Origin of the sequence: Acrocarpospora sp. B8E8, assembly GCF_039871605.1 — a bacterium.
GTDB classification, from domain to species: Bacteria; Actinomycetota; Actinomycetes; order Streptosporangiales; family Streptosporangiaceae; genus Acrocarpospora; species Acrocarpospora macrocephala.
In genome coordinates, this window is the sequence record NZ_JBDPLV010000038.1 from 1 (window position 1) to 105,035 (window position 105,035).

At 67.2% G+C, this 105,035-nt stretch carries 94 protein-coding genes, 1 tRNA gene and 2 pseudogenes; 50 read left to right on the forward strand and 47 right to left on the reverse strand.

Annotated elements, in window-relative coordinates:
- The first annotated feature begins 191 nt into the window (after positions 1 to 191).
- From ABGB08_RS31190 to ABGB08_RS31200, 3 genes are all read left to right on the forward strand, one after another.
- Positions 192 to 707: a hypothetical protein gene (locus ABGB08_RS31190; RefSeq protein ID WP_347597301.1), complete on the forward strand. Its 516-nt coding sequence runs from the start codon at positions 192 to 194 to the stop codon at positions 705 to 707.
- Positions 708 to 756: 49 nt separating this feature from the next.
- A complete protein-coding gene (locus ABGB08_RS31195; protein WP_347597304.1) occupies positions 757 to 1,518 on the forward strand; it encodes an AAC(3) family N-acetyltransferase in 762 nt (253 codons plus the stop codon).
- Positions 1,519 to 1,743: 225 nt separating this feature from the next.
- A complete protein-coding gene (locus tag ABGB08_RS31200) occupies positions 1,744 to 3,657 on the forward strand; it encodes an amino acid transporter (protein ID WP_347597307.1) in 1,914 nt (637 codons plus the stop codon).
- 1 nt (position 3,658) lies between these two features.
- On the opposite strand, the gene ABGB08_RS31205 is transcribed toward ABGB08_RS31200, so the two are convergent.
- The 4 genes and pseudogenes from ABGB08_RS31205 to ABGB08_RS31220 all read right to left on the reverse strand — a co-directional run bounded on the left by ABGB08_RS31205 (position 3,659) and on the right by ABGB08_RS31220 (position 6,311).
- Entirely contained in the window at positions 3,659 to 3,958 is a 300-nt protein-coding gene (locus ABGB08_RS31205) for a hypothetical protein (RefSeq protein ID WP_347597310.1), read from the reverse strand.
- Positions 3,959 to 3,978: 20 nt separating this feature from the next.
- A pseudogene (locus tag ABGB08_RS31210) lies at positions 3,979 to 4,556 on the reverse strand (response regulator transcription factor); the annotation flags it as partial.
- Positions 4,557 to 5,021: 465 nt separating this feature from the next.
- Positions 5,022 to 5,894: a pentapeptide repeat-containing protein gene (locus ABGB08_RS31215; protein ID WP_347597313.1), complete on the reverse strand. Its 873-nt coding sequence runs from the start codon at positions 5,892 to 5,894 to the stop codon at positions 5,022 to 5,024.
- An 81-nt stretch (positions 5,895 to 5,975) separates the two neighbouring features.
- Positions 5,976 to 6,311: a Clp protease N-terminal domain-containing protein gene (locus ABGB08_RS31220; RefSeq protein WP_347597316.1), complete on the reverse strand. Its 336-nt coding sequence runs from the start codon at positions 6,309 to 6,311 to the stop codon at positions 5,976 to 5,978.
- Positions 6,312 to 6,641: 330 nt separating this feature from the next.
- Here ABGB08_RS31220 and ABGB08_RS31225 point away from each other — a divergent pair, with 330 nt between their 5' ends.
- On the forward strand, positions 6,642 to 7,745 hold the full coding sequence (locus ABGB08_RS31225) for a crosslink repair DNA glycosylase YcaQ family protein (protein WP_347597319.1): 1,104 nt from the start codon (positions 6,642 to 6,644) through the stop codon (positions 7,743 to 7,745).
- A gap of 213 nt (positions 7,746 to 7,958) precedes the next feature.
- On the opposite strand, the gene ABGB08_RS31230 is transcribed toward ABGB08_RS31225, so the two are convergent.
- Positions 7,959 to 9,002, reverse strand: coding sequence for an adenosine deaminase (locus tag ABGB08_RS31230; RefSeq protein WP_347597322.1), 1,044 nt, complete (start codon positions 9,000 to 9,002; stop codon positions 7,959 to 7,961).
- A gap of 54 nt (positions 9,003 to 9,056) precedes the next feature.
- Complete coding sequence (locus ABGB08_RS31235) at positions 9,057 to 10,166, reverse strand: trypsin-like peptidase domain-containing protein (protein WP_347597325.1); 1,110 nt, start codon at positions 10,164 to 10,166, stop codon at positions 9,057 to 9,059.
- Between the two features lie 104 nt (positions 10,167 to 10,270).
- Here ABGB08_RS31235 and ABGB08_RS31240 point away from each other — a divergent pair, with 104 nt between their 5' ends.
- From ABGB08_RS31240 to ABGB08_RS31250, 3 genes are all read left to right on the forward strand, one after another.
- Positions 10,271 to 11,125, forward strand: coding sequence for a hypothetical protein (locus ABGB08_RS31240; protein ID WP_347597328.1), 855 nt, complete (start codon positions 10,271 to 10,273; stop codon positions 11,123 to 11,125).
- Positions 11,126 to 11,305: 180 nt separating this feature from the next.
- Positions 11,306 to 13,501 carry an acyl-CoA dehydrogenase gene (locus ABGB08_RS31245; protein WP_347597330.1) on the forward strand — a complete coding sequence of 732 codons (2,196 nt, stop codon included), beginning with the start codon at positions 11,306 to 11,308 and terminating at the stop codon, positions 13,499 to 13,501.
- A 61-nt stretch (positions 13,502 to 13,562) separates the two neighbouring features.
- Positions 13,563 to 14,675: a nitronate monooxygenase family protein gene (locus ABGB08_RS31250; RefSeq protein WP_347597333.1), complete on the forward strand. Its 1,113-nt coding sequence runs from the start codon at positions 13,563 to 13,565 to the stop codon at positions 14,673 to 14,675.
- A gap of 20 nt (positions 14,676 to 14,695) precedes the next feature.
- Here ABGB08_RS31250 and ABGB08_RS31255 read toward each other — a convergent pair whose 3' ends face one another.
- Positions 14,696 to 14,923: a WD40 repeat domain-containing protein gene (locus tag ABGB08_RS31255; RefSeq protein WP_347597336.1), complete on the reverse strand. Its 228-nt coding sequence runs from the start codon at positions 14,921 to 14,923 to the stop codon at positions 14,696 to 14,698.
- Positions 14,924 to 15,124: 201 nt separating this feature from the next.
- On the opposite strand from ABGB08_RS31255, the gene ABGB08_RS31260 reads away from it, so the two are divergent.
- Both ABGB08_RS31260 and ABGB08_RS31265 read left to right on the forward strand, forming a co-directional pair.
- The gene (locus ABGB08_RS31260; RefSeq protein WP_347597339.1) at positions 15,125 to 16,738 is read left to right on the forward strand and encodes a DUF262 domain-containing protein; all 1,614 of its coding nucleotides are present in this window, start codon (positions 15,125 to 15,127) and stop codon (positions 16,736 to 16,738) included.
- A complete protein-coding gene (locus ABGB08_RS31265; protein ID WP_347597342.1) occupies positions 16,731 to 17,927 on the forward strand; it encodes a type II toxin-antitoxin system HipA family toxin in 1,197 nt (398 codons plus the stop codon). The genes ABGB08_RS31260 and ABGB08_RS31265 overlap by 8 nt, the downstream gene beginning before the upstream one ends.
- On the opposite strand, the gene ABGB08_RS31270 is transcribed toward ABGB08_RS31265, so the two are convergent.
- The gene (locus ABGB08_RS31270) at positions 17,924 to 18,733 is read right to left on the reverse strand and encodes a crotonase/enoyl-CoA hydratase family protein (RefSeq protein WP_347597345.1); all 810 of its coding nucleotides are present in this window, start codon (positions 18,731 to 18,733) and stop codon (positions 17,924 to 17,926) included. The genes ABGB08_RS31265 and ABGB08_RS31270 overlap by 4 nt on opposite strands.
- A 283-nt stretch (positions 18,734 to 19,016) precedes the next feature.
- Between ABGB08_RS31270 and ABGB08_RS31275 the strand changes: the two genes are divergently transcribed.
- The 5 genes from ABGB08_RS31275 to ABGB08_RS31295 all read left to right on the forward strand — a co-directional run bounded on the left by ABGB08_RS31275 (position 19,017) and on the right by ABGB08_RS31295 (position 25,335).
- Positions 19,017 to 20,561, forward strand: coding sequence for an acyl-CoA synthetase (locus tag ABGB08_RS31275; RefSeq protein ID WP_347597348.1), 1,545 nt, complete (start codon positions 19,017 to 19,019; stop codon positions 20,559 to 20,561).
- Positions 20,562 to 20,681: 120 nt separating this feature from the next.
- Positions 20,682 to 21,587 (forward strand): OB-fold domain-containing protein, encoded by a 906-nt coding sequence (locus ABGB08_RS31280; RefSeq protein ID WP_347597351.1) that lies wholly within the window; start codon positions 20,682 to 20,684, stop codon positions 21,585 to 21,587.
- Positions 21,587 to 22,588 carry a lipid-transfer protein gene (locus ABGB08_RS31285; protein WP_347597353.1) on the forward strand — a complete coding sequence of 334 codons (1,002 nt, stop codon included), beginning with the start codon at positions 21,587 to 21,589 and terminating at the stop codon, positions 22,586 to 22,588. Before ABGB08_RS31280 ends, ABGB08_RS31285 begins: the two co-directional genes overlap by 1 nt.
- The gene (locus ABGB08_RS31290; RefSeq protein ID WP_155348015.1) at positions 22,588 to 23,736 is read left to right on the forward strand and encodes a thiolase domain-containing protein; all 1,149 of its coding nucleotides are present in this window, start codon (positions 22,588 to 22,590) and stop codon (positions 23,734 to 23,736) included. Before ABGB08_RS31285 ends, ABGB08_RS31290 begins: the two co-directional genes overlap by 1 nt.
- A 9-nt stretch (positions 23,737 to 23,745) precedes the next feature.
- The gene (locus ABGB08_RS31295; protein WP_347597357.1) at positions 23,746 to 25,335 is read left to right on the forward strand and encodes an acyl-CoA synthetase; all 1,590 of its coding nucleotides are present in this window, start codon (positions 23,746 to 23,748) and stop codon (positions 25,333 to 25,335) included.
- Positions 25,336 to 25,338: 3 nt separating this feature from the next.
- Here the strand turns inward: ABGB08_RS31295 and ABGB08_RS31300 are convergent, their stop codons facing one another.
- Positions 25,339 to 25,938: a LysE family translocator gene (locus ABGB08_RS31300; protein WP_347597360.1), complete on the reverse strand. Its 600-nt coding sequence runs from the start codon at positions 25,936 to 25,938 to the stop codon at positions 25,339 to 25,341.
- 131 nt (positions 25,939 to 26,069) lie between these two features.
- Here ABGB08_RS31300 and ABGB08_RS31305 point away from each other — a divergent pair, with 131 nt between their 5' ends.
- Positions 26,070 to 27,011 (forward strand): pyridoxal-phosphate dependent enzyme, encoded by a 942-nt coding sequence (locus ABGB08_RS31305; protein WP_347597363.1) that lies wholly within the window; start codon positions 26,070 to 26,072, stop codon positions 27,009 to 27,011.
- A gap of 17 nt (positions 27,012 to 27,028) precedes the next feature.
- On the opposite strand, the gene ABGB08_RS31310 is transcribed toward ABGB08_RS31305, so the two are convergent.
- The 4 genes from ABGB08_RS31310 to ABGB08_RS31325 are packed head-to-tail and all read right to left on the reverse strand — an operon-like array spanning position 27,029 to position 29,758.
- A complete protein-coding gene (locus ABGB08_RS31310; RefSeq protein WP_347597366.1) occupies positions 27,029 to 27,265 on the reverse strand; it encodes a hypothetical protein in 237 nt (78 codons plus the stop codon).
- Entirely contained in the window at positions 27,265 to 27,555 is a 291-nt protein-coding gene (locus ABGB08_RS31315) for a type II toxin-antitoxin system Phd/YefM family antitoxin (protein ID WP_347597557.1), read from the reverse strand. Before ABGB08_RS31315 ends, ABGB08_RS31310 begins: the two co-directional genes overlap by 1 nt.
- Before the next feature lie 54 nt (positions 27,556 to 27,609).
- Positions 27,610 to 28,395, reverse strand: a complete 786-nt coding sequence (locus ABGB08_RS31320; protein WP_347597369.1) for a VWA domain-containing protein — start codon at positions 28,393 to 28,395, stop codon at positions 27,610 to 27,612.
- 22 nt (positions 28,396 to 28,417) lie between these two features.
- The gene (locus tag ABGB08_RS31325; RefSeq protein ID WP_347597372.1) at positions 28,418 to 29,758 is read right to left on the reverse strand and encodes a M20/M25/M40 family metallo-hydrolase; all 1,341 of its coding nucleotides are present in this window, start codon (positions 29,756 to 29,758) and stop codon (positions 28,418 to 28,420) included.
- Positions 29,759 to 29,979: 221 nt separating this feature from the next.
- Here ABGB08_RS31325 and ABGB08_RS31330 point away from each other — a divergent pair, with 221 nt between their 5' ends.
- Together ABGB08_RS31330 and ald are read left to right on the forward strand one after the other, a co-directional pair.
- On the forward strand, positions 29,980 to 31,359 hold the full coding sequence (locus ABGB08_RS31330) for an aspartate aminotransferase family protein (RefSeq protein ID WP_347597375.1): 1,380 nt from the start codon (positions 29,980 to 29,982) through the stop codon (positions 31,357 to 31,359).
- Between the two features lie 183 nt (positions 31,360 to 31,542).
- Positions 31,543 to 32,658 (forward strand): alanine dehydrogenase, encoded by a 1,116-nt coding sequence (gene ald / locus ABGB08_RS31335; RefSeq protein ID WP_347597378.1) that lies wholly within the window; start codon positions 31,543 to 31,545, stop codon positions 32,656 to 32,658.
- Here the strand turns inward: ald and ABGB08_RS31340 are convergent.
- Together ABGB08_RS31340 and ABGB08_RS31345 are read right to left on the reverse strand one after the other, a co-directional pair.
- Entirely contained in the window at positions 32,655 to 34,055 is a 1,401-nt protein-coding gene (locus ABGB08_RS31340) for a tetratricopeptide repeat protein (RefSeq protein ID WP_347597381.1), read from the reverse strand. The two genes, ald and ABGB08_RS31340, sit on opposite strands and share 4 nt — an antisense overlap.
- A 67-nt stretch (positions 34,056 to 34,122) precedes the next feature.
- Positions 34,123 to 34,977 carry a sulfite exporter TauE/SafE family protein gene (locus tag ABGB08_RS31345; RefSeq protein WP_347597384.1) on the reverse strand — a complete coding sequence of 285 codons (855 nt, stop codon included), beginning with the start codon at positions 34,975 to 34,977 and terminating at the stop codon, positions 34,123 to 34,125.
- A gap of 114 nt (positions 34,978 to 35,091) precedes the next feature.
- Between ABGB08_RS31345 and ggt the strand changes: the two genes are divergently transcribed.
- A complete protein-coding gene (gene ggt / locus ABGB08_RS31350; RefSeq protein WP_347597387.1) occupies positions 35,092 to 36,900 on the forward strand; it encodes a gamma-glutamyltransferase in 1,809 nt (602 codons plus the stop codon).
- A gap of 672 nt (positions 36,901 to 37,572) precedes the next feature.
- Here ggt and ABGB08_RS31355 read toward each other — a convergent pair.
- From ABGB08_RS31355 to ABGB08_RS31365, 3 genes are all read right to left on the reverse strand, one after another.
- On the reverse strand, positions 37,573 to 38,466 hold the full coding sequence (locus ABGB08_RS31355) for a hypothetical protein (RefSeq protein ID WP_347597390.1): 894 nt from the start codon (positions 38,464 to 38,466) through the stop codon (positions 37,573 to 37,575).
- 414 nt (positions 38,467 to 38,880) lie between these two features.
- A complete protein-coding gene (locus ABGB08_RS31360; RefSeq protein ID WP_347597393.1) occupies positions 38,881 to 40,338 on the reverse strand; it encodes an NAD(P)/FAD-dependent oxidoreductase in 1,458 nt (485 codons plus the stop codon).
- 354 nt (positions 40,339 to 40,692) lie between these two features.
- Entirely contained in the window at positions 40,693 to 40,866 is a 174-nt protein-coding gene (locus ABGB08_RS31365) for a hypothetical protein (RefSeq protein ID WP_347597396.1), read from the reverse strand.
- A 157-nt stretch (positions 40,867 to 41,023) separates the two neighbouring features.
- Here ABGB08_RS31365 and ABGB08_RS31370 point away from each other — a divergent pair, with 157 nt between their 5' ends.
- Together ABGB08_RS31370 and ABGB08_RS31375 are read left to right on the forward strand one after the other, a co-directional pair.
- Entirely contained in the window at positions 41,024 to 41,851 is an 828-nt protein-coding gene (locus tag ABGB08_RS31370; RefSeq protein WP_347597399.1) for an SURF1 family protein, read from the forward strand.
- 5 nt (positions 41,852 to 41,856) lie between these two features.
- On the forward strand, positions 41,857 to 42,171 hold the full coding sequence (locus ABGB08_RS31375) for a DUF3817 domain-containing protein (protein ID WP_155361258.1): 315 nt from the start codon (positions 41,857 to 41,859) through the stop codon (positions 42,169 to 42,171).
- 256 nt (positions 42,172 to 42,427) lie between these two features.
- Here ABGB08_RS31375 and ABGB08_RS31380 read toward each other — a convergent pair whose 3' ends face one another.
- The 3 genes from ABGB08_RS31380 to ABGB08_RS31390 form a co-directional block, all read right to left on the reverse strand.
- Positions 42,428 to 42,619, reverse strand: a complete 192-nt coding sequence (locus ABGB08_RS31380; protein WP_155361257.1) for a hypothetical protein — start codon at positions 42,617 to 42,619, stop codon at positions 42,428 to 42,430.
- A 389-nt stretch (positions 42,620 to 43,008) separates the two neighbouring features.
- On the reverse strand, positions 43,009 to 43,962 hold the full coding sequence (locus ABGB08_RS31385; protein WP_347597403.1) for an LLM class F420-dependent oxidoreductase: 954 nt from the start codon (positions 43,960 to 43,962) through the stop codon (positions 43,009 to 43,011).
- Positions 43,959 to 45,476 carry a carotenoid oxygenase family protein gene (locus ABGB08_RS31390; protein ID WP_347597406.1) on the reverse strand — a complete coding sequence of 506 codons (1,518 nt, stop codon included), beginning with the start codon at positions 45,474 to 45,476 and terminating at the stop codon, positions 43,959 to 43,961. Before ABGB08_RS31390 ends, ABGB08_RS31385 begins: the two co-directional genes overlap by 4 nt.
- Positions 45,477 to 45,578: 102 nt before the next feature.
- Here ABGB08_RS31390 and ABGB08_RS31395 point away from each other — a divergent pair, with 102 nt between their 5' ends.
- Together ABGB08_RS31395 and ABGB08_RS31400 are read left to right on the forward strand one after the other, a co-directional pair.
- Complete coding sequence (locus tag ABGB08_RS31395; RefSeq protein ID WP_347597409.1) at positions 45,579 to 46,499, forward strand: helix-turn-helix domain-containing protein; 921 nt, start codon at positions 45,579 to 45,581, stop codon at positions 46,497 to 46,499.
- A gap of 81 nt (positions 46,500 to 46,580) precedes the next feature.
- The gene (locus ABGB08_RS31400) at positions 46,581 to 48,209 is read left to right on the forward strand and encodes a class I adenylate-forming enzyme family protein (protein ID WP_347597412.1); all 1,629 of its coding nucleotides are present in this window, start codon (positions 46,581 to 46,583) and stop codon (positions 48,207 to 48,209) included.
- On the opposite strand, the gene ABGB08_RS31405 is transcribed toward ABGB08_RS31400, so the two are convergent.
- Positions 48,198 to 50,159 carry a prolyl oligopeptidase family serine peptidase gene (locus ABGB08_RS31405; protein ID WP_347597415.1) on the reverse strand — a complete coding sequence of 654 codons (1,962 nt, stop codon included), beginning with the start codon at positions 50,157 to 50,159 and terminating at the stop codon, positions 48,198 to 48,200. The two genes, ABGB08_RS31400 and ABGB08_RS31405, sit on opposite strands and share 12 nt — an antisense overlap.
- Positions 50,160 to 50,230: 71 nt before the next feature.
- Here ABGB08_RS31405 and ABGB08_RS31410 point away from each other — a divergent pair, with 71 nt between their 5' ends.
- Genes ABGB08_RS31410 through ABGB08_RS31440 form a run of 7 tightly spaced genes read left to right on the forward strand, consistent with a single transcriptional unit; the run spans position 50,231 to position 58,270 of the window.
- The gene (locus ABGB08_RS31410; protein WP_347597418.1) at positions 50,231 to 52,081 is read left to right on the forward strand and encodes an ABC transporter substrate-binding protein; all 1,851 of its coding nucleotides are present in this window, start codon (positions 50,231 to 50,233) and stop codon (positions 52,079 to 52,081) included.
- Entirely contained in the window at positions 52,078 to 53,040 is a 963-nt protein-coding gene (locus tag ABGB08_RS31415) for an ABC transporter permease (RefSeq protein ID WP_347597421.1), read from the forward strand. The genes ABGB08_RS31410 and ABGB08_RS31415 overlap by 4 nt, the downstream gene beginning before the upstream one ends.
- Positions 53,037 to 53,924: an ABC transporter permease gene (locus ABGB08_RS31420; RefSeq protein ID WP_347597424.1), complete on the forward strand. Its 888-nt coding sequence runs from the start codon at positions 53,037 to 53,039 to the stop codon at positions 53,922 to 53,924. Before ABGB08_RS31415 ends, ABGB08_RS31420 begins: the two co-directional genes overlap by 4 nt.
- The gene (locus tag ABGB08_RS31425; protein ID WP_347597427.1) at positions 53,921 to 54,952 is read left to right on the forward strand and encodes an ABC transporter ATP-binding protein; all 1,032 of its coding nucleotides are present in this window, start codon (positions 53,921 to 53,923) and stop codon (positions 54,950 to 54,952) included. Before ABGB08_RS31420 ends, ABGB08_RS31425 begins: the two co-directional genes overlap by 4 nt.
- Before the next feature lie 20 nt (positions 54,953 to 54,972).
- A complete protein-coding gene (locus tag ABGB08_RS31430) occupies positions 54,973 to 55,920 on the forward strand; it encodes an ABC transporter ATP-binding protein (protein ID WP_347597430.1) in 948 nt (315 codons plus the stop codon).
- Positions 55,917 to 57,209: a M20/M25/M40 family metallo-hydrolase gene (locus tag ABGB08_RS31435; protein ID WP_347597433.1), complete on the forward strand. Its 1,293-nt coding sequence runs from the start codon at positions 55,917 to 55,919 to the stop codon at positions 57,207 to 57,209. The genes ABGB08_RS31430 and ABGB08_RS31435 overlap by 4 nt, the downstream gene beginning before the upstream one ends.
- Before the next feature lie 5 nt (positions 57,210 to 57,214).
- Positions 57,215 to 58,270 carry a histone deacetylase family protein gene (locus ABGB08_RS31440; RefSeq protein ID WP_347597436.1) on the forward strand — a complete coding sequence of 352 codons (1,056 nt, stop codon included), beginning with the start codon at positions 57,215 to 57,217 and terminating at the stop codon, positions 58,268 to 58,270.
- On the opposite strand, the gene ABGB08_RS31445 is transcribed toward ABGB08_RS31440, so the two are convergent.
- The 5 genes from ABGB08_RS31445 to ABGB08_RS31465 all read right to left on the reverse strand — a co-directional run bounded on the left by ABGB08_RS31445 (position 58,210) and on the right by ABGB08_RS31465 (position 61,799).
- Positions 58,210 to 59,145 carry a hypothetical protein gene (locus tag ABGB08_RS31445; protein WP_347597439.1) on the reverse strand — a complete coding sequence of 312 codons (936 nt, stop codon included), beginning with the start codon at positions 59,143 to 59,145 and terminating at the stop codon, positions 58,210 to 58,212. The two genes, ABGB08_RS31440 and ABGB08_RS31445, sit on opposite strands and share 61 nt — an antisense overlap.
- A 458-nt stretch (positions 59,146 to 59,603) precedes the next feature.
- The gene (locus ABGB08_RS31450) at positions 59,604 to 60,110 is read right to left on the reverse strand and encodes a hypothetical protein (protein WP_347597442.1); all 507 of its coding nucleotides are present in this window, start codon (positions 60,108 to 60,110) and stop codon (positions 59,604 to 59,606) included.
- A 105-nt stretch (positions 60,111 to 60,215) separates the two neighbouring features.
- Positions 60,216 to 60,407 carry a hypothetical protein gene (locus ABGB08_RS31455; protein WP_347597445.1) on the reverse strand — a complete coding sequence of 64 codons (192 nt, stop codon included), beginning with the start codon at positions 60,405 to 60,407 and terminating at the stop codon, positions 60,216 to 60,218.
- 30 nt (positions 60,408 to 60,437) lie between these two features.
- Complete coding sequence (locus tag ABGB08_RS31460) at positions 60,438 to 61,133, reverse strand: hypothetical protein (RefSeq protein ID WP_347597448.1); 696 nt, start codon at positions 61,131 to 61,133, stop codon at positions 60,438 to 60,440.
- Between the two features lie 12 nt (positions 61,134 to 61,145).
- On the reverse strand, positions 61,146 to 61,799 hold the full coding sequence (locus tag ABGB08_RS31465) for a hypothetical protein (RefSeq protein ID WP_347597451.1): 654 nt from the start codon (positions 61,797 to 61,799) through the stop codon (positions 61,146 to 61,148).
- A 382-nt stretch (positions 61,800 to 62,181) separates the two neighbouring features.
- On the opposite strand from ABGB08_RS31465, the gene ABGB08_RS31470 reads away from it, so the two are divergent.
- The 6 genes from ABGB08_RS31470 to ABGB08_RS31495 all read left to right on the forward strand — a co-directional run bounded on the left by ABGB08_RS31470 (position 62,182) and on the right by ABGB08_RS31495 (position 69,069).
- Positions 62,182 to 63,258, forward strand: coding sequence for a CHAT domain-containing protein (locus tag ABGB08_RS31470; protein WP_347597454.1), 1,077 nt, complete (start codon positions 62,182 to 62,184; stop codon positions 63,256 to 63,258).
- A 179-nt stretch (positions 63,259 to 63,437) separates the two neighbouring features.
- Entirely contained in the window at positions 63,438 to 64,739 is a 1,302-nt protein-coding gene (locus ABGB08_RS31475) for a nucleotidyl transferase AbiEii/AbiGii toxin family protein (RefSeq protein ID WP_347597457.1), read from the forward strand.
- A gap of 233 nt (positions 64,740 to 64,972) precedes the next feature.
- Positions 64,973 to 65,347: a hypothetical protein gene (locus ABGB08_RS31480; RefSeq protein ID WP_347597460.1), complete on the forward strand. Its 375-nt coding sequence runs from the start codon at positions 64,973 to 64,975 to the stop codon at positions 65,345 to 65,347.
- Positions 65,348 to 65,737: 390 nt separating this feature from the next.
- Positions 65,738 to 66,100, forward strand: coding sequence for a hypothetical protein (locus ABGB08_RS31485; RefSeq protein ID WP_347597463.1), 363 nt, complete (start codon positions 65,738 to 65,740; stop codon positions 66,098 to 66,100).
- Between the two features lie 47 nt (positions 66,101 to 66,147).
- The gene (locus ABGB08_RS31490; protein WP_347597466.1) at positions 66,148 to 67,479 is read left to right on the forward strand and encodes a hypothetical protein; all 1,332 of its coding nucleotides are present in this window, start codon (positions 66,148 to 66,150) and stop codon (positions 67,477 to 67,479) included.
- Positions 67,480 to 68,103: 624 nt separating this feature from the next.
- The gene (locus ABGB08_RS31495; protein WP_347597469.1) at positions 68,104 to 69,069 is read left to right on the forward strand and encodes a nucleotide kinase domain-containing protein; all 966 of its coding nucleotides are present in this window, start codon (positions 68,104 to 68,106) and stop codon (positions 69,067 to 69,069) included.
- On the opposite strand, the gene ABGB08_RS31500 is transcribed toward ABGB08_RS31495, so the two are convergent.
- Positions 68,972 to 69,631: a hypothetical protein gene (locus ABGB08_RS31500; RefSeq protein ID WP_347597472.1), complete on the reverse strand. Its 660-nt coding sequence runs from the start codon at positions 69,629 to 69,631 to the stop codon at positions 68,972 to 68,974. The two genes, ABGB08_RS31495 and ABGB08_RS31500, sit on opposite strands and share 98 nt — an antisense overlap.
- Positions 69,632 to 69,842: 211 nt before the next feature.
- On the opposite strand from ABGB08_RS31500, the gene ABGB08_RS31505 reads away from it, so the two are divergent.
- Positions 69,843 to 71,228: a helix-turn-helix transcriptional regulator gene (locus ABGB08_RS31505; RefSeq protein ID WP_347597475.1), complete on the forward strand. Its 1,386-nt coding sequence runs from the start codon at positions 69,843 to 69,845 to the stop codon at positions 71,226 to 71,228.
- Between the two features lie 266 nt (positions 71,229 to 71,494).
- Here the strand turns inward: ABGB08_RS31505 and ABGB08_RS31510 are convergent, their stop codons facing one another.
- Positions 71,495 to 72,340: an arylamine N-acetyltransferase gene (locus ABGB08_RS31510; protein WP_347597478.1), complete on the reverse strand. Its 846-nt coding sequence runs from the start codon at positions 72,338 to 72,340 to the stop codon at positions 71,495 to 71,497.
- A 445-nt stretch (positions 72,341 to 72,785) separates the two neighbouring features.
- Here ABGB08_RS31510 and ABGB08_RS31515 point away from each other — a divergent pair, with 445 nt between their 5' ends.
- The 9 genes and pseudogenes from ABGB08_RS31515 (at position 72,786) to ABGB08_RS31555 (ending at position 82,864) form a co-directional block, all read left to right on the forward strand.
- Positions 72,786 to 73,475, forward strand: coding sequence for a response regulator transcription factor (locus ABGB08_RS31515; protein ID WP_347597481.1), 690 nt, complete (start codon positions 72,786 to 72,788; stop codon positions 73,473 to 73,475).
- Positions 73,476 to 73,677: 202 nt separating this feature from the next.
- A complete protein-coding gene (locus ABGB08_RS31520) occupies positions 73,678 to 77,613 on the forward strand; it encodes a DUF4153 domain-containing protein (RefSeq protein WP_347597484.1) in 3,936 nt (1,311 codons plus the stop codon).
- 51 nt (positions 77,614 to 77,664) lie between these two features.
- Positions 77,665 to 77,895, forward strand: a complete 231-nt coding sequence (locus ABGB08_RS31525) for a ribbon-helix-helix domain-containing protein (protein WP_155361239.1) — start codon at positions 77,665 to 77,667, stop codon at positions 77,893 to 77,895.
- A gap of 10 nt (positions 77,896 to 77,905) precedes the next feature.
- Positions 77,906 to 78,229: a type II toxin-antitoxin system PemK/MazF family toxin gene (locus tag ABGB08_RS31530; protein WP_347597487.1), complete on the forward strand. Its 324-nt coding sequence runs from the start codon at positions 77,906 to 77,908 to the stop codon at positions 78,227 to 78,229.
- Positions 78,230 to 78,570: 341 nt separating this feature from the next.
- Positions 78,571 to 79,128: pseudogene (locus tag ABGB08_RS31535) on the forward strand (amidohydrolase family protein); the annotation flags it as partial.
- A gap of 297 nt (positions 79,129 to 79,425) precedes the next feature.
- A complete protein-coding gene (locus ABGB08_RS31540; RefSeq protein WP_347597560.1) occupies positions 79,426 to 80,109 on the forward strand; it encodes an amidohydrolase family protein in 684 nt (227 codons plus the stop codon).
- A gap of 43 nt (positions 80,110 to 80,152) precedes the next feature.
- A complete protein-coding gene (locus ABGB08_RS31545) occupies positions 80,153 to 81,298 on the forward strand; it encodes an alanine racemase (protein ID WP_347597490.1) in 1,146 nt (381 codons plus the stop codon).
- A gap of 9 nt (positions 81,299 to 81,307) precedes the next feature.
- Positions 81,308 to 81,685, forward strand: coding sequence for a Rid family detoxifying hydrolase (locus ABGB08_RS31550; protein ID WP_155350907.1), 378 nt, complete (start codon positions 81,308 to 81,310; stop codon positions 81,683 to 81,685).
- A complete protein-coding gene (locus tag ABGB08_RS31555; protein WP_347597494.1) occupies positions 81,686 to 82,864 on the forward strand; it encodes a hypothetical protein in 1,179 nt (392 codons plus the stop codon). It begins immediately after the preceding gene.
- Here ABGB08_RS31555 and ABGB08_RS31560 read toward each other — a convergent pair.
- The 6 genes from ABGB08_RS31560 to ABGB08_RS31585 all read right to left on the reverse strand — a co-directional run bounded on the left by ABGB08_RS31560 (position 82,856) and on the right by ABGB08_RS31585 (position 89,259).
- Positions 82,856 to 83,857 (reverse strand): LacI family DNA-binding transcriptional regulator, encoded by a 1,002-nt coding sequence (locus ABGB08_RS31560; protein WP_155361872.1) that lies wholly within the window; start codon positions 83,855 to 83,857, stop codon positions 82,856 to 82,858. The two genes, ABGB08_RS31555 and ABGB08_RS31560, sit on opposite strands and share 9 nt — an antisense overlap.
- A 117-nt stretch (positions 83,858 to 83,974) precedes the next feature.
- Positions 83,975 to 84,934: a carbohydrate ABC transporter permease gene (locus ABGB08_RS31565; RefSeq protein ID WP_347597498.1), complete on the reverse strand. Its 960-nt coding sequence runs from the start codon at positions 84,932 to 84,934 to the stop codon at positions 83,975 to 83,977.
- Positions 84,931 to 85,917, reverse strand: a complete 987-nt coding sequence (locus ABGB08_RS31570) for a sugar ABC transporter permease (RefSeq protein ID WP_347597501.1) — start codon at positions 85,915 to 85,917, stop codon at positions 84,931 to 84,933. The genes ABGB08_RS31565 and ABGB08_RS31570 overlap by 4 nt, the downstream gene beginning before the upstream one ends.
- Positions 85,918 to 86,001: 84 nt before the next feature.
- Complete coding sequence (locus tag ABGB08_RS31575; protein ID WP_347597504.1) at positions 86,002 to 87,360, reverse strand: ABC transporter substrate-binding protein; 1,359 nt, start codon at positions 87,358 to 87,360, stop codon at positions 86,002 to 86,004.
- Between the two features lie 236 nt (positions 87,361 to 87,596).
- Positions 87,597 to 88,112 carry a carbohydrate-binding protein gene (locus ABGB08_RS31580; protein ID WP_347597507.1) on the reverse strand — a complete coding sequence of 172 codons (516 nt, stop codon included), beginning with the start codon at positions 88,110 to 88,112 and terminating at the stop codon, positions 87,597 to 87,599.
- A gap of 19 nt (positions 88,113 to 88,131) precedes the next feature.
- On the reverse strand, positions 88,132 to 89,259 hold the full coding sequence (locus ABGB08_RS31585; protein ID WP_347597510.1) for a hypothetical protein: 1,128 nt from the start codon (positions 89,257 to 89,259) through the stop codon (positions 88,132 to 88,134).
- A 228-nt stretch (positions 89,260 to 89,487) separates the two neighbouring features.
- On the opposite strand from ABGB08_RS31585, the gene ABGB08_RS31590 reads away from it, so the two are divergent.
- Entirely contained in the window at positions 89,488 to 90,870 is a 1,383-nt protein-coding gene (locus ABGB08_RS31590) for a GH1 family beta-glucosidase (protein WP_347597513.1), read from the forward strand.
- A gap of 108 nt (positions 90,871 to 90,978) precedes the next feature.
- Positions 90,979 to 91,968, forward strand: a complete 990-nt coding sequence (locus ABGB08_RS31595; protein ID WP_347597516.1) for a LacI family DNA-binding transcriptional regulator — start codon at positions 90,979 to 90,981, stop codon at positions 91,966 to 91,968.
- 490 nt (positions 91,969 to 92,458) lie between these two features.
- Here the strand turns inward: ABGB08_RS31595 and ABGB08_RS31600 are convergent, their stop codons facing one another.
- Positions 92,459 to 92,629 carry an MbtH family NRPS accessory protein gene (locus ABGB08_RS31600; RefSeq protein ID WP_347597519.1) on the reverse strand — a complete coding sequence of 57 codons (171 nt, stop codon included), beginning with the start codon at positions 92,627 to 92,629 and terminating at the stop codon, positions 92,459 to 92,461.
- A 95-nt stretch (positions 92,630 to 92,724) separates the two neighbouring features.
- Here ABGB08_RS31600 and ABGB08_RS31605 point away from each other — a divergent pair, with 95 nt between their 5' ends.
- Both ABGB08_RS31605 and ABGB08_RS31610 read left to right on the forward strand, forming a co-directional pair.
- Positions 92,725 to 93,870 carry an ROK family transcriptional regulator gene (locus ABGB08_RS31605; protein ID WP_155355222.1) on the forward strand — a complete coding sequence of 382 codons (1,146 nt, stop codon included), beginning with the start codon at positions 92,725 to 92,727 and terminating at the stop codon, positions 93,868 to 93,870.
- A 149-nt stretch (positions 93,871 to 94,019) separates the two neighbouring features.
- Positions 94,020 to 95,378 carry a glycoside hydrolase family 16 protein gene (locus ABGB08_RS31610; RefSeq protein WP_347597523.1) on the forward strand — a complete coding sequence of 453 codons (1,359 nt, stop codon included), beginning with the start codon at positions 94,020 to 94,022 and terminating at the stop codon, positions 95,376 to 95,378.
- 51 nt (positions 95,379 to 95,429) lie between these two features.
- Here ABGB08_RS31610 and ABGB08_RS31615 read toward each other — a convergent pair whose 3' ends face one another.
- Both ABGB08_RS31615 and ABGB08_RS31620 read right to left on the reverse strand, forming a co-directional pair.
- Positions 95,430 to 95,993: a hypothetical protein gene (locus tag ABGB08_RS31615; protein ID WP_347597526.1), complete on the reverse strand. Its 564-nt coding sequence runs from the start codon at positions 95,991 to 95,993 to the stop codon at positions 95,430 to 95,432.
- Positions 95,994 to 96,028: 35 nt separating this feature from the next.
- Positions 96,029 to 96,427: a response regulator gene (locus tag ABGB08_RS31620; RefSeq protein ID WP_246265295.1), complete on the reverse strand. Its 399-nt coding sequence runs from the start codon at positions 96,425 to 96,427 to the stop codon at positions 96,029 to 96,031.
- Positions 96,428 to 96,558: 131 nt separating this feature from the next.
- On the opposite strand from ABGB08_RS31620, the gene ABGB08_RS31625 reads away from it, so the two are divergent.
- Positions 96,559 to 96,633, forward strand: a tRNA-Arg gene (locus ABGB08_RS31625).
- A gap of 942 nt (positions 96,634 to 97,575) precedes the next feature.
- Here ABGB08_RS31625 and ABGB08_RS31630 read toward each other — a convergent pair.
- The 9 genes from ABGB08_RS31630 to ABGB08_RS31670 form a co-directional block, all read right to left on the reverse strand.
- Entirely contained in the window at positions 97,576 to 98,472 is an 897-nt protein-coding gene (locus ABGB08_RS31630) for a hypothetical protein (protein ID WP_347597530.1), read from the reverse strand.
- A gap of 133 nt (positions 98,473 to 98,605) precedes the next feature.
- The gene (locus ABGB08_RS31635; RefSeq protein WP_347597533.1) at positions 98,606 to 99,898 is read right to left on the reverse strand and encodes an ISAs1 family transposase; all 1,293 of its coding nucleotides are present in this window, start codon (positions 99,896 to 99,898) and stop codon (positions 98,606 to 98,608) included.
- A 190-nt stretch (positions 99,899 to 100,088) separates the two neighbouring features.
- Positions 100,089 to 100,514 (reverse strand): hypothetical protein, encoded by a 426-nt coding sequence (locus tag ABGB08_RS31640; RefSeq protein ID WP_347597536.1) that lies wholly within the window; start codon positions 100,512 to 100,514, stop codon positions 100,089 to 100,091.
- Positions 100,511 to 100,741: a helix-turn-helix domain-containing protein gene (locus ABGB08_RS31645; protein WP_347597539.1), complete on the reverse strand. Its 231-nt coding sequence runs from the start codon at positions 100,739 to 100,741 to the stop codon at positions 100,511 to 100,513. Before ABGB08_RS31645 ends, ABGB08_RS31640 begins: the two co-directional genes overlap by 4 nt.
- Positions 100,738 to 101,109 carry a hypothetical protein gene (locus ABGB08_RS31650; protein ID WP_347597542.1) on the reverse strand — a complete coding sequence of 124 codons (372 nt, stop codon included), beginning with the start codon at positions 101,107 to 101,109 and terminating at the stop codon, positions 100,738 to 100,740. Before ABGB08_RS31650 ends, ABGB08_RS31645 begins: the two co-directional genes overlap by 4 nt.
- A 31-nt stretch (positions 101,110 to 101,140) precedes the next feature.
- Positions 101,141 to 101,536, reverse strand: a complete 396-nt coding sequence (locus tag ABGB08_RS31655; protein ID WP_347597545.1) for a hypothetical protein — start codon at positions 101,534 to 101,536, stop codon at positions 101,141 to 101,143.
- Positions 101,537 to 101,748: 212 nt separating this feature from the next.
- Positions 101,749 to 102,213 (reverse strand): hypothetical protein, encoded by a 465-nt coding sequence (locus tag ABGB08_RS31660; protein ID WP_347597548.1) that lies wholly within the window; start codon positions 102,211 to 102,213, stop codon positions 101,749 to 101,751.
- A gap of 355 nt (positions 102,214 to 102,568) precedes the next feature.
- Complete coding sequence (locus ABGB08_RS31665) at positions 102,569 to 103,048, reverse strand: hypothetical protein (protein ID WP_347597551.1); 480 nt, start codon at positions 103,046 to 103,048, stop codon at positions 102,569 to 102,571.
- Positions 103,049 to 103,256: 208 nt separating this feature from the next.
- The gene (locus tag ABGB08_RS31670; protein ID WP_347597554.1) at positions 103,257 to 104,687 is read right to left on the reverse strand and encodes a tetratricopeptide repeat protein; all 1,431 of its coding nucleotides are present in this window, start codon (positions 104,685 to 104,687) and stop codon (positions 103,257 to 103,259) included.
- Positions 104,688 to 105,035 lie beyond the last annotated feature (348 nt).

A 105,035-nucleotide genomic window follows, 5' to 3' on the forward strand; every position in this document is an offset into this window, starting at 1 on the left:
GGTACCATCGCAGCATACGATGAGATGGGTCATGATCCCCCCGTGATCCGCCAGAGCCTTGTCGAGGCCGTGGTAATACGTTTCCCGAGCGGGTCCCCAGAGAAACTCGCCAAGAATTCAAGGTTGGGGTTTTCCCCTAGCCTCGATCTTGGCGTGGTCGGCTGAAGGATCAGGGCTGACAGCATTCTCGGATGCTGAGACCGGCCTGGAAACCCCTATCGAGCGTGGCCGTCCTGGGCATCACCAACCTGCCCCCTGGCATGCCCCGGCGACTCGCGGAACTGATCCGTGGCGAACGGTCTATCGAAAACAGAGATCATTACGTGCGTGACGTGGTGTTCCGGGGGGATCACTGCAGAGCCCGCACCGCCTCGCCCCCGTCGATTCTCTCGACCATGCGCAGCCACGCGATCGGCGCGTTTCGCCTGCTCAATTTCACTGCGGATCAGGTGGTGTTTCATTTGCGCCCCTGGACGCCGGATGCTAGTGAGATTGGGGCCGAGATATCCGCTCGATTCCCTGGAGAGTTTTCCGGAATAGCTCATGTCGATCGAGGTCGTGCTGTCCGCATCGCGTTCAAGGCCCAAATTCATGTCGTCATGAGTTTCGTCGACGACCTGAGTGACGGCCCCCGTGCCGTTCAAGAGCGAGCGCACTCTCACATGGCCAGTCACACCAGGCACGAGTCGTTCATGCCCGGCAATTGAGCGACATGGAGTATATAGTCGCCCAATGGATCAATTAACACCTCATACTGTGCGGTCGTTGAGTTCGGATCTTCGTGGGCTCGGGGTTGGGCCCGGAGACGTGGTGATCGTGCACTCGTCGTTGAAGAGCCTTGGGTATGTGGTCGGCGGTGTGCAGGCGGTCATCCAGGCATTGCTCGACGTCCTGGGTCCCGAGGGAACACTTGTGGTGCCGACCCAGACCGGCGACAACAGCGATCCGTCCGGTTGGCGCAATCCGCCGGTGCCCGCGGACTGGTGGCCAGTCGTTCGGGAGGAATCGCCGGGCTACGACCCGTCCCGTACGCCTAGCCAGTGGATGGGAATCATCCCGGAGACGGTCAGAACCTGGCCAGGAGCCAAACGCAGCGCCCATCCTTGGCTGTCGTTCGCGGCCCTCGGGAAGAACGCCGACGTGATCATCGCTGATCACCAACTGGACGACGCGCTGGGCGACAAATCCCCACTTGGGGCCATCTACCGGCTCGACGGAAAAGTCCTACTGCTCGGGGTCGGCCACGACTCCAACACGTCCCTACATCTGGGGGAGTGGCGCCAGGAGTCCCCGCCGCGCGGCCCACATGGCGCCTCCATCCGCCAACCCGACGGAACCAGTCGTTGGGTCACCTGGACCGACGTCCTCGAAGACGAAAGCGACTTCGAACGACTCGGCGCAGCCTTCGAAGAATCGTCTCCCGTATCGATCGGACACGTCGGCAATGCCACCGCCCGCCTGATGCCCCAGCGCGCACTCGTGGACTTCGCCACCACATGGATCGCGAAGAACCGATAACTCCAGGCGCTTTGCTGTCGGGGAATGCCGTTCCCGGTGCCCAGGACAGGATCGAGGCCGCTGTCACGCTGGTGCCGCCGCCAGGCGTCCGGCGTTGCAGCTCCAACTCCAGGAGCCCGGCACCTGCCAGTCCCACCCGATTTGTCAGCCAACGGCCGTTGGTGGTTCGGGAGATCTTGGGGCAGCATGAGCAGCCGGAAGAACCGGCTTCGGTGGGGTGACGTTGTGGGTGGTGCATCGGCGCCGGAGCGGGTGCGGGAGTGGCTGCTCAAAGGGCTGAAGCGGAGTGAGGGCGGGGGCGACTCTCCGTACCATGAGGAGGCGCCTGAGCATCAGCATTCCTGGTGGCAGGTGATGTGCCTGACGGGAGTGGACTACTTCTCCACGTTGGGGTATCAGCCGGGGATCGCGGCTCTGGCCGCGGGGGCGCTCAGTCCGGTGGCGACGTTGCTGCTGGTGGCGTTGACGCTGTTCGGGGCGTTGCCGACCTATCGGGCGGTGGCGGGGGAGAGCCCGCATGGGCTGGGCTCGCTGGCCATGCTGGAGCGGCTGATGCCGGGGTGGAGCGGCAAGTTGCTGGTGCTGTTCCTGCTCGGGTTCGTGGCCACCGCTTTCATCGTGACCATCACCTTGTCGGCGGCCGACGCCACCGCGCATATCCTGCACAATCCCTTTGTTCCGGCGTTCCTGGAGGGGTGGCAGGTCCCGGTCACGCTGGTGCTGGTCGCCGCGCTGGGCGGGGTGTTCCTGGCGGGGTTCAGTGAGGCGATCTCGATCGCGGTGGTGCTGGTCGCGGTTTATCTGCTGATGAATGTGGTGGTGCTGGCGACCGGCGTACAGCATGTGCTGGCTGAGCCGGTCAAGGTCGGCGACTGGCAGGATCTGCTGGCGAGTGACTATTCCAGTCCGATCGCGATGATCGCGGTCTCGCTGTATGTCATGCCCAAACTCGCCCTCGGCCTGTCCGGGTTCGAGACGGGTGTCGCGGTGATGCCGCTGGTCAAGGGTGATCTCGCGGAACGGGTCAAGGGCGCTCGCAAGCTCTTGACGACCGCCGCGCTCATTATGAGCGTCTTCCTGATCGCGTCGAGTTTCGTCACGACCGTGCTCATTCCCGCCGGGGAGTTCGCCGAAGGCGGGTCCGCCAACGGACGTGCGCTGGCCTATCTGGCGCACGAATATCTGGGCGACTGGTTCGGCACCGCCTACGACGTGAGCACGATCGCCATTCTGTGGTTCGCGGGCGCGTCGGCGCTGGCGGGGCTGCTCAACATCGTGCCGCGCTACCTGCCCCGATATGGCATGGCCCCGGATTGGACCCGCGCGGCCCGCCCGATGGTCCTCGTTTTCACCGGGGTCTCCTTTCTCATCACCATCGTCTTCGGCGCCGATGTGGAATCCCAGGGCGGCGCGTACGCCACGGGGGTTCTCGCGCTGATTCTTTCAGCGGCGGTCGCGGTCACCCTCTCCGCCTGGATCAGCCGCCGCACCCGAGCCGCCGGTTTCTTCGGGACGGTGTCGCTGATTCTCGGGTACGCCACTGTCGCCAACATCATCGAACGCCCCGACGGCCTGGTCATCGCCCTGCTTTTCGTCCTGGCCATCGTGGTCACCTCGCTGATCTCCCGCGCCACTCGCTCCACCGAGCTGAGGGTCACCCGGATCACCCTCGACGACCAGGCCCTGCGCTTCGTCCAGCACGGCGGCGAGATCCGCCTGATCGCCAACGAACCCCACGCGCGCGACCAGAAGGAATATGTCGACAAGGCGCGCGAGGCCTGGGAATTACACCGCCTGCGCAGCGCAGAAAGCCTGCTCTTCCTGGAAGTGACCGTCCCGGACGCCTCCGAGTTCGCGGGTGAGTTGTACGTCACGGGCGAGGAACGCCACGGGTTCCGCATCCTGCGCATGGAGAGCCCCACGGTCGCCAACTCCATCGCCGCCCTGCTCCTGCATCTGCGCGACGAGACCGGCAGGATCCCGCACGTCTACTTCCACTGGGCCGCCGAGGGCAACCCGATCGGCGCGCTCCTCCGCTACCTCGTTTTCGGCGGCGGCGACATTCCCCCGCTCACCCGCGAGGTCCTCCGCCAGGCCGAACCCGACGCGGCCCGCCGCCCTCTCGTGCATGTCGGCTGAGCTACCCCCGGAAACCTCGGCGCCGTACCTCGTCGGAGAAGTTCCGGTCGTGATCGGGGAGCACGCCGTCCGTGGTGGAATCCACCAGCTCTACTCGCCCGTCGGCGTAGATCCGGTAGAGCCGGTCGTTGGTCATCCGATGCGTGGCATAACACTCCAGATAGTCGACGCCGAACTTGTACTGGACGTCCCATCCGTTCTGCTCGAATTCTCCGGCGGATTCGCTCAGCTCGGGCAGCGACATTCGGTAACCCGCGAAGTACTCATCGAACGCTCGCTTGATCGCTTCTCTGGTGTTCATCTGTTCCCTAATGCGGTGGCAGTCGTCCTCACGGTGTTGGTGAACGGGTCGACGTGCTCGTCCCACACCTTCTCCAGCAGCATTTCGGCGGAGACCACCGCCCCGCCGGCGCGCAGCAATTCGGCCAGCACGCCGAACTCCTTGCGGGCGAGCGGCACGTAGCGGCCGTCCCGGAACACCTGCCGGTGCGCCCAGTCCAGGCGGATGCCAGCTCGCTCCAGCATGGGCGGATCGGCGGGCCGTACCCTGCGGCCCAGGGCGTGGACGCGGGCGACCAGTTCCTCGAAGGCGAAAGGCTTCGGCAGGTAGTCGTCGGCGCCGAGGGACAGGCCCGCCACCGGGAGCGTACGTCGCCTGACGCGGTGAGCATGATGACGCGCACCAGGGCGCCGTCGGCGACCAGGGCCCTGCACACGTCGTCCCCGTGCATGCCCGGCAGGTCGCGGTCCAGGATGAGCACGTCGTAGTCGTGCACGCGCAGCCGCTCCAGCGCCGACTCGCCGTCGTAGGCGATATCGACGGCGAGTGCCTCGCCCCGTAAGCCCTCACCGATGGAGTCGGCGAGCATGCGCTCGTCCTCGGCGACCAGCACCCGCACGACAGCCCCCTGATCTTGGATCGCGCCAGCCTGCCAGAGGTGGCATAACGCGGACATAACCGGATTCGGTCACGCCAAGGTTATCCATCGATCGCTGGACTGCCCCTCACGGCGACGGGACCCGCCCGGCGCCCTGATCGGGGGCTCCACCATGCTTGTCTCCACCGTGGACCAGGGCAGACCGCCCTTCACGCACGGGATCTTCGCCATCGTGCTCGTCCTCGCGGGCGCGCTTCGCTGCCTCGTCATGCTGGGGTACGACACCGCACTGGACTTCGACCACCGCTACGTGCTGCCCGCGATCCCGATGGCCTGCCTCGCCGCCGCACTGGCCGTCCCGAGCCTGGCCGCGCGCCTGCGCCAAACCCGGACGAGCCCATCCGGGGCGCCGGACGATGCGCGTGTCATGGTGACCGTTAACTCGGGGGGGCGGCAACCTTTGATTACGAGCACTCAACAGGACGACTACTTGGCCCGCGCCGCCGGGGGGAGATCGCTCTCGGTGACAGGTAAGCCCTTGGTGGTGTCATCGGTCATGGCGGTTTCCAGGTCGACGACGTCGGCGAGGTCGGCGCCGGTCAGGTCCGCGCCGCGCAGGTCGGCTTCGGTGAGCCGGGCCCCGGTCAGGTCGGCGCCCCTCAGACTGGCGTTGGAGAACGTCGTATAGGTCAAGTCGCATCCGGCGAGCAGTGCGTTGTCGAGATTGGCGCCGGCGAAGCGGAATCGGCTCAGGTCGAAGCCGGTCAGGTCCGCGCCGCGTAGGTCTACCTGCTCCAATTCGATGCTGTATCCGGGCTCCACCATGGTGCGACGGGCCAAGACCGCGATCGCCCCGGCCACATCGTCACGAAGCTCGCCATGGCGAGAGGCCCGCTCAGCGTCGGTATGCGCGGGTTCGGATGGCGGCCATGGCGCCTGCTGCCGGATGAAGGAGGCCAGGAGCGCGGCGACGTGTCCGCGGTAGTGCGGCGCGGTCTCGGCGATCTGCTCCATCGCATATACCCCGCCATGCCGGACGCTGGTCTTTTCACTGGCCAAGTGCTCGATGGCCTTGGTGAACAAGTCGATGAACTGTCCCTCCCTGCTGGTGCTGACCTGCCGCATCGTCATCACCGCGCCCAGCGCGATGCCCCCGAGAGCCAGAAGGCCGCCGAGCCCCTGGAGCAGGGTCGAGCGCACATCGTTCTCCGCCCGGAGCCGATCGGCCGCGGCGAGCGCCGACGCGGTGTGATCACCGAGGGAGTACTGGACGAGCCAGGTCGGCAGGAATGCAAGAGATCCGAGGAACACCGCGATGATCGCGATGACTGTCACGGTGACGAGCACAGGTAGACGCATGACCGATCATCGCTGCGTGACGCACAGATGTTCCTCCTCACACGTAGGAGGTGAGAAGGCGGCTTCTCATTTGAAGCGAGCTCAGAGGACGTCGCCGTGGAGGACCTTGATGACCTGATCGCGGACCTGTTGCAGGCCGACGCCCAGAGCCTCTGTTCCATCCATATGCAGGAGGCCGAGCAGGAGATGCTCGGTGCCGACATACCGGTGCCCGAGCCCGGCAGCCTCACGGCGGGCCAGCTCCGTGAGGTGGACCAGGTCTGCGTTTATCGCTCGGGTGCGCGTGCCGCCGAGGTCGACGCCGAGACTGTTGAGCGTCATGACGGCCACGCCCTCATCCAGGCGGGCAAGGCCCATCAGCAGGTGATCGGCGGTAACACGGTCATGGCCCCGAGCCCTTGCCTCCTGCTCGGCCAAGTCCAGCACCCGCCGAGCACGAGTCGTCAGAAGGCGCTCCAGGGGTTGATGAAGAGCCGTCTTCCTCAGCATGGCGCCTCCGTTGCCCTCAGTCGCGGCCCATCCAGGTGGCCACGTCGGCCTGGTTGCCCTCGGCCAGTGTCCACCACGCGGGGGCGCACTCGTCGCTAACACGTCGGTATGCCCACTCGTGGCGAACCATGCCCGCTGCAGGAGCTCTTCGCGGCGCGGACGTTGGCGGCCGATCTGGTGTCGCTGAGCGCCGAATCCCGGAGGAGATTGTCCTCCAATGGGTGGATACCGGCCGGATCGCTCCCCTAGCCTCGTGTCGTGGTCGTGCACGAGCTTTCTCCTATCGACGCGCGTCGCATCGCTGTGCGCGCGCAGCTCTTGGACAGTTCGCGGCCGGTTGAGCTGCTTGATGTGGTGCGCCATCTGACGCTGTTGCAGATCGACCCGATCGCCGCCATCGCGCCGAGTGCGGACCTTGTGGCGTGGAGTCGCCTCGGGTCGTCGTACGCACCGGCTGACTTAAGCACGGCGCTGGAGAACAGGACGTTGCTGGAGCTTCGAGCGATGATCCGGCCCAGCGAGGATCTCGCCCTGTACCGCGCCGAGATGGCCGAGTGGCTCGGACCCGGACAACTGCTTCCTTGGCAGGAGTACCGCCGCGACTGGGTGCGCGCCAACGACGCGTGCCGTCTGGACATTCTCGATCGGCTCGGTTCCTCGGGGCCGCTGCCGTCGCGCGATCTTCCGGACACGTGCAAGGTGCCGTGGAAATCGACCGGGTGGACCAACAACCGCAACGTCACGCAGCTGCTGGAGTTCATGGTCGTGCGAGGCGAGGTCGCCATCGCTGGACGCAGCGGCCGCGACCGGCTGTGGGACCTGGCGACGCGGGTCTACCCCGATGAGCCGGTGGTCCCCGCCGAGGAGGCGGTCCGCATCCGCGACCAACGACGGCTGCGCGCGCTGGGCATCGCCCGCGCCCGAGGGCCGCAATGTCCGGTTGAACCCATGGACGTGAGCGAGGCCGGCGAGCCGGCCGTGGTCGAGGGGGTCAAGGGCACGTGGCGAGTCGACCCAACCCTGCTGAGCCAGCCGTTCTCCGGGCGCGCGGCATTGTTGTCACCTTTCGACCGGCTCATCCATGACCGCAAGCGCACCCTTGAACTCTTCGGCTTCGACTACCAGCTGGAGATGTACAAGCCCGCTGCCAAGCGCCGCTGGGGGTACTTCGCCCTGCCGATCCTGTACGCCGACCAGCTGGTGGGCAAACTCGACGCCACCGCCGACCGAAAGGCCGGAGTACTGCGGATCGACGCGATCCACCAGGACATCCCCTTCACCAAGACCATGACCGCTGCAATCGATCGCGAGATCAAGGACCTGTCTCACTGGCTCGAACTGGACCTCACGCTGCCCCGCTGAGTGCACACCGCACGTGTCCGGCCAAACCCCAGCGAAGCGCTAGGTATTCGACTCGGCCGTGGTCACCGCTCCGTCACCCGCTCGAACCACTTTGCCGACCCTAGGGATCTTCGTGTGACTGGTAGCACGCGCGGCTGGGAAGGGCCGAGCGCCAGCGACGTGCGGTTGGGCGGAGCCGAGCGCCAGCGACGCGGTAGGCCCAGCGCCAGCGTTCTAAAGGGAGGGTGGGTGGGAGAGCCGCTTACTGGTGTAAGCGTCGATTTCGTGGAGCAGGGTCGATTTGCCTTGAGGGTCGAGGAAGGAGGCGTGGACTGCGTTTTTGGCCAGGTCTGCGATGCCGTTGGGGTCAAGGTGGAGGAGGTGGGCGGCGACGGCGTACTCCTGGTTGAGGGTGGTGCCGAACATGGGTGGGTCGTCGGAGTTGATCGTCACCGGGACCCCGGCCGCGACGATGGTCGGGAGTGGGTGTTCGGCGAGGGAGGGGACGGCCTTCGTGCAGACGTTGGAGGTTGGGCAGATCTCCAGGGGGATGGCGTGTTCCGCGAGGTAGGTGAGGAGTTTCGGGTCCTGGGCGCTGGAGATGCCGTGGCCGATGCGTTCCGCGCCGAGGTGGTTGATGGCGTCCCAGATCGTGTCCGGGCCGGTGGTCTCGCCGGCGTGCGGGACGGAGTGAAGTCCGGCGGCGCGGGCTTGGTCGAAGAACGGGGCGAACTGGGCTCGGGAGATGCCCGCTTCCGGGCCGCCCAGGCCGAAGCTGACCAGGCCGTCGGGACGCTGGTCGAGGGCGATGCGCAGGGTACGCTCCCCGGAGATCCCGATCTCGCCGGGAATGTCGAAACACCAGCGCAGGACCGTGCCGTGATCGGCTTCGACGCGCCGGCGGGCGTCCTCGATGACCTCGCAGAACTGCGCGTCGGGGATGCCGTTGAGCAGGTGGATGTAAGGCGTGACGGTGAGCTCGGCGTAGCGCACATTCTGGGCGGCCAGGTCGACGCCCACACCGTGGATCAGCGTCCAGAGATCCTCGGGATCCCTGACCAGATGCACCACCGAGGTATACACCTCGATGAAGTGCGCGAAGTCGCGAAAGTCGAAGAAAGCGGCGAGCTGCTCCGGGTCGGCCGGGACGATGGTGGAGCCCTCGTGGCGGGCGGCCAGTTCGGCGACGATGCGGGGGGAGGCCGAGCCGACGTGGTGTACGTGCAGCTCGGCTTTCGGGAGTCCGGCGATGAACTCCGTGAGGTCGATCGTGGTCATCGCATGACGGTAACAATCAGCACGGCGTACCGGCCAATTTCTGACACGAATATGTTAGCTTCCGCCGGGGAGCTCGCTGAGGGTCACCGTCACCGTTCTCTCGCCGGTCTCGCCCAGGTATTCCACCTTGACCTGTTTGCCCGGGCTGAGGGTGGCGAGCACCTGGGCGAGCGCGGTCGTGGTGGGAGTCGGGGAGCCGTTGACGCTGAGTATCACGTCGCCGGGCCTGATTCCGGCCTTCGCCGCGCCGCCGCCGGGGGTGATCGCGCCGACCGCGACGCCGATGGGTTCACCGTCGTCGCCGATTGCCGTACCGACCCGGACGCCGAGGGCGGCGCGGTGGGTGTTGACCACCTTGCCCTGCCTGATGAGCTGGTTGGCGATGTCGCTCGCGGTGGCGCTCGGGATGGCGAAGCCGATCCCGTTGGCGGCGCCGAGCTTCGGGTCGGTGGCGGCCAGGGTCGGGATGCCGACCACCCGGCCGGACAAGTCCACCAGCGCGCCGCCGCTGTTCCCCCGGTTGATCGCCGCCGAGGTCTGGATCGCGTCCGCGATCGTCGCGCCCGGCGCGCCGTCGTCGTCCTGCCCCGATACGGTACGGCCCAGGGCGGACACGATGCCCTGCGTCACCGTGCCGGAGAAGCCCAGCGGGTTGCCCATGGCCAGCACCATCTGGCCGACCCGCAGATTCGCCGAGTCACCGAACGCGGCCGGCGCCAGCCCGTGGTCGTCGGCGACCTTGATCACCGCGAGATCCCCGGCCGCGAACGTGCCGACCAGCGTCGCGGACCTGGCCTGCCCGCCGGTGGCAAGCGTCACCTGAAACTCGCGGGCATCGCCCACTACATGGGCATTTGTCACGATATGACCGTGGGTGTCGAAGACCACGCCAGAGCCGAGACCGGTTCCGGTGGTGATCTGGACAATGGACGGGAGGACCCGCTTGATGACCTGTTCGTACGCGGATTCCATCGCCACCGCGGCGGCGGGCGGGCGCACGCCCTGACTGTGGTTCTGACTCGGGGCACTGACGGCAGGGCTCGCGGGGGTCGCCCCGGTGGTGTGCGACGGCGCGGTACAGGCTGCCGTGGCGACCACCAGGACCAGCGCCAGGGGCCCCGTCGACCTGGCCGTCACCTGGGTGATCACCGGTGAGATTCTCATGTCGGACTGTCTATCCAGGTGCGTCCTGGGATGCCAGGAACCACGTCGTGATGGAGCGTGACAACGTGAGGGCACGATCATGACTTCTGGCGTAATCTGCGGACATGACGGACGAACAGGGCAGCCCGCGGCGGCCGTTCATCCGTTCCTACGACGCGCCGACGACGCCACTCCCGAAGGTCAGTCCGGAGGAGTTGCGGCGGCTCGCGTTCCCGGAGCGGCAGCCGCCCCCGCGCCGGAGCTTCGGCGACATTCCCATGCGAATCGTCTATGTCGTCTGCGCGGTCAGCATCGGCCTCGCCGTGGTCGTGTTCGTGCACGCCCTGCGCGCCGACGACCAGCCCCCGGGCACGGTCGAGGTCCAGCGCGCCGCCCAGGCAACCCCGTCCGCGCCCGCGTCCCCCACGGCCAGCCCATCGCCGAGCGCCACCCCGATCACACTGCCCCGGGTTCCGGCGTCCCGCAGCATGACCGTGTTCCCCGGCTCCGGCACCACGATCGCCTCGCTCGTCACCGACGAGAAGTCCGGCATCTCCTACGCCAAGTTCGCCGCGCCCTGGCGGTCGGTGAAGCCCGACCCGTTCCAGTTCCGGCAGAAGGCGGGCGAGGCCATCATCGCCTCGGGCCCGCTCCCCGGCGCCGACCCCGGCCCCCTCCGCGACCAGGCCGACTACCGCAAGGTCGCCACCCGCGCCGCCCGCTGGACCCTGCGCTACCAGCCCGAGGGCAGCACGCTCCGCTGGACCGCCTCCCAACCCGTCCGGTACGGCAACGGCTGGCTGCTCGGCTACCGCGTGACCTACCAGGTCGAAGGCGAGAAGCGTACGTCGGAGGCGATCGTCGCGCTGGTGGAGACCGGTCGGAACAAGCCCGCGATGCTGTTCGCCTCGGTCCCCGGCACCAAGCCCGAACTCCACCACGACCTGAACATGCTCGTCTGGACCCTGCGCCCGCTGTGACATGGCTGCGCCTCCGACGCGGCGGGCTCGGCCGCTCCTGAGCCTGTGTCTTCCCTCGTCTCTCCGGCCGCTCCGCGACCTGCGTTCCTCAGTCCAGACACAGGCGCGGCCGAGACCTAGCCATTCACGAAGCTTCTTCTAGAATATGATTCTGCGCATCGTACGAATGTGGAGGGTCAGATGGCGATCGGGCTGAGCGAGGAGCACGAGGCACTCCGGGAGTCGGTGGCCGGCTGGGCGGATCGTTTCGTCCCGGCCGACGTCGTCCGCCACGCCGTCGGCGCCGAAGCGGAGGAGCGTCCCGCGTTCTGGCCGGCCCTCGCCGACCAGGGACTGCTCGGCCTGCACGTGCCAGAGGAACACGGCGGTTCCGGGTACGGCCTGCTGGAGGCCGCCGTCGCCATCGAAGCCCTGTCCGAGCGGATCGTGCCGGGGCCCATCGTCCCGACCGTTCTGGCCAGCGCGTCGATCTTGGCCGCGGACGGGAAAGCACAGGCGGAGCTGCTGCCCGGCCTCACGGATGGCACCCTGACCGGCGCGGTCGCGCTTGACGGGGAGCTCAGCGGCGTGTGGGCCGATGGCGTGCTGACCGTGTCCGGGTCGGCCGAGCCCGTGCTGGGCGGGACGCTGGCCGACGTGCTGGTGTTGCCGGTGGCCACGGAGCGGGGGCAGGAGTGGGTGGCGATCGACGCCGCGCTCGCCACGGTCACGCCGATCAAGGCGCTCGACCTGACCCGCGGGGTGGCTCGGGTGGAGCTGGCGGCGGTAGCCGTACCGGGCGAAAAAGTGCTGGACGGGCTGGACCTGGCGGCCGTGCGGGAGCTGGCCGCGGTGCTGCTCGGGGCGGACGCGGCCGGGGTCGCGCAGTGGTGCGTGCGGGCGGCGGCGGAGTACGCGAAGGTGCGCGTGCAGTTCGGGCGGCCGATCGGGCAGTTCCAGGGGATCAAGCATAAGTTGTCCCGGATGCTGGTCGCGTTGGAGCAGGCGCGGGCGACCGTGTGGGACGCGACCCGGGCCGAAGGGGAGGAGCGTGCCTTCGCGGCGGCGATCGCCGGGCAGGTCGCCCCGGACGCGGCCGTTCAGTGCGCCAAGGACGCGATCCAGACTTTTGGCGGTATCGGGTACACGTTCGAGCATGACGCGCATCTCTACTTCCGCCGGGCGCTGACGATCCGGGCACTGCTCGGTGTCTCCGCGGAATGGGCTGAGCGGGTGGCTTCGCTGGCTTTGTCCGGTATTTCGCGGGAGATGCGGCTGGAGTTGCCCGAGGACGCCGAACCGCTGCGGGAGCGCATTCGGGGCGAACTCGCGGAAATCGGGGCGCTTGAGGGTGTCGAGCAGAAGCGTGCCCTGGCCGCCGCCGGGTTCGTGATGCCGCATCTGGGCAGGCCGTGGGGGCGCGACGCCAAGCCGCTTGAGCAGATCATCATCCAGCAGGAGCTCAAGGCGGCGGGCATCAAACTGCCTGTGATGATCATCGGTGCGTGGGTGGTGCCGTCCATCGCCACGTACGGCACTGCGGAGCAGCAGGACCGATTCCTCCCCAAGACACTCAGCGGGGAGATCATGTGGTGCCAGCTGTTCTCGGAGCCAGGGGCGGGGTCGGATCTCGCGTCCGTACAGATGAAAGCGGAACGTGTTGAAGGGGGCTGGCGGCTCAACGGACAGAAGACCTGGACGTCGGTGGCGCATGTCGCCGAGTGGGGGATCTGTATCGCGCGGTCGTCCAATGAAGGGCCCAAGCACGATGGCATCACCTATTTTCTCGTCGACATGAAAGCGCCCGGGGTGACCGTTCGCCCGTTGACGGAGATGACCGGGGAGAACCTGTTCAACGAGGTTTTCCTGGACGATGTCTTCATCGGGGACGATCTCGTGGTCGGGGAGGTCAACCAGGGGTGGAAGGTGGCCAGGAACACTCTCTCCAACGAGCGCGTGTCCCTGTCCTCCGGCGCGGGTGGAACCGGTTCTTCTGTGCCCGATCTGCTCGGGCTCGCCGGTCGGCTCGGCCGCGACCTGAACCCGGTGGAACGGCAGACTCTGGCGCAAGTGGTCGCCGAAGGCCATTCCATCAACGCTCTGTCGCTGCGGGTGACGCTCAAGCAGTTGGCGGGCACCGAACCTGGCGCGGACGCCTCGGTGCGCAAGTTGCTGTCCACCTCACATGCGCAGCATGTCGCGGAATGCGCGGTGGATCTGGTCGGATCCGCGGCCGTGACGGCCGCCGACTGGAAGCTGGGCGACGGCGGGTACTGGAACCGCGCCGTCCTCGCCACTCGCGCGATGACGATCTACGGAGGCACCACGGAAGTCCAGCTCAACATCATCGCCGAACGTATGCTCGGCCTTCCCCGCGATCCGGAGCCGGGCAAGTAGAGCAAAGGTTCTAGAGTAGAACGCGTTGCAGTTTTCGTGGTTTGCCTCGTACGGTTAGGGCATGCGAACGCGGGTCACGGACATGTTCGGGATCGAGTTTCCGATTTTCGCCTTCAGCCATTGCCGGGATGTGGTCGCGGCGGTCAGCAGGGCCGGGGGCATGGGAGTGCTCGGGGCGCTCTACTTCACGCCGGAGGAGCTCGAAACCGAGCTGAAGTGGATCGACGAGAACGTCGGGGGCATGCCCTACGGGGTTGACGTGGTCATGCCCGCGTCGTACGAAGGGGCGGATCTTGGGGTGGATTCGCCTGAGGATCTGCTGGGACGGTTGCAGGGGATGATTCCCGCCGGGCATCGGGCCTTTGTGGATGATCTGCTGGAGAAGCACGGCGTTCCTGCTTTGAGCGGGGACGACGCCGGGCGGGGGCTACTCGGGTGGACCGACACGACCGCGCGGCCGCAGGTAGAGGTGGCTCTACGGCATCCGATCGCCCTGCTGGCCAACGCGCTCGGCCCGCCTCCGGCCGACGTGGTCGAGCAGGCGCATGCCGAGGGCGTCAAGGTCGCGGCGCTGGCGTCCACGCCCCGGCACGCGATCAAGCAGGTCGAAGTCGGGGTGGACGTGGTCGTCGCCCAAGGAACCGAGGCAGGCGGTCACACGGGTGAGATCTCCACCATGGTGCTGATCCCGCAGGTCGTGGACGCGGTAGACGTCCCGGTGCTGGCCGCCGGTGGAATCGGCGACGGCCGTCAGATGGCAGCGGGCATGGCCCTCGGCGCCGAGGGCGTCTGGACCGGCTCGATCTGGCTCACCGTCGAGGAAGCCGACACCCCCGAAATGGCCAGACAACGCATCCTCGCCGCCACCTCCCGCGACACCGTCCGCTCCCGCTCCTGGACCGGCAAACCCGCCCGCCTCCTCAAGAACGAGTGGACCGACGCCTGGGAGTCAACAAACTCCCCAGGCACCCTCCCCATGCCCCTGCAGTTCATGCTCGTCTCCGACGCGTTACGTCGCATCGGTCGCTCCGACGCGGCCGAACTGGCCACCTTCCCGGCCGGCCAGATCATCGGCACGATGAACCAGGTCAAGTCCGCCCGGCAAGTCGTGTTCGAAATGGTCGAAGGCTATGTGGAAGCGATGGACCGCCTTGGCCGGATAACAGAGGATTAGCTGCGTGGTTGTATAGCACGTTATCCCAACAGCCAAAACCGCACTGTGGCGTCATAACTGGAGGTCGCCAGCAGTTGGCCTTCGAGATGGAAGGCTACTCCGCTGACGGGCCTGGTGTGTCCGGTGAGGGTTTGCCGATCTGTCGTCCGGTGGCCGGGTTTCACAGTCGTACCGTCTTGTCGCCGCTGGTGGTGCGAGATCGCGGCCGCCGGTCGCGGCGGCGGCGTTGCCACGCGGAGTCGGGGCACGAACTACATCATGGGCGGCGCGAGCCGTGTGGTGATGGGCACCGAACACGGCCGCATCCTGGCCTGAGTCGATCAGATCGGAGACATGGCGAGCGGTCCAGTCGGGGTCTGGTGCGTGATGAGCACTACGATTGGCCGGTGAGCAGGGATCGCATTGTCAAGGTCCATGCACGGCGGACCTGAACGTGCCTGGGGGTGGACATGGCTGCGGTGGTTCGTCTGCAAGCCACCAGTATCCGCCCGAGCGATCTGGTCGGGCTCGCACGTGTCGGCAGGATCAGAATGCCGGTGTTTCAACGTTCCTATCGGTGGGATCGCAGTGATGTCGTCCATCTCTTCGACAGTATTCTGCGTGGCTATCCGATCGGGAACCTGCTGCTCTGGCAGCGTCCGGCGGTCGCGGGGACGGTGGTCATCGGCCATCTGAGCATCGCGGCTCCGGCGGTGGGCGACGCCTATTGGGTGGTGGATGGGCAGCAACGGATCACCAGCCTGGTGGGTGCGCTCTCCGCGACCGAGGAAACGGTTGATCCGCGATTCCGGATCTATTTCGACCTGACGCGCGGTGAATTCGTTTCGCTCTCCCGTCGGACGCCGCCTGGGATTGACCAGGTGCCGGTGGCCGACCTGATCAGCGCCACCCGGATGAATTCCTGGATCCAGGCCCGGCCGCAGTTGGATTCGGAGCAGATCACGCTGGTGTACAGGCTGTACACAGCGGTCGGCGTCTACCGGATCCCGATGTATGTCGTCGGCAGCGAGGATGAGAAGGTAGTTCGAGAGATCTTCGAGCGAGTGAACACCTTCGGCAAACCATTGAGAAGCGCCGAGATCTTCAATGCGCTGCACTCCGTCTCCGCCGAGCAGCGACCCAGCGACCTCTTCACCTTCGCCGCGAGTTTCAAGACACTGGGATTCGGCGGCTTGCCCGAGTCGATTATCAGACAGAGCATCCTGGCCGTCCGCAGCCCAGATATTGACCGCGACTTCGGCACGGCGTTCAAGGACGACGAGGAGACGCACCAGATCTTCGTCGACGCCGAGATCGCGCTCGGATACGTCGTCGACTTCCTTCGCGATGAGGCCGACATCCCGCACATCGAGCTGCTGCCCCGCATCTACCACGTCCCGGTTCTGGTCAGGTTCATGGCGCAGTTCGGCCCGCCTGCGGGGCGCACCGCGGAATTGCTGCGCAGGTGGATCTGGCGAGGCGCGATTCTCGGCTCGGCGGAAAGCGTGACCGCCAGCGTGCAGCGAGGTGCGCGTGCCGTCCACACGGACCCGGTCGCCAGCGCGGGCCGACTCCTCGAACTGCTCCCCGAACGGAAAAAGGGGTCGGGATGGCAGCCAGATCTTTCCCACACGAGAATCAACGCCGCGCAGGCAAAGGTGAACATCCTGGGGCTTCTGTCCAGGAAGCCCAGGCGGCTCGCCATGCATCCCGATAAGATTGGCGAACCGGTTGACATCAATGAGCTCCTCGAATTCGGAGTGCCGCTGGCGCCGATCCTTCCCCCCTCCAACGAACTGAGTCTTGGCATGGCCAACCGCGTTATCAACCCAGGAGAGCCCACGGTCACAGTGGATGAACTGCTGATGAGCCGTGACATTGACGAGCAGATCTTGTTCAGCCAGTGTATGGACGCCGATTCAGTCGAGTTGTTGAGGAGAGGAGACCCGAGCGGATTCCTGCAAAGGCGCGCCACGATAGTGACCAAGGTCATCGCCGACAATGTGCAGCGTCATGCTCTGTTCGGATTTCGTGATGGCCCGGGCGTGAGGGCGCTATTCGATGAGGATGAAGAGCTTGGCTAGCAGCGCGACCGCAGGTGTCTTTCTGGGTGAACGCCGGGTGGGAACGCTCGGCTATCTCGACGGAAACACCTGGTTCGACTACGAGGACATCGCGCCGGAACATCCGGTTTTGGGGCAGGGCTTCGAGTCCAATCCTGAGCGGCGCAGAACGGCGAGCGGTTCGATTCCCAAGTGGTTCGCGAACCTGCTGCCTGAGCCGGGAAGCGGGCTGCGAGATCTGATCAGCCGTGAACTCGGCCGGTCGAGCCCGCACGATTTCCAGGTGCTGCTCTTCCTCGGCGAGGACCTGCCGGGTGCCGTTCGGGTCGTCACAGAATCGGATACCTCCACCATCCCCGAACTGACCAAGGGGGCGGACCGCGACCGGCTTGGGAATGTGCGGTTCTCGCTGGCCGGGGTGCAGGCGAAATTCTCCGTGCGATGGGAGGGTAAAGGTCTGGTGCTGCCGATGTCGGGACAGGGTGGCGACTGGATTGTGAAGCTACCCGATCGACGTTTCCCCGATGTCCCGGCCAATGAGTTCGCCATGCTCAGCTGGGCCAGGCTCGCCGGCGTGGACGTGCCGGAGATCAAGCTGTTCACCGGCGCGGAACTATTCGGCCTGCCCGGCGGGCTGATCGCCGCACACGAATTGGCTTTCGCTGTCCGGCGCTTCGACAGAACGTCCGGAGGCCGCGTTCACCAGGAAGACTTCGCCCAGGTCCGCGAGGTTTCTGTCGACACAAAGTACGACAACGCCACCTACGGCGGGCTGGCCCGGGTCGTCAAAGCAGTGTGCCCGCAGGACATCGACGAGTACATTCGCAGGCTGACCACCATCGTGGTGATTGGCAACCTCGACGCGCACCTGAAGAACTGGACATTGCGCTACCCCGACGGTCGGACCGCACGTCTCTCGCCCGCGTACGACTTCGTCTCCGTTTCCGCCTACAGCGAGTTCAGGACCGAGGAACTAGCCTTCCCGGTGAACGGGGGGAAGATCGCCAAGCTCGTGAGCCTGGACAATTTCCGTCATCTCGCCAACCGTGCCGAACTTGACGTGGAACGGGTCAGTGGCGTTGTGACCCAAACTGTCACGGCTCTTCTGGACACCTGGCCGCAGGTTAAGCGCGACACCCTGGTTCCCGCGTTCGTGCGTGACCACATCGATCACCGCCTCAAGTCATTGCCGCTGGTCACCCGGCGTTAGGCGCCTTCGTAGCGTGGGGGGCGCTTTTCGCGGAAGGCGCGGGAGCCCTCTTTGGCGTCTTCTGAGGCGATTACTGGCCAGCCGAGGTTGTCGGAGATTTTTAGGGCTTCTTCTTCGGGGAGGGCGAGGGTTTCGCGGTAGGTGCGGAGGATGGCTTGGACGGCGAGAGGGCCGGAGGAGGCTATGTCTTCGCCTAGTTCGATGGCTTTGGGGAGGGCTTGGCCGTCGGGGACGATCTGGTTGATCAAGCCCATGCGGTACGCCTCGGGGGCCGTGATGGCGCGGCCGGTGAGGAGGAGGTCCATGGCGAAGGCGTACGGGATTTGGCGGGGGAGGCGGACGGCGCTGCCGCCCATGGGGAAGAGGGCGCGTTTGGCCTCGAAGAGGCCGAGGGTGGCGGATTCGGCGACGACGCGGAGGTCGGTGCCGACGAGGAGTTCGGTGCCGCCGGCTACGGCGTAGCCTTCGATGGCGCTGATGATGGGTTTGGTGGGCATGTCCTCGCGGAGGAGGCCCTTCCAGTGGAAGTTGGGGATTTCGGCGGCGCGCTGGCGGACGCGGTCGTCGGTGGAGGGGGCGCCCATGGCTTTGAGATCGGCGCCCGCGCAGAAGGTGTTGTTCGCGCCGGTGAGGATGCCGACGCGGACGCCGGGTTCGGCGGAGATGTAGGCCCAGGCTTCGGCCATGCCGATGAGCATGTCGGTGGAGAGGGCGTTCCTGGCTTCGGGGCGGTCCATGGTGACGATGACGAGATGGCCGTCGCGTTCCACCCGGCAGTGGGGGGTGCTGATGGGCAGAAGTTCCACGAATGCCTCCTCAGGCAACCAAGCGTAGACAGCCGCCGACCAGACGCAGGCGACCCGCCGTTGCGGCTGTCCAGCTCACGACGCTCCTGTTAGTAGAACCCGTTCTGTCTCGCGGTGGCGACGTCCGCCGCGAGGCGTTCATCCCCGCGGCAGTCGCCTCCGTCCGTGCACGTGGCCATGCGCTTGACCCAAGCGCTTGTTCGACGATGCTCGACCGGGTTAATCTGCCGCAAGGTAGAACAGATTCTCGTTTGTGTTTCCCGCGCGGACAAGGGAGTTCCGGATGGGTTCGCTCGGATTCTGGAGGCTCGCACAGGCCGATCCCGAGTGGATCGCGGCCGTCGATCCGGATGGGACGGAGCATTCGGCGGGTGAGTTGCTGTCCCGGGCCAATCGTCTCGTGCACGGGCTGCGCGAGTTCGGGCTGCGGCCGGGGGATGGCATCTGCGGGCTGGTACCGAACGGGGTGGAGGGTCTCATCCTGTATCTGGCGGCGCTGCAGGCGGGGTGGTATTACACGCCGATCAACTGGCATCTCACCGGTCCGGAGATCGCCTACATCGTGGCCGACAGCGAGGCGAAGGCGTACTTCGTGCATGAACGTTACGCCGAGGAGGGTACGCGCGGCGCGGGGGACCTGGCGCCGGAACGCCGCTTCGCTTTCGGCGCCGTTGACGGTTTCCGCCCGGTCGCGGATCTGATCGAGGGCCGCCCGGACACGCTGCCGCCGGATCGTACGGCAGGCGCGAGCATGCACTACACATCCGGCACGACCGGCAAACCGAAGGGCGTACGCCGCCCGCTCAGCGGTCTGGATCCGGATGAGGGCGCGGAACTGATGACCTTCCTGCTCACCCTGTTCGGCATGACCCCCGGCAGGCCCAACGCCCACCTGGTCACCTCCCCGAACTACCACACCGCCGTCACCCAGTTCGGCGGCACCGCCCTGCACATGGGCCACACCCTCGTCTACATGGACAAGTGGGAAGCCGAAGAGACCCTGCGCCTTTGCGAGCGTTACCGGGTCACCAACTCCCACATGGTCCCCACCCACTTCAAACGGCTGCTTTCCCTCCCCGAAGAGGTCAGGCACCGCTACGACCTCTCCTCGCTGCGCTGGATGATCCACGCCGCCGCGCCGTGCCCTGTCCCGGTCAAGCAGCAGATGCTCGATTGGTGGGGCGATGTCGTGTACGAGTACTACGCGGCCACCGAAGGCGGCGGAACCATCGCCAGCCCGCAGGACTGGAAGAAACATCCAGGAACCGTCGGAAAGGCCTGGCCGATCAGCGAACTCCTCATCGTGGACGAAGAACTCGAAGAGGTCCACACCGGCACACCCGGCACGATCTACATGAAGATGATGGGCCTCCGCTTCGAGTACAAAGGCGACCCCGCCAAAACCGAGGCGAACCGCCTGCGCGACTACTTCACCGTCGGCGACATCGGCTACCTGGACCAGGACGGCTTCCTGTTCCTCTGCGACCGCAAAGCCGACATGATCATCTCCGGCGGAACCAACATCTACCCCGCCGAGATCGAGAACGAACTGCTCATCCACCCCAAAGTCGCCGATGTCGCCGTTTTCGGTATTCCAGATGACGAATGGGGCGAGCAGATCAAGGCCGTCATCGAGGCCGCCCCCGGTGCGACCCCCGGCCCGGAACTCGCCGACGAAATCTTGGGCTCTTTGCAAGGACGCCTGTCCAGGATGAAATGGCCCAAGACAATCGACTTCATCGACGAGATGCCCCGCGAGCCCAATGGCAAGCTGCTCAAACGCAAACTCCGGGCGCCCTACTGGGAAGGCCGTGACCGTGCCATCTGACGTGACCACGCCGGTAAACGGCGGGTCCTGGCGTGAACGCGGATCCTTGCGTGTACGCGGCATCTGGCGTGAATGTAGGTCTGGCGTGAATGCGGCACCCGACGTGAAGGCGCTCCAAACATGACCACGGAATCTGAACTGTCAGCGACCTACGTCCTGGAGTTCCCCGGCGGCTACACCAGGACCACGGGACCGGTGATCGGCCGTTTCCTGACCGAATTGCGCGACGCCCGGATCGTGGGCGTACGGACCGCCGACCAGCGCACCCTCGTCCCCCCGCTGGAATACGACCCCCACACCGGCGACCCGGTAACCGAGGAATTCGTTCAGGTCGGCCCGGCGGGAACGGTCGCCGAATGGGTCTGGGTGCAGGCGCCGCGCAAGAACCACCCTCTCGACCACCCCTTCGCCTGGGCATTGATCAAACTCGACGGCGCCGACACCACCCTGGTGCACGCGGTGGACGCGGACCACAAGAAGGCGATGCGCCCAGGACTCCGCGTGCGCCCCCGCTGGCGCGCCGAACGAATCGGCCAGATCACCGACATCGAATGCTTCGTCCCCGAAGTCACGATGATCGTCTCCCCGGTCCGCGCCGAATACACGATCACACCCGGCCGGGCGCTCACCCGCTTCCTGGAAGGCGTGCGCGACGGCGTCTTCCTCGCGGGACACTGCGCGACCTGCGACAAGGTCTACGTCCCCTACCGCATCTCCTGCCCCGAATGCGGCTCCCTGATCGCGGCGGAACGCCAGGTCTCCGACACCGGGACAATCACCACATTCGCCATCAACAACCTGCCCGACCCCCGCGCCCCCCAGGTGCCCTTCGTCTCCGCGTACATCCTGCTGGACGGCGCCGACACCCCGATGATCGCCCTGGTCGGCGACGTGCCCGCCCACGAGGTACGGCAAGGCATGCGCGTCCGCGCGGTCTGGCTCCCCGAGTCGGAACGCACCCTCGCGATGACCAACATCAAGTGGTTCGCTCCCACCGGAGAGCCCGACGCCGAGCTGGAGAACTGATGCGTGAGGTGGCGATCGTCGCGTTCGCCCAGACCGTGCACACCGACCACGACGCCGGCCTGACCGAACCGGAGCTCCTGCTGCCGGTGATCGAGGAGGTAAGGGTCAAGTCGGGCCTGAAAAGGTTCGGCTTCACCTGCTCGGGCAGCTGCGACTACCTGGCCGGCGCCCCGTTCTCGTTCGTGTCCGCGCTGGACTCGCTGGGCGCCTGGCCGCCGATCTCGGAAAGCCACGTCGAAATGGACGGCGCTTTCGCCCTGTACGAGGCATGGGTCCGCCTCCAGCACGGCGACGTCGACTCCGCCCTCGTGTACGGCTTCGGCAAGACCTCCATGAGCGATCTCCGAGAAATCATGACATTGCAGCTTGATCCATACTATTTAGCCCCATTGGGATTGGATCAGATCTCCTTCGCGGGACTCCAGGCCAGCGCCCGAGGCGCCGATCGCGCCGAGTTGGACGCGATAGTCCGCCGGAGCAGAGCCGACGGACGAGCCAACCCATACGCGCTCAACCTCCCCGACCCCACCGAGGAAGACGACGGCCACGTCGCCCCGATCACCGACGGAGCCGCGGCCGTCGTCCTCGTCGCGGGGGAGCAAATCACGAAATATCCCCGCCCGGCCTACATCACCGGCATCGCCCATCGCATCGAGCCCCACTACCTGGGCATGCGAAACCTCGCCCAATCGACCTCCACCGCCGACGCCGCGACCGCCGCGGGAGTCGGCAAGGGCCCTGTCGACGTGGCCGAACTGCACACCCAATTCAGCCACGAAGAGCCGATCCTGCGCGAAGCCCTCGGACTCCCCGCGGACACCGTGATCAACCCCTCCGGCGGCCCCCTCGCCGCCAACCCCGTCATGGCCACCGGCCTGATCCGCATCGGCGAAGCCGCCCAGCGCGTCCTCGACGGCACCGCCCGCCGCGCCGTCGCGCACGCCACCAGCGGCCCGTGCCTCCAGCACAACCTGGTCGCCGTCCTATCGAGCGAGGTCTGATGGGCAACCGCTGCGCGATCATCGGAATCGGCCAGACCCACTACACGACCAAACGCCGCGACGTCTCCATGGCCGGTCTGGTCCGGGAGGCCGCGCTGCGCGCGCTGGCGGACGCCGGGCTCACCTTCAAGGACATCGACGCCGTCGTGATCGGCAAGGCGCCCGACCTGTTCGAGGGCGTGATGATGCCGGAGGCGTACCTGGCGGACGCGCTCGGGGCGGCGGGCAAGCCGATGACGCGCGTGCACACCGCCGGTTCCGTGGGCGGGTCGACCGCGCTGGTGGGGGCGTCGCTGATTCAGGGCGGGGTGCACGAAAGGGTGCTGGTCGTCGCGTACGAGAAGCAGTCGGAGTCCAATGCGACCTGGGCGCTTTCCACGCATCTGCCGTACAACGCCTCGCTGGTGGTCGGCGCGGGCGGCTATTTCGCGCCGCACATCCGCGAGTACATGCGCCGCTCCGGCGCGCCCGGCCACATCGGCACGCTGGTCGCGGTCAAGGACCGGCAGAACGCGCTGAAGAACCCCTACGCGCACCTGAAGATCCCCGGCATCGACCGGGCCATGGTCGAGTCCACGCCCATGCTCTGGGAGCCGATCCGCTACTTGGAGACCTGCCCGTCCTCGGACGGCGCCTGCGCGATGGTGCTCGCCGCCGAACACGCGGTGACCGGCCGCCCGGCCTGGGTGCACGGTACGGCCATGCGTTCGGAACCGATATTCCGGGCAGGCCGGGACACGGTGAACCCGCAGGGCGGCAAGGACTGCGCCGCCGACGTCTACCGGCAGGCCGGGATCACCGACCCGCGCCGCGAGATCGACGTCGCCGAGGTGTATGTGCCGTTCTCCTGGTATGAGCCGATGTGGCTGGAGAACCTGGGCTTCGCCGCCGAGAACGAAGGCTGGAAGCTGACCGAAGCCGGCTGTACGGCCCTGGACGGCGACACCCCGTGGAACGCCTCCGGCGGCGTGCTCAGCAGCAACCCGATCGGGGCCTCCGGGCTGATCCGGTTCGCTGAGGCGGCGCTCCAGGTGCGCGGGATGGCCGGAGAACACCAGGTCGAGGGCGCCAGGAAAGCCCTCGGACACGCGTACGGCGGAGGCGCGCAGTTCTTCGCCATGTGGATCGTCGGAGCCGACAAGCCCTGAAGGAGTCCCATGGAGTTCAACCATGCCGACCTGTTCGAAGGACTCGCGGACACGATCGGGGACCGCGTCGCCGTCATCTGCGGCGACGAGCGGGTGACGTATGCCGAACTGGACGCGCTGGCGAACCGGCTCGCGCACCATCTGGCCGCCCAGGGGGTGCGGGCGGGGCAACATGTCGGGATTCATCTGTACAACGGGATCGAGTACATCACCGCGATCCTGGCCGCGCTGAAGATCCGGGCGGTGGCGGTGAACGTGAACTACCGCTATGTCGAGGCGGAGTTGCTCTATCTGTACAACGACTCGGACATGGTGGCGCTCATCTACGACGTGGAGTTCGACGAGCGGGTGGCGGCGGTCGTGCCGGGGGTGCCGTTGCTTCGTCACCTGATCGCGGTGGGTGGGGAGTCGCGGGTTCCGGGGGCGGTGCCGTACCGGCGGGCACTGGCGGAATCGTCGGACACGCGCGGGTTCGAGACCCGGTCCGGGCAGGACATTTACATCATTTACACCGGCGGCACGACGGGGATGCCGAAGGGCGTCATGTGGCACGTCGAGGATCTGTTCATGGCGTTCGGGGGTGGGAACCCCTACGGCGCTCCGCTGTCCTCGCCCGAAGCGGTGATCGAGCAGGCCCGTAACTCCGGGCCGATGATCATGATGGCCGCCGCGCCGCTGATGCACGGAGCCGCTCAGATGGGGACGTTCATCTCCTGGTGGATGGGCGGGACCATGGTGTACGTCCCGAAGTTCGACGCCCGCGCGGTGCTCGCGGCGATCGAGCGCGAGAAGGTCTTCACCATCAACATCACCGGCGACGCGATGGCCCAGCCGCTGGCCGACGCGATCGCGACCGGCGAATACGACCTGTCCTCGCTGCTCGTGGTCAGCTCGACCGGCGCGATCCTGACCGGCTCCGTCCGCGACCGTTTACAGGCCCTGCTCCCGAACAAGATGATCATGGACAGTTTCGGCTCCACCGAATCCGGCTACACCGCCTCCGCCGTGTCCGGCTCGTCCCCCGAAACCGGCCTCAAATACCAGCCCAACGCCAACGCGAACATGGCAATCCTGGACGCCGATCTCAAACCCGTCCAGCCTGGTACCGGCGAGATGGGCACCGTGGCGAAAACCGGCCGGATCGCCTTCGCGTACTACAACGACCCCGAGAAGACCGAACAGACCTTCGTCATCGACGCCGACGGCGTGAAGTGGCTGCTGACCGGAGACCTCGCGGTGGTCGAGGAGGACGGCACGATGCGCGTCTTCGGCCGCGGCTCCCAGTGCATCAACACCGGCGGCGAAAAGGTCTTCCCCGAAGAGGTCGAAGCCGTCCTCAAAGGCCACCCCGACGTCTTCGACGCCGTCGTCACCGGCATCCCCGACGACCGCTGGGGCTTCAGCGTGGCCGCAGTGATCGAACCTCGCGACGGAACAACCCCGACAGCAGAAAACCTGGACGCCCACTGCCGCGCGAAACTGTCAGGCTACAAAGTCCCCCGCACCTACGCCTTCGTCGACGAAATGGTGCGCTCGCCCGCCGGCAAGGCCGACTACCGCTGGGCAAAGGAAACCGCCCAAGCCGCCCAGGGCACATAGGAACTACTTACGTCCCTCACCCGTGAGGGCCGCGACCGCCCCGAGCCCCAGGTAGATCACGCCGCTGCCGATGTCGAGGCGGCGCCGTGCCGTGGCCGACCGGCGTATCCGCCCGGCCAGCGACGCGGCGATGAGGACGTAAGTCCCGTCACTCGCCATGCCGAGCACGATCCAGATCGCCCCCAGCAGCACGATCTGAGGCGCGAGCGGCCCCGCCGCCGGATCGGCGAACTGCGGCAGGAAGGCCAGGAAGAAGATCGCCGTCTTCGGGTTGAGCACGTTCACCACGAAACCCTCACCGAACAACCGCGACGAGGAGACCACATCGGGTTCGGCCGCCTCGGGTCCGGGCCGGCTCAGCAGCTTACGAATGCCGAGCCAGATCAGATAGGCCGCGCCGAGGTACTTGACCACCATAAACGCTGTGGCCGACGTCGCCAGCAGCGCGCTGAGCCCCAACGCCGCCGCGACCACATGCACGACGGACCCCGCGTGCACGCCAAGCACAGACACCAACCCCGCGGTACGCCCCTGCGCCACACTCCGCGTCACGATGTAGACCACAGCGGGCCCGGGAACGATGAGCAACGCCAACGTAGCCATGGCGAAAACGGCAAGAGCGGTGATATCCGGCATATCACCAGACGATACGGATAGAACGCCCCGCAAGCATCAGATTTGCCGAGCGGCCTCCGCAGTTGCCGGATCGTAGGCGCGGGCATCAGGGTGTGCCTATGACGGAAATGCGAGACGTGCTCAAAGCTCGGCAGGTTCTGGCCGGCTATCTGCCTGAGACGCCGATGTGGTCCTATCCCGTGCTGAACGCGCTTGCCGGTGCCGAGGTGCATGTCAAGCATGAGAACGTGCAGCCGACCGGGGCGTTCAAGGTTCGAGGTGGGATCACGCTGCTGGCGGGGATGGCCGATCGGGAGCGCGGGGTGGTGGCGTACTCGACGGGGAATCATGCCCAGTCGGTGGCTTATGCGGCGCGGGTGTTCGGGGTGCCCTGTTCGATCGTGATGCCGGAGAATCCGAATCCGGCCAAGGTCGCCGCGGTTGAGGCGCTCGGGGCGAGTGTCGTGGTGGCGGGGGCCACGATGGTCGAGGCGGGGGAGAACGCGCGGGCGCTGGCCGAGGAGGAAGGGCGGCGGCTGGTGAGCCCGGCGGATGAACCGGACATCATCGCGGGTGTGGGGACGCTCTACTACGAGATGCTCACCCGGCAACCTGATCTGGACGTCATTGTCGTGCCCGTGGGCAGCGGGACGGGGGCCGCCGCGGCCTGCGTGGTCGCGCGAGCGTTGGCGCCACGCTGCCAGGTGATCGCGGTGCAGTCCGCCCAAGCTCCGGCAGCCCACGATTCGTGGCGCCTGGGAGAACTCGTCCGCCGACCGATGAAGACCACCGTCGACGGCCTGGCCACCGGATCGGCGTTCGAACTGCCGCAGCGCATCATGCGTGGCGGATTGACCGACTTCGTCCTGATCTCCGATGACGCCTGCCGCGCCGCCCAGCGCGTACTGGCCAGTGACGTGCACACTCTCGCGGAGGGTGCCGGAGCCGCCGCCCTGGCCGTGCTGCTGGCCCGCCCCGCCGATTTCGCGGGCAAGAAGGTCGCCATCGTCTGCAGCGGCGGCAACGCCGGCCCAGCCGAGATCGCGCAATTGGCGTTGTGACGGAGCCCTGCCACTCCTTAGGTGTTGGCCCTGACAATCCACACAGATACGTGATCATCACCGTAGGTGTAGATCACGGTAAACGAGTCGGTGACGATCTCGAAAGCGGTCGGGATCATCCCGTACGGGCGTGCCCCCAAAGGCTCTGGCTCGTCGGGTAGCGCGTAGATCAGCTCCAGCACGGAAGCGCGCAAGAGTTGGGGGAGGCCCAGCACGGCCTGTTCGGCTGACTTGTCCCAGCGGACGGATCTCATCAGGTGCGGTCACCCGGGTAGGGCACACCAAAGTGGGCGTAGGCGTCGGTCACGTTGGCGAAACTGACCATGTCGGCTTCGCCGCGCTCCGCTGCGGCTATGCGCGCCTTGATTTCGGCAACCTCGGCCTCGCGCCGGAGGCGCTGCAACTCGTCGTACTCGGTTTCGCTGATCAGTACGGCGTGTTCGTCGGCCGAGCGGCTGATGCGTACAGGAATGTGCGCGTGAGCGGCCCGGGAGACGAGCGATCCGAGCCGAGAGCGGGCTTCGACGATGCCAAGCTGTTCCATGTCCACATTCAGCAGATTAGCAAGAGTGCTCGATGTGTACAGCATGGCTTCCGGTCAGAAGTTGGAGATCACCGCGGTGAAGATCTGGTCGATGCTGTTGGATTCGCGGGAGTCGTAGGCTGCGGCGTTGGTGGATTGGGAGATTTGCTGGAGGACGGTGAGGTCGGCGTCCTCGCCGTAGGCGATGGTGAACATGCGGACGGTTTCCTGGCCGGGCTCCTTGCGGAGGTCGGGGAGGAGGTCGTCGAGGGCGATGGAGGCCTGGTCCTCGTTTCTGCCGTCGGTGAGGAAGACGACGGCGTTGATCGCGTCGTCGGTGTGGTGGGTGAGGACGTGGCGGTAGGAGGCGAGGGCGGTGTCGTACAGGCCGGTGCCGCCGTTGGGGATCAGGGATTTGATGCGGGCCTTGAGGTCGGGTGCGGTGCCGCGGTTCATGGGGACGAGTTCGCGGTAGTCGCGGGTGCCCCGCTGCTTGGTGGAGAAGATCCAGAGGCCGACGCGGTCGTTGGGGCCGAACTGGGGGAGGGCGTTGATCGCGGCCTGCTTGGCTAGTTCGAGTTTGGTCTTGCCGGTGCCGCTGACCTCGGCGGACATCGAGCCGGAGACGTCCATGACCAGGAGGACGTTGGCGGGTTTGCGGAGGGTGGCCCAGCTGGTCAGGATCTGGTCGAGCACGCCGGGTAGCGGCACGTTCAGCCGGGTCTTGGGTTGCTTCGGATCCAGGCCGTTGGCCGTGGTGATCAGTTTCCCGGGCTTGCCCTGGTAGGACCGGAAGGCGAAGGACGCGAACTCGGCCTGCTGGGCGTCCTCATGGAGATATTTCAGGAAATCGGCCGCCATAAGGACCTGCGTTAGTTGCAGATCACAGTTCCCCGTACGCGGCCAGGAAAAGCGCCTCGGCCGTGGCCGCCCGGCGCAACTCCTCCAGGTCCACCCGCTCGTTCGGCGCGTGAATCGACGCGTTGTCGTCCTCCGCGCCGTACAGCAGGATCTCGGCGGCCGGGAACTGCCGGGCCAGCGTCGAGACGAGCGGGATCGACCCGCCCTGCCCGACCTCCCTGGGCGCCCGCCCGAAGGCGCGCTCCATGGCCCCGTTCAGCGCGGCCCGCGCCCGCCCGCCGGACTCGGCCAGATACCCGGACCCCATCACGTAATCGGAGAACGACACCTGCGCCCCCCACGGCGCCACCTGCCGCAGGTAGTCCATGACATCGTTGAGCGCCGTCTTCGGATCCCCCGTCGGAGGGGTACGGATCGTCACCCGGGCCCGCGCCACCGCCTGCACCGCGTTGATCGCCCCGGACACGGTCGGCACGTCGAGCCCGGTCACCGTCACCGCGTACGACGCCCAGAGCCGGTCGGCCAGCGAGCCGGAACCCACCAGCGACACGCCGTCCAGCACCCCGGCGGTGACCCGGAACTCCTCCTCCGAGGAGGCCTGGCCGCGGAAGGCCCCGCGGGGCAGCCCCGGCACCCGCAGGTCGCCGCTGTCGTCGTGCAGCGCGGTGAGCATGCGCATCAGCGCGGCCAGCGCGTCCGGCGCGGCCCCGCCGAAGGAGCCGCTGTGCACGGCCTCGCCGAGCGTGCGCACCTCGACGGTGAACGCCCCCATGCCACGCAGCGTGCTGGTCAGCGCGGGGTCGCCCACGCGCGGGTTGCCGGCGTCGGCGACCACGATCGCGTCCGCCCTGATCAGGTCGGGGTTGTGCTCGACGAACGCTTCGAGGCGCTCGCCCGCGTACTCCTCCTGGCCCTCCAGGATGACGCGGATGCCCACCGGGAAGCGGCCGTTGAAGGCGCGCAGCGCGGCGACGTGGAGGATGATGCCGGACTTGTCGTCGGCGGCGCCCCGCCCGTAGAGCGCGCCGTCGATCTCGGTCGGCTCGAAGGCGGGGGTGCGCCACAGCGCCGGGTCGCCGGGGGGCTGCACGTCGTAGTGCGCGTACAGCAGGACGGTGGGGGCGCCGGGCGGCGCGGGGGCTTCGGCGTAGATGGCGGGGAAGCTGCCCGCCACCGGGATCTGCCGCACGTCGGGGAGCCCGGCCGAGCGCAGCAGCTCCTCCGCGAGCGCGGCGGCCGCGCGCACGGGCTCCTCGGGATGTCCGGGAAACGCCACGGACGGGATGGATACGAGCCGTTTGAGGTCCTCTACCGCCTGCGGCATGCCCGCGCGGACGGCGTTCTCGATTTCCTCTGGTGCCACGTCAAATCCCTCACTATCTCAACATTCGGTCCGCCCATTGCATCACAACGCTCGCCGGGGGTCGGGGATGCCCAAGAATCTCCTGACGGATTTCGTTGTTGTTACATGTCGATGTCACGGAATCCGAAGCCTTGACAGATTGTCGCCACGTAATCGCTTGGCAAATGCCGAACGGGCGATGCACACTGTGGAGAACTCAGGCCACCCGAGGGAAGTATGAGATGACCAACGCCGAAGACCTGCAGAAGGCCGCCCAGGACCACCTCTGGATGCACTTCACCCGGCACGGCTCCTACGCCGGCGGCGAAGTGCCGATGATCGTCCGGGGCGAAGGCGCCTACATCTACGACATCCACGGCAAGCGCTACCTGGACGGCCTCGCCGGGCTGTTCGTGGTGCAGGTCGGGCACGGCCGGTCCGAACTGGCCGAAGCCGCCGCGAAGCAGGCGCAGGAGCTCGCGTTCTTCCCCCTCTGGTCGTACGCGCATCCCAAGGCCGTCGAGCTGGCCGCGCGGCTGGCCGAAGCCGCCCCCGGCGACCTGAACCGGGTCTTCTTCACCACCGGCGGCGGCGAGGCCGTCGAAACCGCGTGGAAGCTGGCCAAGCAGTACTTCAAGCTGGTCGGCAAGCCCCTCAAGCACAAGGTGATCAGCCGCCAGATCGCCTATCACGGCACCCCGCACGGCGCCCTCTCGATCACCGGCATCCCGCCGTTCAAGCAGGCCTTCGAACCGCTCGTGCCCGGCTCGGTCCGGGTCCCCAACACCAACTACTACCGCGCCGAGGAGATCAGCGGCTTCCCCGGCCTGACCCCCGAGCAGTACGGCCGGTGGGCCGCCGACCGGGTCGCCGCCGCCATCGAGATGGAGGGCCCCGACACGGTGGCCGCCGTCTTCGTCGAGCCGGTGCAGAACGCCGGCGGCTGCTTCCCGCCGCCGCCCGGCTACTTCCAGCGCCTGCGCGAGATCTGCGACCGCTACGACGTGCTCCTCGTCTCCGACGAGGTCATCTGCGCGTACGGCCGGCTCGGCACCATGTTCGGCGGCCAGAAGTTCGGCTACGTGCCCGACATCATCACCTCGGCCAAGGGCCTGACCAGCGGATATTCCCCGCTCGGCGCGATGATCTGCAGCGACAGGCTGTTCGAGCCGTTCGCCACCGGAACCGAGATGTTCGGTCACGGTTTTACCTTCGGCGGGCATCCCGTGTCGTCGGCGGTGGCGCTGGCCAACCTCGATTTGTTCGAGCGGGAAGACCTGCTGGGCCACGTGACCCGCAACGAATCGGTCTTCCGCGGCACCCTCGAACGCCTCCTTGACCTGCCCATAGTTGGAGATGTGCGCGGGTCCGGGTACTTTTGGGGCATTGAACTGGTCAAGGATAAGAACACCAAGGAGACGTTCTCGGCGGACGAGTCCGAGCGGCTGCTCCGCGGCTTCCTCTCCAAGGCCCTGTTCGAAGCCGGTCTCTACTGCCGTGCCGACGACCGCGGCGACCCCGTCATCCAGCTCGCCCCCCCGCTGATTGCCGGGCCCAAGGAGTTCGACGAGATCGAGTCGATCCTGCGTTCCGTCCTGACCGAGGCGTGGGCTCGGCTGTAGTGCAATCAAACCTGGCTAGTGCAATCGAACTGGCTAGGGCAATCAAGCCGGCTGGGCGCGCCTGTGTCTGGACTGAGGAACGCAGGTCGCGAAGCGGCCGGAGTGACGAGGGAAGACGCAGGCTGAAGGCGCCCAGCCCGCCGAGCCGGAGGCTCGGCCATAAACACAGCAAAGGACCTACCAATGAAGATCGGCGTGCCTGCCGAGGTCAAGAACCACGAGTACCGCGTCGCAGCCACCCCGTCGGGTGTGCACGAACTGGTCAAGCATGGTCATGACGTGCACGTTCAGCGCGGGGCGGGGCTTGGTTCGCACATCGGCGACGAGGAGTATCTCGCGGCGGGGGCGAAGATCCTGGACACCGCGGACGAGGTCTGGGGCGAGTCCGAGATGGTGCTCAAGGTCAAGGAGCCCATCGCCGAGGAATACCACCGGCTCCGCAAGGGCCAGATCCTGTTCACCTACCTGCACCTGGCCGCGTCCCGGCCGTGCACGGACGCGCTGCTGGAGAGCGGAACCACCGCCATCGCGTACGAGACCGTGCAGGTGGGCAACACGCTGCCGCTGCTCGCCCCCATGTCGGAGGTGGCCGGACGGCTCGCGCCGCAGGTCGGGGCGTACAACCTGATGCGGTTCAACGGCGGGCGCGGGGTGCTGCCCGGCGGCGTGCCCGGGGTGGCGCCCGCGAAGATCGTGGTGATCGGCGGCGGCGTCTCCGGGCTGCACGCGGCGCAGATCGCGGTCGGCATGGGCGCCGAGGTGACGATCCTGGACGTCAACATCGACCGGCTGCGGTTCATCGACGCCATCTACCAGGGGCGGCTGAAGACGCTGGTCTCCACCGCGTACGCGATCGAGCAGGCCGTGCTCGACGCCGACCTGGTCATCGGCGCGGTGCTGATCCCCGGCGCGAAGGCCCCGACCCTGGTCTCCAACGAGCTCGTCTCCCGGATGAAGCCGGGTTCCGTGCTGGTGGACATCGCCATCGACCAGGGCGGCTGCTTCGAGGACTCGCGGCCGACCACGCACGCGGAACCGACCTTCCCGGTGCACAACTCGATCTTCTACTGCGTCGCGAACATGCCGGGCTCGGTGGCCAACACCTCCACCTACGCGCTGACCAACGCCACCCTGCCGTACGCCCTGAAGCTGGCCAACCTCGGCTGGCAGGCCGCCCTGCTCGGGGACGCCGGGCTCGCGCTCGGGCTCAACGCGCATGAGGGCAGGCTCACCTACGAGCCGGTGGCGGTGGCGCACGCGCTGCCGTACACGACGGTTGCCCAGCTGCTCGCGGCCTAGCTCAGGCCGAGCCGTTTGCGCAGGTCGCGGGCGGTGGCCAGGACGCGTTCGATCTCGGTCGGGGTCGGCCAGGGGGCCGTGCCCGGCCGGATCAGCGTGGCCCGCACCGAGCTCAAGTGCTCCACCGCAGAGGCGTGCATCCCGCTTTTCTCGGTGAGCCACGTGACCGGATCGAGCGGTTCGCGCAGCCGCCGGGTGAGCACGTCCCAGGTGCCGAGGATCTCGGTCAGCTCCGGCACGGTCAGCGTGCTGCCGCCTCGCCGCCCGGACGCGGCCACCGCCAGCTCCGCCCTGGCCGCCAGCTCCGGTTCCGCGCTCCGGTCCCAGCAGGGTTTCGGCGGGGCCGACAGCCACTGCTCGGCCTCGGCGGGCTTGCCGGTGACCGACAGCAGCGTACCCAGCTCCAGCGCCGCCCGGTAGTGCCCGGCCGCCGCGGCCTGCCGGAACCAGTGCTCGCCGCCGTTCAGATCGGCGTGCTCGGCGATCAGCAGCAGCCCGAAGTTGTACGCCGACTCGGCGTCCCCGCTGGCCGCCGCCCGCCCGAACCAGTGGCTGGCCGCGGCCGAATCCTCCAGCTCGACGCAGACGAACCCGGCCATCCGCTGGTCGTCCACCCGCCCGGCCCGGGCCGCCCGCTCGAACCAGGCCCTGGCCGTCCGCAGGTCGCGGCGGGCCAGCGCGATCGCGCCCAGCTGGGACGCCGAACCCGGATGGTCGTGCTGGGCGGCCAGCCGGTAGAGCACCTCGGCGCTCTGCGGGTCGCGGAGCGCGTGCAGCAGCAGGCCCAGATGGTGGGCGGCCTCGGCGTGGCCGCCGCGCGCGGCGAACTCCCACCAGTGCCTGGCCTCGCCTTCCTCGCCCGCCGCGTACCCGAGGAAGCCCAGGTCGTGGGCGGAGGCGAGGTCGCCGGCGAGGGCGGCGCGGCGGTGCCAGCCGCGCGCCTTGCCGAGTTCGCCCGCGTCCTCGCAGAGCAGTGCCAGGCGGCGGGCGGCGCGGCGGGAACCGGCGTTGGCCGCCGTCTCGTACCACCGCCGCGCGCCCGGCGCGTCGCCCTTCTGCTCCAGCAGCAGGGTGGCCAGGTTGACCGCGGCTTCGGCGTCCCCGGTGCCGGCGGCGAGCTCGTACCAGCTGATCGCCTCGTCCAGGGTGCCGTGTTTCTCGTGCCACATGCCGAGGTTGAACGCGCTGTCCACGTTGCCGGCTCCGGCCGCGCGCTCCCACCAGTGGCGGGCGGCGGCGCGGTCGCCGCGCTGCGCGTAGAGGCGGCCGAGCCGGTGGGCAGCCTGGGCATCCCCCGCCTGCGCGTCGGCGAGCAGGTCGGCCTCGCCCTCCCCGGCGCGGTGCTGCCGGGGGATGGGTGGCGGCGGTGCGGTCGCCACCTCTGGCCAGATTGTCATGCCGGACAGGGTGGCACGTGATCGCGCTGTTGCGGAACGTAATTGCGAGTTCCTTACGCGGAGGGGGTCAGTGAATGCGGATGAATCCGGCGTACATTCCCGTGGCGCAGGTGTAGTGGAGGGTTCCTTCTTGCTGGGGCGGGATGTGGACGCTGACCTGGCCGGTTTCCGGTAGGGCCAGGTCGTGGCCGTTGATGGAGATCGTGCGGGTGCAGCCTTGGTTGGCTTTTGTGCGAAATGTGATGTCGATGGGGTGGTGTGGTTTGGCGGTGGCGATGCCGGGCCGGAAGCCGTTGGGGGTGGCCCAGACGGTCAGCGTCTGGGTGCCGCGTGGGCCGGGGGTGGCGGCGACGGCGGGGGTGCCGAAATCGGGCAGCCAGCCGCCGAGGCGTAGGCCGGAGAAGGTCGTGAAGATGCCTGCGGCTATGGCGATGATGGCTACCAGTTTGGTGGCCAACCTGCGTATCAGCAGGCCCAGCACCACGAATCCGGGTGTGGAACCCGCTACGAAGCCCGCCATGACCGCGGCGCCTCCTATCGCCGATCCGGTGGATACGGCGACGACCTCCATGCTCAGCGTCACTCCGCAGGGCACGAGCACGGTCGCCAGGCCGAGGAGCAGGCCGCCGCGTTTCGGGGTGTGACAGGGTGGGGCGCGTTTCAGCTGGCGGATCCCGAAAAATACCAGGATGAGACCGGCGGTGATCAGCAGGATCGTGCGTGCTTGCGGTCCGAGCTGGATTGCGGAGCCGACCAGTCCGAGGGCCGCTCCCACGATGACGTGGCTGATCAATCGCCCGACCAGGAACATTCCCACCGAAGTCCGCCCGGTGAGAAAGCCACCCTGCACGGCAGTGCACGATGCTGTCCCGGCCACCACTCCAGCGGCCAGGCCACTGAGAAACAGCGCACCCACGGTCATCACTAGTAACGTAACGTGGTCACCCAGCGTCTGCCAGTAACAATTTACTGTCGGCTGGACGTGCTTGACTGGCTGAGTCATGCTTGGTGATCGTCTATGTGGTGGAGGTGGCAAATGGGACGAATCTCCGGAACCCTGCTCGGTGCCATCGTGACCGTGGGCTTGGTCGCGACCCCCGTGCACGCCGATCAGACCAAGAAACCCGCGACTCTCGCGTATGCCGATCTGGCTGCGGGGGTGGTCGCGACCCCTCCGCATGCCGGTCAGGCTAAGAAACCCGTGGCGGAGGGCTACGGTGGGGCGGTTGCCACCGTCGATCTGGACGCCAGCAAGGCTGCGCTCAACGTGCTCAAACAGGGTGGAAACGCCATGGACGCGGCCGTCGCGGGCGCGGCCACCCTCGGCGTGACCGAACCCTATTCCGCCGGGCTCGCCGGTGGCGGTTTCCTCGTCTACTACGAGGCCAAACGCGGGCGCGTCGTGACAATCGACGGCCGCGAGACCGCGCCCGCCGCGATGACCGCCACCACCTTCGAAGGCATCCCGTTCGCGGACGCCGTCACCAGCGGCCTGTCCGTGGGCGTGCCCGGCAGCGTCGCCCAATGGGACCTCGCTCTGCGCCGCTACGGCACGTTATCCCTGCGGCAGGCGCTGAAACCCGCGATCGACGTGGCCACCAAAGGCTTCGTCGTCGACCAGACCTTCGTCGACCAGACCGCCGCCAACGCGGCCAGATTCGCCGACTTCACCTCCACCGCCGCCCTCTACCTGCCCGGCGGCCAGCCACCCGCCGTCGGCTCGACCTTCCGCAACCCCGACCTGGCCCGCACCTACCGCGAACTCGGCGACCGCGGCCCCTCCTGGCTGTACGGCGGCAAGCTCGGCCAGGACATCGTCGCCACCGTCAAGAACCCTCCCATCACCCCCGGTTCGCCCCGGATCGTCCGCCCTGGCCTGATGGAACTCGCCGACCTGCGCGCCTACCGCGCCCTCACCCCCGCCCCCACCCACGTCCGCTACCACGGCCTCGACGTGTACGGCATGGCCCCGCCCTCCTCCGGCGGCTCCACGGTCGGCGAAGCCCTCAACATCCTCTCCGCCGCCGGCCACGTCGGCCTGCACGAATACCTGGACGCCTCCCGCCTCGCCTTCGCCGACCGCAACGCCTACGTGGGCGACCCCGCATTCGTCAACGTCCCGCTGAACGAGCTGCTGTCCGCCCAGTTCGGCAAGGAGCGCGCCTGCCTGCTCACCGACACCGCCCTCCCGCATCCGGCCGCCCCCGGCTCCCCCGACGGCTCGTACGGCCCCTGCCCGCCGCCGGTCACCGCCACCGACCCCAAACAACAGCCGGAAGGCCCGGAAACCACCCATCTGGTGGTGTCCGACCAGTGGGGCAACGTCGCCGCGTACAACATCACGATCGAGCAGACCGGCGGCAGCGGGATCGTCGTCCCCGGCCGCGGCATCCTCCTCAACAACGAGTTGACCGACTTCACCTTCGGCCCCGCCCCCGGCGACCCCAACCTGCCCGCCCCCGGCAAACGCCCACGCTCATCAATGGCGCCAACGATCGTCCTCAAACACGGCAAGCCACTCCTGGCCGTGGGTTCACCCGGCGGCGCGACCATCATCACCACGGTCCTGCAGATCCTCGTCAACCGCTTCGACTTCGGCATGCCCCTACCGGAGGCCCTCGCCGCGCCACGCGCGTCCCAGCGCAACATCGCCGCCACCCAGGCGGAACCGGCCTTCATCACCCAGTACGGCGCTGACCTGGAGGCACGCGGACATGTGCTCGCGTCGACGCCGGAAATCGGCGCGGCAACCGGCCTGGAATTCCTCAGCCGAGGCAAGGTCCAGGCTGTCGCCGAGCCAGTACGCAGAGGTGGTGGGAGCGCCCTGGTCGTCAGGAACGGTTGATCTGGCCCTGGGGCTCATGAGGATGGCGGTCCATCCTCGATTGCCACGCGAGTTCGTGCCGTTGTTCCCCGCGTTCATGGGGACGGCGGCACGACCTTGACTGCCCGCGAGTTCGTACCGATGCCCCTCACATCAGCTAGCGGCCATCGGTTTCTGGCTCTGGCACATTCCGTGAACGACGCCGTGGATCGCTCACCCGGGCTGCTATGACCTGGGGCGACAGGCCTCACAGAACTCACTGGATCGCCCGTGCTTGTTGGCCGCACGGAATTTGTGCTGGATCCGTTTCCTGATGGCCGCTCTCAACGTCCATGGGACAGGTCACGACTTGACTGCCCGCAAGGTCGTGGCGTTGCTTCCCGCGCCCTTGGGGGCAGCGGGGGCGGGCGGAGCCTGTGGTGATTTGCATGGTCATGGGTGCCTATGGCCATGTTTCCGTGCTCACGGTGATGGCGGGGTCGGGCGGGGCCCGAGGGTAAACAACGGGGTGGGTGGGTGGGAGAACCACGCGGATCAGGCCGCCGCTTCATTCGAGCGATCACGGTGATGGCGGGGTCGGGCGGAGCCCGAGGGAAAGCGCAGGGATGGGTGGGTGGGACCAACCGGTCTCAAGAAGGCTTGAGATAGCGGGGGGAGGGATTGCAGTTGTGGTCTGTCCCCCTGGGACTGGATCTAGTCCTCGAAGATCTCTTTAGCCGAATCAGCGAACATGGCCCGCTTGACCCAGGAATCGAGCACGGTCTCATCACCGCACTCGAGAATGCGCTGACGCTCATCTTCCGAGAGCGTGATTCCTCGGGTTTCCACCATCATCAGGAGTATCCGCGTCTCCTTCTCCACCGCACCTTCGGCCTTACCTTCCGCCTTACCTTCCGCCTTGCCCTCTGCTAGGAGCTTCTGGGCGTATTCGTGTTGGTAGAGGAAGCTTTGTGTGGCCATGAGCCTTTCCATCTCCTTCTGCGCGGGTCCGGTCAGTGATGTGGTGACGTACTCAGCGTACCGGGGGGCCGTGTCCGGGTCGATTGTGGCCAGGGCCTCGGTGAAAGTCCTCAGGATGGTGTCGATTTCGGGGTGGTTGTTGTGGGTTATGGCGGAGATCGCGGCCAAGCCGATATTGCCGACGGCTTCGGCGAGGTCGGTGATTACGGGGGTGTTGTCGGGGCCGATCACCAGGGGGATCAGGGTGAGGCCCGGGTGGCCGATCTCGATGGGAGTGGCGGCCCAGGCAGCGGTGGCTCTGTCCTGGCAGATGACCACGAGACAGGTAGGGCATTTGTCACGGGCGCGGAGACTGGTGATGTAGGCGGGCCAGCTTATGCGCTTGTGCTGGTCCGTGTGGAGCTGCACCTCGACGATGACGCCGAGGCGGTCGCTCTTGGTGCCGTAGAGGATGGCGGCGTCGGCGCGGTATTCGGTGGGTGCGCGCTGGGTGAGATCGCCGGAAATGATGTGGGCGTCTTTGGTTGAGGGGATGGGGAGCTCGAAAAGAGTACGAAGGGCGTGGGCGGTTCGGCCGGGGTCGAGGGTGGCGATACCGATGAGACCTTCGTGGGTTGCACTAACCATGGCCAGAACATTACTAAAGGCGCACAGCCAATTGCGCCAAGTTCTGATCTATTATGATTGTGTGGGTTAGGGCATATGGCGGCATTCTTCGTGGCGCATAGGGCCTCTATATGCTTTAGTGAGTAGCACGGGATGAATATGTGGTGGCTATTGATTTAGTCGGAAGGAATGGAATGTGGCTATGGCCACGTCTCCCCGCTTACGGGGACGGCGAAGCCTGTGGTGATTTGCTTGGCCATGTGGGCTATGGCCACGTCTCCGCCAGCGAGGGGGTGGCAGGGGCGGAGACCGAGGGTAGACAACGGTCTGGGTGGGTTGGAGAACCCTGGTCCTGCGGCTGTCGTTTCGTAGGAACCACTGCGATGACGGGGCGGGCGGAGCCCGAGGAGAAACAAGGGGCTGGGTGGGTGGGGCCTATCGGTCTCGGGATGGCTTGAGGAGTTCGTAGGCGTTTGGGTTTGCTTTGCGGGTTTTGGCCCAGTATTCGAAGGTGAAGCCGGGCCAGAGGGTGCGGTTTTTGCCGTGTTCGTCTAGGTACCAGCTGTGGCAGCCGCCTTTGGACCAGACGAGGCGTTCTAGGCGTTCTTGTAGGCGGTCGTTGTAGGCGCGGGAGGCCTCGGGGGTTACGTCCATGGCGGCGGCCTTGGTGCGGGAGAGCAGGCGCAGGCAGCTCATGATGTAGCGGACCTGGGCTTCGATCATGAAGATGACCGAGGTGTGGCCGGAGCCGGTGTTGGGTCCGAGCAGGAAGAAGAGGTTCGGGAAGCCGGGGGTGGTGATGCCATGGTAGGCCTCGATGCCGTGCCGCCAGGCTTCCTGGATCTTCAGGCCGTTTCTGCCGATGATGCGCTGCTCATGGAGGGCGTCGACGACCTTGAAGCCGGTGCCGTAGATGATCACATCGACGGGGACTTCGCGGGGGCCCGCGACGATCGTGTGGTCGCGGATCTCGGTGATGCCGTTGGTGATCAGTTCGACGTTGGGCTTGGTCAGGGTCGGATAGTAGTCGTTGGAGAGCAGGATGCGCTTGCAGCCGATGGTGTAGTCGGGGGTGAGCCGGGCGCGCAGGGCCGGGTCCTGGATCTGGTTGGCCAGGTGGCGTTCAGCAAGGACTCGGTGGACTTTCATGAGTTTGGGGTCCAGGGCGAAGCCGAGAGCGCGGGTTTCCAGGAGCCAGTAGATCGTGTTGCGGAAGGCGCGGGTGGCGCCTGGGAGGTGCAGGGCTTGGCGGAGGCGAGTGGGGACGGGGATGTCGGGTTTGGGTTGGACCCAGGGGGCGGTGCGCTGGAAAATGTGCAGGCTGGCAGCCTGTTGGGCGATCTTGGGGATGAACTGGATCGCGGAGGCGCCGGTCCCGATGACGGCAACCCGCTTGCCGGTGAGATCGACGGAGTGATCCCATTCGGCGGAGTGGAAGGCTGGCCCCCCGAACAACTCACGTCCCGAAATTTCGGGATATGACGGGATGTGAAGCGCACCGATCCCGGAGATCACCGCGTTGGTACGGAACGTCGTTCCGGTTCCCGTGGCGACCTGCCATTGGTTGGCCGTGTCGTCGTACTCCAGGCCAGTGACTTCCGTACCAAACCGAAAGTGCTCCTCAAGATCGTATTTCTCGACGCATCGTCGTAGGTAGGCCCAGATTTCCTCTCGTGGGGAGAACATCCGGGTCCAGCCGGGGTTGAGCTCGAATGAGTACGAGTAGAAGTGGGACGGCACGTCGCAGGCGCATCCGGGGTAGGTGTTGTCGCGCCAGGTTCCGCCCAGTTCCGCGGCCTTCTCCAGGACGACGAAGTCGTGGTACCCCGCCGCCTTGAGCTTGATCGCCATGCCGATTCCAGCGAAGCCCGAGCCGATGATCGTTATCCCCACTGGCCCTCCCGGAACTCCCGATGCACGGCCGACACCCGGATGTAGCCAGGGGCTCGCCGGAGATCACCCTCGTTCCGAGGATGGACCCGGGCCGCAGCCGTGCCAGCGCGGTAAGTCCATCATGACCACGTCCACCCCGGCTTCGTCCAGAGGCCTGGCATCCCGCGCTCTCGCCCGAGGCCCCGGGCGGCCCAGCACAGCGGTGAAGTGCTCTATGGCGGCGATGATGGCCACCCGCTCGGCCATCCAGAACCGCGCGGCCGACCGGGGGTAGGGCGTGATCGGTTACGATCTGCTCCCGAGCATGACAAAACCGCCGACGGGCGCGGTCGTCGGCGGTTGCTTATGAGGTTGTCAGCCGATCGCGAGATACGCGACGACGGCGATCACGACAAGAAGCGCGACGCCGGCGGCGATCCAGATCGGAAGCCGGGACGACGGTTCCTGGGCGGACGCCGTCTCCTGCTGGCGGGCGAATGCCTTGAACTGCTGCGTGTTCCCGGCTGGGTCAACCTGAGGGTCGGACATGAAAGAACTCTAGCGACACACCCTGCGCACATGACACCTGTTTGTCGGAATTGCGACACCACTGATGGGTGGAGCGACGGTAGTTCTTCGGGACGCGGACTGGCCCACCCCGGTACCCGTGGGCGGACTGTCGGTGGTGCCGGATACCGTGTTAGCCATGCTGCGTACCCTGTTCTCTCCCCGGCTGGTGGTTCTTCACCTGCTGGTGATCGGGGTTCTGGTGGCTTTTACTCTGCTCGGGCGCTGGCAGTTGGCGGTGTTCGAGGAATCTGGGCGCCCGGCAGCAGCCGCAGACCCGGCCCCGGTGGCCGTGGAGTCGTTGAGCCGGGTTGGGCAGCGGCTTACCAGTGACCTGGCGGGGCGGCAGGTGGTCGCCGAAGGCGTCTACGACGCCGCCGGGCAACTGCTGGTCGCCGACCGCCGCCCGGATGTGGAAGCGGTCGGAGGCAGGGCCGCCAGTGGCGCGGGATTCTGGTTGCTCACGCCGCTGCGGCTCGACGATGGAAGCATGTTGGCTGTCGTCCGGGGCTGGGTTGGGACGCCGCAGGATCCGGCGGTAGCCGTACCGGCCGAGTCGGTGAAGGTGACCGGGCGATTGCGCCCTCCGGATCAAAGCGATGCGGTGCAACGCAGCGGTGCCCTGCCCGAAGGCCAGGTCGCGACCGTCTCCACCGCACAACTCATCAACCTCTGGGACGGCCCTCTACACGACGGCTCCCTCATCGCCGCCACCCAGGAACCGCCGCTGACCGCGACCCCCGTGGCCGTCCCCCCACCCACCCAAGGCGCCGCCCTGACCTGGCGCAACCTCGCCTACGCGGCCCAATGGTGGATCTTCGCCCTGTTCGCCGTCTTCATGTGGTGGCACTTCGTCCGCGACGCCGTCCGAACCGCCAGAACGCCGCGGGTATCTTTGACCAACCCCGAATCCACCCCGGAACCCGATCCGGAATCCGACTCCCACCCCGAACCCGTGAGCAGGTAGTAATCGTGGACTCCGCCCTCAAACCGTTCCGCGTCATGGCCTATGTCGTTGGCGTCATGCTGCTGGTGCTGACCACCTGCATCATCCTGCGCTACGGCTTCGACATCGAGGGCCCGTCCAAGATCGTGTCACCGATCCACGGCTTCCTCTACATGGTCTACCTGGTTGCCGCCGTCAACCTGGGCATGAAGGCCCGCTGGTCATGGGCGTACATTCTGGGCGTGATGCTGGCCGGCACGATCCCGTTCCTGTCGTTCGTCTTCGAGCGCCGCGTCACCGACCGCGTGCACCGTGAGCTCGCCGCCCAGCCTGCCGTGTAGCGAACGCCGCGTAGTGAACGCCGCCCAGCCTGCCGCATAGCGAAGGCCGCGTAGCGAAGGCCGCAAAGGAGTGCCGGACAAAGACGCGGGACCGGCGGCGCAGACCGGGTGCGCCGCTCAGGTTCCCGCATGGAGTGCGGTCGTGTAGCACATCCGGGTGCGCCGCTCAGGTGCCCGCATGGAGTGCGGCCGTGTAGCAAGACCGGATGCGCCGGTCAGGTTCCCGCTTGGTACGCGGCCAGGTAGTGGTCGAGTGTCAGCTCCCGATGCCCCGGCGGCGGATCCTCCGCAGCCGCTTGCGCTGGGATTCGTCCAGCATGAAGTAGGCCACGGCGGGCGCGGCCAGCAGGCCGATCACGACGAGCCAGGAGATCAGGCCAGGCAACAGCCAGATGGCGAGCAGCGAGCCCACGCCCGCACCGATGTAGTACTTCCCGAGTGGCGACATGTCGGCCCCTTCGTTTCGCGATACATCTCAATACTGCCCCATGGATGCTCTCGCCGCGCTTCGCAAGTTCAGGAACGCGTCCGCGACCAGTCTCGCTGATGTTCCCGCGCTCGTCCGCGAGAGGCAGGGACAGGTCGGTGGCCCGGCTTGTCGAGAAGGGGCACCCGCACCGCGCGGCGATCGCCACCAGATCCTCCTGATCGACGACTTTCTCGTTCGCGGCGATCAGGTCGGCCAGCGCCGCCACCCCGCGCGCCCCGCCCGGCAGCGGCCCGACGATCTCGCGATAGAACGCCCTCGACAACTCAGACCCGGAACGAAATTGGACATCGTCCACCACCGTGCCTCGTCCCCTTCGCCCAGTACGACTGTGGCATTCGCTGAATGTTCTATGTCCGCTCGACGGATTCGGAGTTGAGTGCTGCGAGGGCACGGAGCGTCTGAGCCCCACCTGGGTCTGTCTCCGTGCTGACGGGGACGATGGCCACCTCGTCCACGCCCGCTGCCGCGTATTCGGCCAGGCGGGAGTCGATGGAGTCGCCGAGGAGGGCGACTGATTCGAGGAGTTTGTCGGGGATTGCGGTGAGGAGGTCGCGGGGGTGCGGGCGGGTTCGGGCGTAGTCGACTACGTCGGGGAAGCCTGCTTCGGCGAACATTTCGCCGTAGCCGGGGGCGGCGAGGTAGCCGACGATGGCGCGGCGGATTTGTTCGATGGCGGCCTGGTCGGGGTCTGCCGCGGCGGTGACCCAGGCGGCTACGCGGGTGGTGCCGGTGAGGGCGCGTAGGTCGGCGATCAGGCGGGCGGCGGAGGCGGGGGTGATCAGGTTGAGGACCATGCGGTCGGCGCGGGAGGCGATGCGGACGGCGGCGGGGCCGAAGGCGGCGACGGTGAGGTCGGAGTGTGGTGCGGGGAGGCGGAGCCGGTAGCCCTGGCTGCGGGGGTGGTCGGATTTCGCGCCGTCCAGGAGGGGGCGGAGGGCGTCGACGGCTTCGGACAGAGCTTTGGTGGAGCCGGCGTGGGGGCGGCCGTGCCAGCGTTCCACCACGAGGGGGCTGGAGGTGCCGAGCGCGACCCGGACCGGGCGTCCGGCGAGGTCGGCTACGGAGGCCGCGCCCATGGCGATCATCATGGGGTCGCGGACCGCGACCGCCAGCGGGCCGATGGTCAGGGCGATCCTGGAGGTGGTCGAGCCGATCGCGGTCGCCAGCGCGAACGCGTCATAGGTGGCCATCTCGCCGACCCAGACCTCGGGGTAGCCGAGTTCGTCGGCCGCCTGGGCGGTGCGCAGCGCCTCCTCCGCCGGCCGGTCCTGCCAGAACCCGAGGGAGACCGTCAGCTTCACGCGGACTCCCCGGAGCGACCGTTGCCGTTCTGACCAACAGGGTTCTCGGCGGCAGCGTTCTGGGTGCCGGAGTTCTCGGCGTTGCGGTACTGGTCGGCGCGTACCCACGTGGCATGGAAGCCGAGCGGGACCCGCTGGGGCAGCAGGACCCGCGCGATCGGGCCTAGCGTGATGTCCGAGGCGTCCAGGATTTGGACTTCGGAGGTGCCTTCGCGTTCGTCGGTGACGAAGGTGACCAGGTAGCCGTCGTCCTCGGCGGTCGAGCCGTCGCGGGGAGCGAAGGGGGCCTCGCTGCCGTAGCGGTGGTCGCCGTAGTAGTACTCCTGCTTGGCGCCGGTCAGGTTGTCGTATTTCACCAGACCGTTGAAAAGGTTGGTGTCGGCGTCCATGACGGAGACGTTATACGAGTAGCGGCTCAGCTGCCCGGTGAGGCGGGCGTCGATGCTGGGGAACTCGGTGTTGTGGTCGCCGTCCACGTAGCCTTCGCTGGTCTGGCCGGTGACCAGGTTGAAGCGGTAACGGTAGAGCCGGGCGTCCAGCTTCAGGTAGGAGATCATGCGGGCCAGCGGGCCGCCGTCGCCCCTGGGCGCGGGGCGGCTGACCCGGCAGACATCCAGGATGATCTCGTCGCCGGTCTCCCACGAGTTGATGACGTGGTAGATGTAGCACGGCCGAGCCTCGAACCAGCGGATCTGGTCGGCGGTCCCGCGCCGCGGGATCACCCCGAACCTGGACGGAAGCTCCCGGTTGAAGGTCAGCTTGTACCGCCTCTGACGCGCGGCCTCCATGTCCTGATAAAGCGGCAGATCCATGAGGATGGCGTAGTTCTCGGTGATGGACATGTCATGCGGCAGCCGCGCCCCGGGCAGCTCCAGCTCCACGCAGTGCTCGACCGCGCCACCCGCGCCCACCACCCCATACCGCAGGTACGGCGGCCGCGGCCCGTAATCGAACCAGAACAGCTCCCCGGTCCGCTCATCCACCTTCGGATGCGCCATGAAGTCCCCGGTCAGCGTGTCGAGAAAGGTCTCGACCCCCAGCGTCTCCAGCGACAACGGATCCAACTGGTACGGCGACCCGCACAGATACCAGGTCGCCAGCACCTTCCCCCGGTGATAGATCAGGTCGGTATTGGCGGAATCCTTGAGGTTCAACCCCCGCGTGTTCCCGAACGGATTCCCCTTGGGGTTCTCCATCACCCCGGTCCACAACGACCGATCGGTCTCGGCCTGATACGCCTTGGTCCGGACGTACCGGTTCCGGTAACGCGCCCGGCCGTCCTCGAAGTGCATCGCGTGCACCATGCCGTCGCCGTCGAACCAGTGATAACGCCCCCGCATGGGAAACCGCGCGTTCGGCCCGTTGCGCAGGTAGACGCCGTTCAGGTCGGCCGGGATCTCGCCGATGACCTTGAGGTCCGCTGCCGTGATCTCTTCCTGGACCGGGGCGTACACACCGAGCAAGTAGGGGTTCGGCTCGCCGGACTCGTCCATGATCACCGAAGGAACCGTCATGGGTTGTGCCATAATGAGACACTACGATAACAAAAGTCAGCTAGTCAATGAGCCCTTTAGAGTGGACACTTTCCACTGGTGTACAGAAAGACCGGAGTTCCCATGCCGGGTGTGCAGACCCCGACGGCGACAGTAGAGCGTGACACCGCGATAGAACTCAGCGCGATCGGGCAAGGTCTGGCCATCCTCGGCGACCGTTGGGTGCTCCTGATTCTGCAGCGGGCCTTCCTGCTGCGGGTCCGCACCTTCGCGGGCTGGCGGGATGAGCTGCGGATCTCCGAATCCGTGCTCGCCTCCCGGCTGAAGGAACTCCTCGCGCACGGGATCTTCACCACCGCCGCCTACCGCAACGGCCGCACCCGCTACGAATACCGGCTCACCGAACGCGGCCTCGATCTGTGGTCGCTGCTGGTCGCCATCTACTCCTGGGAACGCGCCTGGACGGATCGGCCGCAGCCGCCGCTCATTCACGACATCTGCGGCAACGAGACGCGGGCGTACCTGGCCTGTGGCGTCTGCCGGGAGGCGATGACCGCGCGCGACACCCGGACCGTGCGCGGGCCGCTGGCCACCTTCGCCCGGGTCGGGCTGCCCCGGCAACATCGCCGCACGCTCGCCTCCCGGACCGACTTCATCGGCTACTGCCCGGACGCGATGGAGATCCTCGGCGACCGCTGGAGCACCAGCGTGCTCGCCGCCGCCTTCCTCGGCTCGCGCCGGTTCGGCGACTTCCAGGCCGAGCTGGGCATCGCGCCCTCGGTGCTCACCGACCGGTTGCGCCGCTTCGTCGAGCTGGGCGTCTTCCAGCTGATCGGCGGCCACTACCGCCTCACCGAACGCGGCCTGGCGTTCTTCCAGGTCTTCGCGTTCCTGGTCACCTGGGCCCAGCGCGAGCTCCCGGCCCCACCGGGCTCCGAGCTCACCATCACCCACCACAGCTGCGGCGCCGCCCTCACTCCGGTCCTGCTCTGTACGGCCTGCGGCGACACACTCGAACGCCGCGAAGTCCACTTCATCACGTGATTTCTCGATAAAGCCCGACATATGTTGACCGAGGCGATTGGCTTTCGTAGGGTCTCGGGAACATCGAGCGCGGGAGTCGCGATGAGGCTGTACCCGAAAGACCATGTGGAGCGTTACACCGGTGAAGGCTGGTGGACCGACGACACGATCGACCGGCTCTTACGGGCGCGGGCGGCCGAGCGGCCCGAGGGGCTCGCGGTGGTCGACCCGCCCAACAAACCCGCCCTGATGGGCGGCGTGCCCAAGCGGCTGACCTGGGCTGACCTGGACGCCGAAGTCGATCGTGTGGCCGGAGTGCTGCTTGGGCACGGCGTCGGCGTGGACGACGTGGTGGCGGTCCAGCTGCCCAACAGCGTCGAGCTCACCGTGACCATGCTGGCCGGAATCCGGATCGGCGCGATCGTCGCCCCGTTCCCGGTGCAGTACCGGCAATATGAGCTCACCCAGCTCGGCGTGCTCGCCAACGTCAGCGTCTTCGTCACCGCCGCCGATCGGGCGGAGGGCATCGGTGCGCTGGCCGTACCGTCGATGCGGGAGGTGCTGGCCTGGGGCGGCGAGCTGGAGACCGCGACCGCGGACCGGGCGACGCTGGACGCGCACCTCAAGAGCTTCGAGCGGGACCCGAACGACTGCGTCACGATCTGCTGGACCTCCGGTACCGAGGCCACCCCGAAGGGTGTGCCACGCTGCCACTACGACTGGCTCGCGGTCGCCTGGACCTGTGCCGACGCGGCCGGTCTCACCGCCGACGACGTCGTGCTGAACCCGTTCCCCATGGTCAACATGGCCGGGATCGGCGGCGTCATGCTGCCGTGGCTGCGCACCGGCTGCACGCTGGTCCAGCACCACCCGTTCGAGCTGCCCGTCTACCTCACGCAGATCGCCACCGAGCGGGTCACCTACACGCTCGCGCCGCCCGCTCTGCTCACCCTGCTGCTGCACAAGCCGGAAGTGCTGGCCCAGTTCGACATCTCCTCGCTGAGCAGGATCGGCTCGGGTTCGGCGCCGCTGCCGCCGCCGATGGTGCGCGGCTGGCAGGAGAAGCACGGCATCGCGATCATCAACTTCTTCGGCTCCAACGAGGGCATCGCGCTGCTCTCCGACCCCGACACCATGCCCGACCCGGACGACCGCGCCCGTTTCTTCCCCCGCCCCGACGCCCCCGGCACCACCTGGCCGGGCACCCTCGGTGGCACCAAGGTCAAGCTGGTCGCCGCCGACGGCACCGAGGTCGCGGGCGAGGGCGTGCCCGGCGAACTGCGCCTCTCCGGCCCGACGGTGTTCGCCGGCTACCTGGCCGGTACGGCGGAAGCCGACCCCTTCGACGACGACGGCTACCTGATCACCGGAGACGTCTTCGAGCTCGCGGGCGACCGCTACCTGCGGTACGTGGACCGGACCAAGGATCTGGTCATCCGGGGCGGCATGAACATCGCCCCCGCCGAGCTGGAGGCCCTGCTGGCCGGGCATCCCGCCGTGGCCGAATCGGCCGTGGTCGGCTACCCCGACGAGGTGCTGGGCGAGCGGGTCTGCGTGCTCGTGGTCACCAAACCGGACACCGAGATCACCCTGGAGTCCGTGATCGAGTTCCTGCGGGCCACCGGCATCGCCTCGTACAAGCTGCCGGAACGCCTGGAGATCGTGGAAGCTCTTCCCCGCAATGCGGTCGGCAAGATCCTCAAGCGCGAGCTCCGCGAGTCACTGCTGTAGCGCCTGCAGGATGAAGGCGTAGATCTCCGCTTCGTAGTCGAGGTGGGCATATCGGCCGCTCGGTCCGGTGTGCCCACCGTCTTCTACCTCGACCCGGAAGAGCACGTTCGCTCCGTGGGCGCGGAGTTTGGCGACCCATTTGGCGGGTTCGCGGACCAGGACGCGGGGGTCGTTGACGGCTCCGGTGACCAGCAGGGGGGTCTTGGTTTCCGGGATAAGCATGTTGTCGTAGGGGGAGTAGGCGAGCATGGAGGCGAAATCTTCGGGTTTGCGGGGGTCGCCCCACTCCTCCCATTCGTTGACTGTGAGCGGGATCGTGTCGTCGAGCATGGTGGTGACCACGTCGACGAAGGGGACCTCGGCGATGACGGCGGCCCAGGGCCGCAGGCCGTACACGGCGGCCATCAGCAGGCCGCCGGCGGAGAGGCCGCGGGTGGCGATGGTGGTGACCTTGCCTTCCAGCCAGGCCGCCACGGCGACGTGGTCGGAGAAGGTGGTGGGTTTGCCGGCGAGGCGTCCGGCTTGCCACCAGGCTCGGCCCATCTCGCCGCCGCCGCGGATGTGGGCGTGGGCGAAGATCACGCCTTCGTCCAGGAGCACGGAAAGAGGGGCTTCCCAGGTGAAGTCGACGACGGCTTCGTAGGCGCCGTAGCCGTACAGCAGGCAGGGCGCGGTGCCGTCGAGAGGGACGTCGCGGCGGCGGACGACGGTGACGGGGATCATGACGCCGTCGGGGGCGGGGGCCCAGTGGCGTTCGCTGACGTAGTCGGCGGGGTCGTAGCCGGGGGTTTCGGTGGTTTTGCGCACCGTGCGCTCGCGGGTGGCGAGGTTGACCGTGGACCAGCGGGTGGGCTCGCTGTAGGAGCCGGTCTCGATCAGGATCTCGGTCGCGTCGTAGTCGTGGTTGTGCACGAGCGCGATCCGGCCCGCGGTGGTCTCCGGGTGGATCTCCCAGGGCTCGGTTCCGTCCATCGGGACGACCCGGAGCAACGGCTCCCCACCCCTGCGCAGAGATATGACGATATATCCGGCGAAACAGTCGGTCCGGTAGACGCGTTCGTCCGGATTGGGAGTGACCAGCTCATGGTCCACCCGGAACTCCGGCCAGCCGTCATCGGTCGTGATGACCAGGCGATCGTTCGTCGCGTCGTGATCCACCCGGTATTCGACCCGCGGCGTCCGCCCCCGCACCGAGCGCGGCTCCGCCTCCGGGGTCGCGGCGGGGATCAGCCACACCTCGGTGGTGTCCCGATTGGCCGCGGTGATCGTGATGTACGCCCCTGACCGGGTCGCCTCGACCGTCACCTCGAACCGCCGATCCGGCTCAGTCAGCACAACGGCGTCTTCACCCCCCAGAACATGACGCCGCACCTCATATGGCCGATAACACTCATCCACCACCGTGTAGAAGAAACTCGACGAATCCGCAGACCACGCCCCCGTGTAGTACGTCCCCGCCACCCGATCAGAAAGATCCACCCCCGCCTCCAGATCGCGGAACCGGAGCTCGTACACCTCATCCCCGCTCGTATCCACCGAATACGCCAGGAACCGCCCGCACGGGCTCACCTCCCGGACGCCCAACTCCACGTAACCCGCCGCTGCCAACTCGTCGAGATTCAGCAGCACAGAACCGCCATCAGAAGCATCACGCTTTCGACAGAAGTCACCAAACTCCCTTCCAGTTTCAATCTGGGTGTAGTAGACAAAAGCCCCATGACGCCAACTGACTGAAGACTCAGTCTCGGGCGTCCGTCCAGCCATTTTGGCCGCGAGAACCTGCTGAAAGGGGGCCAGATGGGCGGTCTCCGCCGCATAGTGCCGCCGCTCGGCGAGCAAGGTCTCGCGCGCCGCCTCCGGGTCGCGCATCCAGTCGTAGTCGTCGATTCGCTCGATCCCGTGCAACCGGTGCGCCACCGGTCTACGGGGAGCGATGGGGGGCTGTGTCATGGCAGGACAGTACCCAACCGACTGATTGACCAGTCAAGACCTCGGATCGACTCCCGCCCCCGGAGGACGATATGCACCACCTCGTCAGAAGAGCTCTGAGCGTCGCGCTCGCCGCCGGGCTGCTGACGGCGCCCGCCGCGACCGCGCTCGCCCAGACGCCCGCCCCGTCGCAGGGGAAGGTCACCTTCACCGTCGGCATCCTGTCCGACGTGGACTCCACGAACCCGTTCACCGGCATCGTGGTCGAGGCGTACGAGGCTTACGCCCTGATGTACGACTACCTGGTCACGTCCAGCCCCAAGGACGTGTCGGCGATGCCGAGCCTGGCGGAGTCGTACCAGGAGGCGCCGGACAAGAAGAGCTGGAGCTACAAGATCCGGGCCGGGGTGAAATGGTCGGACGGGCAGCCGCTGACGGCCAGGGACGCCGCCTACACCTTCAACCGGATCATCAACGGTGATTTCGAGCAGACCAACTACGGCAACTACGTCACCAACATCGAGCGGGCCGAGGCCACCGATGACACGACGCTGGTACTGCACGTGAAGAAGCCGACGCCGATCATGGAACGGCTGGCCGTGCCGATCCTGCCGGAGCACATCTGGAAGGACATCGACGGCACCGAGGTCAAGTCGTTCGCCAACGAGCCGGAGAACGGCCAGGCGATCGTCGGGTCCGGGCCGTTCCGGCTGATCGAGCGGCGCAAGGGGCAGTTCCTCCGGTTCGAGGCGAACAAGGAGTACTGGCGCGGCGCGCCCAAGATCGACGAGCTGGTCTTCCGGGTCTTCCTCAACGCCGACGCCGAAGCGCAGGCGCTCACCCGGGGCGAGATCGACTTCGCGTACGACCTGCAGAGCAACGTCCTCGAATCGTTGAAGAACAAGCCCGGCATCACCACCAGGGGCTCCGCCTACTCGGGCTTCGACGAGATCGCCTTCAACACCGGGGCCGCACTCGCCGACGGCACCCCGATCGGCGACGGCCACCCCGCGCTCAAGGACAAGCAGGTCCGCCTCGCCATCTCGCACGCCATCGACCGCGACGTCCTGGTCAACCGGGTGCTGGGCGGCAACGGCTCGCCCGCCGACACCTTCATCCCGCCGGTGTATCCAGCCCTGCACCTCGACCCCGCCAACAAGCAGAACTTCGACCCGGCCAAGGCCAACCAGATCCTGGACGCCGCCGGATACCCGAAGGGCGCCGACGGCGTACGCGAGAAGGACGGCAAGAAGCTGGCGCTGCGCCTGTTCGTCCGGGACAGCAGCGAGGAATCCCAGGCCACCGGCGAGTTCGTGAAAACCTGGCTCAAGGACATCGGCATCGAGGTCACCATCAAGGTGATGTCCGAGGACGCGCTCACCGAGATCATCGGCCAGGGCGAGTACGACATGTTCGAGTGGGGCTGGGTGGTCGAACCCGACCCCGACTACCAGATGTCGGTCTTCACCTGCGGCAAGCGCAGCTACAAGGACGGCGACTCGATCTTCGCCGACCTATCCGACTCGTTCTACTGCAACCCGGAATACGACAAGCTCTACGAGGAGCAGGCCGGCGAGACCGATCCCGCCAAGCGCGCCGAATTGGCCAAGCGCATGCAGCAGATGGTCTACGACGACGCCGCGTACGCGATGACCTATTACTACGACGACCTGGTCGCCTACCGCAGCGACAAGTGGACCGGCTTCGTCCCGCAGCCCGACCCGGACGGCTCGCTGCTGTTCCAGTACGGCATCCACTCCTACCTCTCCATCGAGCCGGTCAAGGCCACCTCCCCGGCGTCGGCCGCCGCGGCCGCCGAGGAATCCGGCGGCATGAGCTCCGCCCTGATCGGCGGAATCGTCGGCGCCGTCGCCGTGCTGGCGGTGGGCGGCGTGCTGGTCGCCCGCAGGCGCCGTACGGCGGACGCGGACGAGCGGGAATGACCGCGTTCCTCACCGGGACCCGGGGTTACGTGATCAGGAAGATCGGCTGGTCGCTGGGCACGCTGCTGTTCGTGGTGGTGTTCAACTTCTTCCTGTTCCGGCTGCTGCCGGGCGACCCGATCGGCCTCTACTCGCGGGGCCGCAACATGGCCCCCGAGCAGCTGATCAAGCTGCGCGCCGAGCTCAACCGGCCGATCGGCGCGCAGTTCCTGGAATACCTGTCCAACCCGTTCGCCAGCACGATCAACTCGGTCCGGTTCAACCGCCCGGTCTGGGAGCTGGTCGCCGAGCGGGTCTGGCCGACCGTGCTGCTGGTCGGCACCGCGATCCTGATCGCCTCGGTGGCCGGGATCTGGCTGGGCATCCGCAGCGGCTGGCGGCGCGGCGGCACCTTCGACCGGGTGACCACCGGCGTCACCAACACGCTCTACGCGATGCCGGAGTTCTGGGTCGGCATGGTGCTGCTGATCGCGTTCCCGTTCTTCCCGAGCGGCGGCATCTCCACGCCGGGCGTGACCGGGTTCCTGGACACCGTCCTGGACACGGCCTGGCACATGGTGCTGCCGGTGACCGCGCTGGCCATCGTCTACCTGGCCGAATACACCTCGATCATGCGCGCCTCCCTGGTGGACGAGCTGCGGCAGGACTACCTGCAGCTGGCCAGGGCCAAGGGTCTGCGGGAAGACCTGGTCAGGCGGCGGCACGCGGTGCCCAACGCGCTGCTGCCCACGATGACGCTGATCTTCCTCAACCTCGGCTTCGTGATCGGGGGAGCGATCACCGTGGAGACCGTGTACTCCTGGCCCGGGCTCGGGCTGCTGTCGTACGAGGCGCTGCGCGGGCCCGACATCCCGCTGCTCCAGGCCGTGTTCCTGCTGTTCTCCATCGGGGTGGTCGTGTTCACGCTGCTCGCCGACCTGCTCTACGCGGTGCTCGACCCGAGGGTGAGCACCCAATGACGGCCAGATCGATCACCTGGGCCCGCCGCCGGACCACGCTGGCCCGGTTCTGGCGGGACTTCCGCTCCCACAACACCGCCCTGGCCGGGCTCGCCATCCTGGCCGTCTTCGCCCTGGTCGCGATCTTCGCGCCGCTGCTGGCCGACCCGGACGGGCTCAACGTGGCCAAGGCCACCGCCAAGAGCCACCAGCCGCCGTCGGCCGACTACTGGCTCGGCACCGACCAGAACGGCCTGTCCATCCTGACCCTGCTCGTGCACGGCACCCGGGTCTCGCTGATCGTCGGCTTGTCCGCGACCGCGATCGCCATCGTGATCGGCACCCTGGTCGGCATCATGGCCGGGTTCTACGGCGGCTGGGCGCGCTCGCTGCTGATGGGCTTCACCGACTGGTTCCTGGTGATCCCGTTCCTGCCGCTGGCCATCGTGCTGGCGACCGTGCTGGGCGCGTCCCTGTTCAACATCATCGTCGTGATCGGCGTCACCTCCTGGCCTGGTACGGCACGGCTGGTGTGCGCGCAGACGTTGAGCGTGCGGTCCCGGCCGTACATGGAAAGGGCGAAAGCGCTCGGGGCGGGCGACTGGCATCAGATGACGCGGCACGTGCTGCCGAACGTCATGCCGGTCGTGCTGGCCCATGTCGTGCTGACCGTGTCGATCGCGATCCTGTCGGAGACCACGCTGTCGTTCCTCGGGCTCGGCGATCCGACCGCGCAGTCGTGGGGGAACATTCTCGACGCCGCGTACGGCACGGGGGCGATGTCCAACGGCGAGTGGTGGTTCGTGTTGCCGCCCGGGATCTGCGTGGTGCTGGTCGTGCTGGCGTTCACCCTGGTCGGGCGGGCGCTTGAGGTCGTGCTCAACCCGCGCCTGAAGGAGGGTTGATGAGCCTTCTTGAGTTGAAGGATCTGCGGGTCACCTATGCCGGAGATGTGCCCGCCGTGCGCGGGGTTGATCTGGCGGTGGCGCCGGGTGAGGTGCTGGGGGTGGCGGGGGAGTCCGGGTGTGGCAAGTCCACCATCACCAATGCCGCTTTGCGGCTGCTGCCGCGCTCGGCGAAGGTCGACGGGCAGGTGCTGCTCGACGGCGAGGATGTGTACGGCATGTCGTTCGGGCGGCTTCGGGCGATTCGGTGGGCCGAGGCGTCGATCGTGTTCCAGGGGGCGTTGCATTCGCTGAACGCGGTGCAGAACATCGGGCGGCAGATCGCCGAGCCGATCCTGCTGCACGAGCCGAAGACCTCCAAGCGGGAGGCGGATCGGCGGGTGGGGGAGCTGCTCGAACAGGTGGGGTTGCCGGCGCGGCGGGCCAGGGATTATCCGCATCAGCTGTCGGGCGGGCAGCGGCAGCGGGTGATGATCGCGCTTGCGCTGGCCTGCCGGCCGCGGCTGGTGATCGCGGATGAGCCGACGACCGCGCTGGATGTGATGGTGCAGGCGCAGGTGCTGGAACTGCTGGGGGGACTGGTACGGGATCTGGGGTTGGCGTTGGTGCTGATCTCGCATGATCTGTCGGTGCTGGGGACCACGTGTGATCGGGTCGCGGTCATGTATGCGGGGAAGGTCGTGGAGCAGGGTCCTGCTTCTGCGGTGTTCGATGATTCGCGGCATCCGTATAGTGCGGCGCTGGCTGGGGCGTTTCCGCGGGTGGGGGATGAGCGGTTTAGGTATGCGCCGCGTGGACTGCCGGGGGATCCGCCGTTTCCGGGGGATTTGCCGGGTGGGTGCGATTTTCATCCGCGTTGTCCGGTCGCTTTGGAGAGGTGCTCGGCTTCTGAGGTGGCGTTGACCGCGCTCTCCTCGTCGTCCGGATCCGAACCGTCCGGGCGTGAGTTGTCCGGGGCGGATGATGGCCGGAGCGCCGCCTGCTTGCGTGCCGGGGAGACTGGCCTGGATCTGCGAGGTGCTCGATGAGCTCGGCGGATATTTCGGAAATGTCGGATGTGGTGGCGCTGGCTGCGCGTGGGGTGTGCGTGCGGTTCGGGGCGGCGCGGGCCGTGGACGGGGTGGATCTGGAGATCGGCGCCGGGGAGATCGTGGCGCTGGTCGGGGAGTCGGGGTGCGGGAAGACGACGCTGGCGCGGAGCCTGCTCGGGCTGGTGAAACCCGCGTCGGGGAAGGTCGAGTATGGTGCCCGGCCGCTGGGGTATTCGCGGGGGGATCTGAAGGAGTTCCGGCGGCATGTGCAGCTGGTGTTGCAGGATCCGAGCGGGTCGCTGAATCCTCGGCACACCGTGTATGAAGCGGTGGCGGAGGGGTTGCGGATTCACGGCGTCTCGGACGACGAGGAAGTCCGGGTGGCTGCGGCGTTGTCGAAGGCCGGCCTCCGCCCACCTGACCGATTTTTCATGAAATATCCGCATGAGTTGTCCGGGGGGCAGCGGCAGCGGGTCGTCATCGCGGGCGCGCTCGTGCTCGACCCCGACGTGCTCGTCGCCGACGAGCCCGTCTCCTCCCTCGACGCTTCGGTACGCGGCGAGATCCTGGCGTTGCTGCTGCGCCTGCGCGCGGAACTCGGCCTGTCGGTCCTGGTCGTCACCCACGACCTCGGGCTGGCCTGGAACATCGCCGACCGGGTGGCCGTCATGTACCTCGGCCGGATCGTGGAGACCGGCGACACCGCCGAGGTGCTGATGAATCCCCGCCATCCGTACACGAAGGCGCTGCTGTCGGTCGTGCCGGAAGTGGCCCGGCAGGAGCCGATCGTCCTGGTCGGGGAAACACCCGATCCGTCCCGAATCCCCGAGGGTTGCCGCTTCCGGCCGCGCTGCCCCGCGTACGCCGCCGGGTTGCCCGCCGAGCTCGCCACCCGCTGCGAAAAGGAGTCCCAGCCCGTGCTGCCCTCGGACCGCGGCCACCATGCCGCCTGCGTACTCCCATGAACGTCGGCGCCATCTGCTCCGATCTGATCAGGATCGACACCACCAACGAGGGCGACAACCGGGGGCGGGGCGAGCGTGCCGCCGCCGAGTATGTCGCCACGTTTCTCGCCGACCGCGGCGTCGAGGCCCAGATCCTGGAATCCTCGAAAGGTCGCTCCAACGTGGTCGCGCGGATCTCGGGGACGGGTTCCGGCGTTCCTTTCCTGATCCACGGGCACCTGGACGTGGTCCCCGCCGCCGCCGAGGACTGGGCGTTGCATCCCTTCTCGGGCGAGATCGTCGACGGGGTCGTCTGGGGGCGCGGTGCCGTCGACATGAAGGGCACCTGCGCGATGACCCTCGCCATGGTCGCCGAATGGTCCCGATCAGGCGTACGCCCCGACCGCGACCTCGTGCTCGCATTCACCGCTGACGAGGAAGCCACCGGCGAGTACGGCTCCTATTACCTGGTCCGCGAACACGCCGACCTCTTCGACGGCGTCCGCGAAGCGATCAGCGAGGACGGCGGCTACAGCGTCGTCCACGACGGCAAGCGGATCTATCCGGTCGCCGTCGGGGAACAGGGCATGGCCTGGATGCGCGTACGCGCGCACGGCACCGCCCAGCACGGCTCCCTGCGCGCGAGCGACAACGCGGTCGCCGAGATCTGCCACGCCATGTCCCGCCTCGCCGCGTACGAGTGGCCGCTGCAGCTCACGCCGGGCGTCCGCGGCATGCTCGACGGCATCGCCACCGCTTTCGGCCGCCCCTTAGACCTCACGGACCTGGACGCCGAAGCAGATCGTCTCGGCAAAGTCGGCGAACTCTTCAAACACGTCCTCCGCAACTCCGCCAACGTCACCATGCTCAACGCCGGCTACAAGGTCAACGTCATCCCCGGCTCCGCCGAAGCCCAGATCGACGGCCGCTTCCTCCCCGGCTCCGGCGACGACTTCCTCGCCACCATCGACACCCTCCTCGGCCCCAAAATCACCCGCGAATTCATCTGCTTCGAGGACGCCCCCGAAGCAGATCCCGGCGGCCCCACCTTCGACGCCCTCTGCGCCTCCCTCATCGCCGAAGACCCCGCCGCCCTCCCCATCCCGTACGTCATGAGCGGCGGCACGGACGCCAAAGCCTTCAACGAACGAGGCATCGTCACCTACGGCTTCGCCCCCCTCGCCCTTCCCCCCGACTTCGACTACAACGCCATGTTCCACGGCATCAACGAACGTGTCCCCGTCGCGGCCCTCGAATTCGGCGTACGCGTCCTGGACCGCTTCTTCCGGCGTTCGGATCTTCGGAGGTGAGCGTCGTGGCGACGGTGGTCTGGTCAGCTGAGACGTTGGCGCATGTGCCCGGGGCCGAGATCTGGATCGGGGTGCGGACGCCGGGGACCGAGGTCCCGGAGCGGGTCACGGTCATTCGCGACGAGCTGGCCGCGGGTGGGTTTCCGATTGTCGAGGCAGCGCCGCACGGGGACGAGGTGCTGCGGGCGGTGCACGAGCCCGCGTTCGTGGATCATCTGCGGGAGGTGTGGCAGAAGTGGGAGGACGGCGGCTATCCGCGGGACTACGGTCAGGATCGGGTGGTGCCGTATGTTTTCCCGACTGAGGCCATGCTCGCCGGAATGCCCGCGCATCATCCGGTAGCGACGCATGCCCGCGCGGGGCTGTATTGCTACGACACGATGACCTTGGTCGGGCCGGGCACCTGGCAGGCCGCACGAGCCGCTGTGGACGCGGCCCAGACCGCCGCCGACCTGGTCGCCGCAGGGGAACGGGTGGCCTACGCCCTTTGCCGCCCGCCTGGACATCACGCCACCCCCGCCGGCTACGGCGGTTCGTGCTACCTGAACAACGCCGCCGTCGCCGCCCAGTCCCTCCGCGACCACGGCTTCGCCAAAGTGGCGATCATCGACGTGGACGCCCACCACGGCAACGGCACCCAGGCAATCTTCTGGGAGCGCTCCGACGTCTTCTACGGCTCCGCTCACGTCGACCCCGGCGCCGGCTGGTTCCCCCACTATTTCGGCTTCCCCGACGAAACCGGCACGGGTCCCGGCCAGGGCACCACCCTCAACATTCCCATCACCCCCGAATCCGGCGACGCCACCTGGCTCTCCGCCCTCACCCGCCTCCGCGACGCCACCGAAGCCTTCGGCGCCGAAGCCGTCGTCGTCTCCCTCGGCGTCGACGCCGCAGCCGATGACCCAGAAAGCCCGCTCCGCGTCACGACCTCCGGCTACCACCAGACCGGGACGATCATCGCCTCCCTCGGCATCCCCATCGTCGCCGTCCAAGAGGGCGGCTACCACCTCCCGTCCTTGGGCACCCTGGTAGCCGAAACCCTCCACGGCCTAGCCGGCTGACGGCTCCCCGCTCTGACCATCAGCGCCATGATCACCGCGTACGCGATGCCCGCGAGCGAGACTTGGGTGGCGATCGCGGGCAGGTACCAGCCGGGGCCGTCGGCGAGCACCTGGGGGACGGGCTCGCCGCTGGCCCCGCTGAGTACGAAGGGCGCCGCCAGCAGCAGGAACAGGTAGGGAAGCCCCGCGACCCCCAGTCCGACCAGGAGCGGGGCGGACACTCCGCGCCGCCGGGCGATCCCCGCCAGCACCAGGGCGACGACTCCGGCGATGCCGAGAATCGCCCCGTGCGTCCAGGCGGTGGCAGGGGCTCCATCCAGGTAGAAGTCGCCATTCGCGTACTCTCCCGGGTTCGCCCGCGCCGCTTCCGCCGCGAGGAGGTCCGCTTGGTGGATCGCGACGAAGTTGAGCAATGTGACGCTGACGGCCACCAGCGGCAGGTGTCGCATGAGCAGCAGCGCCATCCTGGGTGCCGGGCTGGGCGTCCGGCGCGCGCCGATCAGGCACAGGCTGGCCAGGTACGCCACCGCCGCTGCAGCCAGTGTCACGGCCCGGGCGACCGGGTACCAGCCCGGATCCGAAAGACCGGCCCCGGTGAAGTGCACTGCGACCAGCCCACCCAGGTACGCGGGTGCCAGGAACCCCATGCCGAACAGGGTGGCGGCGACGGTCCGGCGCGACCCGTACCGCATCAGGGCGGCCATGGACGCGAAAAGGATCGCGGCGACGGCGAAGAAGATCACGGCAGGCCGTGCACCGGCCGGACGGTCAGCGGCGAGATCGAGGAGACAGACGGCCGATCCGAAGACCGCGACCTGCGCCAGGAACACGGAGGGCAGCCCCCATCGGCCGGCGGCGCTCACTTCGACGCGCATAGGAGAGACCATAACCAGCCGCAGCGGCGCAGACGCGGCCACTCCAGGGCGCCGGGAGAACTCGCTCACGTACCGCTTGGCCGCGCTACGTTTCGTGTGTGCCGCAGTGATTATTGTCGTTCGCGACAAGGTGTCGTGGTGTGGTCGCGGGAGAAGCCGTGAGCGAACGGGACGACCTGCTGGATACGGTGCGGGCGCGGCTTAGGCAGGTGACGGCGACCGGTGACTCGTCACCGTTGCTGGAAGCTGTCGCGATTGCCGATGCTCGGCACCTGGCCGCGGGTCTGACTGGCCAGGAATCCCATCTTGAGACGCGGCGTGTGCTCGGCTGGTGGCATTGGCACCGCTATCAAGGGCTTCCCGAGGGAGAGGCCCAGGACGATCTGGTCGCCGCGGCCGAGATGTTCGGCGTGTGCTTTCTGGCCGAGATCGCTGATGAGGATCTTCCAGAATCGCTGTTACCGATCCTGGCCGCTCAGGCGGTCCCGCACGCGATCACGTTGCTCAACCGGGCGTTGAACTCGGCTGATCCGGATCTGCTGGAACGTGGCGTCCGGTTGTGGCGGCGCATCGTCGACCTCACTCCGGCCGATCACCCCGCCCGTAGTGGATTCCTGGCCAACCTCGGTATCACGTTGCGGGAACGGTTCGAGCGCGGCGGCGATCAGGCGGATCTGGAACTGGCCATCACCAATTTGCGCCAGGCCGTGGGAACCGATCACCCCGACCATGCGGCGATGCTCAGTAGCCTCGATGGCGCGTTGCGGGTGCGGTTCGAGCATGGTGGCAGCCCGGCCGATCTGGAGGAGGCCATCACCTGCCTGCGCCAAGCTGTGGAGACAACGCCACTCGATCATCCCGGCAGCGCCAGCCGCCTGACCAATCTTGGCAACGCGCTCCAGGTGCGGTTCGCTCTCACCGGCGATCGGGCCGATCTGGACCAGGCCATCATCGTTCAGCGGCAAGCCATCGACAGCTCCTTGCCGGATCACCCACACCGAGCAACGATCTTGAGTGCGCTCGGCAACGTGCTTCAGGCTCGGTACGCGCGCGTGGGCGAACCGGCCGATCTAGATAAGGCCATAGTCGCCCACCAGCAGGCCGTCGAGATCACCCCAAAAGATCATCCGGACCGCGGCGCGCGCCTGAATAACCTGGGCAGCGCGCTCCAGGTGCGCTTCGCCCGTACCGGTGATCTGGCAGATCTGGACCTCGCCGTCTCGTGCCTGAACCAGGCGCTGGACTCCACCGCGCGTGATCATTCGACGATCTTGGGCAATCTCGTCGGCGCGTTACAGGCGCGGTTCGCCCGCAGCGGAGCGGTCGCGGACCTGGAGCAGGCCATCATCGGCATGCGCCTCGCGGTGGAAAGTGCCCCACTTGGGAACCCTGCCCGCGCCGCACACCTGAGCAGCCTGGGGAACGCGCTGCAGACACGGTTTGCCCGCATTGGTGACCTGCGTGACCTGGAAGAGGCCATCACCAGCGTGCGCCAGGCCGTCGAAGCGACTCCGCACGATCACGCGGAACTGGCGATGATCTCGAACAATCTCGGCAACATGCTGCTGACACGCTTCGTCCACACCAGTGCCTTGGCGGACCTGGAAGAAGCGATCACCAGCCTGCGCCAGGCGGCCGAAACGACCCCCCACGACCACCCGGGCCGTGCCATGCACTTGAGCAACCTCGGCAACGCGCTTATGACACGATTCACCCGCACTGGGCACACGGCGGACCTGGAACAGGCCATCGCCATCGAACGGCAGGCGGTGGAAGCCACCCCACGCGACCACCCCGACGGCGCCCTCCGCCTGTCCAATCTCGCCAACGTCCTGCAGACGCGGTACGAGCGCAGCCAAGCCTTGGCGGACCTGGAAGAAGCCATCACCCACCTGCGGCAGGCAGCGGAGGTCACTCCACCCGACCATCTCGACCGCACGATGATCTTGAACAATCTCGGCAACTCCCTCCAGACCCGGTACGAGCACGGCGGCATCGGTTCAGATCTGGAGGAAGCCCTCACCATCCAGCAACTCGCCGTGGACAGCACCCCACCCGACCATCCCGCGCGCGCAGCCCGGCTGACCAACCTCGGCATCGCCCTGCAAACGCGGTACGCGCACAGTGGTAGCCCGGCAGATCTGGACCAGGCGATCAGCGCCCTCCGGCAGGCCGTACGGGCCACTCCGTCCGACCACCCCGCACGGGCCGCGCGTCTCACGAACCTCGGCATCGCGGGGCAGATCCGGTTTGAACAGAGCGGGCATGCGGCGGACCGAGATGAAGCGGTGGACGCCTATGAAGAGGCGGCTCGGAGTGTGGTGGGAGCTCCATCCCAGCGGATCCGTGCGGCGCACCAAGCCGCCAGGCTGATCGCGGCGGATCCCACGCGAGCCGGCGGACTCCTGGAAACCGCGGTCCGGCTGTTGCCGGAGGTGAGCCCCCGGCAACTCGAACGCTCCGATCAGCAACATATGATCGGCCAATTCCCCGGGCTGGCCGCCGACGCGGCCGCCTACGCCTTGGCCGACACCATCGCACCTTCCGACGTTCGCGGCCAGAAGGCTCTGCGGCTGCTGGAAGCGGGACGGGCCGCTCTGCTCAGCCAGACCCTGCACACCCGAAGTGACCTCAGCGACCTTCGCGAGCGACACCCGGACCTGGCCGACCGGTTCGTGGCCCTGCGTGACCAGCTTGACCAGCCGATCTTACGGGAGGCCGTATTACCGATGGATTGGCAGGGCAGCGGGCCGATGGATGACCGTCACCGGATGGCTGCTGAATTGGCCGACGTGATGGAACGGATCCGGTCGCTGGGCGGATTCGCGTCCTTTGCCCTCCCGCCTAGCATCGAGGAACTGACCGAACAGGCGACCTCGGGACCGGTGGTCACCTTTAACGTCAGCTCTCTTCGTAGTGACGCCCTCGTCCTCACCCGTACCGGCATCAGCGCAGTGGAACTGACCGGCCTCGATCAGGCGAGTCTGGTCGACCGGATTGACCGGTTCCGCCAAGCTCTGAGAAGCCGGGGACGACGTGGTCATCCTGGACGTGCTCGCCTGGCTGTGGGACGTCGCCGCAGGCCCGGTCCTGCACGAGCTCGGCATCGACGGCCCGCCTCGGGGCGACATCACGCGGTGGCCGCGGGTGTGGTGGGCGCCGGGAGGGCTGCTCACGCTCCTGCCGATCCACGCCGCCGGACACCACGCCGCCGACTCCGACCCACAACATCGCGCTGTGCTGGACCGGGTCGTGTCCTCCTACACCCCGACCGTCACCGCACTGCGCCACGCCCGCCAGCATCCCACCGCCCGTACTCCGCCCACCGGCGCGGAGCGGGCACTGATCGTGGCCATGCCCACGACACCCGGCCTGCTCTACCGGGGCCGGTTACCCCAGGTCATCCGGGAGGCTCGCCTGGTCGCCGACCACCTGCCCGGTGCCGTCGCGCTTACCGAACCGCCAGGTCGCGCAGCCAGCCCTCCGGCGGAGACGACGCCGACCAAGACCCGCGTCCTGACCCACCTGACGACGTGCGCGATCGCCCACTTCGCCTGCCACGGTCTCAGCGACCCCGCCGACCCGTCGGCCAGCAGGCTCCTGCTCCACGACCACCAGCACGATCCGCTCACCGTCGCCAGCCTGGCCCCGATCACCCTCAGCCACGCCCGCCTGGCCTACCTGTCGGCCTGCTCCACCGCGCTCACCAGCCACACGGACCTGCTGGACGAGTCCATCCACCTGACCTCGGCCTTCCAGATGGCCGGATTCCCCACGTCATCGGCACCCTGTGGGAGATCGCGGACAGATCCGCCGTACAGATCGCCGACACCTTCTATTCCGCATTGGCCACGGGGGACGGGAAGGTGGACACCCGCCGCGCCCCCTACGCTCTGCACCAGGCCGTTCAGTCCCTCCGCCGCCAGGACCCGCTCACGCCATCGCAATGGGCCGCGCACCTCCACGCGGGCGCATGACCCCCATCGCTGGCTCAGGTCATACCAACCCCGACGTCTTACGCCCGCTACCTCCTTGAGGTTACGTGTCACTGGTCGTGAGCACGGGACGTCATTGCAGGTGCACATCAACGTTGTGATATGTCCTGACCGATAACCTCCAGCCGTGCTCAAGCTGTCGCCGGGGTGTTTCGCCATAGCGGTAACCAGCGCCCGCGTGCCGTGCCCTCTTCGCGGCATGAGCGGACGTTCACGTGCTGGGTCAAGGTCGAGACTCCCTCAGACGCGGCGGTAACCCGGTGGTGGATGGGAACGGACAGACGGGAGAATCTTCCCGTGATTGACCGTGACGAGATCGATGCGACGAGCAAGCTCCTCGGCGTCCACACCTCCGACGTGCAGCGCGACTACCTGTACGGGTGGCTGCTGGCTGGCCTGTACGGCGACAACCGGGTCATGCGCGACCAGTTCGTCCTCAAAGGCGGCAACGCATTCCGCAAGGCATACTTCGTTAACACCCGGTTCTCCGGCGACCTTGACTTCGCCGCCCCAGCCGGGCTGCACCCCGGCCAACTGCTCGACACGCTGAACAGCGCCTGTCGAATGGTCCAGGGACGCACCGGCGTCGAGTTCGACCTCGACCGGAACGCCCAAACCGACCAACGCAGCATCGACAGCGGCAAAACCGTGCACAAGTTCACGTTGTACTTCAAGGACTTCTACGGCAAGGCCAGCAAGATGACCATTGCGCTGCGCATGGACGTTACCGAGTTCGGCCGCCTCTACCTGCCGATTCAACAGCGTAAGCTCATCCATCCTTACTCCGACCAGGCCGACTGCGTCACCACGCTTGAGGTAGTCAGCTTGGAGGAGGCCCTGGCCGACAAGCTGAAGTGTTTGTTGCAACGGCATATGTCCAACGACCTGTTCGACCTCGTCTACTCAATCTTCGTCAACAACGACGTCGCGGTGGACAAGACGACGGTCGTCACGACGTTCCTCCGCAAGACGATCTTCGAGCCCAGCCCGCAAGCCGCCCTCGGACTCCTGCTGGCAGTGCCATTTGAGGTCATGCGCGGCTATTGGAACAAGATTGTCTGCGTTACAGAGAGCCGGATGGACTTCACCATGGCGGTGGACCGGTTTAGGGGAGAGCTGCGGTCGCTGTTCTCGTCGTTCCACTACGGCGACGCCAACCAGCTTGCCTTCTTCCCAGCGGAGCTGCGCACCCCGATCATGCATGCTGGGCGCTCGCAGACCCTGCTGCGCATGACCTACGACGGCGTACAGAGACTGGTCGAGCCCTACTCCCTGGCGTTCAAATGGCGCAAGGGCGCGATCGGACAGGAGTACCTCTACGTCTGGGACCAGACCGGCGGGTGTCATCCGGGCCCGGTATCAAGAGCCTGTTCAACTGGAAGATCACATCGCTGGAGAACACCGACATCAAGTTCGAGCCCCGCTTCGAGATCGAACTGGCGAAAGCTGGGGAGTATGGCGAACGCACCACATTCTCCTCCTCCCGCCGCTCCAGTCTCTTGCCCTCTACCCGAGCGAGCCCGCGCCCGCAGGCCCGCTACCGGGTGCGCTGCGCCTACTGCCAACGCGAATTCGACCGGGCCAGCCCTTCCACGGTGATGCGCCCGCACCAGGACAGTTACGGCAACCCGTGCCCGGGGCGGCGGGGCTACCGCATCTGATCGGCGGCCCCGGAGCGTGGATCGGGTATGCAAGCACGCTCTCATCGGCAGATCGTGCACGCGATCATGGCCAGCATATACATGAGGGTCACGACTGTTTCACTCGCGCGGATCGATGGTGGCGTTGCCCAGGGCGACGCCACCGCTTGAGTCGGGGCTATTGTGCACCGCATGCGCGTCCCCGATTGGCTCGACGACACCCGGACCTCCTACGACGCCGTGGCGGTCAGCTACGCCGACCTGCTGCGCGACGCTCTCGCCGGCGGAGGCACGCACACCCGGGACAACGTCCGCATCACCCACTGGTTCTGCAATCTCAAGAAGAACACCTACAGCGATGAGCTCCCGGAGTACGCGAAGGCCACGCTCGCCAGGCGCCTGTACGGCACGCCAATTCCCGAGGCACTGATCCGAGCTCGCCAAGCGCACCACAGGGGCCGTCGCGAGCGGATGCTGGCAGACCCTGATCTGGATCCCCGGCGGAGGGAACTTCTCGAGCGCATGCAAGTGGCCTTCGGCCGCCGATCGCGCCTCAAGGAGAATTAGAAGTGCACCCGCTTCAAGTGGTGCAGGGCTCCTCTATGCACCCAGCCAACGAGCGCACAGTCATCGCCAGATTAACCCAAGCCGACATAGCCGATCACGAGATTACGTGGTGTCCATCAGAACTACTCGCACACGCCCTCCAAGCGGCAAGTGCGGGCGGTTCGTTCGCGGAATGACGCACCTCGAGATCCGCGCGGAATGCGGCATGGCCGTGGCGTGGTCGGTAGAGCTAGCCAGCATCAAACGCCCCATCGTGGCGCGGGCGAATCCTGACGTTCGCGGAGCAACGGGACGTCGGTTCCCACTGAACCGCAGGGCGTCGAGCCATAGGCTTCGGCAGTGAACGCCGACGACGTCTGGTCGTTGCGCCCCCCGCGCGGAGGAGATCGCATGCAGGACCCTTCGAACTCGATGGAGATCGCCGAGCCTGAGGAGAACGGCCAGAGCAATACCGCCGACTCGCCTGTTGTGGACGATCCGACACCCAACTCGGACGTCGACTCAACGACGGCATCGATGGTCCTGGCGGAGGTGCTCCCAGGGGTTGCTGTCGTCTTCGGTGAGGTCCCGGCGGAACTCAAGCTCGATTTGATCGACTTTGGGCTCGTGTCGGCCGCCGACCGCAAGCAGATCTCCACAGTCCTCGCCTCGATCGGAAACACGGCGACCGTGGCCGGCAACCTCGGAAACAAAACGCATTCGCCAGCGCGCAGGGGCTCTACAGGATCAGCGACGCGACACAGGCCCTACTGAAGGCCGGTGGAACGCTCGCCGTCAAGGATGGCGCGAACCTCGGAACGGTGTTCTCCTCCGGTCGCATCGTTCATCAGGCCCGCTTCATCCCCGTGACTGCGGTGAGCGCGGCGCAGATCGCGGTGACGATCGGGCCGGCGCTGGCCATGGTCGCCCTTCAGATGCAACTGAGTCAGATCACAGGCCTTGTCAGAACCAACATCGCGCTGACAAGCCAGATACTCACGACCATCCGCAACGAGCAGTGGGCTGAGCTGACGGCGCTCGTCGCCACCGTCGATCGCGTAGTCGACCGGGCGCGAGAGGCCGAATCGGTCCCAACCTCCTTGTGGGACACCGTCGCGGGTAGTGAAGCGTCGCTGCGTAAGCAGCGTGAGCAGTACCGACTGAACGTCGGCGATCACATCCGGCAGATCCATCGGGTCGACGCGCATGGCCGCCGTGAGTATCTCGAGACCAACGCCGAGGCGATCCTCTTCGACGCGAACGCCCTTCTGTCCTCCGCCAAGGCATGGACCGGATATCAGGCGCTCCACGCCGCGCGGGCGAGTGCCGCTGGACCCGAAGACGCCGGCGAGGCCCGGCTCGTCGACATCATTGCGCGTGACACTCGCACGGAGCTCGACTCGGCCCTCGCCGAGACGACGAACCTCGTCGACTCGCTGACGCGGGAGCTACGAATCATCGTCGAGCTCCCCGGACGCGCCGCGCTGCCGCTGCCGGGGAAGCGGAAGGACTCGATTGCGGCCCGCCAGACCTCCGCCCGTCTTCTCGAGGCGATCGAGCCTCTTGCCGATGCACTCCATCCGCCGGCCCCTCCGCTCGAGGCTCCGGGCGTCGTCTGCGCACCCGAATCGCTGGATCTCGAGCCGTACCTTCGCATCCTGCGATGGTTCCTCGAGGACGGTGAGACCCTACGTGTCCTCGGCTTCCCCGACCAACTCGATGCTCCCGGTCCAATTTCTGCGATCTTCGGCGGAGCGAAGGAGAAGTTGCTGGTCGCCGTCACGGATCGCCGCATCATCACGGCCAAGACGAACGCATTCCTTGAGCAAGGCGAGATCCATCAAGGCATCCCGATTGACCGGGTGCGATACGTCCGAGCAGCGACCACACAGGACAGAAGCGCGCGCTCGGCGATCGACCTCATCACGCGCGACGAGAACATCCGGTGGCTCTTCCACACTGACATCGACAACACTCACCTGGACGCGCTCGCCGCCGTGCTCGCCGAGTCGATGACGATCCCGGACGTCGAACGCGATGAGCTTCAACGGCGGCGCTACGCCCCCATCGAGGCGGCCGGGAAGGGCGAGAGTACTGGCACGAGGTCCACGGAACCGACTGGATCCGAGGCCACGACCTGCGATGCCGAGTAGGCCTTGAGCCAATTGACGAGGGGCCGCCCCGACCGCACGTGCCCGAGCCTGGTCACGTGCGGCGGTAGGCATGGGTGCCTGATGCGGGCACGATGGATGGAGCGAGTGAGCAGCGTTCCCGTGTGATCGATGCTCAATCGCTCCACTTGGTGGGCAGTGGTGTGCGGCCAACCGGCTCAGACATCGGCGCCACCTCGCGGATCATGTCCGCACCCGGCTCCGGGGAGCCCCGAAACGCCCGCTCATCGGCAGAAGCGGACACCATCACAGGTCCAGCGCCGAACAGGATCGGCCTGCCGACCCGCTCGGCGGGTAGGCGAGAGCCGCGCGGCACCAACCCTCATCGTGCTCACGATCGTGTCGCTGGCCCCTCGCAGGGTTTCGGTCCCTGACATGCTCAACTCCAGTGACGTCTCATGCTCATCCCGAGCGACGCCCAACCTTGATGCCCGCAGTCATCCAGCAGCCACTAGCCAACTCGTCATGCGCAGGTTGTGCACGGGCTCTCCAGGTGCTGGCGAACTCGCTGATGTGCCGCTTGGGCTGCGCTAACTTCCGTGTGTGCCGCAGAACCGATTGCCGTTCCCTGGTGAGGTCCGCGCTGTGCGGGTTGGTAGCCGAACGGTGTGGATCCGTCCGGAGGTCTTCGACACCTATTGGCGATTCGCCGCCGAACGCCAGCGCGTGTTCCACCGCCGAGCCGTCGGCGACCCGCCACCGTGGACCACCGACGGGATCATCGGACGGCACAAGTTCACCAACGTGTACCGCGCGGCCGACCGCGTCTCGCAGTACCTGATCCGTGACGTCATCCACACCGGGCCGCAGGAGCTCGACGAGGTGGTGTTCCGGATCCTGATATTCAAGATCTTCAACCGGATCGAGACCTGGGAACTGCTCACCGACTCCCTTGGCGCGCCTCCCACGTGGGACGGCTACGCCTTCGCGGCCTACAACTCCGTGCTCACAGCGGCGATGGCTCGGGGGGAGCGCGTCTACTCAGGGGCGTACATCGTTCCGAATCCAGGGTTCGGCGAGGCGCGCAAGCACGGCAACCACCTGCGGCTGATCGAACGTGCCATGGCCTCCGCCCTGCCCAAGCGGTTCGCAGACGCCGCCGGGCTGCGCGAGGTATACGAGCTGCTGCTCGCGCTGCCCTCGCTGGGGCCATTCCTCGCCTACCAGTACGCCATCGACCTGGCCTACTCGCCCATGGTCGACGTCGGCGAGAACGAGTTCGTCGTGGCCGGTCCAGGCTGCCTGGACGGGATCTCCAAGATCTTCGCCGACACCGGCGGCCTGAAACCCCCGGAGGTGGTGGCCTGGATCGCCGACGTCTCGCACGAGCAGTTCGACCGGCTCGGCTTGGACTTTCACGACCTGTGGGGCCGCTGGCCAACTCTGATCGACTGGCAGAACGTGTTCTGCGAGGTCTCGAAATACACCCGCGCCAGCCACCCCGCCGTACCCGGCGTATCCGGCCGAACCAGAATCAAGCAGGAATTCCGGCATACGACGGCACCGATCGACTACCGCTTCCCTCCCAGGTGGGGCCTGCCCGCGGAACGGACAGCCCAGGTGCGCCCGTAGCAGGGTGCCATTCCAGAGACTGCTGACGTAGATCCCCCCGCAAGATCCCACCGTTGTGCCACCACAGCGAGCGCATGCAGGAGACCCCGGACCGGATGGCATGCTCGATCTCGGCGCGGGAGCGCTCGGCGACCTCCAGGCCATATGTCATGGCCTGCACGAAGTCGAGCAGGTCCCCGTCCACCCGCCGGTCGTGCTCGAACCAGTCGCGGTGCCGGGCTCGGCAGAACACGGCCCAGGCGATCGCCTCGTCGGCCACGGCCGCGCGTCCGCCGTCCTCGATGTGGTCCACGCGCGGGTCACTGCGGCGCTTGAGTTTGGCCAGGCCGCGCAGGATGGGGGACCAGCCCAGGCACATCGCGTGCGCCAGGTGCAGGGCGTCGTGCCAGCGGTAGCCGGTCTCACGCCACCCGTTGTCGGTGAGAGGGTCGCCGACGCGGGTCCCGTTGATGACCATGTGGACACCGGGGCCGTACGGAGTGGGGGAGGAGGTGAAGTGGACCTCGATCTGGCGGGGGATTTGCTCGCCGGGTGGGAACTCGTCGTCGAACTGGCCGTCCATATCCTGCCTCGCTTGAATGTGGGTTGGGTTTGCACTTCACGACACCTCGGTAGGGGCCACGACGACAGCCTTCCTGCAGGCTGCGCAAGATCCTTTGCATAACGCGCAAGTCCTGCGTCCAGGTAACCGCGGTGTCACCGGACAGTTCAGATCACAACCCGTGGCCATCCGCCTACGATGAGGATCCCGGCGTCTCAGCCAGGGAGCCGATGTGGCAGGCACGCGACATCCCCAGGCACCCACCCTTCAACTGCGGGCCGCCGTCGCCGTTGGCGACTACGCGACCGTCGTACGGCTCGCGCGGCGCACCCGCGGCCTCACCCAAGACCAACTGGGCGCACGGGTTGGTTACTCGGCGGCGACGATCTCCCGGCTGGAAACCGGCCAGCAAGCCCTGCACGACATTGACACCTTGCGCCTGCTTGCCCGAGAACTGGCGATCCCGCCCTCATGGCTCGGCTTATCTCCCCTTGCCCCCGACGACACGACCCCCGACCGTCGGATGCCTGCCCTGCCCGGGGTGCCGCCCGTTAGGGTTGAGGCCGACGTGGCAGCAGAGGAGGAGGCCGTGCAGCGACGCCGGTTTCTCGCAGGGCTCGCCGGTATCACCACAACAGCGCTGTTTGCTCCGGGGCAACCGGCGGACGCCGCCACTCTCGCGGGCCGCCTGGAACAGGTGTTGACCGGGGCCGCCGGATCCGAGGGCGCCTCCGCGGCAACCGTCGTCGAGCTGCGCCGGGCGTTGGCGACGGCTAGGACGGTGTTCGATGCCTGCCGCTATGACGAGCTCTCTCTGATTCTCCCTCGAATCGTCACCACGGCGCGCGGCACGGCCGAGCACACCAGCGGCCACGATCGCGACCAGACGCTCGCCCAGTTGTCCGACGCCTATGCGTTGACCTCCGAACTCGCGGTCAAGCTCAACCAGGATGGTATGGCGTGGGTTGCCGCGGACAGGGCGCTTACGGCTGCGAACCGATCGGGTGACGTGGTCGCCGTTGGTGGCGCCGCCCGCTCTGTGGCGATCGCCATGCGCAGGCAAGGCCGCCACGATGGCGCGATCAGTCTGCTCACCCGGGTCGCGCTCGGGCTCGGTGCCGACACCGGCGAGGCCGATCCGGAGGTGCTCGGAGTGTACGCCGCGCTGCTTTGCACCGCCGCCTACTCCTGCGCGCAGAACGGCCGACGTGCCCAGGCGCTTGACCTGATCGGCGAAGCCGAACAGGCCGCCGGCCGCCTACCCGACACCGTGCGCCGCGGCAGGCTGCCCACTCCCGCCAACGTCGGCGTCTACCGCATCGGCATCCACACCGCACTCGGCGAACCGGGCATAGCTCTCGACCACGCCCGCACGGTCAACCACAGTCTGCTGCCCACACCCGAACGACACGCCCGCTACTGCGTCGACACCGCCCGCGCCTGGGAGCAGTACGGTCGCCCCAACCAGGCCGTCCAAGCCTTGCTGATCGCCGAACGGCTCGCCCCGCAGGAGATCAACCGGCCCTCGGTGGCTACCTTGATCTCCGGCATGCTGTATGGGCCTGGCCCCACGCCGGTAGAACTACGTGCCCTTGCCGTACGCAGCGGTATCGCCTGACGAGGTGCCTCCGATCGGGATGCCACCGTTGCCGCCCTGTTCGCAGAATTCCTCACCGACCGGCAGCCCGGTCCCCACAGTTCTGCCGCTGTCGACCCGTGTCCGGTCACTGGGGGCGCCAAGGTTCGACTCCTGCCCCGGCGCCCTCGGCTGGAATGTCTGGCGCGCGATTCCTTGTCCCAATCGCCACGCTGCTGTGCACGGTCGATCTACCCATGGCGCCTCGGGTGGTATCCGGTGCCGCGTGCGTTCGCCACGCAGGCTGATCAGGCCTTCTTTGTGGTGAGCCACTTTTCGTGGGCGGTCCAGAGGCGGGGCCAGAGTTGGGTGCGTTCTTGGTAGGTGAGGGTGAGGCCGAAGACGTCGGCCAGGGCTTCGGCGAAGTCTTCCTCGCGGTCGAGGATGGTGGTGGTGTCGCTGTGGCCGAGGCGGCGGAGGGCGAGGCCGGTGAGGGTGTCCACGCCGTGGGCGTCGCGGCGTTGGATGGCGGAGGTGCGGACGAAGGAGGAGTCGGGGGAGGTGCTGAGGTGTTTGTGCATGTTTTCGAAGGCGTCCATGCTGATGGGGCCGGGGCGCAGGTCCATGCCGGTGAAGCTGCCGCGGGGGTCGTGGTCGAAGCGCCAGCCGCCGGGTTCGGCTTCGGAGGGGCGTAAGCCGTAGACGAACGGGCCCTGGTGGTAGGTGCCGGCGATCAGCGGGATGGGGTCGTGGATGGCGTCGCCGAGGCCCGCGTCGACCAGCCACTCGCCGGTCGGGTTTTCTGCGCTGGGCAGGCCGGAGACGGTGAGGACCAAATGGTTGCCGATCGAGCCGGAGGGTGATTCGGGGGTGCCCTGGACGCTGCCGTAATGGCGGGTGACCTGGTAGCCGAGGGCGGTCAGTAACGCCCAGAGGGCGCCGTTGAGGTGGAAGCAGTAGCCGCCGCGACCGGCGATGATGCGCTCGGCGGACTCCACCGGGTCCACGGTCGTGGGCTGGTCGAGCCAGATGGCCAGGTTCTCGTATGCCACGCGTTCGACGTGGGTCTGCTGCAGCAGGAACAGCCCGGCCACGCTCGGCGGGCCGTCGTGCAGCAGCCGTAGCCGTCGCAAGTAACCCTCAACATCGATCACACGCACACCGTAGCTGTTGCCACCGACATTCTCCGGCGCCACCTTCCCCATCGCTATGACGTGTGAAGGAGGGGGACCCGGTAGCTGTGGCCTCTGCCAGATTGGGCGTTGTCGTCGCGCATGACGTGTGGAGGACGGCGGCTCGCGCCATCGACTTTGGCAGCCCTCGACGCCACCATCGGTCGTCGTCGCGTAGGACGTGAAGGGTAGCGACTCCGTTGAGCCTCGCCCACGCCGACCCCGGTCCCCGAGGGCTTCAGCGACGAATCCGCCCGCGACGGTCATCCCCTCCGCCGAGCCGTCGGTGGCGCCGAGCCCCAGCCCGAGTCGTGGTGGGGCCGCGGTCGTGGATGTGGTGGCGCGAGTGTGTCCCGGCGGGTGGATGCACGATTTCTGCACATTGAGGGGTAACTCGTCTGCACGTTGGGCCTCTACGCTGCGGGGCATGGCATCTCCCCAGCAGCGGCGGATTCTCCTGGTTGAGGATGACGAGACGATCGCCAGGGCCGTACAGACCCGGTTGGTCGCCGAGGGGTTCGACGTGCGGGTCGCGAGCGATGGCGAGGGTGCGCTCGCGGCCTACGCGAAATCGGAGCCCGATCTGGTGGTTCTCGATCGGCTGCTGCCCGGGGTGGACGGCCTGGAGGTCTGCCGGAGGATGCAGGCCGCCAGGCCGGTTCCGGTGCTGATGCTGACCGCGCTCGGGGAGGAGACCGACGTGCTGGTGGGGCTCGGGGTCGGCGCGGACGACTACATCACCAAGCCGTTCAGCATGCGGGAGCTGGTCGCCAGGATCCACGCGCTGCTGCGGCGGGTTGAGCGGGCCAGCCAGCTCGCGGCCGAGGACACGGTGATCAGGGTCGGTACGGTCGAGATCAACACCGCTGAGCGCCGGGTCTTCGTCAGCGGCGTCGAAGCTCAGCTCACCCGCACCGAGTTCGATCTCCTCAGACGGCTGGCCGAGCGGCCCGGCCAGGTGTTCGAGCGGGAGCGCCTGCTGTCGGATATCTGGGGATTCTCCGAGGCGGCGGCCACCCGAACCGTGGACAGCCACGTCCGGGCATTACGCCGCAAACTCGGCTCCGAGGTCGTCAGAACCGTCCACGGCATTGGCTACGCCCTGGTCCGCCCATGAAATCGCCGAACTTTCTCGGACGGATCGAGGTCCAACTAATCGACCCCGTTCCCCTCGAGGTCCGATCACCTTGGTTCGCCTATGACACTCTCGGACTTTGTCCGGCGGATTGGGGTTCAACCAATCGAGGTTCGCTTATGACACCGCTGGACTCTCTCAGGTGGATCGAGGTCCAACCGATCGATCAGACTCTGGTTCGCCTATGAGACCGCTGGATTTTCTGGGGCGGATCAAGATCAAGCTGGGGCTGGTGATCGTGCTGGCCGTGGTGACCGCCTTTGGTGTCAATGAGCTTGGTCTGGGCGCGGACTTGCCGGGCAATCTGCGCATCGCGATCGCCGTCGTCCTTGCGGTGATCATGGTGCAGTTTCTGGCCAGGGGGATGACCAAGCCGCTCCGCGAGATGGCCGCCGCCGCCCAGACCATCGCCAAAGGCCGGTACGGCCTGCGCGTCTCCGCCACCTCCCGCGACGAGGTCGGCGAGCTCGCCCGTGCCTTCAACGCGATGGCCGCCGACCTCGGCGAAGTCGACCGGCAACGCCGTGAACTGGTCGCGAACGTGAGCCACGAGCTGCGTACGCCGATCACCGGCCTGCAGGCGGTGCTGGAGAACGTTGTCGACGGGGTCTCCCCGCCCGACCGCGAGACTCTCGGCACCGCCCTTGCCCAGACCCAGCGTCTGGGCCGCCTGGTCGCCCAGTTGCTCGACCTGTCCCGCCTCGACTCGGGCGCGCGGCTGATCGAGGCGGAACCGTTCGATCTTGGCTCCCTCTGCGGGCAGGCCGCCCGCGAAGCCGGTCTGGCCACCGACACCGTCACCGTCCTCAGCGACGTCACCGCTGGGCTGCACCTCAAAGCCGACCCCGCCCTGCTCGCCCAGGTCCTCGCCAACCTCCTCGACAACGCGGTACGGCACAGCCCGCCCGGTGGCACCGTACGCCTCGAAGGCCGGGGGGCGGGATCCGATGTGCAACTCACCGTCCATGACGAGGGTCCTGGCATCCCCGCGAGCGAACGCACCCGGGTCTTCGAACGGTTCTCCCGTCTCGACGCCGGTCGCGCGGCCGACGCAGGCGGTGCCGGTCTCGGCCTGGCCATCGCCAAGGAGATCGTCGAACTCCACCAGGGCACCATCCGCGTGACCGGCCATCCGCACGGGTGCCACATGCTCGTCCAACTTCCAGGGAGAATCCACATGTCCGGAATCCCGGCTGATCCCGAAGCGCCTCCGGCGGAGAAGACTGAGCTGACCATCGCGCAGCCGGTAGTGATTTCAGCTGACATTCCGATCGCGGCTCGCCCGGCTTTGCCCCCTTCATCAGCCCGCACAACATCGACTCCATCAGCCCAAACGGCACCCTTGTCATCAGCCCGCACAGCACCGACTGCATCAGCCCAAACGGCATCGACTTCGGCAGCCCATACGGCACCGACAGCTCCAGCAGGGCGCACGGAGTCCTCGGTCTTGAACGAGCCGATACTTACGAGTCCGTTGGCCGATCCGGCCGGTCCGGCGCTGGTCCGGTCGGCGTCGACTGCTCCGGCGGGGCGCACGGAGTCCTCGGCTTTGAATGAGCCGATGCTTACGGGGCTGTTGGCCGGTTCGGCTGAGTCGGCCGGTCCGGCGTTAGTTCGGTCGGCGTCGACTGCCTCGGCGGGGCGCACGGAGTTCTCAGCTCTGAACGAGCCGATATCCACGCGGCCATCGATCGATTCCGTTGAGTCGGCCGGTCCGGCGCACGAATCTGACAGCGAAGCGGCGGGAGAAGCGGCGGACGTGGTGTCGCCCGGGGTGTCTTCTGAGGAATCGCTGGAGACGCCTCCGGTCGTGGCGGCCATGTCGACGCCGCGTCAGGCGCCCGCTGGTCCGCCGTATGGTCCGGGCGGACCTCCCTATGGGTGGCCGCCTCCGGGAGGTCCCTACTACCCGCGCCCGCCGGACGGTCCCCGTTCATCGAGCAGTGGGCGGGCCGGGCTCGTCGCGGGAATTGGCATGCTGGCCGGGTTCATCCTTGGCATGTTCGTGGTGATCCTCGCGAGCGACGTCCTGGGCGAGGTGACGGGGGCGGTTCTGCTGCTCGCGTTCAGTGGGGGCGGGGCCGTGGCCGGTGCCGCGATCGGTTCCAGCAGCGGCCGACAGGCGTACCCGAACGTGGGGCAATTCGTGCACCAGCCCTGGGGACCGCCTCCCAGCGGGATCGTGCATCCAGCTCGGGCGACTGAAGTCGCCGACCCCGTCGAAGGCGACGCTTCCGCTGAAACGAAGAAGGAGGAAAGCGAGGAGGCGCCATCGACAGATCATGCTCCGGCCGATGCCGGGGCGACGCCGTCTCCGCATGCTCCTTCGGAAGGCGACACTTCGGCCAGAACTGGTTGGCTGCCGGAGGAGTCGCCGCATGGGGAAGGGGTCGGCTCCGGTTACGGTCCGCCTAGTGATGGGGTGTCGCCCGTGTATAACCCGTCCGGTGGTGGGGTTCCGTCCGTACATAACCCGTCCGGTGGAGGTGCGCCGCCCATGCATAACCCGTCGGCTGGTGGGGCGGCCCACGTATATAACGCACCCGGTGGAGGTGTGCCCCCTGTGCGTTACCCGTCCTACCCATCCGGAGGTGGGGCGGCGCCCGTATATGGTCCGCCCGGTGGTCCGCCGCCCGTGTATGTGCCGCCGCCGATCTTTCCTCGGCCTGATTTGCCGGATACGCCGCCCTGGGTGCTGCCTGCCGCCGCTGGTGTCGGGGTCGTGGCGGCGGTGCTGTTGCCGTACGCGCCGAAGGGGTTGGGGTTGGTGCTGACCGCTGTCGTGATGGGGCTGGCGGTGCTGCCCGCGGCGCGGCGGAGGGTGACGCTCTGGTCGGTGGGGTTCGCGGTGCTGGCCTACGCGCTGGTGGGGGTGACGCTGGTTCGGGACGCGGAGTGGGTGTTGCAGCCGGTTCTGGTGGCGGGGATGTTCGTCGCCTCGCTGGGGCTGTCGGGGAGCGGTCGGGGGTGGTTCAGTACGATCCGCGGAGGGTTGTCGGTTGGGCTGGCCGTGTTCCCGATGCCGTGGTTCCTGTCCGCTCCGATGAAGTCGTTCATGAAGCGGCGGCGGTTGTTGCCGATTCTGGTGAGTCTGGGCGTCACGGCGCTTTTACTGGTGATCTTCGGGTTGCTCTTCATGGCCGCGGACGCCGTGTTCTCGCAGTTCGCCCGTGACCTGCTGGAAGCGCCGGGGTGGGCGGACACGCTGCCCTACCGGATCTTCTTGTTCGTGGTCTTCGGTGTGATGGTGGCAGCCGCGGTGCTGGTGGCGTTGCGTCCGGTCGCCGAGACCGAGATCCCGTTGCCGCGGGTGCCGATCGCTCGCACGCTCTGGGTGATCCCGCTGGCAGGCCTCAACCTGCTCTTCGCGGCGTTTGTCGCGGTTCAGATCACGGTGCTTTTCGGCGGCAACGATCGTGTGCTCGAAACCGCCGGGTTGACCTACGCCGAGTACGCCCGGTCCGGGTTCTTCGAGCTGGTCACGGTCAGTTTCATCGTGCTGGCCATCGTGGCGCTCTGCTGGGCGCTGCTGGATCCCGCCACCCATCGCTGGCTGCTCGCCGGCCTGCTCGGCCTGCTCTGCGCCTTCACGCTGGTCATCCTCGCCTCGGCCCTGCACCGCCTGGACCTCTACCTCGATGCGTACGGCCTGACCCGGTTGCGCGCCACGGTAGGTGTCACGATCTGGTGGCTGGCCGCAGTCTTCATCTTGGTGCTGGCAGCCGGAGCGGTACGCCTGAACCGGCGCTCGACCACCTGGCTCCCGCGCACCTTCGTCCTGCTCACCGGCGTCACGCTGCTGACCTTCGCACTCTGGAACCCCGACGCCCGCATCGTCGAAACCCAGCACGCCGTCCGCGGTGTCGACCGCCTCGACCACAACTACCTCAGCAGCCTCGGCGTGGAAGCCGTTCCCGCTCTGGACCGCCTCCCCGAACCCATCCGCAGCTGCGTCCTCGACAGAATCGTCCGCGTCCACGCGCTCGACCGGCCCGACCCCTGGAACGGCTGGAACTGGGCCCGCACCCAGGCCCGCACCACCCTCACCGCCCACCCCGTCCTCCCCAACCCCCAATGCCCCGACACTCCAACCCGAAGCTACATCCCCTCACCCGACTAGAACTCCTACTACTGGTAGCATCTTTAGTAGGAAGGTGGGTAGCATAGATTCATGAAGCTGAGTGTGAGCCTGCCGGAAGAAGACCTCGCGTTCATCGATGAGTACGTGGCACGACATCGGAGTCAGTCTCGGTCCGCTGTGATTCACGATGCCCTGAACCTGCTGCGAGAGGCTCATCTTGAGGAGGCGTACACGGTCGCGTTCGAGGAGTGGGATTCCAGCGAAGACGCTCTCCTCTGGGACAGCGTCGCGGGGGACGGGTTGAGCGATGCGGAGAGGTGATCTCTGCTGGGTGGACTTCGAACCGGTGCGAGGCTCAGAAGCCAATAAAACTCGTCCGGCTGTCATTGTCAGCCGGGATGCGGCCAACCGCTCCGTCGAGCGCAATGGCAGGGGTGTGATCACAGTCGTACCGCTGACATCGAACACTGTCCAAGTCCTGTCCTTCCAGGTCTTGATACCGGCCGAGGAATCAGGGCTGGCACGGGATTCCAAGGCGCAGGTAGAGCAGCTACGGGCGGTGACGTTTCAACGGGTGGGAAACCGAATCGGGCAACTGCCTCCGTCGCTCATGAAACAGATCGACCGTGCGTTGGGGGAACATCTCGCGATTTGACCCCAGAACAGGTGACGGGGTGGGGCGTGCTCCGATCGCCTTTCCTTTGTGGGGGAGTGGTTAATCTCGTTTCGCGGCATAGCGTCGCGGGGAGGGGCCGTTGGCGGAACGGGATGAGCTGATGGCTGCCCTGCAGGAGCGGATGGTGCGGGCCGGGGAGGGAGATCGGTCGCTGCTGTTGGCCCCGGATGGTCCTGCCGAAGCGCGGCGTCTGGCCGAGTTGCTCGGCACCGCTGGGGGCGGTGGGCCCGCTGACGGGCCACCCAGATCGAGGTGTCGAGACCGAGGCGTCAGGTGGGTTGGTTGGGTGGGGGTTCAAGATCGAGTGGTTGAATCGGGGCATGGGACTTGATGTTGTGGTGCGGGGTGGGTGGGTTGGTGTTGGGACGGGGGCGCCTCGGTTTCGGGGGGATGTGGGGGTTGAGGGTGGGCGGGTTGTGGTTGTTGGGCGGTTGGGAGGGGTGGAGGCGGGGGTTCTGATTGAGGCTGAAGGGAGGTTTGTGTTGCCGGGGTTTGTTGATTGTCATTCGCATGGGGATGGGGTGGTTTTTGGGGAGGGGGTGCAGTTGGCTTGTTTGCGGCAAGGGGTGACGAGTGTTTTGGTGGGGCAGGATGGGTTGTCGTTTGCGCCGGTGAGAGAGCGGGCGACATTTCGGTATGTGCGGCGGTATTTTGCGGCGATTAATGGAGGGCATCCGGGGGTTGAGGGGCCGGTGTCCGTGGAGGAATTGCTGGGGGGATATGACAGGGCCGTGGCGGTTAACGTTGGTTATTTGATTCCGCATGGGACGGTGCGGTTTGACGTTATGGGGGCGGCGGAGCGGGGGGCGGATGAGGATGAGCTGGGGGTTATGCGGGGGATTGTGGAGCGTGGGTTGAGTGAGGGGGCGGTGGGGGTTTCGACTGGGTTGGAGTATGTGCCGGGGCGGTATGCCGATGTGAGGGAGCTAGCGGGGATTTGTGAGAGCTTGGGTGGGTTGCCTTATGTGACGCATATGCGGGGGTATGGGGCTGCGGCGGGCGTCGGAGTGGCGGAGGTTGTGGAGATTGCGCGGCGGTCGGACGTGGCGGTGCATATTTCGCATTTTCATGGGCCCTCAGGGGAATTGCTGGGGCTAGTCGAGGGGGCGCGGGACAAAGGGGTGGATCTGAGTTTCGATACCTATCCCTATCTGCGGGGGAGCACGATTCTGGGGATGGTCGTGTTGCCCAGTTGGGTGCCCGCGGCTGATATCGAGAAGGCGATCGCCGTACTTGTCGAAGAGGGGGAACGGGTAAAGCGGGAGTGGTCAAAGGTGGTCTGGGAGCGGTTGACGTTGGCGCACGCGCCGACGTTCGAGTGGGCTGAGGGACTGACGCTGCCCGAAGCGGCGGAGAGATATGGCGCTTCGGTTGAGGAGTTCTGCCGGGTGCTGCTGATCGAGACGCGACTGGAGGCGGGATGCGTGATGGCGCGTCCGGACGAAGGACCGCGCGGTGAGGAGTCCATCAGGGCGATCATGCGGGATCCGGGACATATGGGCGGATCCGACGGTATCCACGTCGGCGGGCACCCGCACCCACGCGCCTACGGAACGTTCGCGCGTTACCTCGGCCGTCATGTTCGTGAACTCGGCGACCTGACCTGGGAACAAGCGGCGGTGCACTTCGCCTCGCACCCAGCCCGCCGCTTCCACCTCCCCGACCGTGGTCTGATCCGGCCCGGCCAGATCGCCGACCTGATCGTCGTGAACCCGGAAACAGTGTCCGACACCGCGACCTACCAGGACCCACGCTCCCTCTCCGTCGGCATCGACGACGTCCTCGTGGCGGGCGTCCCCGTACTCAAGGACGGCCAGCTGACCGGAGCCACCCCCGGCCGCGCCCTCCGTGCCGCCTGAGGTCCAGTACGATCCACGGGGTGGTCTATACCGGGGAGGCGGCATGAACTTCGACGACCCGGTCATCGACTGGCGCACCCGCGGCTTCCTGCACCCGGAACTGATCACCAGAACCGACTTCCTGGCAGCGCGCCACTCCCTCTTCGACGGCCCCTTCACCTGGCCGCTCCTCGTGCTGCGCCAATCGGCCCTCACCCACAACATCGCCACCCTGGCCCGATTCGCCGCCGACCACGGCCTGACCTTCGCCCCGCACGGCAAGACCACCATGTCCCCCGAACTCGTCCAGGCCCAGCTCCGCGCCGGCGCCTGGGGCATGACCGCCGCCAACGCCGCCCAAGTCCTCGCCTTCCGGCACTTCGGCGTACGGCGCGTGCTCCTGGCCAACGAAATCTATGACGTGGGAGCGCTCCACTGGCTCGCTGGCGAGCTCGAAGCAGGCTTCGAATGCCTGGTGTACGCCGATTGTCCCGAAGGCGTCAGCGCGCTCTCAGCGGCTGCGGGGAAGAAGCCGTTCCAGGTCCTGATCGAACTAGGCCAGCCCAACGCACGCACCGGCTGCCGCGGCCTAGAAGAACTGCGCACTCTCACCGAGATGATCACGAACACCGAAGGCGTCGAACTCGCTGGAGTAGCCGGATATGAGGGCACCCAGCCCGGCCCTGACGAGGTCCGCGCCTACCTCCGGCAACTCGCCGAAGCCGCCGAACTCGTCAGGCCGTACACCAAGCACTTGATCGTCTCCGCGGGCGGCAGCGCCTGGTTCGACCTGGTCGCCGAAGAGCTCGGCATCGACGACGCCACCGTGATCCTGCGCAGCGGCGCGTACATCGCCCACGACGAAGGCCTGTACGCCTGCGCCAGCCCCCTCCGCGACGTCCTCCAGCCCGCCATCGAAGTCTGGGCCCAAGTGATCTCCACCCCGGAGCCCGGCCTGATCATGGTCGGCATGGGCAAACGCGACGTCCCCTACGACATCGACCTGCCGATCCCGCACAACATGCCCGACGGCATCACCGTGGAGCGAATCCAGGACCAGCACACCTACCTCAGCGGCGACGGCCTGCGCCCCGGGGACCTGGTCTCGTTCGGCATCTCCCACCCGTGCACGGCGTTCGACAAGTGGCGCGTCATCCCCGTCGTCGACGACGACCACGTGGTCGTCGATCTGATCACCACCTACTTCTAGGAGCGAAAGATGCAGGAGATCCGTACCACCGACAGCTACGCGCCGGTCGGCCCCTACTCGCAGGGCCTGGTGGTGGGGGACTTCGTGTACACCGCGGGCGTGGGGCCGCTGGACGCGGTGACCGGCGAGGTGGTCGGCGTCGACGTGGCCGAGCAGACGCACAAAACCCTGCAGAACCTGGGCGCCATCCTGGCCGCGCACGGGCTGACCTTCGCGCATGTGGTGAAGTCCACCGTGCACCTGCAGAACCTGAAGGAGGACTTCGCCGCCTACAACGAGGTGTACAAGTCGTACTTCACCGAGCCTTATCCGGTGCGGACCACCGTCGGCTCGCAGCTCCTCGACATCCTGGTGGAAATCGACTTCGTGGCGTACAAGGGGCAGTAGGTGGACACCTCCGTGTACGTCTTCGCCGAGGACCTGGCCGAGGGCGTCGATCAGGTCCTCGACCGGATCACCGGCTACGGCGCGGCGGGGGTGACCATCGCCGTCACCTCCGAGCGGTCCAGGGACATCACCCCGCACGGAGCCACCCGGGTGACCGTGCGCCACGACGGCGTGCGGGTTCCCTGGCCGGAAGGCGGCCGTTTGGTCCCCCAGAAGCAACCCGAGCTCCCCTTGGGTGAACTCCGGCAAAGAGGACTAGCCGTACACGGCTGGACGGTCTTCCTCCGCAACGCCGCGATCGGCGAACAGCACCCCCAGGTCACCATCCGCAACTGTTTCGGCGACCGCGGCTCCCCGGCCGATCTCTGCCCGGCCCACCCTGATGTCCGCGAATACGCGGTGGCCCTGGCCCGCGCCGTCGCCCGCCAGGGCTTCGACAGCGTCGTCGCCGAAGCCCTGCATTTCAGCCCGTTCAGCTACGAACGCTGTGCTGTCCCACTCGGCCCGATGGACGCCTACCTGTTCGGCCTCTGCTTCTGCCACCACTGCCTGCGCCGCGCCGCCGACCTGGGCGTCAACGCCGAGGTGGCCCGCGAGGAATGCGGCAGGATCGTCGGCGGCGTCCTGGACGGCGACCCGCCCGCCCAGGGCGAGGTGACCAGGGCCGCGCTCACCGCCTACGCCGGACCCGAGGTCGTCGCCTACGCCCGGGCCCGCTCCGAGACCGTCACCACGCTGGTCGCCGAGGTCGCCGCCGCCGTCACCGAGGAGGGCTCCCGGCTCACCTTCACCGACGGCACCGGCGCGGCCAAAGGCTACGCCGACGGCCTCCCCCCGGCCGGGCTCGCCGCCCACGACGCCTGGCAACTCGGCGTCGACCTGGTCGCCCTCGGCGACATAGTCCCGTCATTCGCCGTCCTGGCCTACGCCCGCGACGCGGCCAGGGTCGCCGACGACATCGCCGCCTACCAGCGTTCGGTCGGCAAGGACCGGGGACTGCGCGCGGTGCTGCGGCCCGGCGCGCCGGACATCGCCGCCCTCGGCGAGACCGACGCCACCGACCGCCTGGCCGCCAAGGTCCGCGCCGCCAAGGCCGCGGGCGCGACCGGCGTGGACTTCTTCGCGTACGGCCTGGCCCCGCTCAACGTCCTGGCCAGAATAAAGAACTCCCTAGGCTGACTCGCGGATCACCAGCTCGGTGGGCAGGATCACCGGGCTGGCCGCGTTCTCGTCACCCTCCAGCAGGCTGAGCAGCAGCGCGACCATGGCCGCCGCCTGCTCGATGATCGGATGCCGGACGGTGGTCAGCGGCGGATCGGTGTACCGCGCCGCCTCGATGTCGTCGAACCCGACGATGGCCACGTCGTCCGGCACGCTCCGCCCGGCCTGGCGCAGCGCCTGGATGGCGCCGATGGCCATCAGGTCGTTGGCGATGAAGACCGCGTCCAGCTGCGGATCGTCCTCCAGCAGTTGCCGCATCGCGATCGCGCCCGACTCCCGGGTGAAGTCGCCCACCGCCACGATGGACCGCCGGTCGGAGTCGCGCAGCGCGGTCCGGTAGCCGGTCAGCCGGTCCTGCCCGCCGATCATGTCCTGCGGCCCCGCGATGGTGGCGATCCGCCGCCGCCCGCGCTCCAGCAGGTGCTTGACGGCTTTCTCGGCGCCGCCCACGTTGTCGTTGTCCACGTATGGCAAAGCCACCGGAACCGCGGGCCGGCCGTACGAGACGGCGGGCACGCCCATCCGGGTGATGGCGGCGGGCAGCGGGTCGGCGCCGTGCATGGAGATGAGCATGACGCCGTCCACGTGCCCGGAGGCGATGTAGCGCTCCACCCGGGCGTGGCTCTGGGCGGTGCCGCTGAGCATGAGCACGACCTGCTTGTCGGCCGCCTCCAGCTCCACGCTGGCCGAGCGGATCACCGTGGAGAACATCGGGTCGTCGGAGAACACCCTGGTCGGGGGCTCGGAGACGACCAGGGCGATGGAGTCGGTCCGCTGGGTGACCAGGCTGCGCGCCGCCGAGTTGGGCACGTAGCCGAGCTCGCGGACGGCCCGCATGACCACGTCACGGATCTCCGGGCCGACCGTGGACTGCCCGTTGACGACCCGGGAAACGGTTGCCCGGGACACCCCCGCACGCGCGGCGACAGCCTCCAGGGTGGGGCGCTTCATCGAGACCCTCCGGTAATGAGAAATGCGCGACCAAGCGTACCGATCTTACGTTGGCGCAGGTCGGGCGATTGAACTGATTATTTTATGCCAGGGGGCGCATTTCTCATTAACGGCGGATTATCCCTTGATGCCACCGGCCAGCAGGCCGCGGACGAAGTAACGCTGCATGGACAGGAACACCGCCAGCGGCACGATGATCGACACGAACGCGCCCGCCGTGAGGCGCTGCCATTCGTTGCCTCGGGTGCCGGCCATCTGCGCCAGCCGTACCGTCATCGGAGCCGAGTCCGGCGTGCCACCGGCGAAGATCAGCGCGACCAGCAGGTCGTTCCAGACCCACAGGAACTGGAAGATGCCGAAGGAGGCCAGCGCCGGCAGCACCAGCGGCAGCACGATCCTGCGCAGGATCTTCCCGTGCGTGGCGCCGTCCACCCGGGCCGCCTCGATCAGCGATCCCGGCAACTCGGACATGAAGTTGTGCAGCAGGAAGACGCCGACGGGCAGGGCGAAGCAGGTGTGGGCGAACCAGACCTGGATGAACTTGGCCGGTCCCTCCAGATCCCAGGCGGGCAGCACGGTCAGCCCGAAGATCTCGACGCCCTGGGAGAAGAACGACAGCAGCGGCACCAGGGCCATCTGCAGCGGAACCACCTGGAGCGCGAAGATGCCGATGTAGATCCAGTCCCGGCCGCGGAAGTCCAGCCAGCTCAGCGCGTACGCGGCGAAGGTGGCCAGGGCCACCGGGAACAGCACGGACGGGATCGTGATGACCAGCGAGTTGATCAGGAAGCTGGCCATCTGGCCGGACGAGGACGAGGTGCTGAACAGCACCGACTGGTAGTTCTCCAGCGTCAGCACCGGATCGCTGAAGAACGTCCACCAGCCGGTCTGCTTGATCTGGTCTTCGGGCCGGAAGGAGGACAGGAAGAGCCCGAAGGTCGGCGTGGTCCACAGCAGCGCGATCACGATCGCGATCAGGCTGGCCCACCTGCTGGTCAGCCGCTTGCGGACGCGGGATTGCGGGGTGCTCGGCGGCGGGGAGGACGTTTTGGGGGTCGGGGTGACCGTGGCGGTCATCTTGCCTCCCGTTGCTGCCGCAGGTTGCGGATCTGGTAGATCACGATGGGGATGACGAGCACGAACAGGAACACCGCCAGGGCCGAACCCTTGCCCGTCTCGCCGTAGCGGAACGACTGGTTGTACATCTCGTTGGCGATGACGCTGGTGTCGAACTGCCCGCCGGTCATGGTACGGACGATGTCGAACAGCTTCAGCGTCCCGATGCACTGGGTGACCACCACCACGATCACGGCCGGCCTGATCGCCGGAATCGTGACCCGGAAGAACATCTGGATCGGGCTGGCCCCGTCCAGCCGGGCCGCCTCCACGATCTCGGACGGGATGCCCTTGATCGCGGCCGACAGCACCACGGTGGCGAACCCGGCCTGGATCCAGACCATGACGACGATCAGGAACAGCGTGTTGATCGGCGGTTCCAGCAGCCACTGCTGCGGCGTGCCGCCGAAGAAGACCACGATCTGGTTGAGCAACCCGATCTGGTCGGCCTCCTCAGGGCGGTAGGCGTACACGAACCGCCAGATTATGCCCGCCCCGACGAACGAGATCGCCATCGGCAGGAACACCAGCGACTTGGCCAGCGACTCGAACCGGGTGTTGTCCACCACCACCGCGTACACCAGCCCGATGGCGGTGACCAGCAGCGGCACGACCAGCACCCAGATGAGCGTGTTCCGCAGCACGGTGAGCGCCTCGGGCTGGGTGAACATCCACGCGTAGTTCTCGAATCCCACCCAGGTCGAACTGTCCCCGTTCATGAACGACAGGAGGGTGGTGCGGATGCCCGGAATGATCAGGCCGATACCCAGCAGGATCAGCGCGGGACCGAGCAGGATGAGAGCGTGCAGCCTGGCCCGCTGCCGCATCGGGGCACGGTCCAGGAGCAGCAGCATGAGGCCGATGAAGGCGAAGAACGCGACGACACCGATCAGGAGTTGGACCAGCTTGGGTTGCTCGGCCGCGAAGTCGAAGTTCAGATCCATGGGGGTATGGGTCTCCCTTGAGGCAGGCAACGTCCGGCTCCGATGACCGGAGCCGGACGTTTACTTCACCTGTTGAGCTTGGTTCTACGACTTCGGCCAGGAGGCGTCAATGAAGTCCAGGGTGGACTTCGTGTCCTTGCCGTTGATCCAGTCGGTCATGCCCTTCCAGAAGGTGCCCGCGCCGACCGCGGCGGGCATCAGGTCGGAACCGTCGAAGCGGAAGATCGTCGCCGGGTCCTGGAGGATCTCCATGGACAGCTTGTCGATCGGGTTCTGCGCGTTGGCCAGGTCCACGCCCTTGTTGGCGGAGACGTAGGTGGCCAGCTTCATCCGGGCGTTCGGGAATTCGGTGCCGGCCAGGTACGCCTGCACGGCCTGGACCTCGGGACGGTCGGCGAAGGCCGCGACGAACTCGCCGGCGCCGAGCACCGGCTTCTTGGTGGCGTCGTTGCCGGGCAGGTAGAACGCGTAGACGTCGTCGTTCTCGCCGACCACGGTGCCCTCAGGCCAGAAGTTGGCGTAGAAGGAGGCCTGCCGGTGCAGGGCGCACTTGCCCTCGGTGATCGGCACGCCGCCCTCCTGGAAGGCGGTGCTGGAGATCGACTTCACGGGGCCGTAGCCGCCGTTGACGTACTTGTCGTTCTTCAGGATCGCGCCGACCTTGTCGACCGCCGCGACGACCTTCGGGTCGTTGAAGGCGAGCTTGTGGGCGACCCAGTTGTCGTACTCCTCGGGACCGAGGTCGCGGAGGATGATGTCCTCGATCCAGTCGGTGGCCGGCCAGCCGGTGGCGTCACCGGACTCGATGCCCGCGCACCAGGGCTTGATGCCGGAGGCGGCGATGGTGTCGCTGAGGGTCATCAGCTCGTCCCACGTGGTGGGGATCTTCCAGCCCTTCTCGGCGAACATCTTCGGCGAGTACCAGACGAAGGACTTCACGCTGGCGCCGAGCGGGGCGCCGTAGAAGACGTTGTCGACGGTGGCGTACTTGGCCCAGTCCGCCGACCAGTTGGTGTCGGTCAGCTCCTTCACCTTGGCCGAGGCGGGCTTGAGCTTGCCGGCCTTGGCGAAGCGCTCCAGCAGACCCGGCTGCGGGAAGAAGGCGATGTCAGGCGGGTTGCCGGCGTCGGAGCGTACCTGGATCTGCGCTTCGAACTCGCCGGTGCCCTCGTAGGTGATCTTCATTCCGGTGCACTTGGCGAACGGAGCCCAGGCCTCCTGGAACAGATCCGCTTCCGTGTCACGGATGGGGGAGTAGATGCTCACCGTCTTACCGGCGAACGAGCCGTACTCGGCAAACGGCTGGCACTCCGCGGAGACGGCGGTGCTGCCCCCAGCGGCGGGTGGCGTGGTGGTGTTCTCCGAAGATCCGCATCCGGCGGCGATCAGCGCTAGGCCGGCTGCGACGGCCGTTATACGGGCGGGTCGTGAGAGGAGCGACATGGACCCTTCCTCCAAAGCTGTTACCGGGAACTCTCGTGAGAGAGCGATTCCGGAAGCCTTATCTCTTGTCGTGGGGATGTCAATCGATGTGAGATTACGGTTACGGGATTGTGAATTGCGCTGTTATGTCTCTTAGAGAGCGCTCTCAGGCGTCTCTGTAAGAACGCCAGGCGGCGCGGGGGCCGCCCGGCGTCCTTGATCAGCGATGCGTCAGTTCACCGCGAAGGTGAACCAGTTCAGGTTGACGAAATCGGCCGGCTGGCCGCTGGCGAAGGTGATGTAGACGGTGTGCGGAGTTGGGGGCGATGTTCGCCGGGACCGTGGTCCAGGACTGCCAGCCGCCGGTGCTGGCGACCGCGAACTCGCCGATGGGGTGGCGGTCGGGCTGCCCAGCCGTACCTGGACCAGGTCGCTGATCCGCCCGCGGCGCCGGACGCGACCCGGGCCTTGAACTGGAACTCGCCGTTGAAGCGCACGCCGTCGAACCGCAGCCAGTCACCGTTGGCGAGGTGCGCGGCGTTCTGGCCGCCGCCGGTGTCGGTGGTGGTCTCCAGCGTGGTGCCCTGCTGGGCGTTGCGCGCTTCCGCCTGGATGGTGGAACGCGCGTCGAATCCGGTGGGCGGCGAGGGACTTGGGCTGGGGTTCGGGCCCGCGCTGTTGCCGTTCTCTACGCCGCTGCCCACCGCGCCGCGCCAGGCCATCGCCCGCGCCGGTACGGCCAGCGTCTGCCCATCCGAAAACGTTACGGTCACGGCAGAACTCGACACGTTGTCACGGCGCCTGGAAGGCCGACATCACCCAGAACGGGTCGGCCGCGTTGAGCTCGGCGTCGATGTCGGCCCTGATCCGGTTGGTGTCGGCGCCGGGCGCGATCGGCAGCGCGGGAAGCACGCCGTTGAACTTCGAGGAGGTGCTGAACGAGGTGCCCGCGCGGACCTTCATCTGGCCGCGCGGCGATACGTAGGTGTGCGCGGTCAGCGCGTCGGTGCTGTTCAGCCACTGGTGCCGGTAGAGCGCGAACAACGTCCCGGTCTGGCTGCCCTGGCGGGCGGTCGTGGTGGCCGCGTAGGTCGCCGTGAGCTGCCCGGCCGCCGCGTTGTAGGACCAGCTCACGGTGGTGTTGGTGACGAAGGAGTAGGTGTACTGCGTGTAGAGCGGCAGTGCTGCCCGGGACGGCAGCACTGCGACCGAGTAGAAGCTGGCCGGCGCGGTCGCGTTGGCGGTTCCGGTCAGCGTCCAGTTGATTCCGGTCGGCGCGAACAGCGCGTAGTCACGGCCGTTCACGGCCACGCCGAGCACGTTTCCGGTGTTGCTCCAGACGGTTGCGGGCCCGTTGAAAGTAACCTGCGCGTTACCGCCGCTCGCCTCCGCGAACACGTAGGGCGAGCCGTGCCCGATCGTGGTGCGCAGGGTGCGGGCCCCGTCGGTCCACTGCGGCGTCACCGTCCAGTCCGACCACCCGTCCACCTCGGTCCGGGGCGCGTTCAGTCCCGTGATGCCGACGGTCAGGTCGTTGGGCGCGATGTGCTCGTAGTTCCGCTGGTCAGGAGTGATCGTCGGGCTGGGCTGGGAGCCGACGCCGAGCCCGTTGGCCCAGGCGTGGAAGGCGAGCGGGTGGGCGTACATGTTCTCGGAGTACGGGTTGCCCGCGTACCGCTGCCAGACCAGCGAGGACCACCAGTCGTTGGTGGGCACGGCGCGGCCGGCCATCCGGGACGTGACCTTGGGGGTCACGGCCTGGCCGGTGTCGTTCGATGGGCCGACGGTGCCGGCCGGGCGGGTGGCTGCGTAGCTGCCCGCGCCGACCGCGACCGCGTTCGCTGGACCCGCGGTGACGACGGGGACGACGAGCGCCGTTGCCGCCATGCTGGCGGCGACAACGACTGTCTTGACACGCACGGTTACCTCCTCGGGTACCGAGCTGGCGGGGGTGCTCCCGCTCCGGAGGGATTCAGAGAGCGCTCTCAGCGGCAGGACGGTAACCCCGCCGTTAACGTCACGTCAATGGGTCATCACGAGCATCCAGGAAAACGTGTGCGTCTCGGCTCGCCTTGACAGCCGGTCCATCCAGCCGGGATGCTGCCTGAGAGCGCTCTCACGGGGAGGCGCGGGGAGGGGCGAGGCGACATGACCGTGTCCGCGGAGTTGGCTCGGGGGGCGGAACCCGGCGTGCTGGAATTCCCGGCGGGTTTCGTGTGGGGGACGGCCACGGCGGCGTACCAGATCGAGGGCGCGGCCCGGGAGGACGGCCGGGGGCCCTCCATCTGGGACACCTTCGCGCGGACGCCTGGGAAAGTGCATCTCGGGCACACCGGGGAGGTCGCCTGCGACCACTACCACCGCTACGCGAGCGATGTGGCGATCATGGCGGGGCTCGGCATGGGGGCCTACCGGTTCTCGGTGTCCTGGCCGCGCATCCAGCCCGATGGTTCCGGTCCGGCCAATTCCCGGGGACTGGACTTCTACGACCGGCTGGTTGACGAGTTGGCCGGGCATGGCATCACGCCGATCCTGACCCTCTACCACTGGGATCTGCCGCAGACCCTGGAAGACCACGGCGGCTGGACGAACCGGGACACCGCCGAGCGTTTCGCGGAGTACGCGACGATCGTGCATCGGCGGCTCGGGGACCGGATCGACCTGTGGACCACGTTGAACGAGCCGTGGTGTTCCGCGTTCCTTGGGTACGCGGCGGGGGTGCACGCGCCGGGGCGTACCGATCCGGGGGCGGCCTTCGCGGCGGCCCACCACCTGCTGCTCGGCCACGGCCTGGCCACCCGCGAACTCCGGCGCGCCGGGGCTCGCGAGGTCGGCATCACGCTCAACCTGGCGCCGGTGCGCGGGTCCGATCTGACCGCGGTCGCGGTGCCTGACGGGATCCTGAACCGGATCTTCCTGGATCCGGTGCTGCGGGGGGAATACCCGACCGATGTGGTACGGCGAGCCGAGCGTTTCACGGACTGGTCGTTCGTGAAGGAGGGTGATCTTGCTCTGATCGGGGCGCCCATCGACATGCTCGGGGTGAACTATTACCACCCGTTCCAGGTGGAGCCGCGTCCTGGACAGCCCGCCAACCCGGTCTTCCCCGGCAGCGAAGGCGTCGGGTTCATCGACAAGCCCGGGCCGACGACGGCCATGGGCTGGCCGATCGAGGCCGACGGGCTCACCGAACTGCTCATCGGCCTCAAGCGTGACTATCCGCCGGTCCCGCTGGTGATCACCGAGAACGGCGCGGCCTTCGAGGACGTGCTGTCCGGGGGGCGGGTCAGCGACGAGCGGCGGATCGCATTCCTGGACGCGCACTTCCGCGCCGCGCACGCCGCCATCGCGGCTGGGGTTGATCTGCGGGGATACCTGGTGTGGTCGTTCATGGACAACTTCGAGTGGGCGTACGGGTACGAGAAGCGGTTCGGGCTGGTTTACGTGGATTACGCGTCGCAGGAGCGGGTGCCGAAGGAGAGTGCGCGCTGGTATAGCGAGGTCATCCGGCGGAATGGGCTGCCGGCGTGAGCGATGCTGGTCTTCTCGGTGCCGGGCGGTCGGTCGGCGTCGGTATGGTCGGGTGTGTTCAAGAGCGCGGGGGCGGTCTGCCATGGCAGAGATAGATAGGGGAATGGCGTGACCGTGCGCCCGACCTTGGAGAAAGTGGCCGCCCGGGCCGGCGTGTCCCGGGCGACCGTTTCGCGGGTGGTGAACGGGTCGTCGAGTGTGGGGGAGGATATTCGGGTCGCCGTCATGCGCGCGGTGGACGAACTCGGATATGTCCCCAATTTCGCGGCACGGAGTTTGGTCACGCAGCGGGCGGACTCGATCGCGCTCGTCTTCTCCGAACCGCCCGTGCGGGTGTTCTCGGACGATCCGACGTTCGCGGGGATCATCCGGGGGGTCAGCCAGGAGGTCGAAGCCGCCGACAAGCAGCTCGTGCTGATGATGGCGGGATCGGCTCGGGGGCACGAGCGGGTCGAGCGGTACACGACCGCCGGTCACGTCGACGGGGTGATCATCGCGTCCATGCACGGCGCGGATCCGTTGCCGATGACGCTCGCCCGGCGGGGAATTCCCGTGGTTTGCAGCGGTCGCCCGATCACGGGGAATGGCCTGCCTTATGTGGACATGGATAACGTCTCCGGCGCGGTCCAGGCCGTAACACATCTCCTCGAACGTGGCCGCCGCCGCATCGCCACCATCGCGGGCCCACCCGACATGGTCGCCGGCATCGACCGCCTGAACGGCTACCGCCAAGTCCTGCGCGACTCCGGCCGCCGCTCGATCATCGCCATCGGCGACTTCACCCGCGATTCCGGCGCCCTCGCGATGCGGCAACTCCTGGAAGACGACCCCGCCCTGGACGCCGTGTTCGTCGCGTCGGACATGATGGCTTTCGGTGCCATGCAAACACTCCGCCACGCGGGCCGCCGGGTACCGGACGACGTCGCGGTGGTCGGCTTCGACGACGTCGCTTCCGCCGTTTACACCGACCCGCCTTTGACCACCGTTCGCCAGCCGACCCTGCAAATGGGCCGCGAACTCGCCCGCCTCCTCCTGACCCCTGACGCGGAATCTCCGGTGGTCCTCCCAACCGAATTGGTGATCCGCGAGTCGACATAAATCACAGCAGCGTGGTTCTCCCACCCGCCCACCCTTTTGATTTCCCTCGGGCTCCGCCCGGCCCCGCCGCCACCGTGATCACTCAAGGGCGGAGCCCTGGCAGGGACGGGCGGAGCCTGCGGGAGGAATGGGGCGTGGGTGGGCACGCCGCCGTGCTGTGGTCGTCGTTTCGTGGGGTGGCCATGGGGGATGTCGGGGGCGGGCCGAGCCTGCGGGAGGAATGGGGCGTGGGTGGGCAAGCCACTTGCGCAGCGGTTGTCTTTTCGTTGGGCGGCCACGGGGATGCCGGGGGCGGGCGGAGCCCGAGGGCAAACACAGGGCTGGGTGGGTGGGAACACCCACGGCAACCAACGACGAACCCCGATGGGATTCGAGCCCCTCTGGTATGCGCCCGGGAGAAGATGGACGACAGGTTAACGAAGGCCCTCTACTGAAGAGGTGGGTTCAACCGGGGGGCGAGTGGCTCGGTTGGGTTTGGGAGTGGGGAGGGTCACACGATCGTGCCGTGGACGCCCCAGACTTCGGCGATGTGGGTGAGGTGTTCCTGGTGGACGCCGTCGACGCCGGTTGCCCGCCATCCTTCGGGAGGGTCGGAGTCGGCGGGCCAGAGGGCGTACAGTCCTTCGCCGCTGATGATGACCTTGAAGGTGTCCACAGTCACCTCCCTATCCTGAGAGCGCTCTCTACTGAGAGTGCTCGTATTTTCCGAACCCGTCAAGAGGTGTAGGTTCGGAACCTGAACATGGGAGATCGTTTATGGCGAACTCGTTGTCCGCGCTCCGGGAGTCCAACCGGCGCATGGTCACCGAAGCGGTAAGAAGAGCGGGCTCACTCACCCAGGCCCAGCTCGCCCGAACTACCGGCCTCTCTCCCGCCACCGTCTCCACCATCGTCCGGGAACTCCGCGACCTGGGCATTCTCGCGATCACCTCAGGCGGCGGCCGCCGCAACGCGGTCACCCTGGCCCCCGAGACCGGCCTTCTGGTCGGCATCGACTTCGGCCACTCCCACCTGCGCGTCGCGATCGGCGAGGCCACCCGCCAGATCCTGGCAGAACGCGCAATTCCGATCGACGTGGACGCCAGCGCCGCCGAGGGCCTGCTCGCGGCAGAGCTGCTGGTAGACGAACTCCTGGAGACCCTGGGAGCCGAGCGTGTCGAGATCTTGGGAGTGGGACTCGGTGTTCCGGGTCCGATCGATCCGCTCACCGGCATCCTCGGGTCGAGCACGATACTGCCTGGGTGGGTGGGCATCAATCCGGCTCTCGCGATGGGCGAACGCCTGGGCTTGGCCGTACACGTCGACAATGACGCGAACCTGGGCGCGCTGGCCGAGGCGACCTGGGGGGCCGCGCGGGGCCGGCAGGACGTCACGTACCTGAAGATCGCCTCGGGAGTGGGCGCGAGTATCATCATCGACGGGCGTGTGTATCGCGGCGCGAGTGGCGCCGCAGGGGAGCTCGGGCACATCACGATCGATGAGAACGGCCGGCTTTGCCGGTGCGGGAACCGTGGTTGCCTGGAGACGCTGGCGGGTGGGCTTTATCTGACTGAGCTGGTCAGAGCCACCCACGGCCCGGGAGTCACGGTGCCCCGGCTGGTCGAGCTGGCCGCTGCGGGCGATGTCGGCTGCCGCCGGGTGATCGGTGACGCGGGCCGCCATCTGGGTGTCGCCGTGGCCAGTCTCTGCAACATTCTCAACCCCGGTCTTGTCGTGGTCGGCGGTGCTCTCGCCGAGGCGGGGGCGCTCCTCATCGACCCGATCCTGGAGGTCGTCCGCCGCCTCGCGATCCCCAGCGCCGCGGCCGTCCTCACCGTGGTCCCCGGGGTTCTGGGCGAGCGCGCCGGCGTGCTCGGCGCACTCGCGAGTGTTCAAGTCTCGAACATTGAGAGCGCTCTCTAACTTCTCACTTCTGGGCCTTGACCCTCGTTGGACTAAGGCGCAAAGTAACCTCAATCGCCCATCAGCGCTGCGGTGACTGCGGTATCCCCTCACCCGAGAGGTTCCTCATGCAATCCGTACGACTTAGAAAACGCTCTCTGCTGGCGTGGTTGACAGCTGTTCTCCTCCCCGTGAGCCTGCTCAACGCCATGACCGCCAACGCCGCCGTCCCGGCGACTCCCTCCGGCTGGAGCCTGGTCTGGTCCGACGACTTCAACGGCGGCGCGGGTTCGCTGCCCTCCTCGACCAACTGGCAGATCGACACCGGCCACGCCTACCCAGGCGGCCCCGGCAACTGGGGCACCGGAGAGATCCAGAACTACACCGCGAACCCCGCCAACGTCAGCCTGGACGGTGCCGGCAACCTCCGGATCACCCCCATCGGCAGCGGCCAGAACTGGACCTCCGCCCGAATCGAGACCCGCAGATCCGACTTCAAGCCCGCCGCCGGGCGAATCCTCCGGATCGAGGGCCGCATCCAGATGCCCAACGTCACCGGCAACGCCGCTCTCGGCTACTGGCCGGCCTTCTGGGCCCTGGGCGCGCCGTACCGGGGGAATTACTGGAACTGGCCCGCCATCGGCGAGTTCGACATCATGGAGAACGTCAACGGCCTCAACTCGGTCTGGGGCGTTCTGCACTGCGGTGTCAGCGCCGGCGGCCCGTGCAACGAGACCACCGGCCTCGGGAACAGCCGCGCCTGTCCCGGCTCTTCCTGCCAGTCGGCCTTCCACACGTACCGCTTCGAATGGGACCGCTCGGTCAACCCCAACCAGTTGCGCTGGTACGTGGACGGCCAGCAGTACCACAGCGTCAGCCAGGCCCAGCTCGACGCCACGACGTGGAATAACATGACCAGCCACGCCGGATATTTCATCCTTTTGAACGTGGCCATCGGTGGCGCCTTCCCGAACGCCCTCGCCGGGTTCGGCACCCCGACCGCCGCCACCGTCTCCGGCCGCCCCATGGTCGTCGACTACGTCGCCGTCTGGCAGAGCGGCACCGGCACCACCCCGCCGCCGAGCTCCCCGCCGCCTTCGCCGCCCCCCGGCGGTGTGGACGCGCGCTCGACCATCCAGGCGGAGGCGTACCAGGCACAACAGGGCACCATCCGCGAAACCACCACCGACTCCGGCGGCGGCCAGAACGTCGGCGCCATCGCCAACGGCGACTGGCTCCGCTTCGACGGCGTCAACTTCGGCTCAACCGCCGCGACCCAATTCCGCGCCCGGGTCGCCTCAGGCGCGGCCGGCGGCGTCAGCGGCCTCGTCCAGGTCCGCCTCGACAGCCTCACCGGCCCGGTGGTCGGCGACTTCGCCCTCGCCAACACCGGCGGCTGGCAAAGCTGGCGCACCATCCCCGCCAACATCGCCCCCGTAACCGGCACCCACACCGTCTATCTCACCTTCAGCAGCGGCCAGCCCGCCGACTTCGTCAACGTCAACTGGTTCACGTTCTCCACGACGTGAGCCCATGGCGGCCCGCGGGCTTGGACACGACCGTGTCCGGCCTGCGGGCCATCACGTCTCGGCGGACCACTGATGTTCTCCGAGGAACGACCGATCTCCCGTGGCGTACGCCAGGAAACACGCCCGAACCTCGGTCAGATCATCCAGCCGGGTGGCCCGGATGACCCCGCCCTCCTTGAACTCCAGCTCGTAATCCCCGGCCGAACCCGGCGAGACCTGCATGAAGTGCCGCCCATAAACGACAAGCGCCACAAACGGGTTCTGTACTGACATAGTCCCCAGCACGTCATGAATCAGGCCCAGATCGGGATCAGTCACCACCATCCCGTCCCCCGAATGAAGCTGAATCCCCGTATACGCCCCCAGCGGCTCCCGATTGTGCACGAGATCCCGCTGCGGGTCATAGCAGACAAGACCTTCATCCCGCGCGAACGCGAACACCGCGTTGGACACCTCATCCACCCGATCCGCCGCAATCCGGATCAGCCCACCACTGACGTCCTCATCGGGAAACCGCTCCTTGAGCATCGACCCTTCGGCATGCGAATACCGCTCCCGCGCCACCGCCCGCCCGATCGGCTCACTCTCCCGCCACACCGCCAGCACAAAACTCATGCCTCCGACGATAGTTGCGCCCACCGCCAGCAACCTCACGCGCCTGACGACAGGCGGGCCTCCGTGGCCAGATCGCGTACGACCTGGATCAACTCGGCCGGATCGAACGGCTTCGTCAGGTACGCATCCACCCCGATGCCCAACCCCCGCCGCTTGTCGTCCTCTTGCGCCCGAGCAGTGATCAGCACGACCTTGATGTGCGTGGTCAGCACGTCCCCCCGCAACTTGGTCGCCGTCTCCCACCCATCCATCCGCGGCATCATCACATCCAGCGTGATGACATCCGGATCCACCTCCCGTACCCGATCAAGACAATCCTGCCCATCGGACGCCGTGTACACATCGAAGCCCTCCAAGGTCAGATTGACCGCGATGAGCTGTCGAATGACCTCATCGTCATCCACCACGAGTACCCGCCCCAGAACCTCACCCACGGCCGCGAGGCTAACCCCTCCCAGGGGTACCACGCGCGCTTTTCGCCGTATGTGTACGCCCCGACCGCAACACCCTCAACAATCATGGTGACGAGCGCCCCCAGACTGCTGGTAATCTAGCTACACGTTGAGCCCCCTTAGCTCAGGGGATAGAGCACCGGCCTCCGGAGCCGGGAGCGCAAGTTCGAATCTTGCAGGGGGCACCACCGATCCACCAGGGGAAACCCAGCAACGACCTGCGGAAACGCGGGTCGTTTGCGTTCCTCGCCGTGCCACTGTGTGCCACCGTTTCCGAACATGTGCCACTGGTCGCGCACCATACGCGCACCGGATCTTATGAGCTGACCTGGCGGTCGCGGACGCTTGTGGGCCAACTGTGAGCCGAGCCAGCCCAGCGACCGAACATGGCTGCGCGCCCTCCCTAGAAGCATCGGAAGGGCGCGCTTAGGTCCTACGTTCTTGACTGGTACTCCCGTCGCGCTGTACACCTAAGTATCTAAGGCGGCTGCAAGGGACGTGCATATGAGCGAAAGCCAATATCCGCCCACCTGCCGATGTGGATTATTTGCTGAGGGGCAATGTACGGAATGCAGGGTTCCCGTCTGTCGCCGGGCCGGTACTCTCCAGACACCAGTATGCAGCCTTTTCGGTGACCAAGGGCTATTACTTTGCCGAAATTGCTACGATGAGCAACAGAGTAGAAAGCCACCCCCCAGGGATCTAGCTGCCGAGCGACAACAGTATCTAGGATCGCTGGCCGCGTGGATACGGATGATCGCAGATAGTCTCGTTAAATCTGGCTGTCCTGGATCTCGGAAACTAGTTTGGCCTGCGACTCCTACTAGAGGAAAAGTCAAGGGTAGATGCTGGTGTCTCTATGAGGAGCAACATGAGTATACGCTTGAAAGGTATCCCCCTGTCGTGCTCGCGACCGACGGACGACTGTACTGCGCCAGCGCGCATAAGGGTTGGGCGGATGACGTCTGGGCCTCCGAAGCCACCTATTTCAAGGTTTTAGGGGAAAAGTTTACATTCCCTGACACTATAAAGGATAGTGAGTATAGAATCCTCGCGGCATTGAAGGAGATTAGGCCTAAAGATGTTCCTGAAGCCCCCCAATGGTACGTTTAACAGAGACGTGTGTTTGGTTAGGCGGACTCCTCTGCTCCGAGAGCCTTGTCGAGCATGCCGCGCCATACGTGGTCTTGGCCGTCTACGCACTTGGCGTAGACCTTGAGTAGGACCTCCACGCTGTGCCCTGCCCATTCGGCTACCTGGGTGGCGGGGACGCCGGCGTTGAGCCGCATCGACACCCCCGCGTGCCGCAGGTCGTACGGTCGCCGGGCCAGCTCGGACGCGACCTGCGCGGGCGTCAACGCCAAGGGCCGCGCCGTCTTCCAGGTATGGGCGTAGGCCGATGCCTGGAGCATGCCGCCGCGTTCGGTGCGGAACAGTCGGCCGTCTTGCGCCACGCCATATCGGGCGATGTGGGTGCGGAGAATGGTCACCAACTCGGGCGGGATTGGTATTGGCCGTTTGGCCTTACGCGGCCTGCCCTTGAGCCCGCGCGCTTCTTGAACCTGGCCGTCATCGGTCCATTCGGCTCCGACCGTGGGACGGGAGTTTCCGAGCATGAGCCGTCCCCATCCTGATTCGGGAAGGTGGCAGTCCTCCTGTCGTAGGGGGATGACCTCGCCGGGGCGCATCATCGCGAAGTACATGCAGGCGTAGAACGCCACCAGTTGGGGGCCGCGTCGGTATCCGGAGTAGCTGACGGCGGTCAGCAGTTCGCGTACCTGTTCCGGCGATGCGACCACGGACGGGTCTACTTCCTCGCATGGACTATCAGGAGCTTTCCAGTCCAGCCCGTCTATCGGATTGTTCTTGAGCCGTTTCTTGGTGACGGCGTACTTGAGCACGTTGAACAGGACGCGGCGGCGTCGGCTGAAGTAGCCGGGCGCGGCGGCCCCGCCGTCCAGCTTGGTCGCGCACTTCTCCAGTGCGGCCGTGATGGTGTCGTACTCGCTGAGGTCGGCAACGGGCACCGACGCCTTGGCGATCCACTTGAGGGCTGCGGCTACCTCATCGGGCTTATCGAGGTCGCGGCGTGGTCTGTTGAATGCCCACCGGCACGGCCCCGGCATTTTGAAGATGTGCTCGCTCGTGGGTGATTTGAGTTCATAGGTCGAACAGGGTGAGCAGGCGGCGGGCGTCGTTTCGGTAGTGTCGCCGGGCGTAGGACATATTGACGTGTCCGACGTGGCGGAACGCGCCGATCGCGAGGTTTCTGCAGGTCGCCATTACCTGGGGCAGGCTGCCGGTACGGATCTGGCCGGCGTCCTCGCGGAAGGTGACGTCACGGACCCAGTGCTCGCGGTTTTCCACCCCCCAATGCCGGCGGACGTAGGTGCCCAGATGGGCGGGTCCGGCCAGGTGGGCGGGCAGGTTCGTGATGCCGTAGGCCACCTCTTTACTCTTGCCCACGCCGTGCAGATCGGCGATGTGCCGCACGATCCGCATGACCTGAACCGCACCGGGGAAGTCGACGCCGTCGGCGGGGGCGGTACGGATGGTGCGGCGTTCGCTGCGGCCGTGGCCCCGGTCGATCTCGGTGTGCCCGGTACCGGCCCGCTCGTGCTCGGCGTCGGTCCCATCAGCCAGTGCGGCCATCGCCGTGGCCAGGAGCGCGGGCTGATTGTGCTTCAAAATCAGGACATAGTACGCGCCGAGGTCCTCGGCCAGGTGCCGGGCGGTCCCACGGACCGTGTGCAGCGCGTCGGCGGTCAGGACCGTACCCGCCAGATCCACTCCGGCTATCAGCGGCTTGAGTTCGGGCACCTCGCTGCTCTTGGTGTCGATGGCCCGCTGAGCGAGCGTCGCATGGCGGTTGTGGCAGAACAGCGACAGCAGTTGGAGACAGCGGCCGTCGGGGCGGCGGGCTCCGCGGACGGCCTTGCCATCGGCCGCCGCCCCGGGCAACAACCCCGCGATAGCGGGACGTTCCCGGTCACGCTGGCGGACCCGGCGGGCTTCGCGCTCGTTCGACCATGCCGGTTGGGTCGGCTCGGCAGGCTCGGCGGTGTCCGGCCGAGCCGCACCGGGGGTATCGGGATGGCCGGGTGCGCCGGCTTGGCGGGACGCCTGCCCGGCCAGGTAAGCGCACACCTCGCGATCCAGTTGGTCGCCGTCGACCTCGCCCAGGACCCGGCGGAAGGTCCGTTCGCTGGGCGGCACGCGCAGCCCGGTGAACGGATCACGCCACACCTCCAGTTCGGCCAGCACTTCCTGCGGGCACGCGTCGGAGGCCCAGTGCCAGACCGCGATGATCGAGTCTCCGCCGACCACGGCCACCCCGCACGCGGCCAGTGCCAGGATCGAGGCCAGCGGATGCCGGACGTTTCGGGTGGACCGGTGGTCGGAAATCCGGCGGAAGCGGGCCAGCAGCCCTTCGCGGGTCACCCGATCGGGCACCGATCCCGTTGTGTTGCCGCTCTCGATCGGACTGATCAGCGATGATAGGGCCACGGGCACGGCTTCCTCCCGGATCGATTGGTGTGAGAACCTCGATCTTCGGGAGTCGTGCCCGTTTCCATGCCCGAATTGGGTCAGTTATTACCAGCGGTAGAGGCGCAGCCACTCGCGCGCAAGGAATCAAACCCGGTCAAAACTTCGAGATGCCGGGGCCGTGTGCCCACCGGTACAGCGCCATTCGGAGAACGGCAGGGTCGGGGATTCCGCGCCGGTCCTTCACGAGAACTGGGGTCACCGCGGTGAGGGTCTCGGCGATCGAAATCCGCTGCTTGCCAGAGACCTTGTTCCAGCGGGAATCGACGTAGTCGAGAGCGTGCTCGTACCAGCTGATGCCGATTGTGGCGCGCGTCATGGACTCGGGGAGTCCGGTCTCTGTGTCGAATGCCTCGCCGTTGCGGGCGGCCTGGACGAGCCCTGAACGGAAGCTGTCAGCCAGTGCCGATGTCGTGAAGCACTGGGGGAATACCTTGCCGTTCACGACCCAGCGGACCACGTAGGGCTGTTTGCCGCTGCTCTTCTTATAGATGTTCCAGAAGCGGACCTTGTAACTCTTCATCGGCCGTTGGTCCCTTCGTCGTCGGCGAGGGAGTCGAGCCAGCTCTCGTAGTCGCGACGCTTGATGCGCAACTGTCCGCCGGGGGTGCGGGTGCATACCGGCGTCTTGCCCAGAGCGCGCCAGCGCTGCCAGGTCCGGCGGCCGATGCTCAGGTCTTCGAGGATCTCGGGGACGGTAAGCCAAGCGCCGCGACGGTCGGCGGCGTCCTGGAGATTGATGACGGTCATGATGGTGTGTGCTCCTTCATGGGGGCGGCCCCGCCGGTGTTGCTTGACCGGCGCTTCCGGCGGGGCCGCTTGTTCTGCGAGGTGGGGTTAGTCGTCTTCGCTGTCGGTGCGGGAGTCGAGCCAGGTCTCGAACTTTCGATCCACTGCTCGTAGTCGGCGAGTAGAACGAGCGCGTCGTCATCGACGCGGAGCACGTAGGCGGGTACGAGCCCCTTGCGCTCCCAGCTGTTCCAGTCGTCGCTACTGATGGATAGGTGGGTGAGGATCTCCGCGAAGGCGATCCAGTCGCCGGGCTCATCCGGTGGACCGGAGTGGTCCATCGGCGAGACGGTCCAGTCCACCGGGGGCGGTACGTCGGGGCTGATCATCTGCTATCTCCAGAGGTGTACGGCGGGGTTCTCACGTGAGGGCGACGGATTCGGCGGCGGCCGTGGCTGGTAGGGGTTCACGCGGTGCGTCTCCAGGCGTGTGCGGTGACGAGCGGGCCGCCCTGTAGTCGCTGGGGCGGGGCTTGCCGAAGTCCTCGCGCCGTCCGTCCCACCGCACCGTTTCGAGCGCGGTATGGGTAGGTGTGCTGGCGTGGTTGCGGATGTGGGCGGCGAGGACTCGCCAGCTGGCGGCCAACTCTTCGTGGGCGTGGGCGTGGCCGGTGTCCCAGCCGGTTTGGTGGCCGTCGCGGTAGCCGCGTTCGTAGGCGGCCTGTTCGCTGCGGTGCTGGCCGTCCAGGTCGGCCACCAGGGCGGCCATCAGGGCGAGAAGTTCGAGGGCGGTCGGCGGGGTCGCGGTCGCGGCCATGGGGGGCCGGTAGGGGGCATTCCTTGGGCTTTTCAGGGTTTGGGTGGGAGTGCCGCGACCCGCGACCTTTTCGCGTGTCGGCTGGTCAGGCGGGATGGGGGAGGTTGCGGCAGAGGTTGCGGCGGCGCGACCGGTTGTGGGAGTGCCGCCACCTTTCTCCGGTCCGATCGCGGGTCCGCTGAGGGGTTCGGCGGGGGGTTCGGGGCGGGGGTTCATGACCGGCCGTGGGTGGGGAGGTTGGTCAGTCCGGTGTGCTGGGCGCAGCCGGGGCACAGGCCGAAGGCCAGCAGCAGCACACCGGTTTGCACCATGCCCGCGTGCAAAGCGCCGGCCGTTTGGCGGCACCGGTCGCACGTGTCGTCCTCGATGGGGTCGGCGTGCAGGGTTGAGCGGCAGGCCAGCTGGCCGGGTGCCCACGCCGCGCCGTACAGGACGGTGGGGGCCGATGCCAGGGCCGATGCCGTGATGTGGCGGCACAGCCGGGCGGTTTCGCCGGTCAGCGCCTCCATCAGGATGCGGATCTGGGCGTCGATCCAGTCGTCCATCCGGGGGTTGTCCTCGGGCAGGGGCAGGAATGGAAGCCCGTGGTGTGCGGCGCGGCGGTGCTGATCGCCGGTGGCGTCGCGGACGGCGGCGGTCAACTGGTCGGCCAGGGCGGTCAGGGCGGCGGCGTTCATGACGGACTCCGGGCAAGTCGTCGGCGGGCGCGGGGGTGAGGTCGAGCGGTCCGGCTTCCTTCGCCGGATTTGCCGGAACCTGCGGAACCTCCGGAACCTTGCAGGTCACGGGGGGTGAGATAGGTTCCGGATAGGTCTGGGGTTCCGGAACCTGCCCTCGTCGGCGATCACTTCGACACCGAAGGGGGTGGATGTGCTGGTCGGCAACTGCTGGGGCTCCGGCGGTGAGGGGCGACTGGGCGCTGGCAAGGTTCGGACTGCCCGTGGCCGCCTATGTCCAGGCGCTCGGGCCCGCCGACGTGATCGACCTGGCTCATCGATTCCGCCAGGCAGGCGCACGTGACCTGCACTGGTATCACGCCGGGCTGGCCTCGCCCGACCGCCTGACCGCGATAGCCGAGGCGATCAGATCAGCGGGATGAGCCCCGGCGATTGTCAAGACCGGCGCGAATTCCGTGGCCGGTGGGTCTAAAGGTTCGTGTGCAACGCTGGCGGTCCGGAGCCATGATCGCTCGAAGGGGCCGTGATGGAGTTCAGGGTGGGTGATCGCGGTGGGCGCCTGCTCGGCCGGCGCGAGGCAGGAGCCGAGGAGCCGGTCCACGGCCGCGGCCGTCTCGCCGGGAGGCTCGTCCGCCAGGCAGTCCCGGGCGTGCAGCCGGACGAGCTCGTGCATGCGGTAGCACGCCTCGCCGATCTCGTCGGTGCCGGCGTATTCCACGAGCTGCGCGTCCTCCGCCTCCCGTGCGCCGGCCCCGAGCAGCGCCGCGGCGTTCCATCCCGCGAAGAGCGGGGTTTCCAGCAAACCGAGGCGGCGGAACAGCGTCCGGCCCGGCATGCTGAGGCCGGGGGCAGCAGGCAGGGAGCCTTGGGCTCGTCGGTGCTGTGCGCGGGGGCGATCTCGGGGTCGCCCCGCAGCACCGCCTCTTCCAGCGTGCGAAGCTGCGCCCCAGGCTCGCCTTCGGGTGGGTCGGCGGTTTTGCTTGCCTGGGACCGATGCGCGCCCAGCTCCCCGACGCGGCAACCCAAGGGCTACAAGGAGGAGATCAGGCCGGTGACCGACGTGGCCTCGGGGGCGCCGAGTCTGCTGAAATGGCTGAGCGCGGCACACCAGCGCTCTCTCGCGTCCGCTGGTCGGCCCTGGGCGAACGCCACCTCGCCGAGTCCACGTAACGCCCGCGCCTCCTCGTAGCGGCTGCGGCAGTCGCGGCTGTCCGTGACCCCGCGTGCGAACCAGGACTCGGCCTCCGCCAAGTTCCGGCGCGCAGCCACGCCTCACCCAGGCAGTTCACGGCCATGGCCCCATCGAGCGATATCGGTCTGTGCGGTACGGAGAACATCTGGAGCGCCATGGTGAGGTGGGTGACCGCCTGCTCGTGCCGTCCCAGTTCGAGTTCCACGAGCCCGATGCTGCGCAAGGTGATCGCTTGATTGCGGGCGTGGCGCCGTTCAACGTACAAGGTCAGCGCCTCCTGGTTGAGGCGCAGCGACCTCTCGTACTCCCCGCGGCAGTAGGCGATCGCCGCGTGGTTGGCGAGGGCGTTCGCCCGCGCGAACCCGTCCCCGGCGTCGGCGAGGCGGTTCAGGACGATGAGGAAGTGCTCGTCAGCTTCGTCCAGCCGGCCGATCTCCATGAGCGCCAGGCCGAGATTGTTCCGCGTCATGGCCTCGCCGTCCCGGTCCCGGGCGCGTTCGGCAGCGGCTAGCGCCCAGGTGTGCGTCGCGAGCCAGTCGTCCCACTGCTTGGTGAGGAAGAAGTGCCCTCGTAACATGGCCGCCAGCCGCCAGCAGGCCGAGTCGGCTCCGGTGTCGAACGCGAGCTGGCACGCCGCTACGAGGTTCTTCTGCTCCGCTGCCAGCCACGCGGACGCGGAGGCCTCGTCGGTGAACGGTACGGAGTGCCCCGTCGGCTCGATGGGTGGCCGGTAGCGCCCGGGGGTGATCGCCTCGTCAGCCCGGGCCACCATGTCGAGCGACCAGGCGATCAGCCTGCTCCGGGCCGCGTCACGGGCCGCGGCGGACAGGTCCGAGTCGGCCTTGAGGCGGGCGAAGTCACCGATGAGATCGTGGATCTCGAACCGCTGGCTGGAGTTCCGCTCGATCAGCCGGGCGTTGACCAGACGCTCCAGGTACCGCCTGGCGGTCGCCAGGTCGAGGTCGGCGAGGGCGGCCACGTGATGCGCGGTCCAGTCGCCGCCGGGATGAAGGCCGAGCATGCCGAGGATCCGCCGCAGATGCTCGGGCAGCGCTAGATAGGAGATCTCGAACGCCGAGCGGATACTGCGCTCTCCGTCCGCGATCTCGGCGAGGCGGTTCCGGGTGTTCCTGGCTGAGGAGGCGAGCTCCTCGATCGGCGAGACCTGCGATCTGGCCGCCATGATGGTGAGCGCGAGCGGCAGGCCGTTGCAGAGACCGACGATCTGGTCGATGTGCGCCTGTTCGCCTTCCCCGTCCAGCGCGGCCCTGAAGAATCGCACCCCCTCGTCCGGGGAGAGCACATCGAGCAGCAGGTGGAGGGCGCCGTCGAGGGAGCTGAGCCGGCCTCTGCTGGTGACGACCAGCCGGGAGCCGGCCGAGGCCGGGATCAGCGGTTTGACTTGCTGGGAGGTGAACCGCCCCGGGATCGATAGAGGCTAGCTCGATATCGTCTCGGCTACCGTATCAGATGATTCTTGCGCGTAGTAGATGGTCTCGTATTGTAACCACTCACACGTATCCGTGAGCTGGGGTTATGCGGTGGCTTGAGACAGCGTCCAGGGGTTGCCGAGGAAGGCGTCACGGAGCGCATGGAAGGCGTCGATGCCGTGGTTGGTTGCGGTGACGAG

Excerpts from the sequence above, each read along its gene's own strand:
- ABGB08_RS31205 (WP_347597310.1), bottom strand. The coding sequence starts at position 3,958 with ATGAACACCAGAGAAGCGATCAAGCGAGCGTTCGATGAGTACTTCGCG.
- ABGB08_RS31305 (WP_347597363.1), top strand. The coding sequence starts at position 26,070 with ATGACGGAAATGCGAGACGTGCTCAAAGCTCGGCAGGTTCTGGCCGGC.
- ABGB08_RS31215 (WP_347597313.1), bottom strand. The coding sequence starts at position 5,894 with ATGCGTCTACCTGTGCTCGTCACCGTGACAGTCATCGCGATCATCGCG.
- ABGB08_RS31380 (WP_155361257.1), bottom strand. The coding sequence starts at position 42,619 with ATGTCGCCACTCGGGAAGTACTACATCGGTGCGGGCGTGGGCTCGCTG.
- ABGB08_RS31410 (WP_347597418.1), top strand. The coding sequence starts at position 50,231 with ATGCACCACCTCGTCAGAAGAGCTCTGAGCGTCGCGCTCGCCGCCGGG.
- ABGB08_RS31435 (WP_347597433.1), top strand. The coding sequence starts at position 55,917 with ATGAACGTCGGCGCCATCTGCTCCGATCTGATCAGGATCGACACCACC.
- ABGB08_RS31560 (WP_155361872.1), bottom strand. The coding sequence starts at position 83,857 with ATGAAGCGCCCCACCCTGGAGGCTGTCGCCGCGCGTGCGGGGGTGTCC.
- ABGB08_RS31445 (WP_347597439.1), bottom strand. The coding sequence starts at position 59,145 with ATGCGCGTCGAAGTGAGCGCCGCCGGCCGATGGGGGCTGCCCTCCGTG.
- ABGB08_RS31660 (WP_347597548.1), bottom strand. The coding sequence starts at position 102,213 with ATGAACGCCGCCGCCCTGACCGCCCTGGCCGACCAGTTGACCGCCGCC.
- ABGB08_RS31230 (WP_347597322.1), bottom strand. The coding sequence starts at position 9,002 with ATGACCACGATCGACCTCACGGAGTTCATCGCCGGACTCCCGAAAGCC.
- ABGB08_RS31235 (WP_347597325.1), bottom strand. The coding sequence starts at position 10,166 with ATGAGAATCTCACCGGTGATCACCCAGGTGACGGCCAGGTCGACGGGG.
- ABGB08_RS31330 (WP_347597375.1), top strand. The coding sequence starts at position 29,980 with ATGACCAACGCCGAAGACCTGCAGAAGGCCGCCCAGGACCACCTCTGG.
- ABGB08_RS31300 (WP_347597360.1), bottom strand. The coding sequence starts at position 25,938 with ATGGCTACGTTGGCGTTGCTCATCGTTCCCGGGCCCGCTGTGGTCTAC.
- ABGB08_RS31415 (WP_347597421.1), top strand. The coding sequence starts at position 52,078 with ATGACCGCGTTCCTCACCGGGACCCGGGGTTACGTGATCAGGAAGATC.
- ggt (WP_347597387.1), top strand. The coding sequence starts at position 35,092 with ATGGGACGAATCTCCGGAACCCTGCTCGGTGCCATCGTGACCGTGGGC.
- ABGB08_RS31515 (WP_347597481.1), top strand. The coding sequence starts at position 72,786 with ATGGCATCTCCCCAGCAGCGGCGGATTCTCCTGGTTGAGGATGACGAG.
- ABGB08_RS31260 (WP_347597339.1), top strand. The coding sequence starts at position 15,125 with ATGGCTGCGGTGGTTCGTCTGCAAGCCACCAGTATCCGCCCGAGCGAT.
- ABGB08_RS31395 (WP_347597409.1), top strand. The coding sequence starts at position 45,579 with ATGCCGGGTGTGCAGACCCCGACGGCGACAGTAGAGCGTGACACCGCG.
- ABGB08_RS31290 (WP_155348015.1), top strand. The coding sequence starts at position 22,588 with ATGGGCAACCGCTGCGCGATCATCGGAATCGGCCAGACCCACTACACG.
- ABGB08_RS31500 (WP_347597472.1), bottom strand. The coding sequence starts at position 69,631 with ATGGACGGCCAGTTCGACGACGAGTTCCCACCCGGCGAGCAAATCCCC.
- ABGB08_RS31455 (WP_347597445.1), bottom strand. The coding sequence starts at position 60,407 with ATGATCACGCGCGGTGGAGTCCAGCGCCTGGTTCAGGCACGAGACGGC.
- ABGB08_RS31520 (WP_347597484.1), top strand. The coding sequence starts at position 73,678 with ATGAGACCGCTGGATTTTCTGGGGCGGATCAAGATCAAGCTGGGGCTG.
- ABGB08_RS31315 (WP_347597557.1), bottom strand. The coding sequence starts at position 27,555 with ATGGAACAGCTTGGCATCGTCGAAGCCCGCTCTCGGCTCGGATCGCTC.
- ABGB08_RS31320 (WP_347597369.1), bottom strand. The coding sequence starts at position 28,395 with ATGGCGGCCGATTTCCTGAAATATCTCCATGAGGACGCCCAGCAGGCC.
- ABGB08_RS31245 (WP_347597330.1), top strand. The coding sequence starts at position 11,306 with ATGGCGATCGGGCTGAGCGAGGAGCACGAGGCACTCCGGGAGTCGGTG.
- ABGB08_RS31365 (WP_347597396.1), bottom strand. The coding sequence starts at position 40,866 with ATGTCCGACCCTCAGGTTGACCCAGCCGGGAACACGCAGCAGTTCAAG.
- ABGB08_RS31405 (WP_347597415.1), bottom strand. The coding sequence starts at position 50,159 with ATGACACAGCCCCCCATCGCTCCCCGTAGACCGGTGGCGCACCGGTTG.
- ABGB08_RS31275 (WP_347597348.1), top strand. The coding sequence starts at position 19,017 with ATGGGTTCGCTCGGATTCTGGAGGCTCGCACAGGCCGATCCCGAGTGG.
- ABGB08_RS31655 (WP_347597545.1), bottom strand. The coding sequence starts at position 101,536 with ATGGCCGCGACCGCGACCCCGCCGACCGCCCTCGAACTTCTCGCCCTG.
- ABGB08_RS31430 (WP_347597430.1), top strand. The coding sequence starts at position 54,973 with ATGTCGGATGTGGTGGCGCTGGCTGCGCGTGGGGTGTGCGTGCGGTTC.
- ABGB08_RS31240 (WP_347597328.1), top strand. The coding sequence starts at position 10,271 with ATGACGGACGAACAGGGCAGCCCGCGGCGGCCGTTCATCCGTTCCTAC.
- ABGB08_RS31565 (WP_347597498.1), bottom strand. The coding sequence starts at position 84,934 with ATGACCGCCACGGTCACCCCGACCCCCAAAACGTCCTCCCCGCCGCCG.
- ABGB08_RS31645 (WP_347597539.1), bottom strand. The coding sequence starts at position 100,741 with ATGACCGTCATCAATCTCCAGGACGCCGCCGACCGTCGCGGCGCTTGG.
- ABGB08_RS31485 (WP_347597463.1), top strand. The coding sequence starts at position 65,738 with ATGCAGGACCCTTCGAACTCGATGGAGATCGCCGAGCCTGAGGAGAAC.
- ald (WP_347597378.1), top strand. The coding sequence starts at position 31,543 with ATGAAGATCGGCGTGCCTGCCGAGGTCAAGAACCACGAGTACCGCGTC.
- ABGB08_RS31190 (WP_347597301.1), top strand. The coding sequence starts at position 192 with ATGCTGAGACCGGCCTGGAAACCCCTATCGAGCGTGGCCGTCCTGGGC.
- ABGB08_RS31480 (WP_347597460.1), top strand. The coding sequence starts at position 64,973 with ATGCGCGTCCCCGATTGGCTCGACGACACCCGGACCTCCTACGACGCC.
- ABGB08_RS31545 (WP_347597490.1), top strand. The coding sequence starts at position 80,153 with ATGAACTTCGACGACCCGGTCATCGACTGGCGCACCCGCGGCTTCCTG.
- ABGB08_RS31570 (WP_347597501.1), bottom strand. The coding sequence starts at position 85,917 with ATGGATCTGAACTTCGACTTCGCGGCCGAGCAACCCAAGCTGGTCCAA.
- ABGB08_RS31640 (WP_347597536.1), bottom strand. The coding sequence starts at position 100,514 with ATGAAGAGTTACAAGGTCCGCTTCTGGAACATCTATAAGAAGAGCAGC.
- ABGB08_RS31650 (WP_347597542.1), bottom strand. The coding sequence starts at position 101,109 with ATGATCAGCCCCGACGTACCGCCCCCGGTGGACTGGACCGTCTCGCCG.
- ABGB08_RS31295 (WP_347597357.1), top strand. The coding sequence starts at position 23,746 with ATGGAGTTCAACCATGCCGACCTGTTCGAAGGACTCGCGGACACGATC.
- ABGB08_RS31250 (WP_347597333.1), top strand. The coding sequence starts at position 13,563 with ATGCGAACGCGGGTCACGGACATGTTCGGGATCGAGTTTCCGATTTTC.
- ABGB08_RS31575 (WP_347597504.1), bottom strand. The coding sequence starts at position 87,360 with ATGTCGCTCCTCTCACGACCCGCCCGTATAACGGCCGTCGCAGCCGGC.
- ABGB08_RS31280 (WP_347597351.1), top strand. The coding sequence starts at position 20,682 with ATGACCACGGAATCTGAACTGTCAGCGACCTACGTCCTGGAGTTCCCC.
- ABGB08_RS31370 (WP_347597399.1), top strand. The coding sequence starts at position 41,024 with ATGCTGCGTACCCTGTTCTCTCCCCGGCTGGTGGTTCTTCACCTGCTG.
- ABGB08_RS31550 (WP_155350907.1), top strand. The coding sequence starts at position 81,308 with ATGCAGGAGATCCGTACCACCGACAGCTACGCGCCGGTCGGCCCCTAC.
- ABGB08_RS31590 (WP_347597513.1), top strand. The coding sequence starts at position 89,488 with ATGACCGTGTCCGCGGAGTTGGCTCGGGGGGCGGAACCCGGCGTGCTG.
- ABGB08_RS31665 (WP_347597551.1), bottom strand. The coding sequence starts at position 103,048 with ATGCCGGGCCGGACGCTGTTCCGCCGCCTCGGTTTGCTGGAAACCCCG.
- ABGB08_RS31310 (WP_347597366.1), bottom strand. The coding sequence starts at position 27,265 with ATGAGATCCGTCCGCTGGGACAAGTCAGCCGAACAGGCCGTGCTGGGC.
- ABGB08_RS31540 (WP_347597560.1), top strand. The coding sequence starts at position 79,426 with ATGGTCGTGTTGCCCAGTTGGGTGCCCGCGGCTGATATCGAGAAGGCG.
- ABGB08_RS31340 (WP_347597381.1), bottom strand. The coding sequence starts at position 34,055 with ATGACAATCTGGCCAGAGGTGGCGACCGCACCGCCGCCACCCATCCCC.
- ABGB08_RS31605 (WP_155355222.1), top strand. The coding sequence starts at position 92,725 with ATGGCGAACTCGTTGTCCGCGCTCCGGGAGTCCAACCGGCGCATGGTC.
- ABGB08_RS31345 (WP_347597384.1), bottom strand. The coding sequence starts at position 34,977 with ATGACCGTGGGTGCGCTGTTTCTCAGTGGCCTGGCCGCTGGAGTGGTG.
- ABGB08_RS31355 (WP_347597390.1), bottom strand. The coding sequence starts at position 38,466 with ATGGTTAGTGCAACCCACGAAGGTCTCATCGGTATCGCCACCCTCGAC.
- ABGB08_RS31525 (WP_155361239.1), top strand. The coding sequence starts at position 77,665 with ATGAAGCTGAGTGTGAGCCTGCCGGAAGAAGACCTCGCGTTCATCGAT.
- ABGB08_RS31390 (WP_347597406.1), bottom strand. The coding sequence starts at position 45,476 with ATGACGGTTCCTTCGGTGATCATGGACGAGTCCGGCGAGCCGAACCCC.
- ABGB08_RS31285 (WP_347597353.1), top strand. The coding sequence starts at position 21,587 with ATGCGTGAGGTGGCGATCGTCGCGTTCGCCCAGACCGTGCACACCGAC.
- ABGB08_RS31615 (WP_347597526.1), bottom strand. The coding sequence starts at position 95,993 with ATGAGTTTTGTGCTGGCGGTGTGGCGGGAGAGTGAGCCGATCGGGCGG.
- ABGB08_RS31420 (WP_347597424.1), top strand. The coding sequence starts at position 53,037 with ATGACGGCCAGATCGATCACCTGGGCCCGCCGCCGGACCACGCTGGCC.
- ABGB08_RS31400 (WP_347597412.1), top strand. The coding sequence starts at position 46,581 with ATGAGGCTGTACCCGAAAGACCATGTGGAGCGTTACACCGGTGAAGGC.